This is a genomic window from Hydrogenophaga borbori (assembly GCF_003417535.1).
GTDB classification, from domain to species: domain Bacteria; phylum Pseudomonadota; class Gammaproteobacteria; order Burkholderiales; family Burkholderiaceae_C; genus Hydrogenophaga; species Hydrogenophaga borbori.
The window spans coordinates 55,370-167,497 of record NZ_QVLS01000002.1; the positions used below are offsets into that span (position 1 = coordinate 55,370).

100 protein-coding genes, 1 tRNA gene and 3 riboswitches (2 of these 104 only partly in view) are annotated in these 112,128 nt (G+C 70.8%); of the genes, 30 read left to right on the top strand and 71 right to left on the bottom strand.

The annotated features are described in order from the left end of the window. Positions 1-820, bottom strand: the 5' portion of a protein-coding gene (locus tag DY262_RS03490; RefSeq protein ID WP_116957990.1) for an alpha/beta fold hydrolase. Its footprint begins 8 nt before the window's first position; only the first 820 of its 828 coding nucleotides appear in the window; its start codon is at positions 818-820; its stop codon lies off the left edge, out of view. A gap of 52 nt (positions 821-872) precedes the next feature. Here DY262_RS03490 and DY262_RS03495 point away from each other — a divergent pair, with 52 nt between their 5' ends. The 6 genes from DY262_RS03495 to ntrC all read left to right on the top strand — a co-directional run bounded on the left by DY262_RS03495 (position 873) and on the right by ntrC (position 7,595). Then, complete coding sequence (locus tag DY262_RS03495) at positions 873-1,766, top strand: EI24 domain-containing protein (RefSeq protein WP_245980793.1); 894 nt, start codon at positions 873-875, stop codon at positions 1,764-1,766. Next, positions 1,763-2,578, top strand: coding sequence for a competence/damage-inducible protein A (locus DY262_RS03500; protein ID WP_116957604.1), 816 nt, complete (start codon positions 1,763-1,765; stop codon positions 2,576-2,578). Before DY262_RS03495 ends, DY262_RS03500 begins: the two co-directional genes overlap by 4 nt. 169 nt (positions 2,579-2,747) lie before the next feature. Beyond that, complete coding sequence (gene glnA, locus DY262_RS03505; RefSeq protein ID WP_116957605.1) at positions 2,748-4,163, top strand: type I glutamate--ammonia ligase; 1,416 nt, start codon at positions 2,748-2,750, stop codon at positions 4,161-4,163. A gap of 175 nt (positions 4,164-4,338) precedes the next feature. Further along, complete coding sequence (locus DY262_RS03510; protein ID WP_116957606.1) at positions 4,339-4,830, top strand: hypothetical protein; 492 nt, start codon at positions 4,339-4,341, stop codon at positions 4,828-4,830. 42 nt (positions 4,831-4,872) lie between these two features. Continuing rightward, positions 4,873-6,006, top strand: a complete 1,134-nt coding sequence (gene glnL / locus DY262_RS03515) for a nitrogen regulation protein NR(II) (protein WP_245980798.1) — start codon at positions 4,873-4,875, stop codon at positions 6,004-6,006. A gap of 47 nt (positions 6,007-6,053) precedes the next feature. Further along, the gene (ntrC, locus tag DY262_RS03520) at positions 6,054-7,595 is read left to right on the top strand and encodes a nitrogen regulation protein NR(I) (RefSeq protein WP_116957607.1); all 1,542 of its coding nucleotides are present in this window, start codon (positions 6,054-6,056) and stop codon (positions 7,593-7,595) included. Between the two features lie 18 nt (positions 7,596-7,613). Here the strand turns inward: ntrC and xth are convergent, their stop codons facing one another. The 6 genes from xth to DY262_RS03550 all read right to left on the bottom strand — a co-directional run bounded on the left by xth (position 7,614) and on the right by DY262_RS03550 (position 12,645). Further along, the gene (gene xth / locus DY262_RS03525) at positions 7,614-8,390 is read right to left on the bottom strand and encodes an exodeoxyribonuclease III (protein WP_116957608.1); all 777 of its coding nucleotides are present in this window, start codon (positions 8,388-8,390) and stop codon (positions 7,614-7,616) included. Next, entirely contained in the window at positions 8,387-8,908 is a 522-nt protein-coding gene (locus DY262_RS03530; RefSeq protein ID WP_116957609.1) for a dihydrofolate reductase, read from the bottom strand. Before DY262_RS03530 ends, xth begins: the two co-directional genes overlap by 4 nt. Before the next feature lie 5 nt (positions 8,909-8,913). Beyond that, complete coding sequence (locus DY262_RS03535; protein ID WP_116957610.1) at positions 8,914-9,729, bottom strand: thymidylate synthase; 816 nt, start codon at positions 9,727-9,729, stop codon at positions 8,914-8,916. Between the two features lie 62 nt (positions 9,730-9,791). Beyond that, positions 9,792-10,790, bottom strand: a complete 999-nt coding sequence (locus tag DY262_RS03540) for a transglycosylase SLT domain-containing protein (protein WP_116957611.1) — start codon at positions 10,788-10,790, stop codon at positions 9,792-9,794. Next, positions 10,787-12,205 carry an FAD-binding oxidoreductase gene (locus DY262_RS03545; protein ID WP_116957612.1) on the bottom strand — a complete coding sequence of 473 codons (1,419 nt, stop codon included), beginning with the start codon at positions 12,203-12,205 and terminating at the stop codon, positions 10,787-10,789. Before DY262_RS03545 ends, DY262_RS03540 begins: the two co-directional genes overlap by 4 nt. Then, positions 12,202-12,645 carry a DUF2069 domain-containing protein gene (locus DY262_RS03550; protein ID WP_116957613.1) on the bottom strand — a complete coding sequence of 148 codons (444 nt, stop codon included), beginning with the start codon at positions 12,643-12,645 and terminating at the stop codon, positions 12,202-12,204. Before DY262_RS03550 ends, DY262_RS03545 begins: the two co-directional genes overlap by 4 nt. Before the next feature lie 38 nt (positions 12,646-12,683). Between DY262_RS03550 and DY262_RS03555 the strand changes: the two genes are divergently transcribed. Then, the gene (locus DY262_RS03555; RefSeq protein WP_116957614.1) at positions 12,684-13,925 is read left to right on the top strand and encodes a YihY family inner membrane protein; all 1,242 of its coding nucleotides are present in this window, start codon (positions 12,684-12,686) and stop codon (positions 13,923-13,925) included. 13 nt (positions 13,926-13,938) lie between these two features. Here DY262_RS03555 and DY262_RS03560 read toward each other — a convergent pair whose 3' ends face one another. From DY262_RS03560 to DY262_RS03570, 3 genes are read right to left on the bottom strand one after another with little or no spacing between them, the layout of a single operon-like run. Further along, a complete protein-coding gene (locus tag DY262_RS03560; protein ID WP_116957615.1) occupies positions 13,939-15,216 on the bottom strand; it encodes a cytochrome P450 in 1,278 nt (425 codons plus the stop codon). Next, positions 15,213-16,031, bottom strand: coding sequence for an alpha/beta fold hydrolase (locus tag DY262_RS03565; RefSeq protein WP_116957616.1), 819 nt, complete (start codon positions 16,029-16,031; stop codon positions 15,213-15,215). The genes DY262_RS03560 and DY262_RS03565 overlap by 4 nt, the downstream gene beginning before the upstream one ends. A gap of 1 nt (position 16,032) precedes the next feature. Next, complete coding sequence (locus DY262_RS03570; protein WP_116957617.1) at positions 16,033-17,343, bottom strand: O-acetylhomoserine aminocarboxypropyltransferase; 1,311 nt, start codon at positions 17,341-17,343, stop codon at positions 16,033-16,035. Between the two features lie 93 nt (positions 17,344-17,436). Here DY262_RS03570 and DY262_RS03575 point away from each other — a divergent pair, with 93 nt between their 5' ends. The 4 genes from DY262_RS03575 to DY262_RS03590 all read left to right on the top strand — a co-directional run bounded on the left by DY262_RS03575 (position 17,437) and on the right by DY262_RS03590 (position 21,120). Further along, a complete protein-coding gene (locus DY262_RS03575) occupies positions 17,437-17,916 on the top strand; it encodes a CBS domain-containing protein (RefSeq protein WP_070398165.1) in 480 nt (159 codons plus the stop codon). 238 nt (positions 17,917-18,154) lie between these two features. Beyond that, positions 18,155-18,793 carry a type B chloramphenicol O-acetyltransferase gene (gene catB, locus DY262_RS03580; protein ID WP_116957618.1) on the top strand — a complete coding sequence of 213 codons (639 nt, stop codon included), beginning with the start codon at positions 18,155-18,157 and terminating at the stop codon, positions 18,791-18,793. A 55-nt stretch (positions 18,794-18,848) separates the two neighbouring features. Beyond that, positions 18,849-19,949, top strand: a complete 1,101-nt coding sequence (gene aroC / locus DY262_RS03585) for a chorismate synthase (protein WP_116957619.1) — start codon at positions 18,849-18,851, stop codon at positions 19,947-19,949. Further along, a complete protein-coding gene (locus DY262_RS03590) occupies positions 19,942-21,120 on the top strand; it encodes an MFS transporter (RefSeq protein ID WP_116957620.1) in 1,179 nt (392 codons plus the stop codon). The genes aroC and DY262_RS03590 overlap by 8 nt, the downstream gene beginning before the upstream one ends. On the opposite strand, the gene DY262_RS03595 is transcribed toward DY262_RS03590, so the two are convergent. Genes DY262_RS03595 through aroE form a run of 3 tightly spaced genes read right to left on the bottom strand, consistent with a single transcriptional unit; the run spans position 21,077 to position 23,277 of the window. Further along, the gene (locus DY262_RS03595) at positions 21,077-21,967 is read right to left on the bottom strand and encodes a DMT family transporter (protein WP_116957621.1); all 891 of its coding nucleotides are present in this window, start codon (positions 21,965-21,967) and stop codon (positions 21,077-21,079) included. The two genes, DY262_RS03590 and DY262_RS03595, sit on opposite strands and share 44 nt — an antisense overlap. Then, entirely contained in the window at positions 21,964-22,422 is a 459-nt protein-coding gene (aroQ, locus tag DY262_RS03600) for a type II 3-dehydroquinate dehydratase (protein ID WP_116957622.1), read from the bottom strand. The genes DY262_RS03595 and aroQ overlap by 4 nt, the downstream gene beginning before the upstream one ends. Positions 22,423-22,452: 30 nt before the next feature. Next, positions 22,453-23,277: a shikimate dehydrogenase gene (aroE, locus tag DY262_RS03605; RefSeq protein WP_116957623.1), complete on the bottom strand. Its 825-nt coding sequence runs from the start codon at positions 23,275-23,277 to the stop codon at positions 22,453-22,455. A gap of 91 nt (positions 23,278-23,368) precedes the next feature. On the opposite strand from aroE, the gene DY262_RS03610 reads away from it, so the two are divergent. After that, positions 23,369-24,034 carry a DsbA family oxidoreductase gene (locus tag DY262_RS03610; protein WP_116957624.1) on the top strand — a complete coding sequence of 222 codons (666 nt, stop codon included), beginning with the start codon at positions 23,369-23,371 and terminating at the stop codon, positions 24,032-24,034. 19 nt (positions 24,035-24,053) lie between these two features. On the opposite strand, the gene DY262_RS03615 is transcribed toward DY262_RS03610, so the two are convergent. From DY262_RS03615 to DY262_RS03630, 4 genes are all read right to left on the bottom strand, one after another. Further along, positions 24,054-25,163 carry a mechanosensitive ion channel family protein gene (locus tag DY262_RS03615; protein ID WP_116957625.1) on the bottom strand — a complete coding sequence of 370 codons (1,110 nt, stop codon included), beginning with the start codon at positions 25,161-25,163 and terminating at the stop codon, positions 24,054-24,056. 94 nt (positions 25,164-25,257) lie between these two features. Further along, positions 25,258-25,500, bottom strand: a complete 243-nt coding sequence (locus tag DY262_RS03620; protein ID WP_070398156.1) for a glutaredoxin family protein — start codon at positions 25,498-25,500, stop codon at positions 25,258-25,260. Between the two features lie 25 nt (positions 25,501-25,525). After that, positions 25,526-27,475, bottom strand: coding sequence for a radical SAM protein (locus DY262_RS03625; protein WP_116957626.1), 1,950 nt, complete (start codon positions 27,473-27,475; stop codon positions 25,526-25,528). A gap of 57 nt (positions 27,476-27,532) precedes the next feature. Next, positions 27,533-28,504, bottom strand: a complete 972-nt coding sequence (locus DY262_RS03630) for a helix-turn-helix transcriptional regulator (protein WP_116957627.1) — start codon at positions 28,502-28,504, stop codon at positions 27,533-27,535. Positions 28,505-28,616: 112 nt separating this feature from the next. Here DY262_RS03630 and DY262_RS03635 point away from each other — a divergent pair, with 112 nt between their 5' ends. After that, on the top strand, positions 28,617-31,517 hold the full coding sequence (locus tag DY262_RS03635) for a VIT domain-containing protein (RefSeq protein ID WP_245980799.1): 2,901 nt from the start codon (positions 28,617-28,619) through the stop codon (positions 31,515-31,517). Positions 31,518-31,800: 283 nt separating this feature from the next. Here DY262_RS03635 and gcvP read toward each other — a convergent pair whose 3' ends face one another. From gcvP to DY262_RS03660, 5 genes are all read right to left on the bottom strand, one after another. Beyond that, a complete protein-coding gene (gcvP, locus tag DY262_RS03640; protein ID WP_116957628.1) occupies positions 31,801-34,710 on the bottom strand; it encodes an aminomethyl-transferring glycine dehydrogenase in 2,910 nt (969 codons plus the stop codon). A 26-nt stretch (positions 34,711-34,736) separates the two neighbouring features. Continuing rightward, positions 34,737-35,114 carry a glycine cleavage system protein GcvH gene (gcvH, locus tag DY262_RS03645; protein ID WP_116957629.1) on the bottom strand — a complete coding sequence of 126 codons (378 nt, stop codon included), beginning with the start codon at positions 35,112-35,114 and terminating at the stop codon, positions 34,737-34,739. A 19-nt stretch (positions 35,115-35,133) separates the two neighbouring features. Then, positions 35,134-36,267: a glycine cleavage system aminomethyltransferase GcvT gene (gene gcvT, locus DY262_RS03650; RefSeq protein WP_116957630.1), complete on the bottom strand. Its 1,134-nt coding sequence runs from the start codon at positions 36,265-36,267 to the stop codon at positions 35,134-35,136. A 57-nt stretch (positions 36,268-36,324) separates the two neighbouring features. After that, a riboswitch (glycine riboswitch) is annotated at positions 36,325-36,428 on the bottom strand. Between the two features lie 12 nt (positions 36,429-36,440). Beyond that, positions 36,441-36,537, bottom strand: a riboswitch (glycine riboswitch). Positions 36,538-36,606: 69 nt separating this feature from the next. After that, positions 36,607-37,113, bottom strand: a complete 507-nt coding sequence (locus DY262_RS03655) for a hypothetical protein (RefSeq protein ID WP_116957631.1) — start codon at positions 37,111-37,113, stop codon at positions 36,607-36,609. Positions 37,114-37,247: 134 nt separating this feature from the next. Next, positions 37,248-38,933 (bottom strand): electron transfer flavoprotein-ubiquinone oxidoreductase, encoded by a 1,686-nt coding sequence (locus tag DY262_RS03660; protein ID WP_116957632.1) that lies wholly within the window; start codon positions 38,931-38,933, stop codon positions 37,248-37,250. A 134-nt stretch (positions 38,934-39,067) separates the two neighbouring features. On the opposite strand from DY262_RS03660, the gene DY262_RS03665 reads away from it, so the two are divergent. From DY262_RS03665 to DY262_RS03675, 3 genes are read left to right on the top strand one after another with little or no spacing between them, the layout of a single operon-like run. Next, positions 39,068-39,850 (top strand): SDR family oxidoreductase, encoded by a 783-nt coding sequence (locus tag DY262_RS03665; protein ID WP_116957633.1) that lies wholly within the window; start codon positions 39,068-39,070, stop codon positions 39,848-39,850. Continuing rightward, positions 39,851-40,795: a DMT family transporter gene (locus tag DY262_RS03670; protein WP_245980800.1), complete on the top strand. Its 945-nt coding sequence runs from the start codon at positions 39,851-39,853 to the stop codon at positions 40,793-40,795. It begins immediately after the preceding gene. Then, positions 40,792-41,214 (top strand): acyl-CoA thioesterase, encoded by a 423-nt coding sequence (locus DY262_RS03675; RefSeq protein ID WP_116957634.1) that lies wholly within the window; start codon positions 40,792-40,794, stop codon positions 41,212-41,214. Before DY262_RS03670 ends, DY262_RS03675 begins: the two co-directional genes overlap by 4 nt. 49 nt (positions 41,215-41,263) lie before the next feature. Here the strand turns inward: DY262_RS03675 and DY262_RS03680 are convergent, their stop codons facing one another. Beyond that, on the bottom strand, positions 41,264-41,560 hold the full coding sequence (locus tag DY262_RS03680) for a DUF5666 domain-containing protein (protein WP_116957635.1): 297 nt from the start codon (positions 41,558-41,560) through the stop codon (positions 41,264-41,266). Between the two features lie 114 nt (positions 41,561-41,674). Continuing rightward, positions 41,675-42,256 (bottom strand): peroxidase-related enzyme, encoded by a 582-nt coding sequence (locus tag DY262_RS03685; protein WP_116957636.1) that lies wholly within the window; start codon positions 42,254-42,256, stop codon positions 41,675-41,677. 112 nt (positions 42,257-42,368) lie between these two features. Between DY262_RS03685 and DY262_RS03690 the strand changes: the two genes are divergently transcribed. Together DY262_RS03690 and DY262_RS03695 are read left to right on the top strand one after the other, a co-directional pair. Then, positions 42,369-42,755, top strand: a complete 387-nt coding sequence (locus DY262_RS03690; RefSeq protein WP_116957637.1) for a carboxymuconolactone decarboxylase family protein — start codon at positions 42,369-42,371, stop codon at positions 42,753-42,755. Between the two features lie 35 nt (positions 42,756-42,790). Continuing rightward, entirely contained in the window at positions 42,791-43,759 is a 969-nt protein-coding gene (locus tag DY262_RS03695; RefSeq protein ID WP_116957638.1) for a Bug family tripartite tricarboxylate transporter substrate binding protein, read from the top strand. 6 nt (positions 43,760-43,765) lie between these two features. Here DY262_RS03695 and DY262_RS03700 read toward each other — a convergent pair whose 3' ends face one another. Further along, positions 43,766-44,320, bottom strand: coding sequence for a PAS and helix-turn-helix domain-containing protein (locus DY262_RS03700; RefSeq protein ID WP_116957994.1), 555 nt, complete (start codon positions 44,318-44,320; stop codon positions 43,766-43,768). A gap of 94 nt (positions 44,321-44,414) precedes the next feature. On the opposite strand from DY262_RS03700, the gene DY262_RS03705 reads away from it, so the two are divergent. The 3 genes from DY262_RS03705 to DY262_RS03715 all read left to right on the top strand — a co-directional run bounded on the left by DY262_RS03705 (position 44,415) and on the right by DY262_RS03715 (position 46,550). Continuing rightward, entirely contained in the window at positions 44,415-45,116 is a 702-nt protein-coding gene (locus DY262_RS03705; protein WP_116957639.1) for a CoA transferase subunit A, read from the top strand. A gap of 2 nt (positions 45,117-45,118) precedes the next feature. Then, complete coding sequence (locus tag DY262_RS03710; RefSeq protein WP_116957640.1) at positions 45,119-45,754, top strand: 3-oxoacid CoA-transferase subunit B; 636 nt, start codon at positions 45,119-45,121, stop codon at positions 45,752-45,754. Between the two features lie 26 nt (positions 45,755-45,780). Continuing rightward, positions 45,781-45,954: riboswitch (yybP-ykoY riboswitch) on the top strand. 11 nt (positions 45,955-45,965) lie between these two features. Beyond that, positions 45,966-46,550, top strand: coding sequence for a TMEM165/GDT1 family protein (locus DY262_RS03715; RefSeq protein WP_070398136.1), 585 nt, complete (start codon positions 45,966-45,968; stop codon positions 46,548-46,550). Here the strand turns inward: DY262_RS03715 and DY262_RS03720 are convergent. Further along, entirely contained in the window at positions 46,544-48,385 is a 1,842-nt protein-coding gene (locus tag DY262_RS03720; RefSeq protein ID WP_116957641.1) for an FG-GAP repeat protein, read from the bottom strand. The two genes, DY262_RS03715 and DY262_RS03720, sit on opposite strands and share 7 nt — an antisense overlap. A 505-nt stretch (positions 48,386-48,890) precedes the next feature. Here DY262_RS03720 and DY262_RS03725 point away from each other — a divergent pair. Beyond that, complete coding sequence (locus DY262_RS03725) at positions 48,891-49,319, top strand: hypothetical protein (RefSeq protein WP_116957642.1); 429 nt, start codon at positions 48,891-48,893, stop codon at positions 49,317-49,319. Between the two features lie 16 nt (positions 49,320-49,335). On the opposite strand, the gene DY262_RS03730 is transcribed toward DY262_RS03725, so the two are convergent. From DY262_RS03730 to DY262_RS03765, 8 genes are all read right to left on the bottom strand, one after another. After that, complete coding sequence (locus DY262_RS03730) at positions 49,336-49,632, bottom strand: I78 family peptidase inhibitor (protein ID WP_116957643.1); 297 nt, start codon at positions 49,630-49,632, stop codon at positions 49,336-49,338. A 77-nt stretch (positions 49,633-49,709) separates the two neighbouring features. Then, positions 49,710-49,783, bottom strand: a tRNA-Gly gene (locus tag DY262_RS03735). A 27-nt stretch (positions 49,784-49,810) separates the two neighbouring features. Beyond that, positions 49,811-50,668: a sulfurtransferase gene (locus DY262_RS03740; RefSeq protein ID WP_116957644.1), complete on the bottom strand. Its 858-nt coding sequence runs from the start codon at positions 50,666-50,668 to the stop codon at positions 49,811-49,813. A 22-nt stretch (positions 50,669-50,690) separates the two neighbouring features. Then, complete coding sequence (locus DY262_RS03745) at positions 50,691-52,064, bottom strand: MFS transporter (protein ID WP_116957645.1); 1,374 nt, start codon at positions 52,062-52,064, stop codon at positions 50,691-50,693. 22 nt (positions 52,065-52,086) lie between these two features. After that, positions 52,087-52,410, bottom strand: a complete 324-nt coding sequence (locus tag DY262_RS03750; RefSeq protein WP_116957646.1) for an NIPSNAP family protein — start codon at positions 52,408-52,410, stop codon at positions 52,087-52,089. Between the two features lie 9 nt (positions 52,411-52,419). Then, the gene (locus DY262_RS03755) at positions 52,420-53,403 is read right to left on the bottom strand and encodes a Bug family tripartite tricarboxylate transporter substrate binding protein (RefSeq protein ID WP_116957647.1); all 984 of its coding nucleotides are present in this window, start codon (positions 53,401-53,403) and stop codon (positions 52,420-52,422) included. Between the two features lie 28 nt (positions 53,404-53,431). After that, positions 53,432-53,977 (bottom strand): aromatic-ring-hydroxylating dioxygenase subunit beta, encoded by a 546-nt coding sequence (locus DY262_RS03760; RefSeq protein ID WP_116957648.1) that lies wholly within the window; start codon positions 53,975-53,977, stop codon positions 53,432-53,434. Beyond that, positions 53,974-55,293, bottom strand: coding sequence for an aromatic ring-hydroxylating oxygenase subunit alpha (locus DY262_RS03765; RefSeq protein ID WP_245980801.1), 1,320 nt, complete (start codon positions 55,291-55,293; stop codon positions 53,974-53,976). The genes DY262_RS03760 and DY262_RS03765 overlap by 4 nt, the downstream gene beginning before the upstream one ends. Positions 55,294-55,390: 97 nt before the next feature. On the opposite strand from DY262_RS03765, the gene DY262_RS03770 reads away from it, so the two are divergent. Further along, the gene (locus tag DY262_RS03770) at positions 55,391-56,359 is read left to right on the top strand and encodes a LysR family transcriptional regulator (RefSeq protein ID WP_116957649.1); all 969 of its coding nucleotides are present in this window, start codon (positions 55,391-55,393) and stop codon (positions 56,357-56,359) included. Between the two features lie 4 nt (positions 56,360-56,363). Here the strand turns inward: DY262_RS03770 and DY262_RS03775 are convergent, their stop codons facing one another. The 4 genes from DY262_RS03775 to DY262_RS03790 form a co-directional block, all read right to left on the bottom strand. Then, a complete protein-coding gene (locus tag DY262_RS03775) occupies positions 56,364-57,131 on the bottom strand; it encodes an alpha/beta fold hydrolase (protein ID WP_116957650.1) in 768 nt (255 codons plus the stop codon). Positions 57,132-57,243: 112 nt separating this feature from the next. Beyond that, positions 57,244-58,563, bottom strand: coding sequence for an Hsp70 family protein (locus DY262_RS03780; RefSeq protein WP_116957651.1), 1,320 nt, complete (start codon positions 58,561-58,563; stop codon positions 57,244-57,246). Beyond that, positions 58,560-60,167, bottom strand: coding sequence for a gamma-glutamyltransferase family protein (locus DY262_RS03785; RefSeq protein WP_116957652.1), 1,608 nt, complete (start codon positions 60,165-60,167; stop codon positions 58,560-58,562). Before DY262_RS03785 ends, DY262_RS03780 begins: the two co-directional genes overlap by 4 nt. A gap of 114 nt (positions 60,168-60,281) precedes the next feature. After that, entirely contained in the window at positions 60,282-61,760 is a 1,479-nt protein-coding gene (locus tag DY262_RS03790; protein ID WP_116957653.1) for an NAD-dependent succinate-semialdehyde dehydrogenase, read from the bottom strand. 248 nt (positions 61,761-62,008) lie between these two features. Between DY262_RS03790 and alaS the strand changes: the two genes are divergently transcribed. Beyond that, positions 62,009-64,642, top strand: a complete 2,634-nt coding sequence (alaS, locus tag DY262_RS03795; RefSeq protein WP_116957654.1) for an alanine--tRNA ligase — start codon at positions 62,009-62,011, stop codon at positions 64,640-64,642. On the opposite strand, the gene DY262_RS03800 is transcribed toward alaS, so the two are convergent. The 13 genes from DY262_RS03800 to DY262_RS03860 all read right to left on the bottom strand — a co-directional run bounded on the left by DY262_RS03800 (position 64,643) and on the right by DY262_RS03860 (position 86,235). After that, positions 64,643-65,539, bottom strand: coding sequence for a hypothetical protein (locus tag DY262_RS03800; protein ID WP_116957655.1), 897 nt, complete (start codon positions 65,537-65,539; stop codon positions 64,643-64,645). It lies immediately after the preceding gene. 128 nt (positions 65,540-65,667) lie between these two features. Further along, positions 65,668-66,600 carry a pseudouridine synthase gene (locus DY262_RS03805; RefSeq protein ID WP_116957656.1) on the bottom strand — a complete coding sequence of 311 codons (933 nt, stop codon included), beginning with the start codon at positions 66,598-66,600 and terminating at the stop codon, positions 65,668-65,670. 147 nt (positions 66,601-66,747) lie between these two features. Continuing rightward, positions 66,748-67,815, bottom strand: a complete 1,068-nt coding sequence (locus DY262_RS03810) for a class I SAM-dependent methyltransferase (protein WP_245980802.1) — start codon at positions 67,813-67,815, stop codon at positions 66,748-66,750. 514 nt (positions 67,816-68,329) lie between these two features. Beyond that, on the bottom strand, positions 68,330-69,061 hold the full coding sequence (gene trmB / locus DY262_RS03815; RefSeq protein WP_116957657.1) for a tRNA (guanosine(46)-N7)-methyltransferase TrmB: 732 nt from the start codon (positions 69,059-69,061) through the stop codon (positions 68,330-68,332). Positions 69,062-69,076: 15 nt separating this feature from the next. Next, the gene (locus DY262_RS03820; protein ID WP_116957658.1) at positions 69,077-70,090 is read right to left on the bottom strand and encodes a hypothetical protein; all 1,014 of its coding nucleotides are present in this window, start codon (positions 70,088-70,090) and stop codon (positions 69,077-69,079) included. A 135-nt stretch (positions 70,091-70,225) separates the two neighbouring features. Beyond that, a complete protein-coding gene (locus DY262_RS03825; RefSeq protein WP_116957659.1) occupies positions 70,226-72,271 on the bottom strand; it encodes a hypothetical protein in 2,046 nt (681 codons plus the stop codon). Positions 72,272-72,444: 173 nt separating this feature from the next. Further along, positions 72,445-77,229, bottom strand: a complete 4,785-nt coding sequence (locus DY262_RS03830) for a hypothetical protein (RefSeq protein WP_147326172.1) — start codon at positions 77,227-77,229, stop codon at positions 72,445-72,447. Between the two features lie 305 nt (positions 77,230-77,534). Then, positions 77,535-79,361, bottom strand: coding sequence for a hypothetical protein (locus DY262_RS03835; protein WP_116957661.1), 1,827 nt, complete (start codon positions 79,359-79,361; stop codon positions 77,535-77,537). Positions 79,362-79,910: 549 nt separating this feature from the next. Continuing rightward, positions 79,911-81,209, bottom strand: coding sequence for a hypothetical protein (locus DY262_RS03840; RefSeq protein ID WP_147326173.1), 1,299 nt, complete (start codon positions 81,207-81,209; stop codon positions 79,911-79,913). 561 nt (positions 81,210-81,770) lie between these two features. After that, positions 81,771-82,259: a hypothetical protein gene (locus tag DY262_RS03845; protein WP_116957663.1), complete on the bottom strand. Its 489-nt coding sequence runs from the start codon at positions 82,257-82,259 to the stop codon at positions 81,771-81,773. 1,014 nt (positions 82,260-83,273) lie between these two features. Further along, positions 83,274-84,152 carry a tRNA glutamyl-Q(34) synthetase GluQRS gene (gene gluQRS / locus DY262_RS03850; protein ID WP_116957664.1) on the bottom strand — a complete coding sequence of 293 codons (879 nt, stop codon included), beginning with the start codon at positions 84,150-84,152 and terminating at the stop codon, positions 83,274-83,276. 15 nt (positions 84,153-84,167) lie between these two features. Continuing rightward, positions 84,168-85,259, bottom strand: a complete 1,092-nt coding sequence (locus tag DY262_RS03855; RefSeq protein ID WP_116957665.1) for an NAD(P)/FAD-dependent oxidoreductase — start codon at positions 85,257-85,259, stop codon at positions 84,168-84,170. Between the two features lie 25 nt (positions 85,260-85,284). Further along, positions 85,285-86,235 (bottom strand): LysR substrate-binding domain-containing protein, encoded by a 951-nt coding sequence (locus DY262_RS03860; protein WP_245980803.1) that lies wholly within the window; start codon positions 86,233-86,235, stop codon positions 85,285-85,287. Between the two features lie 125 nt (positions 86,236-86,360). On the opposite strand from DY262_RS03860, the gene DY262_RS03865 reads away from it, so the two are divergent. The 5 genes from DY262_RS03865 to dnaE all read left to right on the top strand — a co-directional run bounded on the left by DY262_RS03865 (position 86,361) and on the right by dnaE (position 92,508). Next, the gene (locus tag DY262_RS03865) at positions 86,361-87,062 is read left to right on the top strand and encodes a pirin family protein (protein ID WP_116957667.1); all 702 of its coding nucleotides are present in this window, start codon (positions 86,361-86,363) and stop codon (positions 87,060-87,062) included. A 36-nt stretch (positions 87,063-87,098) separates the two neighbouring features. Continuing rightward, entirely contained in the window at positions 87,099-87,506 is a 408-nt protein-coding gene (locus tag DY262_RS03870) for a DoxX family protein (RefSeq protein WP_116957668.1), read from the top strand. A 22-nt stretch (positions 87,507-87,528) separates the two neighbouring features. Continuing rightward, positions 87,529-88,083, top strand: coding sequence for a flavodoxin family protein (locus DY262_RS03875; RefSeq protein ID WP_116957669.1), 555 nt, complete (start codon positions 87,529-87,531; stop codon positions 88,081-88,083). 124 nt (positions 88,084-88,207) lie between these two features. Then, positions 88,208-88,903 carry a DUF599 domain-containing protein gene (locus tag DY262_RS03880; RefSeq protein ID WP_116957670.1) on the top strand — a complete coding sequence of 232 codons (696 nt, stop codon included), beginning with the start codon at positions 88,208-88,210 and terminating at the stop codon, positions 88,901-88,903. Between the two features lie 35 nt (positions 88,904-88,938). Beyond that, positions 88,939-92,508 (top strand): DNA polymerase III subunit alpha, encoded by a 3,570-nt coding sequence (gene dnaE / locus DY262_RS03885; protein ID WP_116957671.1) that lies wholly within the window; start codon positions 88,939-88,941, stop codon positions 92,506-92,508. A 75-nt stretch (positions 92,509-92,583) separates the two neighbouring features. Here dnaE and DY262_RS03890 read toward each other — a convergent pair whose 3' ends face one another. The 20 genes from DY262_RS03890 to DY262_RS03985 form a co-directional block, all read right to left on the bottom strand. Then, on the bottom strand, positions 92,584-93,192 hold the full coding sequence (locus tag DY262_RS03890) for a YdeI/OmpD-associated family protein (protein ID WP_116957672.1): 609 nt from the start codon (positions 93,190-93,192) through the stop codon (positions 92,584-92,586). Between the two features lie 21 nt (positions 93,193-93,213). Continuing rightward, positions 93,214-94,206 (bottom strand): cell envelope integrity protein TolA, encoded by a 993-nt coding sequence (tolA, locus tag DY262_RS03895; protein ID WP_416187002.1) that lies wholly within the window; start codon positions 94,204-94,206, stop codon positions 93,214-93,216. A 2-nt stretch (positions 94,207-94,208) separates the two neighbouring features. Then, a complete protein-coding gene (locus tag DY262_RS03900; protein ID WP_116957673.1) occupies positions 94,209-94,649 on the bottom strand; it encodes a biopolymer transporter ExbD in 441 nt (146 codons plus the stop codon). Positions 94,650-94,660: 11 nt separating this feature from the next. Beyond that, on the bottom strand, positions 94,661-95,374 hold the full coding sequence (gene tolQ, locus DY262_RS03905; RefSeq protein ID WP_116957674.1) for a protein TolQ: 714 nt from the start codon (positions 95,372-95,374) through the stop codon (positions 94,661-94,663). 54 nt (positions 95,375-95,428) lie between these two features. Continuing rightward, positions 95,429-95,839 carry a tol-pal system-associated acyl-CoA thioesterase gene (gene ybgC / locus DY262_RS03910; protein ID WP_116957998.1) on the bottom strand — a complete coding sequence of 137 codons (411 nt, stop codon included), beginning with the start codon at positions 95,837-95,839 and terminating at the stop codon, positions 95,429-95,431. A 17-nt stretch (positions 95,840-95,856) separates the two neighbouring features. Next, positions 95,857-97,077, bottom strand: coding sequence for a pyridoxal phosphate-dependent aminotransferase (locus DY262_RS03915; RefSeq protein WP_116957675.1), 1,221 nt, complete (start codon positions 97,075-97,077; stop codon positions 95,857-95,859). Further along, complete coding sequence (gene nusB, locus DY262_RS03920; protein WP_116957676.1) at positions 97,074-97,574, bottom strand: transcription antitermination factor NusB; 501 nt, start codon at positions 97,572-97,574, stop codon at positions 97,074-97,076. The genes DY262_RS03915 and nusB overlap by 4 nt, the downstream gene beginning before the upstream one ends. 4 nt (positions 97,575-97,578) lie before the next feature. After that, entirely contained in the window at positions 97,579-98,043 is a 465-nt protein-coding gene (ribH, locus tag DY262_RS03925; RefSeq protein ID WP_070398090.1) for a 6,7-dimethyl-8-ribityllumazine synthase, read from the bottom strand. 28 nt (positions 98,044-98,071) lie between these two features. Beyond that, positions 98,072-99,202 (bottom strand): bifunctional 3,4-dihydroxy-2-butanone-4-phosphate synthase/GTP cyclohydrolase II, encoded by a 1,131-nt coding sequence (gene ribBA / locus DY262_RS03930; protein ID WP_070398089.1) that lies wholly within the window; start codon positions 99,200-99,202, stop codon positions 98,072-98,074. Continuing rightward, on the bottom strand, positions 99,199-99,843 hold the full coding sequence (locus DY262_RS03935) for a riboflavin synthase (protein ID WP_116957677.1): 645 nt from the start codon (positions 99,841-99,843) through the stop codon (positions 99,199-99,201). The genes ribBA and DY262_RS03935 overlap by 4 nt, the downstream gene beginning before the upstream one ends. A 69-nt stretch (positions 99,844-99,912) precedes the next feature. After that, positions 99,913-100,407, bottom strand: a complete 495-nt coding sequence (locus tag DY262_RS03940) for a type IV pilin protein (RefSeq protein ID WP_116957678.1) — start codon at positions 100,405-100,407, stop codon at positions 99,913-99,915. Then, positions 100,400-100,996 (bottom strand): pilus assembly PilX family protein, encoded by a 597-nt coding sequence (locus DY262_RS03945; protein ID WP_116957679.1) that lies wholly within the window; start codon positions 100,994-100,996, stop codon positions 100,400-100,402. The genes DY262_RS03940 and DY262_RS03945 overlap by 8 nt, the downstream gene beginning before the upstream one ends. After that, a complete protein-coding gene (locus DY262_RS03950; RefSeq protein ID WP_116957680.1) occupies positions 100,993-101,973 on the bottom strand; it encodes a PilW family protein in 981 nt (326 codons plus the stop codon). Before DY262_RS03950 ends, DY262_RS03945 begins: the two co-directional genes overlap by 4 nt. Then, positions 101,970-102,509 (bottom strand): type IV pilus modification protein PilV, encoded by a 540-nt coding sequence (gene pilV, locus DY262_RS03955; protein WP_116957681.1) that lies wholly within the window; start codon positions 102,507-102,509, stop codon positions 101,970-101,972. Before pilV ends, DY262_RS03950 begins: the two co-directional genes overlap by 4 nt. Continuing rightward, the gene (locus DY262_RS03960) at positions 102,506-103,042 is read right to left on the bottom strand and encodes a GspH/FimT family pseudopilin (RefSeq protein WP_181936429.1); all 537 of its coding nucleotides are present in this window, start codon (positions 103,040-103,042) and stop codon (positions 102,506-102,508) included. The genes pilV and DY262_RS03960 overlap by 4 nt, the downstream gene beginning before the upstream one ends. Then, on the bottom strand, positions 103,039-107,055 hold the full coding sequence (locus tag DY262_RS03965) for a pilus assembly protein (protein ID WP_116957683.1): 4,017 nt from the start codon (positions 107,053-107,055) through the stop codon (positions 103,039-103,041). The genes DY262_RS03960 and DY262_RS03965 overlap by 4 nt, the downstream gene beginning before the upstream one ends. 131 nt (positions 107,056-107,186) lie before the next feature. Continuing rightward, positions 107,187-108,326, bottom strand: coding sequence for a bifunctional diaminohydroxyphosphoribosylaminopyrimidine deaminase/5-amino-6-(5-phosphoribosylamino)uracil reductase RibD (gene ribD, locus DY262_RS03970; protein ID WP_116957684.1), 1,140 nt, complete (start codon positions 108,324-108,326; stop codon positions 107,187-107,189). A 43-nt stretch (positions 108,327-108,369) separates the two neighbouring features. Further along, the gene (gene nrdR, locus DY262_RS03975; RefSeq protein WP_116957685.1) at positions 108,370-108,819 is read right to left on the bottom strand and encodes a transcriptional regulator NrdR; all 450 of its coding nucleotides are present in this window, start codon (positions 108,817-108,819) and stop codon (positions 108,370-108,372) included. A gap of 16 nt (positions 108,820-108,835) precedes the next feature. Then, complete coding sequence (gene glyA / locus DY262_RS03980) at positions 108,836-110,077, bottom strand: serine hydroxymethyltransferase (protein WP_116957686.1); 1,242 nt, start codon at positions 110,075-110,077, stop codon at positions 108,836-108,838. A gap of 247 nt (positions 110,078-110,324) precedes the next feature. After that, positions 110,325-111,203: a lytic transglycosylase domain-containing protein gene (locus DY262_RS03985; RefSeq protein WP_116957687.1), complete on the bottom strand. Its 879-nt coding sequence runs from the start codon at positions 111,201-111,203 to the stop codon at positions 110,325-110,327. A gap of 673 nt (positions 111,204-111,876) precedes the next feature. Between DY262_RS03985 and DY262_RS03990 the strand changes: the two genes are divergently transcribed. Beyond that, on the top strand, positions 111,877-112,128 hold the start of the coding sequence (locus DY262_RS03990) for a DUF748 domain-containing protein (protein WP_116957688.1). 3,459 nt of this gene lie beyond the right edge of the window; only the first 252 of its 3,711 coding nucleotides appear in the window; the start codon lies at positions 111,877-111,879; its stop codon lies off the right edge, out of view.

A 112,128-nucleotide genomic window follows, 5' to 3' on the forward strand; every position in this document is an offset into this window, starting at 1 on the left:
TGATGGAAGACCGGAACCAGTGTTCAAGTGCCTCGGTGAGTTCGTGTGGTTTGTCACGGTGCGGGCTGTGTCCGCAATCCTGAAGGGTCAGGACGTCGGCGTGGGGCACTTGTTCCCGCACGCGATGTAACTGTTGCAGCGTGCCGTATTCGTCTTGCTCGCCCTGCACCAGGAGCAGCGGGGCGCGGATGTCCGCGCAGGCGCCCAGGATGTCGAAGTCGCGAAAGGCCGGGCTGAGCCAGATGTCGTTCCACTGCCAGAAGGCGTTGTCCACGTCGCGGTGGTAACGGGCCAGGCGCTGGCGAAGGCCGCGCGGGTCGTCGTGCGTGGCCAGGTACTGGTCGCGCGCCTGGGCTATGGACCGAATGGACACGTCTTCGACGAAGGCGTGCGGTGCGATGGCGACGCAGCCCGCCACCGGGTACCGGCTGGCGTGCAGCAGGGCAATGGTGGCCCCGTCGGAATGGCCCACGAGCACCGGTTCGCGCAGGCCCAGTCGGGACAGCAGCAGGGGCAGCACCTCGAAGGCCTCGCGGTGCATGTAGTCGGGCTCGTGGCGGCCGATGTGCCAGAAGCCGTCCTGGCGCGGCGTGCCGCGCACGTCGGCCACCGGGTCCGATTGGCCGTAGCCGCGGCGTGAGAACAGCCAGCCGGCGCGCCCGCTGGCGCGGCACAGCGCTTCGGGCCAAAACAGGTTCCGCTGGGTCCACATGGCGACGCTGCCCAGGCCTTCGTGCAAGAACACCAGGGGGGCGGGGCCGGATGGACCAGGAATGTGGGCGGCCTCCAGCCGCACGCCGTGAATGTCGATGCGATCCATGGGCGACATCCTAGCGGCCGGTTGGTCGGCGCTTGCGGGTATTCTTCGCGCCATGCGAGCGATGTTCGATGCCTTCTGGCGGGCGGTGGCCTACTGCCTGCACCCGCGCGTGATCGCGCTGTCCTTCCTCCCTCTGGTGCTCATGGTGGCCTTGTCGTTCGCCCTGGGCTATTTCTTCTGGGATGGGGCGGTGGCCTCCGTCATGGCCTGGTTCGAAGCCTTCGACCTGGTGCAGGCCTTCCTGGGCTGGCTGGAGCGCATGGGCATGGGATCGCTGCGAGCGGTGTTCGCGCCGCTCATCGTGCTGGTGCTGGCCACGCCGGTGATCGTGCTGCTGTGCCTGCTGCTGGTGGCCGTGTTCATGACGCCCGCGATGGTCGATCTCGTGGGGCAACGCCGCTTTGCCCATCTCGAGAAGCGGCGCGGTGGCTCGTTCATCGTGAGCGTGTTCTGGTCGCTGGGCTCGACGCTGCTGGCGGTGGTGGTGCTGGTGCTGTCCATGCCACTGTGGCTGGTGCCGCCCCTGGTGCTGATCCTGCCGCCGCTGATCTGGGGCTGGCTCACCTACCGCGTGTTCGCGTTCGATGCCCTGGCCACGCACGCCAGTGGCGACGAGCGCCGGCGCATCATGCGCGAGCACCGCGGCACGCTGCTGTTGATGGGGGTGCTCTGCGGCTACCTGGGCGCCGCGCCCAGCCTGCTGTGGGCCTCGGGTGCCATGTTCATCGCCCTGGCGCCGCTGCTGGTGCCGGTGGCAATCTGGGTCTACACGCTGGTGTTCGCGTTCGCGTCGCTGTGGTTCGCCCACTACGCGCTGACCGCCCTGGAACGTCTGCGCGCCGTCGTGCCGGTCGAGGTGGTACCGGTCGAGCCCACGCTGGAGCCCCCAGCGCCGCCGCCCAGCCCCGACCCGCTGCCCTTGCCGCCCACCGCGCCCGCGCCATGAGCACCGGTTTCGGTCTGATCATCGTCGGCGACGAGATCCTGTCGGGCAAGCGGCAGGACAAGCACCTGCCCAGGGTGGCCGAGTTGCTCGCCGAGCGCGGGCTGGCGCTGTCCTGGGCGCAGGTGGTGGGCGACGAGCGCGCGCGCATCACCGCCGTGCTGCGGGCGGCCTTCGAGGGCCGCGAGCCGGTTTTCTGCTGCGGCGGCATTGGCGCCACGCCCGACGACCACACCCGCCAGTGCGCGGCGGCGGCCCTGGGCGTGGAGCTCGCGCTGCATCCCGAGGCGGCGCGGCTCATCGAAGAGCGCATGCGCGACGTGGCGGCCGAACAGGGCGTGCCCTTCGAGCCCGAGCGGCCGGACAACGTGCACCGCTACAACATGGGCGTGTTTCCCGTGGGCGCCAGCCTCATTCCGAACCCGTACAACAAGATCCCCGGCTTCAGCTGCCGCGGCCCTGGCGGCGCCGAGGTGCACTTCGTGCCCGGCTTCCCGGTGATGGCCTGGCCCATGCTGGCCTGGGTGCTCGACCAACGCTACAGCCACCTGCACCGGCAAGGCGCCTGGCGCGAGCGCTCGGTGATCGTCATGGGGGCCATGGAAGCGGCGCTGACCCCGCTGATGGAACAGATCGAAGCCGCACACGCGGTCAAGGTGTTCAGCCTGCCCAGCGTGGACCACCCCACCTACGGTCGCCACATCGAGCTGGGCGTCAAGGGCGCCGCGCCCGACGTCGAACCCGCCTTTGCCGAGCTGCTGGCCGGCCTGCGCGCGTGCAAGGCCGAAATGGGCCCCGAGTTGGTGCGTCCTTGAAAATCTCCAAAACGGTGCATGAATGCACCACTAAGGTGATAAATGCGGCGGCCAGCCGGTGCCAAGGCGGTGCGTGTGCACCTGGGGGCGCCGTCGCATGGCATGGAAACTGCATGCCATGCCCCCGAAGTACCTTTTCAACCCACCCTTCCAGATACAGGAGCAATTGATGGCCAAGACCGTCGCAGACGTGATGCAGATGGTGAAGGACAACGAAGTCAAATTCGTCGACTTCCGCTTCACCGACACCCGCGGCAAGGAGCAGCACGTCACCGTGCCGATTTCGGCTTTCGACGAGGACAAGTTCACCTCGGGCCACGCCTTCGACGGTTCGTCCATCGCCGGCTGGAAGGGCATCGAGGCCTCGGACATGCAGCTCATGCCCGACCCGAACACCGCCAACATCGACCCGTTCTTCGAAGAGACCACCCTGTTCCTGCAGTGCGACGTGGTCGAGCCCAGCGACGGCAAGGCCTATGACCGCGACCCGCGCTCCATCGCCCGCCGCGCCGAGGCCTACCTGAAGGCGTCCGGGCTGGGCGACACCGCCTTCTTCGGACCGGAACCCGAGTTCTTCATCTTCGACGGCGTGCGCTGGAGCAACGAGCCCGGCCGCGTGATGTTCGAGATCGAAGAGTACGAAGCACCCTGGAACAGCGGCGCCAAGCTGGAAGGCGGCAACCGCGGCCACCGCCCCACCGTCAAGGGCGGCTATTTCCCGGTGCCCCCGGTCGACAGCACGCAGGACATGCGCGCCGAGATGTCCCTGATCCTCGAATCCCTGGGCATCCCCGTCGAGGTGTTCCACCACGAGGTGGCGGGCGCCGGTCAGAACGAGATCGGCACCAAGTTCAGCACGCTGGTCGAGCGCGCCGACTGGACCCAGGTCCTGAAGTACGTGGTCTGGAACGTGGCCAACGCCTACGGCAAGACCGCCACCTTCATGCCCAAGCCCTATGCCGGTGACAACGGCTCGGGCATGCACGTGCACCAGTCCATCTGGAAGGATGGCAAGAACCTGTTCGCTGGCGACGGCTACGCCGGCCTGAGCGACTTCGCGCTGTACTACATCGGTGGCATCATCAAGCACGCCCGCGCGCTCAACGCGATCACCAACCCCGGCACCAACAGCTACAAGCGCCTGGTGCCCGGCTTCGAAGCCCCGGTGAAGCTGGCCTACAGCTCGCGCAACCGCTCGGCCTCCATCCGCATCCCGCACGTGGCGAACCCCAAGGGCCGCCGCATCGAGGCGCGTTTCCCCGATCCCTCGGCCAACCCTTACCTGTGCTTCTCGGCACTGATGATGGCCGGCCTGGATGGCGTGGAGAACAAGATCCACCCGGGCGAGGCCGCCACCAAGGACCTGTACCACCTGCCGCCCGAGGAGGACAAACTGGTCCCCACCGTGTGCCACAGCCTGGACCAGGCCCTGGAGTACCTCGACAAGGACCGCGCCTTCCTGACCAAGGGTGGCGTGTTCACCGACTCCATGCTGGACGCCTACATCGAACTCAAGATGGCCGAGGTGACGCGCTTTCGCATGGCGCCTCACCCGGTCGAGTACGACATGTACTACAGCCTCTGATGGCCGGCCCGCGCGAGCGGGCCCGCATTCGCAGAAGGGACGGCTCCGGCCGTCCCTTTTTCTTGGGCGCACGTCGCTGCGGGTTCGCCCCCGGCACTTTCGCCGGGCAATTGCGTCATACTGCCCCGCGCTCACCCTTGCTGGAGGTTCCGTGTCCGTTGTCCCGTCCCGTCCGATGCCCCGCCTGCCGCTGGTCCTGGCGGCCTTGCTGGCCACGCCGGCCATGGCGCAGGACACCATCTACCGCTGCGGCAACGAGTACACCAACAACGCCGCCGTGGCCAAGCAGCGTGGCTGCACGCCGCTGCAGGGGGGCAATGTCACCGTCATCGAAGGCACGCGCCCCAGCCCGGCCGCCGCGCCGCGCAACCCCAGCGCCGGTGGCGGCAGCGGCAGCGCGCCGCGTGTGGACAACGCCGCGCAGCGTGCCCGCGACGCGGACGCCCGCGCCATTCTCGAGACCGAGCTGCGGCGGGCCGAAGAACGGCTCGCCGAGGCGCAGAAGGCCTACGCCAACGGGGAGCCCGAAAAACAGGGCATCGAGAGCCGCAACTACCAGCGCTACCTTGACCGGGTGGCCGAACTGAAGGCCGCCGTCGCGCGCGCCGAGAGCGACGTGGCCGGCCTGCGACGCGAACTGCAGCGCCTGGGACCCGCCGCCAACTGAGCTCTGCGGGCAGGGCGCTGGCGCCGCGGCTTCTGCCGCACAATGGGCGGCTTGAAAACGCCCGACGCCACCTCCCTCATCCACCTCGTCGCCCGGCGCGGCGCGGCGCCCAAGGAGCCCGCCGCTCACCCGCGCTTCCAGGCGCTCGATCTGCTGGCCACCCTGGTGGCGGTGGTGGACCACCAGGGCCGCGTGCTCTTCGCCAATGCCGTGCTGGAAGACGCGCTGGGCCTGTCCCGGCGCAGCATCACCGGCGCGCAGCTGCAGGACTGCTTCACCGAACCCGTGCTGCTCGACAACGCCCTGAAGGGCGCGCGCGACAACGAGTTCGCGGCCTTGCGCTACGACGCCCACCTGCGTCGCCTCAACCACGACGCGCTGTCCGTGCACGTCGTCGTGGCCCAGACCGAGGGCACAGGCGAGGTGGTGGTGGAAATGCTGCCGCTGGAGCAGCAGACGCGCCAGGAGCGCGAGGCGCGCCTGCTCGACCAGGCCCAGGCCAACAAGGAGCTCATCCGCAACCTGGCGCATGAGATCAAGAACCCGCTGGGTGGCATCCGCGGCGCGGCGCAGCTGCTGCAGATGGAGCTGCAGGCCAAGGAGCTGATCGAGTACACCCAGGTCATCGTCCACGAGGCCGACCGCCTGCAATCGCTGGTCGATCGGCTGCTGGCGCCGCACCGCCGCCCGCATGTGGTGGGCGACGTCAACATCCATGAGGTCTGCGAGCGCGTGCGCGCGCTCATCCTGGCCGAGTTCCCCAGGGGCTTGCGGGTGGTGCGCGACTACGACACCTCCATCCCCGAATTCCGCGGCGACCGTGAGCAGTTGATACAGGCGGTGCTCAACATCGCGCACAACGCGGCCCAGGCGCTGGCCGAGCGCATCGAGGCGGGCGATGCGCGCATCACCTTCCGCACGCGCGTGGGCCGCCAGCTCACCTTTGGCAAGCAGCGCTACCGGCTGGCACTGGAATTGCATGTCATCGACAACGGGCCCGGTGTGCCGGACTCGATCAAGGACCGCATCTTTTTCCCGTTGGTATCGGGACGCGAGGGCGGCTCCGGCCTGGGGCTGACGCTGGCGCAGACCTTCGTGCAGCAGCACCATGGCCTGATCGAGTGCGAGAGCGCGCCGGGGGAGACGGATTTCAAGATCCTGATCCCGCTGCCCTGACCGATTCGACACGCACGCGCTTGCGCGACTGAAGGGACGACCGATACATGAAGCCGATCTGGATAGTGGATGACGACCAGTCCATCCGCTTCGTTCTCGAGAAGGCTTTGCTCCGAGAGAACCTGCCCACCCGCAGTTTCACGAGCGCGCCAGAAGTGCTCAAGGCCCTGAGCGACCCGGGCGACACCGACGGACCGCAGATCCTGGTGAGCGACATCCGCATGCCGGGGGGCTCCGGCCTGGATCTGCTGGAGAAGGTCAAGGCGCGTTTCCCGCTGCTGCCCGTCATCATCATGACGGCCTTCTCCGACCTCGACAGCGCGGTCGCGGCCTTCCAGGGCGGCGCCTTCGAGTACCTGCCCAAACCCTTCGACCTGACCAAGGCGGTCGAATTGATCCGCCGCGCGGTGGACGAAAGCCTGCGCGAGGAGGTGTCCGAGGAGCGGCTGAGCGCGGCACCCGAGATGCTGGGCCAGGCCCCGGCCATGCAGGACGTCTTCCGCGCCATCGGCCGCCTCAGCCAGAGCCAGGTCACGGTGCTGATCACGGGCGAGTCGGGTTCGGGCAAGGAGCTGGTGGCGCGCGCGCTGCACAAGCACTCGCCGCGCGCCAACGGCCCCTTCGTCGCGATCAACACCGCCGCCATTCCCAAGGATCTGCTGGAGAGCGAGCTGTTCGGCCACGAGCGCGGCGCCTTCACCGGCGCGCAGACCATGCGCCGTGGCCGCTTCGAGCAGGCCGACGGTGGCACGCTGTTCCTCGACGAGATCGGCGACATGCCTTTCGACCTGCAGACGCGCCTGCTGCGCGTGCTGTCCGACGGACACTTCTACCGCGTGGGGGGGCACAGCGCGGTGCGCGCCAACGTGCGCGTCATCGCCGCCACGCACCAGAACCTCGAGCAACGGGTGAAGGAAGGCGTGTTCCGCGAGGACCTGTTCCACCGCCTCAACGTCATCCGCTTGCGCCTGCCCGCGCTGCGCGAGCGCCGGGAAGACATCCCGATGCTCACGCGCTTCTTCCTGCAGCAAAGCGCCAAGCAGCTCGGCGTGGAGCCCAAGCGCATCGCCGAGTCAGCGCTCAAGCTGCTGGGTGGCTTCGACTTCCCCGGCAACGTGCGCCAGCTCGAGAACGTCTGCCACTGGCTGACCGTGATGGCGCCGGCCCAGGTGATCGAAGTGAAGGACCTGCCGCCCGAGGTGCTCCATGCCGTCGGTGCGACCGAGGTGTCGGGTGTGGTGGCCAGCGCGCCGGTGCCGGCCACGCGGCCGGTGGAGCCGGTGGCCGTGAGCGGGTACGCGACGGCGGCGCCCGGGGCGCCGGCGCCCCAGGCCACCTCCGTTGCCGTGGACGCGCCGCCGGCGGAAAGCGTGCCGGCCGCCTGGGAGGCCGGCCTTCAGGCCGAGGCCATGGCCTTGCTGGAAAATGGCCGCACCGATGTGTGGGACGTGCTCACGCGGCGCTTCGAGACCCGGCTGATCCAGACCGCGCTCGCGAACACCCGCGGGCGGCGCATCGAGGCCGCGCACAAGCTGGGCATCGGCCGCAACACCATCACGCGAAAGATCCAGGAACTGGGGATGGAGTGATCCACCCCATGAGGCGGTTCAGCCGAGCGTGAGCACCACCGGCGCGTGATCGCTGGGCTGCGGGTTCTTCCGCGGCAGCCGGTCGATCTGGCAGGCGATCACGCGGCCGCGCAAGGCCTCGCTCACGAGGATGTGGTCGATGCGCAGCCCCCGGTTCTTCTGGAAGCCGAGCATGCGATAGTCCCACCACGAGTAGCTCTTCTCGGGCTGGTCAAACAGGCGGAAGGCGTCCGTCAAGCCCAACTGGAGCAAGGCCTGGAAGTGCTGGCGTTCTTCCACCGTGTGGTGGATCGTGTCCTTCAAGCCCACGGGGTCGTAGGAGTCGCGGTCTTCAGGGGCGACGTTGAAGTCGCCGAGCAGCACCAGTCGGCGGTGCACCTTCAGCTCCTCTTGCAGCCAGCGGTGCAGGGCCTCCAGCCAGCGCATCTTGTAGGCGAACTTCTCGGTGCCGGGCGCCTGGCCGTTGACGAAGTAGCAGTTGACCAGGCGCAGGGGCCCGTCCGGTGTGTCCAAGGTCCCCGCGATCACGCGCGATTGGTCGTCGGTGTGCTGCGGGATGTTGCGCACCACATCCGTGATCGGCGTGCGGCTCAGGATCGCCACCCCGTTGTACGTCTTCTGCCCGAAGGCCGCGGCGTGGTAACCGGCCTCTTTCAGGGCATCGAACGGGAACTTCTCGTCCACCAGCTTGAGCTCTTGCAGGCCGAGGGCGTCGACGGGGTTGGCGGCGAGCCAATCCAGCACCTGGGGCAGGCGCACGGCGAGGGAGTTGATGTTCCAGGTGGCGAGCTTCATGGTTCTTGCGGTTGCGGATCGGCTCGCCCTGTCGGACGGTCGTGGCTGACGAAGGCGAAGGGCAGGCCGTTCGCGGCGGTGTGGGCCTCGCGCGCCGTTTCGCGCCACTCGGGGCCCAGCGCGGGCATGAAGGCATCACCCTCGAAGTCGCGCGCGATCTCGGTCACCTCCACACGCTGCGCGCGTGGCAGGGCCTGGCGGTAGACCTCGGCGCCGCCGATCACCCAGACCTCGGACGCATCGGCGCACAGGGCCAGCGCTTCGTCGATCGAGCCCACCCGCAGGGCGCCCTCGGCCCGCCACGACGGATCGCGCGTGAGCACGAGATTGCGGCGCCCCGGCAGCGGCCGAAAGCGCGGCGGCAGCGAGTCCCAGGTCTTGCGGCCCATGAGCACCGGGTGGCCCAGGGTCTGGCGCTTGAAGTGCGCCAGGTCCTCGGGCAGGTGCCAGGGCAGGGCGTTGTCCTTGCCTATCACGCCGTTCGCGGCGCGGGCATAGATCAGGTGGATGCGCGGCATGGCGTTCAGACCGCGACGGGCGCCTTGATGGCCGCGTGGTGCTGGTAGTCCAGGATCTCGAAGTCCTCGAGCGTGTAGTCGAAGATCGAGCCGGGGCGGCGCTTGATGCGCAGCGTGGGGTAGGGGTAGGGCTCGCGCGAGAGCTGTTCCTGCACCTGCTCGCGGTGGTTGCTGTAGATGTGGCAGTCGCCGCCCGTCCAGATGAACTCGCCCACCTCCAGGTCGCACTGCTGCGCGAGCATGTGCGTGAGCAGGGCGTAGCTGGCGATGTTGAACGGCACGCCGAGGAAGATGTCCGCGCTGCGCTGGTAGAGCTGGCAGCTCAGTTTGCCGTCGGCCACATAAAACTGGAAGAAGGCGTGGCAGGGCATCAGCGCCATCTTGTTCAGGTCGGCCACGTTCCAGGCGCTGACGATGATGCGGCGCGAATCGGGGTTGGTCTTGAGCTGCTTGACCACCTCGGCGATCTGGTCGATGTGGCCGCCGTCGGGCGTGGGCCAGCTGCGCCACTGCACGCCGTACACCGGGCCGAGGTCGCCGTCTTCGCGCGCCCATTCGTCCCAGATGGTGCAGCCGCGCTCCTGCAGCCACTTCACATTGCTGTCGCCACGCAGGAACCACAGCAGCTCCACGATGATGGCCTTGGTGAAGACCTTCTTGGTGGTGACCAGGGGGAAGCCTTCCTTCAGGTCGAAGCGCATCTGGTGCCCGAACACGCTGACGGTGCCGGTGCCGGTGCGATCGGTCTTGGGCACGCCCGTGGTGAACACGTGGCGCATGAAGTCTTCGTATTGGGAGCGGGCGGGGCGGGGGGCTGTCATGGGGATGGCGCGGGAGAGGTGGCGCGGGTCGCCGGCATTGTGCACCGGCCCGTGCCCCCCCGTCAGCGCTGCGCGGATACCGGCTGCAGCAGCAGGGGCGAAGGCGCCGTCAACCGCGCGTCGAAGGGGTGCTCGGTGATGGCGAAGAAGCGCTGGATGCGGCGGACGTAGTCGCGCGTTTCGGCGAAGGGTGGCACGCCGCCGTACTTGTCCACCGCACCCTCGCCCGCGTTGTAGGCCGCCACGGCCAGCGGCACCTGGCCACGGAAGTAGGACAGCAGCCAGCGCAGGTAGGCCATGCCGCCGCGGATGTTCTGCTCGGCGTCGAAGGGCTTGCTGACCGCGAAGCGCGCCGCCGTCTCGGGGATCAGCTGCATCAGCCCCTGGGCGTTCTTGTCGGAGACGGCGTTGACGTTGAAGTTGGATTCGGCGCGGATGACCGCGTAGACCAGCCCGGGCTCCAGGCCGTAGCGCGGCGCGAGCTTGTAGACGATCTTCATGATGCGCTGCTGCTCGGCCGTGTCCACGTGCGCGCGGTAGGCGGTGGACAGGGCCTGCTTCTCCTCGGCCTGGCGCTGCTGCTCGGCCTGGTCGGCGGCGAGGCGGGCCTCGCGCGCCTCGGCCTCGCGCACGCAGTCGGGCTTGTCGGCGGGCACGCCCAGGCGCTGGAACATGGCCTCGGCCTTGTCGTCGCCCAGCAGGGCGGCGCGCGCGAACCAGTGGGCGGCCAGGCCGTCGTTGCGCGGGACGCCGCGGCCGTTGGCGTGGATCCAGCCGAGGTTCCAGGCCGAGGGCGCGTCGCCGGCCAGCGCGGCCTGGCAGTACAGGCGCATGGCCGCCGCCATGTCGCGCGCCACGCCTTCGCCGTGTTCCAGCGCGACGGCCTGCTCGCGCCAGGCCTGGCGTTCGCTGGCGTCGGCCGCCGCTTGCGCGGGGCCCCCGAGCAGGCCCAGGGCGAGCGCGCCCAGGGCGAGCCGCGAGGCGCCGCGGGGCCGGTCGGGCCGGCCCGCGGGCACCGCTCCCTCGAGGGGGGCGCGCGACGCGTGGCGAAGGTGTGTCACTGGATCACTCGGCCGGGGTTGAGGCGGTTGTGGGGGTCGATGGCCTGCTTGATGCGGCGCATCAGCGCGAGCGCGACCGGGTCCTTGAAGTGCGCCAGGTGCTCCACCTTGAGGCTGCCCACGCCGTGCTCGGCGCTGATCGAACCATCGTAGCGAGCCACCGCGTCGAACACCAGTTGGTTGACCCGCGTTTCCTGTGTCTGCAGGAACTTTTTGGCATCTTCGCCGGCCGGCGCCTGGACGTTGTAGTGAAGGTTGCCGTCGCCCAGGTGGCCGAAGTTGACCAGGCGCACACCCGGGATCTCGCGCGCCAGCCGGGCGTCGGTCTCGTCGCAGAAGGCGGGGATGCGCGACACCGGCAGGCTGATGTCGTGCTTGATGTTCAGGCCTTCCTGCGCCTGCGCGAGCGGGATGCTCTCGCGGATGTGCCACAGGCCACGCGCCTGGGCGATGGACTCGGCCACCACGGCGTCGCTCACCAGGCCCCGCTCGATGGCGGCCTCCAGCAGGCCTTCGAACTGGGTGCGGGCGTGGTCCTCGCCCTCGCTGTCGCTGTTTTCCAGCAGCACGCAGTACGGCGACTGCCGCCACAGCGGCACGCGCAATGGCGGCATGTGCCGGTCGACCAGCGAGAGCGCGAACTGGCCCATCACCTCGAAGCCGGTGAGCCCGGCGGCCAGGCGCTGCTGCGCCAGGCCCAACAGGTCCACGGCGGACTGCAGCGTGGGCACGGCCGCCCAGGCCGTGAGCCTGGCCGCGGGCGGCGGAAAGAGCTTGAGCGTGGCCGCGGTGATGACGCCCAGCGTGCCCTCGCTGCCCACGAACAGGTCGCGCAGGTCGTAGCCGGTGTTGTCCTTGCGCAGGCCGGTGAGGCCATGCCAGACCTCACCCTCGGGCGTCACCACCTCCAGGCCCAGGCAGAGCTCGCGCGCGTTGCCGTAGCGCAGCACCTGGGTGCCGCCGGCGTTGGTGGCGAGGTTGCCACCGATGGTGCAGCTGCCCTCGGCCGCCAGGCTCAGCGGGAACAGCAGGCCCTCGGCCTCGGCCGCCTGCTGCACGGACTGCAGCACGCAGCCGGCCTCCACGGTCATGGTGAGATTGGCGCGGTCGATGGCGCGCACGGCGTTCATGCGCTGCAGGCTCAGCACCACCTGGGTGCCGCTGCCGTCGGGCACCGAGCCCACCACCAGGCCGGTGTTGCCGCCCTGGGGCACCAGGCTGGCGCCGTGCGCGGCGCAGGCGCGGACCACGGCGGCCACCTCGGCGGTGGAGCCGGGGCGCACCACCCCCAGGGCGTGGCCGTGCGCGCGCTGTCGCCAGTCGCGTTCGTAGGCGCTCAGGTCGTGGGTGTCGCGCGTGAGCACATGCGCGGCGCCCACCACCTCGCGCAGGGTGGCCAGCAAGGCGCCGCTCATGGCTGGCCGGCCGCGCGCTCGGCGGCCTCGTTGGCGGCGGCCACGTCGGCCGCCACGGCTTCGGGACCGGCGGCGCGCAGGCGGATGCGCACGTGCAGCGCGCAGGCCACGAAGAGCAGCAGGCACAGCAGGGTCTGCCCGGCGGCCAGGGCCGTGGACAGGGCGCTTTCGCCGCTGGTGGCGCGCACCACGCCTTCGGTGAAGTACAGCCAGACCAGCAGGCTGAGCCAGCGGTACGTGTACATGCGGTTCTTGAGCAGGCCGGCCAGCGGCAGGGTCAGTGGCAGCACCTTCAGCGCCCACCAGGAGCCGCCTTCGCGCAGCGGCGCGAGCCACAGTTCCCAGGCCAGGCCCAGCGCGATCAGGCCGACGAGGCAGGCCACCGCGAGGCGGCGGGTGAAGGCCACGCGCGAAGCCGTGGTGGAGTCGATGGAAGGCATGCGGGCGGGGCGAAAAACGAGGCTGGCATGATACCGGCATGACCCTGTCCGAGCGCCTCGACACCCTGCGCGAACTGGCGCGCGACGCCTGGCACGGCGCGCTGCGTTTTCCCTGGCGCACCACGGCCATCACCCTGCGCGAGCGCTTCCGAGAGGACCGGCTGGGCATCACCGCCAGCAGCCTGACCTTCACCACCACCATCTCGCTGGTGCCGCTGTTCACGGTGGCGCTGGCCATCTTCAGCGCCTTTCCCATGTTCGATCGCCTGCAGCGCAACCTGCAGCGCAACCTGGTGGAAAGTCTGGTGCCCGAGAGCATCGCGCGCCCGGTGCTGATGTACCTGAACCAGTTCGCGGCCAAGGCCACGCAGATGGGCGGCGCGGGCGCGCTGGCGCTGCTGGTGACGGCGCTGGCGCTCATTCTCACCATCGACCGCAAGCTCAACGACATCTGGCGCGTGCGCCAGCCGCGCCCGGTGACGCAGCGCATCCTGGTGTACTGGGCCGTTCTCACGCTGGGGCCGCTGCTGCTGACGGCCAGCACGGCGGCCACCACTTACGCCATCGGCAGCGCGCGCCACGCGGCGGCGCTGCCCGCCCCGCTGGGCTTCCTGCTCGACTCGCTGCAGCTGCTGCTGGTGACCGGCGGCCTGGCGGCCCTGTACCGCTACGTGCCGAACACGCGCGTGCGCTGGAGCCATGCGCTGGCGGGCGGCTTCTTCGCTGCGGTGGCGCTGGAACTGGCCAAGGAGCTGCTGGCCTGGTACCTGAAGCAGGTGCCGACCTTTTCGGTGCTGTACGGCACCTTCGCCACGGCGCCCATCCTGCTGGTGTGGATCTACCTGGCCTGGGTGATCGTGCTGCTGGGCGCGGTGATCGCGGCCTACCTGCCGAGCCTGCTGCGTGGCGTGGCGCGGCGCGGCGATTCGCCGGGCTGGAACTTCCAGCTCGCGCTGGAGGTGCTGGCGCAGCTCAGCGCCGCGCGCGCCGAGGTGCCGCGCGGCCAAAGCCTGGAGGCGCTGGCCGCCTCCCTGCGCGTGGAGGCGCTGCAGCTGGAGGAGCCCGTGGCGGCGCTGGTCGCGCTCGACTGGCTGGGCCGGCTGGACGAGGAGGGCGAGCGCTACGTGCTGCTCATCGACCCCGACCACACGGCGCTGGGCCCCTTGATGGAGCGTCTGCTGCTGGCGCGCCAGGGTCCCACGGCGCGGCTGTGGGAGCAAAGCCGCTGGGCGGGGATGACGGTGGCCGAGGCCCTGCCGGAGGCGATGGCGCTGCGCTGAGGCGCGGCGTGCGTCAGCCCACCGCGAACGGCGCCGCCAGAAACCCCCGAAAGCGCGCCCGTCCGCCGCGCGTGGGCGCGGCCGTGAGCCGGTAGTTCGGGAAGCGGTGCAGGAAGCGCCCGATGGCGATGCGGCCCTCCAGCCGCGCCAGGCTCAGGCCGGCGCACTGGTGGATGCCGAAGCCGAAGGCCAGGTGCTTGTTGGGCTCGCGCAAGACGTCCAGCGCTTCGGGGTCAGCGAACTGCGCCGGGTCGCGGTTGGCCGCGCCGATGCACAGCGTGACCAGCGTGCCCGCGGGCAGGTCCACGCCGCCGATGCTCACGTCCTTCACCGCGCGGCGGTTGCCGAGCTGGTTCGACGATTCGTAGCGCAGGAACTCGTCCACCGCGCGGTCCAGCACGGCCACCTCGTCCGCGCCGCCCAGGCGCCCCAGCAGCTGCTGGCGCACCGCCGGGTGCTCCTGCAGCGCCACCAGGGCGTTGCCGATCAGGTTGGTGGTGGTTTCGTGGCCGGCGTTGAGCAGGAAGATGCAGTTCTGCAGCAACTCCACCTCGCTGAGCTGTTCGCCGTCGGACTCGCCCTGGATCAGGCGCGTGAGCACGTCGCGCTCCGGGTCGCCGGGGGCCTGGCGGCGAGCGGCCACCAGGGTGCGCAGGTAGTCGCACATCTCGGTCACGGCGCGGTGGCCCCGCTCGGCCTGGGCGGGCGTGATGGTGGGCTCCAGGGCACCGAGGATGGCCAGCGACCAGTCGCGCAAGGGCCCGCGCTCGGCGTGGGGCACGCCCAGCAGGTTGCCGATGATTTCCACCGGAATGGCGGACGCGAAGTCCTCGATCAGGTCGCCGCCCTCGTGCACGGCGATGCCATCGAGCAGGCGGTCCACCAGCTCGACGAGACCGGCCTCCATGTCGGCGATGGCGCGGCGCGTGAGCGCGCCCATGATCAGGCGGCGCACGCGCGTGTGCAGCGGTGGGTCGTTGAACACCAGGCTGGTGGTGTGGTGCTCGAACAGCGGCGTGCCCAGGCCGTACTTGGGCGCGAACTCCACGTGCTTGTCGGAACTGAACGAGGCGGCGTCGCGGTAGACGGCCGCCAGGTCGGCCCAGCGCGTGAGGAAAACCGAGCCGTCGGGCATGCGTCGCACCGGGTCCTGCTCGCGCAGCGCGCGGTACACCGGGTAGGGGTTGGTGAAGAAGTCGGGCGGCAGGGCGCGCAGGTCGAAAGCCTGTGCGATGGCCCGCGCGCGCGTGTCGCCCATCGGCGGGGTGATGTGGTCGGCGGAGATCGTCATGCCTGGAGGAAGTCGCGGATCGCGAACAGCGTGGCGTCGGGGGTCTCGGTCATCTGGTGGTGTCCCACGGGCAGGGTGACCACCTTCACGGTTTTGCCGGCCGCCTGGGCGGCGTCGATCAGCGGCTTCGCGGCTTTGGCCTGGGTCATCTGGTCCTGCGCGCCGAGCAGGAACAGCACGGGGCAGGTGAGGGCCTTCACCGCGGCCTCGCCGTGGGCGTAGGTGTCGCAGGCCACGAAGCCGCGGTGGAACACATTCACCCTCGGGTTGCTGCGCAGCACGCGCCGGCCCAGGGCCATGCTGGCGCCGTACACCCAGGTGCCCGGCCCCAGCGCCGAGGGCGGCGCGGCCAGGGTGCTGCGGCTGAAGACGTTGATCATGGCCAGCGCCTTCTCCGGCTGGTTCAGCGAGGCTTCGATCAGCGCCGGCGAGACCTTCATCGGGTAGGCCGTGCCGACCAGCACGGCGTGCGTGATGCGCTCCTTGAGCCGACCCGCGGCCTCCAGCGCGATCAGCGAGCCCCAGCTGTGGCCCACCAGCGCGGCCTTCTGCACGCCGGCGGCGTCGAGCAGCGCGGCGATGAAATCGGCCGCCGCCTCCACGCTGGCCGGCGCCTCGCCCTCGCTGCGCGCGTGGCCCGGCAGGTCCACGGCGAGCACGTTGAAGCCGTGGTGGGCCAGGTAGCGGCTCTGCAGGATCCAGACGCTGTGGTCGTTCAGCACGCCATGGATGAAGACCACGGTGGGCTTGGCGGCGTCGAAGGGCTTGCCGCCGGTGTAGCAGTAGGTCTTGGCGCCGTTGACAGTGAGCTCCATGTCAGGCCCCCGCTTTCTCGGCGGCCTTGAGCGCGCGCTTGAGGTCGTCGATCAGGTCGTCGGCGTCTTCCAGGCCAATGGACAGGCGGATGGTGCCCGGGCCGATGCCTGCGCCCGCCAGGGCCTCGTCGCTCATGCGGAAGTGCGTGGTGCTGGCCGGGTGGATCACCAGGGAGCGGCAGTCGCCCACGTTGGCCAGGTGGCTGAACAGCTTGAGCGCCTCGATGAAAGCGCGCCCCTGGGCGCGCGAGCCCTTGATGTCGAAGCTGAACACCGAACCCGCGCCGCGCGCGCCGAAGCGCAGCAGCCTGTTGGCCAGCGCGTGGCTGGGGTGCGACTCGATCAGCGGGTGGCCCACGCGGCCCACCAGCGGGTGGCTGGCCAGGAACTGCACCACCTTCTCGGTGTTGCCCAGGTGGCGCTCCATGCGCAGCGACAGGGTTTCGATGCCCTGCAGGATCAGCCAGGCCGTGTGCGGGCTCATGCAGGCGCCGAAGTCGCGCAGGCCCTCGCGGCGCGCGCGCAGCAGGAAGGCGCCCACCGTCGACTCCTCGGTGAACACCATGTTGTGGAAGCCGTCGTAGGGCGCGCTGAACTCGGGGAAGTGGCCGGCGGCGTCCCAGTCGAAACCGCCGCCGTCGATCAGCACCCCGCCGATGACCGTGCCATGGCCGCTGAGGAACTTGGTGGCCGAGTGGTAGACCAGATCCGCGCCCAGCTCCAGCGGCTTGACCAGGTAAGGGGTTGTCAGGGTTGAATCCACCAGCAAGGGCACGCGCGCCTCGTGTGCGATCTGCGCCACGGTGGGCATGTCCAGCACGTCCAGGCCCGGGTTGCCCACGGTTTCGCCGAAGAGCAGGCGGGTGTTGGGCCGGATGGCGGCGCGCCAGCCGTCGATGTCGCCGGGCTTGACGAAGGTGGTGTCGATGCCGAAGCGGCGCATGGTGTAGTGCAGCAGGTTCTGGCTGCCGCCATACAGCGCCGTGCTGGCCACGATGTGCGAGCCCGCGCCCATGAGCGTGGCCACCGCCAGGTGCAGCGCGGCCTGGCCGCTGGCGGTGGCGATGGCGCCGATGCCGCCTTCCAGCGCGGCCATGCGCTGCTCGAACACCGCGTTGGTGGGGTTGCTCAGGCGGCTGTAGACGTGGCCTGCGCGTTCCAGGTTGAACAGGGCGGCGGCGTGGTCGCTCGACTCGAAAACGAACGAGGTGGTGAGGTGGATGGGCACGGCGCGCGCGCCGGTGGCGGGGTCGGGCGCGGCGCCCGCGTGCAGCGCGAGCGTGTCGAAGCCGGGGTCGGCGTGGCCTGCCATGGGGACGGTCTCCTCTGTGATTTCTGGGGGATTGTGGGCTATATTGACCCACCCGCTCAGAGCGGAAGCGACACCCCCCAGAGGAGACCCACCATGAAAGTCAGCGACATCCTGCGCGTCAAGGGCGGCACGCTCTACACCGTCTCGCCCGACGAGCGACTCGACGTGGCCGTGCAGACCATGGCGCAGTTCGACATCGGTTCGCTGGCCGTGATGGAGCATGGCGAACTGGTGGGCATGCTGACCTTCCGCGAGCTGATCGAGACGCTGGCGGCCAACGGCGGCCAGCTGGGCGGCAAGATCGTGCGCAGCGTCATGGACGACCACCCCATGACCTGCACCCCCGAGACCGAGCTGGAAGCCGTGCGCCCCATGATGCTGGAGAAGCACACGCGCTACATGCCGGTGATGGAGGCCCGCATGCTCATGGGCGTCATCAGCTTCTACGACGTGGCCAAGGCCGTGGTGGACAGCCAGAACTTCGAGAACAAGATGCTCAAGGCCTATATCCGCGACTGGCCCGAGGAAGAGACGCCCGCGGACCCGCCGCCGCAGCTGCGCGTCGCGCGCTGATCGCCCACCGCCACCCGTCCCGGGACACCACGGAGCCGGCATCGCCGGGCCGGTGGTGTTGTCGTGCGTCATCGCCTGCGAACTGGCGCTGGACCTGGTGTGCCTGGCGCAGCGCAGCCCTGGCGTCACAGCCCCAGCCCTCGGCCATGGGCCGGTGCGCGAGCGGAAAAGCCCTGGCGCAGTAGGCGCGTCGCGGCCCCAGGGATGGACCGCTTCGCGTCGAATAGGATGGCGGCTCATGCACGACAACTTCTTTGACAGTCCCTTCAAAGGCAAGCTCCTCTCGGAGCAGGTGGCCAACCCGAACATCGAAGTCGGCCGCTACAGCTATTACTCAGGCTACTACCACGGCAGATCGTTCGACGACTGCGCCCGCTATCTCTCGCCCGAGCCCGGTGGCGCTGCCGATCGCCTGCGCATCGGCAGCTTCTGCTCGATCGGCACCGGCGTGTCGTTCGTGATGGCGGGCAACCAGGGACACCGGTACGACTGGGTCTCCTCGTTTCCTTTCTTCTACATGAAGGAAGAACCGGCCTTCGCCCAGGCGCTGGACGCGTGGCAGCCCGCGGGGGACACCGTGGTAGGCAACGATGTTTGGATGGGCGCCGAAGCGATCGTGATGGCGGGCGTGACCATCGGCGACGGTGCGGTGATCGCCAGCCGCGCCGTGGTGACGCGGGACGTCGAGCCTTACGCCATCGTCGGCGGCAACCCCGCGCGCACGATCCGCAAGCGCTTCAGCGACGAACGCATCGCATTGCTGCTGGAGATGCGCTGGTGGGACTGGCCCATCGAGCGCATCCGCGACGCGATGCCGATGCTGTGCTCCGGCGACATCGAGGCGCTGCATGGATGGTGGCTGGCCGGCGCCGACTGACAGGTGCGCGGGCGCTTGTCGGCCCGGCAAAGGCCTCGCCGATAATCGGCGGCCTATGAGCGGCAACACCCTAGGCACCCTGTTCCGGGTCACGAACTTCGGCGAATCCCACGGCCCGGCCATCGGCTGCGTCATCGACGGCTGCCCGCCCGGCATGGACCTGTCCGAGGCCGATATCCAGGGCGACCTGGACCGCCGCCGCCCCGGCACCAGCAAGTTCGTCACCCAGCGCAACGAGCCCGACGCGGTGGAAATCCTCAGCGGCGTGTACGAGGGCAAGACCACCGGCACCCCCATCTGCCTGCTCATCCGCAACACCGACCAGCGCAGCAAGGACTACAGCGAGATCGCGCGCACCTTCCGCCCCGGCCACGCCGACTACACCTACTGGCAGAAATTCGGCATCCGCGACCCACGCGGCGGCGGCCGCTCCTCGGCCCGCCTCACCGCCCCCACCGTGGCCGCCGGCGCCGTGGCCAAGAAGTGGCTGGCGCAGCAATACGGCACCCGCTTCCGCGGCTGCATGGTGCAGGTGGGCGAACTCGCCATCCCCTTCGAGGGCTGGGCGCACGTGCCGAACAACCCCTTCTTCGCCCCCGTGGCCGACGTCTCGGCCATCGAGGACTACATGAACGCCCTGCGCAAGCGCGGCGACTCCTGCGGCGCGCGCCTGCGGGTCACGGCCACCGGCATGCCCGTGGGCCTGGGCGAGCCCCTGTATGACCGGCTCGACGCCGACATCGCGCACGCCCTGATGGGCCTGAACGCGGTCAAGGGCGTGGAGATCGGCGCCGGCTTCGCCAGCGTGGCCGACTTCGGCAGCACGCACGGCGACAGCCTCACCCCCGAGGGCTTCGCGGCCAACAAGGCCGGCGGCGTGTTGGGCGGCATCAGCACCGGACAGGACCTGGAGGTGCAGATCGCCATCAAGCCCACGAGCTCTATCCTGGTGCCGCGCGAGAGCATCGACATCGAGGGCAAGAGCACCGAGCTCATCACCAAGGGCCGCCACGACCCCTGCGTGGGCATCCGCGCCACCCCCATCGCCGAGGCCCTGCTGGCCCTGGTCGTCATGGACCACGCGCTGCTGCACCGCGCGCAGTGCGGCGACGTGCGCACGGACACGCCGGACATCGCCGCGCGCGCCCGTGGCTGAGCGCGGCCGGCTCTTTGCCTTCTGCGCGCTGTCGGGCAGCTACTTCGCCCACATCGGTTTCTTCAATCCTTACCTGCCGCTCTGGCTCAAGGACCTGGGTTTCGGCCTGCTGGCCATCAGCGTGCTCACCTCGGTGCAGGCGGCCACGCGCCTGTTCGCGCCCTATGGCTGGGGCTGGCTGAGCGACCACACCGGCGAGCGCGTGCGCCTGCTGCGGGTGGGCGCCGGCGTGGCGCTGCTGTGCTCGCTGGGCCTGTGGTTCGAACTGAGCGGCCCGCTGCTGTTCGTGGTGCTGCTGCTGATGTTCACCCACACCAGCGGCATGATGCCCATGAGCGAGGCCGTGCTGGCCCAGCAGGTGAGCCGCGATGGCCGGCTGGACGTGCGCCGCTACGGCCGCGTGCGCGTCTGGGGTTCGCTGGGCTTCCTGGTCACGGTGCTGGCGGCCGGTGCCTGGTTCCAGGCCTTCGGCATGGGCAGCTTCGCGGCCTGGACCTCGCTCAGCCTGGCCGCCGTGGCACTCAGCACCTGGCTGCTGCCCGACGCGCGCGAGCCCGCCGCGCACCAGGCCAGGGCCGAGCCGATCGGGCCCGTGCTGCGCCAGCCGCGCATGCGCTGGTTCTTCGCGGCGGTGTTCTTCCACGTGCTCGCGCATGTGTTCATCTACGTGTTCTTCTCGTTGCACCTGGACGCGCTGGGCTACCCCAAGTCGGCCATCGGCGCGTTCTGGGCCGCCTCGGTGCTGGTGGAGATCGGCTGGTTCCTCACCCAGGGGCGCTGGATGCCCGCGCTGTCCTTGCCGGGCTGGCTGGTGCTGGGTGGCGCGCTCACCGCGCTGCGCATGGCGATCACGGCCGGGCTGCCGTCGGTGTGGCCGCTGCTGGCGCTGGCGCAGCTGGCGCACGCCATCACCTTCGCGGCGCACCACACGGTCTGCATCGCCTGGATCAGCGAGCACTTCCCGGGCCGCCTGCGCGGGCGCGGGCAGGCGCTGTACGCGGTGCTGGGCTACGGCCTGTCGGGTGTCACGGGCGGCCTGCTGGGCGGCCTGGTGTCCAGCCGCTTCGGCCTGGCCAGCGTGTTCTGGCTGGGCGCGCTCTGCGGCCTGGTGGCGGCCGCTTGCGCGCTCAAGGTGCGGGCGTTGACGCGAGCCAGCGGCGCAAGGGGTTGAAGCCCGTCACCAGGCCCGTGGCCACCAGCACCAGCGCGCCGCCGATGAACAGGCCGCTGGAGAGCTCCTCGCCCAGGAAAAGGTGGCCCCAGGTGACGCCGAAGATCGGGATCATGAAGGCCGGGCTGATGGCCGCCACCGGCGAGACGTGGCGCAGGATGCGCAGGTGGACCCAGTAGGCGGTCCCCGAGGTGATGATGCCCAGCACGCCCACGGCCATGAGCGCGGCCGGCGTGAACGTGGCCTGCGGCCAGGCCCAGGCCGCGCCGGGCAGCAGGAACACCAGCGCGCCGGCGTGCAGGCCGGCCGCGATGGCCAGCGGCTCCATGCGCGTGGTGGCGCGCTTCATCAGCGGGGTGGAGGCCCCGTAGCCGGCCGAGGCGGCGATGCAGGCCAGCACGGCCAGGATGGTCGGGCCGTCGAGCCGGACCGGGCCCAGTTGCACGATGAGTCCCACGCCCACGAAACCCAGGGCGCAGCCGATGAGCTTGTGGCGCGTCAGCGTGTCTTCCTTCAGCCAGGCGGCGGCCAGGGTGCCGAACAGCACGGCCGTGGTGTTGAGCAGGGCGCTGTAGCCGGCCGGCAGGTACAGCGCGGCCCAGGCATAGAGCAGGAAGGGCAGGACCACGGTGAGCGTGCCCAGCCCCAGCAGCTCGCGCCAGTGCTTCCAGGGCCAGCGCTGGCCCAGCGCGCGCATGACGATGGTGAGCACCACCAGCGCCAGCGCCACGCGGATGCCGGCCAGCGGCAGCGGCGTGAGCGCCGGCGTGGCGATGCGCAGGAACAGGAAGGAAGCCCCCCAGAGCGCCGACAGCCCGACGAGCTGGGCGAAGTGGCGGGTTTTCACCGGGCGGCGGCCTTGCGGACCAGCCCTTCGATCGCGAGTTCGTAGCCCGCGACGCCGAAACCGACCACGATGCCCGCCGCCACCGGCGAGACGTAGGAGTGGTGGCGGAAGGACTCGCGCGCGTGCACGTTGGAGATGTGCACCTCCATCACCGGCAGCGGCGCGACGCCGGCGATGGCGTCGTGCAGCGCGATGGAGGTGTGGGTGTAGGCGCCGGGGTTCATCACCACGCCCAGCAGTTCGCCGGCCTTGAAGCGCCGGCCGGCGGCGTGGATGGCGTCGAGCAGCGCGCCTTCGTGGTTGCTCTGCAGCGCCTCCAGCGTGTGGCCCAGGCGCTCTGCGGTGGCGCGGCAGCGGGCCTCCACGTCGGCCAGCGTGGCCGCGCCGTAGGTGGCGGGCTCGCGCGTGCCGAGCAGGTTCAGGTTGGGGCCGTTGAGCAGCAGGATGGCGGGCATGGACGGGCTTTCCTTGTGATCCGACCGACTTTAAACCAGGGGCACCGACAGCCGCTCGATCACCTCGCGCGTGCCCGGTCGCACGCCGCGCCACCAGGCGAAGGCCTCGGCCGCCTGTTCCACCAGCATGCCCACGCCGTCGGCCAGCGCATGCACCCCGGCCTCGCGCGCCTGGCGCAGGAACGGGGTCAGGCCCTTGCCGTAGACCATGTCGTAGGCGAGGGCGCCGGGCGCGAACAGGCCACCGGGCAGGGGCAGGGCCTCGCCGGACAGGCCGGCCGAGGTGGCGTTGATCACCACATCGAAGCGCTCGCCCGCGAGGTCCGCGTAGCCGCCGCTCTGCAGCGTGGCGTGGGCGGCGAAATCGGCGCGCAGCGCGTGCGCCTTGTCGGCCGTGCGGTTGGCCACGGCCAGTGCGGCGGGGCCTTGTTGCGCCAGGGGCAGCAGCGCGCCGCGCGTGGCGCCGCCGGCGCCCAGCAGCAGCACGCGCCGACCCTTGAGCGCGTGGCCCAGGTTGCGCTGGATGTCGTTGACCAGGCCGACGCCGTCGAAGTTCTCGGCGCGGATGCGGTCGCCCGGCTCGAAGCGCAGGGCATTGGCCGCGCCGGCCAGGCGCGCGGCCTCGCTCGGGTCGGTGGCCAGTTCGCAGGCCTGCAGCTTGAAGGGCAGGGTGACATTGGCGCCGCGCCCGCCCTGTTCGCGAAAGGCCCGCACCGTGGCCGCGAAGCCGTCCAGCGGCGCCTCGATGGCGGTGTAGGCGATGTCCTGCCCGGTGGCCCGGGCAAACGCGGCGTGGATCTGCGGGGACTTGCTGTGCGAGATCGGGTGGCCGATGACGGCGTAGCGGTCGGTCATGGAGGGGATTGGGGGCTATCACGCCCTGCGGGCAGGGTCATTGCGGGGAAGCCGGCATTGTCTCGCAGCGCCGGGCGGGACAATCCCGCCCATGAACATCCCACGCCTCAAGATCGATTTCGTCTCCGACGTCTCCTGCCCCTGGTGCGCCGTCGGCCTGGGCGGGCTGGAGCAGGCCCTGAAACGGCTCGACGGCCAGGTCGCGGCCGACATCACCTTCCAGCCCTTCGAGCTCAACCCCCAGATGGGTGCCGAGGGCCAGGACATCGGCGAGCACCTGACGGAAAAGTACGGCAGCACGCCCGAGCAGCAGGCGCAGATACGCGGGACCATCGCCGCGCGCGGCGCCGAGGTGGGCTTCCCATTCAACCCGGCGGGCCGGGGCCGCATCTGGAACACCTTCGACGCCCACCGCCTGCTGCACTGGGCGGCCGAAGAGGGCGCGCCCGGCCAGCAGCACGCGCTCAAGAAGGCGCTGATGGCCGCCTGCCACACGCGCAGCGAGGCCATGGGCCACCACGAGGTGCTGCTGGCCTGCGTGCGCGAGGCGGGGCTGGACGGGGCGCGCGCCCAGGCCATCCTGGCCAGCGACGAATTCGCGCAGGACGTGCGCGAGCGCGAGCAGTTCTACCTGTCGCACGGCATCCACGCGGTGCCGGCGGTGATCGTCAACGACCGCCACCTGATCTCGGGTGGCCAGCCGGCGGCGGCCTACGAGCAGGCGCTGCGGCAGATCGCGGCCGGGCCGGCGGAGTGATCGCGCGGCGGCGCGGGGCTCAGCGGGCCGCTTCGCGCGCCGCGCCGCCGTGCGCCGGCGCGGCCGAAGGCGCCGACGCCATGTCCAGCTCGGCGCGCAGGCGCGGCAGGTACTGAGGGTAGGCCCGCTGAAGAAAGTCGACCAGCTTCTCGCGCACCTCGCAGCGCAGGTCCCAGGCCGCGCCGGCCGAGCCCGCCGTCACCAGGCAGCGCAATTGCAGGGCGCGCTCGCCGGCTTCCGTCACCTGCAACAGGCTGAATCGCTTGTCCCAGTGGGGCGAGGCCTCGCAGATGCGCTGCAACTCCTCGCGCAGCGGCGCCAGCGGCGTGCGGTAGTCCACCCACAGGAAGACGGTGCCGATGAGATCGGATGTGGTGCGTGTCCAGTTCTGGAAAGGCTTCTCGATCCAGTACTGCAGCGGCACCACCAGGCGGCGCTGGTCCCATATGCGCACCACCACGTAGGTTCCGGTGATCTCCTCGATCACGCCCCACTCGCCTTCGACGATCACCACGTCGTCGAGGCGGATCGGCTGGCTCAGGCCGATCTGCAGGCCGGCGATCAGGTTGCCCAGCACCGGCCGCGCGGCGAAGCCCGCCACCAGACCCGCCAGGCCGGCAGAGGCCAGCAGGCTGGTGCCGATCTGCCGCGCCTGTGGGAAGGTCATCAGCATGAGCGACAGACCGATCAGCAGCACCAGGCCCTGCAGCGTGCGCGCGAGCACGCGCGTCTGCGTCTGGACGCGGCGCGCGTGCAGGTTGTCGGCCGTGCTGGTGGGGTTGGCGGCGATGACGCCCTGGGCCGCGCCGCGCACCGCGTTGGACACCAGCCAGGTCACGGCGCCGATCAGCAGCAGAGCGCAGAGCTGCTGCGCGCCGGCCAGGCCCGGCGCGTCGGCCGGTGTGCCTTGCAGCACGGCGTTGACGGGCAGCAGCGGCAGGCCCCATTTCGCGGGCGAGCGGATGGCCTTGGCCACGCTGGCCGCGACGGGCGCATCGCGCGTGGCGCGGCGCACCACGCGTTCGCCGAGGCGAAAGGCCAGGCTGGCGAGCAGCACGCCGATCAGCATGCTGCCCAGCGAGGGCAGCCAGGTCAGCAGGGCGGGTGGCAGCCAGTTCAACGCGTCCATGCGGCCGCAGGGTAACCAGCGTGCCTATCCGCACGCAAGTCTGTGTGCTTTGAAAACCGCAGCAAGTCAGCCGCGTACCGCGTGAACGGCGCCTTCAACGCCCCAGCTGCGCCAGCGCCGCCTGCAGGCCGGCCAGACCGCCCACGCGCTGGTCATTGATGAAGATCTGCGGCATCTGGCGCACCGAGGGACCGCACTTTTCATAGAACGCGAGGCGTTCGGCCTCGTCGTCGATCTTGATCTCCTCGAAGTCCATGGCGCGGGACTTCAGCAGCATCTTGGCGGACTCGCACTGCGGGCAGGCGGACTTGGAATAGACGGTGATCTTGAGGCTCATGCGCAAAGTGTAGGGGGATGGCCGTTCAGGCCGCCTCGCGCTGCGCCAGCGCCCGCGCGATGCGCTGCTTCTTCACCGTGGGCCGTGGCACCGGATGCGCCAGGTGCTCGAACCAGGCGCGCACGTCCTCGTCCAGTCCGCTGCCGTGCATGTAGTTGTAGAGCGCCTTGCGCAGGCCGATGCCCAGCGCGTCGTGGTCCACGCCGGTGGGGTCGATGAAACCGATGTCGTTCTTCGCGAAGCTCACCGGTGGCAGGGGCACCAGCTCGATGCCATAGGCCTTCGGGTCCAGCCCCACGGGGGAGTGCACGGTGCACGAGAAGCGGTGGAAGAAGCCGCTCTGGATGCAGCCGTTGAGGAAGAGCTGGCGCACGTACTCCAGCGCGTCCACCGTGTCTTGCACGGTCTGCGTGGGAAAGCCGTACATCAGGTAGGCGTGCACCAGGATGCCGGCGTCGCTGAAGCCCTTGGTGACGCGCGCCACCTGGTCCACCGTCACGCCCTTCTTCATGAGCGCGAGCAGGCGGTCGCTGGCCACCTCCAGCCCGCCGCTCATGGCGATGCAGCCGCTGTCGGCCAGCAGCTGCGAGAGCTGGGGCGTGAAGGTTTTTTCGAAGCGGATGTTGCCCCACCAGCTGATGGCCAGGTCGCGGCGCAGCAATTCCTCGGCCAGGGCTTTCAGGGCCTTGGGCGGCGCGGCCTCGTCGACGAAGTGAAAGCCGGTCTGGCCGGTTTCATCGACGATGCGTTCGATGCGGTCGACCAGCGTGCTGGCGGCGGCGGTCTCGTAGCGGCCGATGTAGTCCAGCCCCACGTCGCAGAAGCTGCACTTCTTCCAGTAGCAGCCGTGCGCCACCGTGAGCTTGTTCCAGCGCCCGTCGCTCCAGAGCCGGTGCATGGGATTGAGCATGTCGAGCAGGCTCAGGTAGTCGTGCAGCGGCAGGCCGTCCCAGGTGGGCGTGCCCACGTCCTCGAAGGGCACGTCGGGCTCGGCGAGGTTGAGGTACTTCACCGTGCCGCTGCCGGCGTCGCGCAGGAAGGTGCGCACCAGGCGCTGCGCGCTGCGCCGGCCCTGCAGGTGCTCGATGAGCGCGAGCAGCGGGCGTTCGCCCGCGTCCAGGGTGACGTAGTCGACGAAGTGAAACAGGCGCGCTTCCTTCAGCTCGCGCAGTTCGGTGTTGACGTAGCCACCGCCGAGCGCGATGGGCAGCGCCGGCCAGCGCGACTTGATGGCCTGCGCGATGCGCAGCGCGCCATAGACCGCGCCGGGGAAGGGCACCGAGAGCAGCACCAGCTGCGGGTTCGCGCGCGCCACCGCGTTCAGGGCCAGTTCGCGCAGCAGGTCGTCCACCAGCGTGGGCGGCGCGGCCAGGGCCTGGGCCAGGGGCTCGAAGGTGGGCTGGCTGCTGGCCAGGGATTCCCCGTAGCGCACGAAGGCGAAGCGCTCATCCACCGCGTCGCGGACCACGTCGGCCAGGTCGTCGAGGAAGAGGGTGGCGATGTGGCGCGCGCGGTCGTTCGTGCCCAGGGCGCCGAAGGCCCAGCCCAGCGGGTCGCCGCCGCCGTCTTCGCCGTCGTCGCCCGTGAGGTGGCCGTATTGCTCCAGCGCGGCGAAGCGCGGGCCTTCGGGCAGCAGCTCGCGCGCGGCGATGCGGTGTGCCAGCGTGCTGTCGCGCCCCTGCAGGAAGGCGATGGTGGGCGCGATGGCGCGGCGGTGGCGCGCGAAGTCGTCGAGGAAGGCGTGCACGCTGGCGCTGCGCCGCCGCTCGGGCAGGGCCAGGGCGCGTTCGCGGATGGCGTCCAGCCCGGCGGGCGTGAACAGTCGCAGTACCAGGGCCAGGGCCAGATCGGTCTGTTCGGCCTCGATGCCGCGCGAGCGCAGGAAGCCCGTGAGGTAGGCGGTGGAGGGGTAGGGCGTGTTGAGCTGCGTCATCGGCGGGATGACGCTGAGCACGCGGAAGGCGGAGGCGGTCATGGCAGGGCGGAACCGGGCAGTGTACGGGGCCGCGGTCGGGGCGGCGCGATCCCCCGTTCAGTCGAGCGGGCGCAGCGCCTCGACCAGGCCGGCGATGTTGCCCACGCCCAGCTTGCCGTAGATGCCCTGGATCTGGTTGCGGATGGTGGCGGGCGCGCGCTCCAGCAGGCGCGCGATTTCCTTGTGGGTGTGGCCCTTGGCCACCAGGCGCGCGATCACCAGCTCGCGCGGCGACAGGTCGTCGGCCGCGCAGCGCGGGCGCGCACCCAGGAACAGCAGGCCCTGTTCCACGCGGTGCCAGACCACGGCGCGCGCGCCGAGGTGGCGGGCCTGGCCGCGCCGCAGGTGGTCCAGCAGGGCGGGGGGCAGGGCGGCGCCGCCGTTCCAGCTGGCCCATTCGGCGCGCAGCGCGGACTCGAAGCCGGCGTCGGCGTGGTAGATCACGCCGTGCGCGTCGGCGATGGCCGTGCCGTGCGCCGGCCGGCGGGCGGCCTCCAGCCGGTCGAGGTGGGCGATGCGGTTGAAGGCCAGGGCCTGCATCACGTGCGGCGACAGCGCGGCCAGCAGGCGCTGCTCGTCGCCGGAGCAGCGCGCGCGTTCGTCGGCCCGGAACAGGGTGAGCCAGTGCACGAAGCGCGTGCGCGGGTCGTGCTCGGAGCTGATGAAGAAATTGGCCTGCTCGAAGCGGCGGCCGTGTTCGCGCAGCGGCGCCTGTTCGCGGTGGTGGAACCAGTCGCGGGCGTTGAAGGCCAGCGTGGTGCGCGGCTGCAGACCAGCGGCCACGGCGGCGGTGTCCAGGTGCTTGATCTGCTCGTAGCTGGCCAGCATCTCGGGCGGCTGCTCGTGCAGGTGGATGGTGTGGATGTCGATGCCGTCGGGCCGGCTGGTGGCCGTGCCCCACATCGAAGAGTCGAAGGGCAGCGCCTGGCGCAGATGCTGCAGCGCCGCATCCTGGAAGCGCTCCAGCGGCAGCTCGTGCGAGAGGCGGTACAGCGTCAGGACGAACTGGCTGAAATCTTCGAGTGACATGGGCGGGTGGACGGCGGCTCGGGCTGTGATCTTCTTCGCGGGGTCGGTGCATTTGCACTATGCGGCCGGCATCGCGGGCGTTCCTAGAATGCCCGCGATGCCCGGGGATGATATGCCTGTGATCCGTTGTTCGCCGCCGCGCCTGGGGCGCTGGCTGGTCATGGGCGCCTCGGCGCTGCTCGTCGCGGCCACGGCCATGGCCCAGGTGCGGTCCCCCGGGCCACCCTTGCCGCCGATCCGCATCCTCGCGCCCGAGGCGCGGCTGCCGGTGCGGGTGCAGCGGGCCGTCGTGCGCACCGAGATCGTCGGCCTGGCGGCGGCCACGCGGGTCGAGCTGGAGCTGTTCAACCCGAACGCCGAAGAGCTGCAGGCCGAGCTGCAGTTTCCCTTGCTGGAAGGGCAGGTGGTGACGGGCTTCGCGCTCGACATCGGCGGCCAGCTGCGCGCGGCGGTGCCGGTGGAAAAGCCCAAGGGCCGCCAGGTGTTCGAGGACGTGGTGCGCGCCCGCGTGGACCCGGCGCTGCTGGAAACCACGCAGGGCGGGCACCACAAGCTGCATGTGTATCCCTTGCCGGCCCGGGGCCAGCGCCGCGTGGTGCTGGAGGTCCGCGAGTCCGTGCCCGCCAGCGCCCGTCCCGTCTGGCGCCTGCCGCTGCGCTTCGGCGGCGCGGTGGGCGCCCTGGACGTGGCGGTGCAGGTGGCCGGCGTGGCGCCGCGCGCGCTGTCGGCCACGCTGGGCGCCGAGCGCCTGCTCGCCACGGCGCAGAACGGCGGCAGCCGCATCGCCTTCGGGCGGACCCAGCACCAGGGCCGCGACGGATTGCGCGTCGCGCTGCCGGCCGCGCCGCGCGAGCCCCTGGTGAGCACCGACACCTGGCAGGACCAGCGCTATTTCCTGGCCGAACTGCCGGTGGCCGCGCCGCGCTGGGCCCGCCCGGCGCCGCGCCGCGTGGCCCTGCTGTGGGACGCTTCGGCCTCCGGCGCGCAGCGCGACCACGCGCGCGAATTCGCCGTGCTCGACGCCTGGTTCCGCCAGCTGGGCGAGGTGCAGGTGCAGCTGGTGGTGGTGCGCAACGAGGCCGAGCCGATGGAGCCGCACACCGTGCGCGGTGGCGACTGGAACGCCCTGCGCCAGCGCCTGCAATCGCTGCCCTACGACGGCGCGACGCGCCTGCAGGCCCTGCAGCCGCCGGCCGACGCCGACATCGCCGTGCTGTTTTCCGACGGCATGGGCAACTGGGGCGCCGCCGGCCTGCCCAGCCCCGCCCTGCCGCTGGTGGCCTTCTCGTCCTCGGCGGGCGCGGCGGCGCGCACCCTGCGCCACGCCGCCGAGGCCAGCGGCGGCGCCTACGCCGACCTGCAGGCCCTGGACACGGCGCAGGCCCTATCTCTGCTCACGCACGAGCGCCAGCGCGTGGTGGACGTGCAGGCCGAGGGCGCGCGCGACCTGGAGCTGGGATCGGTCTACCCGCAGGGCGGGCGCATCGGCGTGGCCGGCGTGTTGACGCAGCCGCGGGCGAGCCTGCGGCTCACGCTTTCTGCACCCGACGGCTCGCGCCAGGTCCGCCGCCTCGAGCTGTCCGCCGACGGCGCACCGCCACCGGTGCGCGGTGCCACGCCGGTGGCCGTGGCCGCGCACCGCTGGGCCGGCTGGCGCATCGCCCGGCTGGAGGCCGACCTGGAGCGCCAGCGCCAGGCGATCCGCCGCCTGGGCCAGGCCTTCGGCATCGCCAGCACCGAGACCTCGCTGCTGGTGCTCGACACCGCCGAGGACTACGTGCTGTTCGATGTCGAGCCGCCGCCCGATCTGCGCGCCGAATGGGACACGCTGATGCTGCACCGGCGCGAAGGCGCGGTGCGCCGACAGCGCATCGCGCTGGCGACAACGGTCGAGCGCTTCAATGAGAAGGTGGCCTGGTGGGAGAAGGCCTTCCCGAAGGACGCGCCGCCGCCGCCCCGGGTCGCGCCGGGCAGCGGCTCGGACAGCCGGCGCGCGGCGCCCGCGGCCATGGCCCGTCCGCCGGCCCCTGCACCCGCACCCGCACCCGGTGGCGCGGCCCCGCAGCCGCCGCTGCCGGGCGACACCACCATCGCGCTGCGCCCGTGGCAGCCCGACGAGCCCTATGCCCGCCGCCTGCGCGCCGCCAGGGACGAGGACCTCTACGCCATTTACCTCGACGAGCGCCCCGGCTACGCGCAAAGCTCGGCCTTCTTCCTGGACGTGGCCGACCTGCTGGTGGCGCGCGGGCAGAACGCCCTGGCGCTGCGCGTGCTGTCCAACCTGGCCGAAATGGACCTGGAAAACCGCCACCTGCTGCGCATCCTCGCCTACCGCCTGCAGCAGGCCGGCGCCGTGGCCGACGCACTGCCCGTGCTGGAGCAGGTGCGGCGCCTGGCGCCCGACGAACCCCAGTCCTGGCGCGACCTGGGCCTGGCGCTGGACCAGTCCGGTGAGGCGCAGCGCGCGGTCGACACCCTGGTGGAGGTCGTCTCGCGGGCCTGGAACAACCGCTTCCCGGACATCGAGCTGATCGCGCTGGCCGAGCTCAACGCCATCGCCGCGCGCGCCGAGGCCACCGGCCGGCCAGTGGACCTGTCGCGCCTGCACCCGCGCCTGCGGCGCAACCTGCCGCTGGACCTGCGCGCCGTGCTGTCCTGGGACGCCGACAACACCGACATCGACCTCTGGGTGATCGACCCCAACGGCGAGCGCGCCTACTACGCCAACCGCCTCACCTACCAGGGCGGGCGCATGTCGCGCGACTTTGTCGGTGGCTACGGCCCCGAGGAGTTCTCGCTGCGCCACGCCAAGCCCGGCACCTACACGGTGAAGGCGCAGTTCTATGGCCACCGCCAGCAGATCGTGGCGCCGGCCACCACGCTCATGCTGCGCCTGTCCACCGACTTCGGCCGAGCCACGCAGAATGACCAGGACGTGGTGCTGCGCCTCAGCGGCCGGGGCGACGAGGTCACCGTGGGCACCTTCACCGTGGGCGAAGGCGCCAGGCCATGAGGCGCGCCGCGCTGGCCGCGCGGCTGGCACTCGGCGCCGCGGCGGCCGTGGCAGGCGGGGCCACGCAGAACATCGTGCCGCGCGGCCGGGGCACGCTCACCTGAGCCCCAGGCGGTTGGGCGCGTGAGAGCGAAGCGCCCCCGCGATCGGTCCACACACCACCGGCCAGCGGCGGTGGCCGTTTCGAGCGCCTGCCGGTGCCGCAACGCCCGGTCCATGGGCTGCCGGGCCTCGCCCACGCCCGACGAATGCCGTCAGGGCCACCGCGTGGCCGCCGCCCGCCTCAGTCCGCCAAGTCCCCGATCGGCACGCAGCTGCAGAACAGGTTGCGGTCGCCGTAGACGTTGTCCACGCGGCCCACGGGCGGCCAGTACTTGGCGTGTGCGCGCGTGTCCAGCACGGCGGCGCCGGTCTCGCGCGGGTAGGCGCGCGTCCACTCGCCCTTGAGCAGGCTGGCCGCGGTGTGCGGCGCGTGCTTCAGGGGGTTGTCGTCCTGCGGCCATTCGCCTTTTTCGACACGGCGGATTTCCTCGCGGATGGCGATCATGGCCTCGATGAAGCGGTCGATCTCCTCCAGCGTCTCGCTCTCGGTGGGCTCCACCATCAGCGTGTTGGCCACGGGGAAGGACAACGTGGGCGCGTGGAAACCGTAGTCGATCAGGCGCTTGGCCACGTCCTCGGCCATCACGCCGCTGGTGTCCTTCAGGTCGCGCAGGTCGAGGATGCACTCGTGCGCCACATGCCCGTTGGCGCTCGCGTACAGCGTGGGGAAGTGGTCCTTGAGGCGCGCGCTGATGTAGTTGGCCGAGAGGATGGCCGTCTCGGTGGCATGCCGCAGGCCTTCGGCGCCCATCATGCGGATGTACATCCACGAGATCGGCAGCACGGCCGCGTTGCCCAGCGGCGCGGCCGAGATGGCGCCCACGCCGTTGACCGGCAGGCCGCCGGCCGCGTGGCCAGGCAGGAAGGGCACCAGGTCGTCCACCACGCAGACCGGGCCCACGCCCGGGCCGCCGCCGCCGTGCGGGATGCAGAAGGTCTTGTGCAGGTTGAGGTGGCTCACGTCGCCGCCGAATTCGCCCGGCGCGGCCACGCCCACCAGGGCGTTCATGTTGGCGCCGTCCACGTAGACGCGCCCGCCGTGCTGGTGCACGAGCGCGCACAGTTCTTTCACCTGGGTCTCGAACACGCCGTGCGTGCTGGGGTAGGTGATCATCACCGCCGCCAGGTTCTTCGAGTGCTGCTCGCATTTGGCCTTCAGGTCGGCCAGGTCGACGTTGCCGTTCTCGTCGCACTTGGTGACCACGACCTGCAGGCCCACCATCTGCGCGCTGGCCGGGTTGGTGCCGTGCGCGCTGCTGGGGATCAGGCAGATGTTGCGGTGGCCTTCGCCGCGCGATCGGTGGTAGGCCTGGATCACCAGCAGGCCGGCGTACTCGCCCTGCGAACCGGCGTTGGGCTGCAGGCTGATGCCGGCGTAGCCGGTGGCCTCGCACAGCCAGTCGCGCAACTGCTGGTCGAGCAGGGCATAGCCCTGGCGCTGGTCGGCCGGGGCGAAGGGGTGCACGTTCGCGAACTCGGGCCAGGTGATGGGGATCATCTCGCTGGTGGCGTTCAGCTTCATGGTGCACGAGCCCAGCGGGATCATGCTGCGGTCCAGCGCGAGGTCCTTGTCCGACAGCAGGCGGATGTAGCGCAGCATGCCGGTCTCGCTGTGGTGGGTGTTGAACACCGGGTGCGTGAGGAAGTCGCTGCGGCGGCGCAGGCCGTCGGGGATCAGCGGCTCCACGCCTTTCTCGAAGGCCTCCACGGAGGGCAGGGCCTGGCCGTCGGTCGCGAAGATCGTCCACAGCAGGGCGATGTCTTCACGCGTGGTGGTTTCGTCCAGCGTGACGATCACATACCCGTCCCAGGCCCGGCGCAGGTTGGCGCCGTGGGCCACGGCACGGGCCATGAGCGCGTTCGCCCGGGCCGGGTCCACTCGCAGGGCGAGGGTGTCGAACATGCCCCGGTCGCCGTGGTGCGTGTCGGTGTAGCCCAGCTGGGCCAGGCCCTTGGCCAGGATGGCCGTGTAGGCCGCCACGCGCTGCGCGATGCGCTTCAAGCCCTGCGGGCCGTGGTACACGGCGTACATGCTGGCGATCACGGCGGGCAGCACCTGCGCGGTGCAGATGTTGCTGGTGGCCTTCTCGCGGCGGATGTGCTGCTCGCGCGTCTGCAGGGCCAGGCGGTAGGCCGGCTGGCCGTGGGCGTCCACGCTCACGCCCACCAGACGGCCGGGCAGGCTGCGCTTGAACTCGTCGCGGCAGGCCATATAGGCGGCGTGCGGGCCGCCGTTGCCCATGGGCATGCCGAAGCGCTGCGTGGTGCCGACCACGATGTCGGCGCCCATCTCGCCGGGCGGCTTGATCAGGGTCAGGGCCAGCAGGTCGGCGGCCACGATGAAGGCGGCGTTCTTGCCGTGCACGGTGGCGGCGTCCGCCGTCCAGTCGTGCAGCCAGCCACTGGAGGCCGGGTACTGCGTGAAGGCGGCGAAGTAGTCGTCGGCCGCCAGCATGGCGTCCCATTCTTCGCCCGACATGGCCACGCGCACCTCCAGGCCCAGCGGTGCCGCGCGCGTCTGGATCACCTCGATGGTCTGCGGGTGCGTGTCGCCCGACACCACGAAGGCATGGCCCTTGGCCTTCACGGAGCGCTTGGCCAGCGTCATGGCCTCGGCCGCGGCCGTGGCCTCGTCGAGCATGGAGCCGTTGGCGATGTCCATGCCCGTCAGGTCGGTGACCATGGTCTGGAAGTTGACCAGCGCCTCCATTCGGCCTTGGGAGATCTCGGCCTGGTAGGGTGTGTAGGCCGTGTACCAGGCCGGGTTCTCCAGGATGTTGCGCAGGATGACGCCCGGTGTGTGGGTGCCGTGGTAGCCCTGGCCGATGAAGCTCTTGAGCAGCTTGTTCTGCCGCGCGATGCCCTGGAGCTCGGCCAGCGCGGCGGCCTCGGTCAGCGGCGCGGGCAGCTGCATGCCCTGGCGGCGCGCGATCGGGCGCGGCACGATGCTGTCGATCAGCGCGCGACGCGAGGCCTCGCCGATGACCGAGAGCATGTGGCGCTCGCCCGCTTCGTCGAGGCCGATGTGGCGCGCGACGAATTCGCTGGCGTTCTCGAGTTCACCCAGGGGCTTGACGGAGGGCATGAGCATGGCGGGCCTCGGTGGCGGGGGAAAAATCAGGCGTTGTCCTTGACGAACTTCTGGTAGGCCGGTTCGTCCATGAGCGGATCGAACTGGCCCATGTCCTTGATCAGGACCTTGAAGAACCAGCCCTTGCCCAGGGGGTCGCTGTTGGCCAGCGAGGGGTCGGCGCGCAGGGCTTCGTTGACCTCGGTCACCTCGCCGTCCAGCGGCATGTAGACGTCGGCCGCGGCCTTCACCGACTCGACCACGCCGGCGACCTCGCCCTTGGCGTAGGTGCGGCCCACCTCGGGCAGCTCGACGAAGACCACGTCGCCCAGCGCGTCCTGCGCGTGCAGGGTGATGCCGACGACGGCGGCCTCGTGGTCCTCGAGCTGGATCCACTCGTGATCGGGGGTGTACTTGACGGTCATGGTTGTGCTCCTGCGGCGATCAGCCGCGGTGGTAACGGTTGGGAACGAAAGGCAGGGAGGCCACCTGCATGGGCACGGCCTTGCCGCGCACCAGCGCGTTCAGGCGCGTGCCCACGGCCGCGAAGGCCGGTGGCACATAGCCCATGGCGATGGGCTGGTTGATGCTGGGGCCGAGCAGGCCGCTGGTGACTTCACCGAGGCGCTCGCCGGCCTCGCTCTGCAGTTCGGTGTGCTCGCGCACCGGCACCCGCTCCTGCGCGAGCAGGCCCACGCGCACGCGCGACAGGGGCGCGCTGCCATCGAGCTGCGCGAGCACGCGCTCGGCGCCAGGGAAGCCGCCCGCGCGCGCGCCGCCCGTGCGGCGCACCTTCTGCATGGCCCAGTTGAGCGCGGCTTCCACGGGGGTCGTGGTGGTGTCGATGTCGTTGCCATAGAGACACAGGCCGGCTTCCAGGCGCAGCGAGTTGCGCGCGCCCAGGCCGACGGGTTTCACCTCGGGCTGCGCGAGCAGGGCGCGCGCGAAGGCCTCGGTGTCGGCCGCGGCCAGCGAGATCTCGAAGCCGTCCTCGCCGGTGTAGCCGCTGCGCGTGGCGAACAGGGGCTTGCCCTGCCAGCTGAAGGCGCCACCGGTCATGAAGACCAGCTTCTCCACGCCGGGCAGCAGGCGCTGCAGGGCCGTCACGGCCCGCGGGCCCTGCAGCGCGAGCAGGCCGCGGTCGAATTGCGGCTCCACGGTGCAGCGCGCGCCGATGCGCTCGACGATGTGCTTGAGGTCGCCGTGCTTGCAGGCGCCGTTGACGATGACGAAAAGGTCGTCGCCCCGGTTCACGAACATCAGGTCGTCGATGACCGTGCCCTCGTCGCTGAGCAGCAGGCCGTAGCGCTGCTTGCCGGGCGCCAGGCCGATCACGTCCACCGGCATCAGGCTTTCGAAGGCGGCGGCCGCGTCGGGGCCGATGAGCCGCAGCTGTCCCATGTGCGAGACGTCGAACAGGCCGGCGGCTTCGCGCGTATGCAGGTGCTCGGCCATGAGGCCGGCCGGGTACTGCACCGGCATGCTGTAGCCCGCGAAGGGCACCAGGCGCGCGCCCAGTTCGAGGTGCAGCGCGTGCAGCGGGGTCTTGAGGAGGTCGATGGAAGCGTCGGCGGACACGGCGGGTTCTCTGGCGGGGGCAGGCCCCTCGCGGGGCGGGACACGGGTTCATCCGTGCGCTGCCCCACTGTCCGCTTTACCTGAGAGATTCACGCGGGCGATGCCGCGCTTGCTCCTTCGGTGGACCCCATCGGGTGGGGCCTCTCTCCAGGGGGGATCGCCCGCCGGGTGGCGGGCGTTTGCCAGTCCTTTTGCCTGAGCGTTCGGGGCCTGATCCGGCCCCTGCGCCTTCGGCGGTTCCCCGGGGGAACGCTCTCCTGACAATGCGGCGAATTCTAGCCGGGAACCCGGCGTGCACGGACAACGCCACCCGGCGTCCCCAGGGGCGCGAGGGCGCGCTCAGGCGTCCTGCGGGGCGGTCTCGGGCAGCACCTTCGCCAGGCGCTCGCTGATCGAGGCGGCGCGCTCGGCGCCCGCGACACGCTCGATCTCGGTGAGCATGTCCTGGCCCACGGCCATCATGCTGGCGGCGTCGCGCGCCTCGCGCAGCGCCTGGCGGAAGCGGTCGGCCAGGGCGCGGTCGCGCGCGGCGAACATGCGGTCGGACAGGTCGAACAGGAACATGCGCGCGCTGGCCAGCGAGCGTGGCCCGCTGAAGGTGTCCACCGAGCCGCGCGGGGGCGGCGGCACCGGGCGCGCGGGCGGCTCGGCCGGGGCTTCGTCGATCAGGTAGCCGTCGGCCAGCAGCGCCTCCACCATGGCGCGGCCTTCGCCATGGAAGAGGGCATGGAGCGACGCGGTGGACTTGCGGCCATCGGCCACCAGCAGGATGGCGCGCTCGCGCTGGCCCAGCGAGCGCTGGCCCGGGAGCAGTTCGGTGCGGCCTTTGTCGGTCTTGATGAGCATGTGCGGTGCGCAGGCAGCGGTGGACGCCGCACTCTGGGCGGGGCGCATGACGCTCGCGTGTCACGCGGGCGTGAAAAAGCCGCCCGGGGGCGGCTTCGTGGCGATCGCGTGAGGGACGTCACACGCCCGCGGCCTCACATGCCCGCGTAGTTCGGACCGCCGCCGCCTTCGGGCGTTACCCACACGATGTTCTGGGTCGGGTCCTTGATGTCGCAGGTCTTGCAGTGCACGCAGTTCTGCGCGTTGATCTGCAGGCGGTCCTCGCCCGCATCGGTTTTCACGAACTCGTACACGCCGGCCGGGCAGTAGCGGCTTTCCGGGCCCGCGTACTTTGCCAGGTTCACCTGCACCGGCACCGTGCTGTTCTTCAGCGTCAGGTGCGCGGGCTGGTTTTCCTCGTGGTTGGTGTTGGAGACGAAGACGCTGGAGAGGCGGTCGAAGCTGAGCACGCCGTCCGGCTTGGGGTAGGCGATCTTGGGCATCTGGTCCGCGGGCTTGAGGTACTCGTGGTCGGGCTTGTCGCGGTGCAGGGTCCAGGGCGGCGCGCTCACGCCGATCTTGGGCAGGAACCACTGCTCGATGCCCGTCATCAGCTTGCCGATGGTCGGGCCCTTCTTGAACCAGGCCTTGAAGTTGCGGGTCTGCCAGAGTTCCTCGTGCAGCCAGCTTTTCTCGAAGGCCGCGGGGTAGGCCGAGAGCTCGTCGCTCGAACGGCCGGCCGTCACGGCCTCGAAGGCCGCCTCGGCGCAGAGCATGCCGCTCTTGATGGCCGCGTGGCTGCCCTTGATGCGCGCGGCGTTCAGGTAGCCCGCGTCGCAGCCCACCAGCGCGCCGCCGGGGAACACCGTCTTGGGCATGGCCTGCGGCGTGCCGTTGTTGATGGCGCGCGCGCCGTAGCCCAGGCGCTTGCCGCCTTCGATGTGCGCCTTGATCGCCGGGTGCGTCTTCCAGCGCTGCATCTCCTCGAAGGGCGAGAGCCAGGGGTTGCTGTAGTCCAGCCCGATGACGAAGCCCAGCGTGACCTTGTTGTCCTCGAGGTGGTAGAGGAAGCCGCCGCCGAAGGTGTCGTCCGTCATGGGCCAGCCGGCGGTGTGCACCACCAGGCCGGGCCTGGCCTTGTCGGCCGGGATCTCCCACAGCTCCTTGACGCCGATGGCCCAGCTCGACGGGTCCTTGCCCTTGTCGAGGTCGAACTTGGCGATGAGCTGCTTGCCCAGGTGGCCGCGAGCGCCCTCGGCGAACACGGTGTACTTGGCGTGCAGCTCCATGCCGAGCTGGAAGGCCTCGGTGGGCTCGCCGTCCTTGCCGATGCCCTGGTTGCCCGTGGCCACGCCCTTGACGGAGCCGTCGTCGTTGTAGAGCACCTCGGCGGCGGTGAAGCCGGGGAAGATCTCCACGCCCAGGGCCTCGGCCTGCTCGGCCAGCCACTTCACCACGTTGCCCAGGCTGATGACGTAGCAGCCCTCGTTGTGGAAGTTGCGCGGCATCAGGAAATCGGGCGTGCGGCTCGAGCCCGTCTCGCTGAGCATGAGCAGGTCGTCGCCCGTGACGGGCTGGTTCAGCGGCGCACCGCGCGCTTTCCAGTCGGGGAACAGCTCGTTGATGGCGCGCGGGTCCATCACCGCGCCCGAGAGGATGTGCGCGCCGGGCTCGGAGCCCTTCTCCAGCACGCAGACGTTGACCTCCTTGCCTTGCTCGGCGGCCAGCTGCTTCAGTCGGATGGCGGTGGACAGGCCGGCCGGGCCGGCGCCGACCACGACCACGTCGTACTCCATGGCTTCGCGGGGACCGAACTGGGCCAGGATCTGATCATGCGTCATGGGGGGTCTCGCTCATAATGTTTGGCAACCTCCGGCCACCCTCCTTTGCGAAGGGCTCGTGTCCCGGAGCGGACCGCATTTTATGCGGCGACCGCACAAAATCGAACGACCGTTCACATTTCGGGAGACTGAGCATGGCGTACACCCTCGACCTGTCGGGCCGCGTGGCCCTGGTCACCGGCGCGTCCAGCGGACTGGGCGCGCAGTTCGCCAAGACCCTGGCCCAGGCCGGCGCCGCCGTGGTGCTGGCCAGCCGCCGCACCGATCGCCTCATGAACCTGCGCGCGCACATCGAGGCCGGCGGCGGCGCGGCGCACGTGGTGGCGCTGGACGTGACCGAGCTGGCCTCCATCAAGGCCGCCATCGCGCACGCCGAGACCGAGGTCGGGCCCATCGACATCCTGGTCAACAACTCGGGCGTGAGCACCACGCAGCGCCTGCAGGACGTGGACGAGGCCGACTACGACTTCGTCTTCGACACCAACACCAAGGGCGCCTTCTTCGTCGCGCAGGAAGTGGGCAAGCGCATGATCGCGCGCGCCAAAGGCGCGGCGCCGGGCACCTTCGTCGGTGGGCGCATCGTCAACATCGCGTCCATGGCCGGGCTGAAGGTGCTCCCGCAGATCGGCGTGTACTGCATGAGCAAGGCCGCCGTGGTGCAGATGACCAAGGCCATGGCGATGGAATGGGGCCGCTTCGGCATCAACGTCAACGCCATCTGCCCGGGCTACATCGACACCGAGCTCAACCACGAGCACTGGAAGACCGAGCAGGGCAAGAAGCTCATCGAGATGACGCCTCGCAAGCGCCTGGGGCAGGCGAGCGACCTCGATGCGCTGCTGGTGATGCTGTGCGCCAATGAGAGCCATTTCGTGAACGGCGCGGTGATCGCCGCCGACGACGGCTTTGGCGTCTAGATGACTTCGCTGGCGCTGCACCAACCCGGCGGTCTGCCGCCGGGCATGGCGACCGGCTTGGCCGCCGGCCTGGGCGCCGGCGCCTTCTGGGGCACCACCTTCGTGGCGCCGCTGGTGTTGCCCGAGTTCGGCACGGTCGATCTCACGGTGGGCCGCTTCCTGGCCTGCGGTCTGCTGTCGCTGGCGCTGCTGCTGTGGGCCGCGCTGCGCGGGGACGCGCGCTGGCCCACGGCGCCCCAGGCCTGGGCCGCGCTGGGCCTGAGCCTGCTGGGCTACACGGGCTACTACCTGCTGCTGGTGCTGGCCATCCAGGCGGCGGGCGCGGCGCTGCCGGTGCTCATCATTGGCACCATCCCGCTGTGGGTGATGCTGCTGGGCAAGCCGCAGCGCCTGCGCTGGCGCGCGCTGTTGCCCGGCCTGCTGCTGACGGCCGCGGGCATCGCCCTGATGGTGCGTGCCAGCGCGCACGGCGGCGAGGCCGGCGCCGGCTCCGACCTGTGGCGCGGTGTGTCGTTTGCCCTGCTGGCCACCGCGTCCTGGACGGCCTATGGCCTGCTCAACGCGCGCTGGCTGGCGCGCCACCCCGAGGTGAATTCCACGCTGTGGGCCAACTGGCTGGGCGTGGCCGCCGGCCTGGGGGCGCTGGGCATCGCGGCGGTGGCGGGCAGCGCACCGGCCGGGCTCATCGCCCAGCCGCGCTTCGGCCTGTTCGTGGCGGTGTGCCTGGTCACGGGCATCGGCGCGGCCTGGGTGGCCTCGGTGCTGTGGAACATGGCCAGCCGGCGCCTGAGCCCCAGCCTGGCCGGACAACTCATCGTGAGCGAGACCGTCTTCGGCCTGCTCTACACCTTCGCCTGGAACGGGCAATGGCCCGCCGCCGCGCAATGGCTGGCGTGCGCGCTGTTCGTGCTGGGCATCCTTGCCTCCATCCGAGCCCACCGATGAAATTCGAACTGCCTGAGAAGAAAAAACAGGTCCACCGCATGCGCATCCCCATCCGCTGGGGCGACATGGACGCGATGGGCCACGTGAACAACACGGTGTATTTCCGTTACCTCGAAACCATTCGCATCGAGTGGATGCAGTCCATCGGTTGCCAGCCCGACCCGCGCGGCGAGGGGCCGGTGATCGTCAATGCCTTCTGCACCTTCCACAAGCAGTTGGAGTTTCCTGGCGAGGTGATCGCCACCATGTACGTGAGCGACACCGGCCGCACCAGCTTCGAGAGCTGGTGCACGCTCACGCGCGCCGACGACCCGGAGACGGTTTACGCGTCAGGCGGCGCCACCACGGTGTGGGTGAACTTCCCGCAGCAGAAGTCGGCGCCGATCCCGGACAGCCTGCGCCAGCACCTGCAAGGCTGACCCGGGTGGACCGGACGCGCGGTGGCCGCGCCGCGGCGGCCCGGCGCGCTCACTGCTTGTTCTTCTTGAACTCGATGTCGTCGGCGTACAGCCGGCCGTCGCGGCGCTTGATGTCCACTTCCACGTAGTGGCCCTCGCGCAGGTCTTCGAAGCGCTTGTAGTCGTTTTCGTAGTCCGTTTTGTCGGTGACGTAGACCACTTCGCTGTTGATCGTGAAGCTGCGCGCGCTGTGGTCGATGGACTGGATGCGGCCTTTCAGGTCCTCGGCGTGCGCGGCGCCCACACCCAGGGCGAGGGCCGAGGCGAGCAGGAAGGCGCGGACGCGGAACGGGTGGCTGAGCGGCATGGTGAACCTCCGAAGTGATGACGAGAGGTATTGAAACGCCCGGGCGCCGCGCGTTCGGTTTTTTTTGGTTGCCTGGCGGTATCGGCCCGTAAAGGGGGCCTTGTCCTACAGCGGTCAGGCCGCCGGCTTGGCCTTGGGCACGCGCCCGAGCAGATAGAACTCGGGGTTGGGCGCCATGCCCGTGACGTTGGCCATGCGGTTGGACAGGCCGAAGAAGGCCGTGATGGCGGTGATGTCCCAGATGTCCTCGTCGTCGAAGCCATGCGCGTGCAGGGCCTGGAAGTCGGCGTCCTCCACCTCGTGCGAGCGCTCGCAAACCTTGAGCGCGAAGTCGAGCATGGCGCGCTGGCGCGGCGTGATGTCGGCCTTGCGGTGGTTCACGGCCACCTGGTCGGCCACCAGGGGCTTCTTCTCGTAGATGCGCAGGATGGCGCCGTGCGCCACCACGCAATAGAGGCACTGATTGGCCGCGCTGGTGGCGGTGACGATCATCTCGCGATCGCCCTTGCTGAGGCTGCCCGTCTCCTTGAGCATGAGCGCGTCGTGGTAGGCGAAGAAGGCGCGCCACTCCGCCGGGCGTCGCGCGAACGCGAGAAAGACGTTCGGGATGAAGCCCGACTTTTCCTGCACCTCGCGGATGCGGGCCTGGATGTCGTCGGGCAGGCTGTTGAGGTCGGGCAAGGGGTAGCGGGCCATGGCGTGTCTCCTGTGCGGGGGTGTCGATGGCCACCAGTATCCCCGAGCCGCGGGACGTGCCGCGCACGCGTGGTGCGGTATCGTTGCGCCGCCCTGAATCCACGGAGCCCGCATGAACCTGCCCGACGACCCCGAATTCCAGCGCGGCCTGGCCGCGCGCACCGACGTGATGGGCGAAGCCTTCGTGGCCAGCGCCCTGGAGAGCATGACCCCGTTCACCGAGCCCATGCAGCACCACATCACGCGCCGCGCCTGGGGTGACGTCTGGCAGCGCGGCGTGCTGGACCGCAAGACCCGCAGCCTGATCACCGTGGCCATGCTCGCGGCCCTGGGCAAGCAGCACGAGCTCAAGGGCCACGTGCGCGGTGCGCTCAACAACGGCGCCACGCCCGAGGAATTGCAGGAGGTGTTGCTGCACGCCGCCGTGTACTGCGGCATCCCCACCGCCGTGGACGCCTTTCGCACCGCCGCCAGCGTGGTCGACGGCGAGCCGCGCTGATGTGTTCGTCCTTTCTTTTATACCGGAGGTTTTCCATGTCGCGATCTTTCCCCCTGACCCGCCGCGTGGCGCTGCTGGCCGCCCTGGCCCTGGGCACCGGCCTGGCGCAGGCCCAGTCCAACGTGCGCATCCTGGTGGGCTTCCCGCCCGGCGGCGGCACCGACGCCATCGCGCGCATCCTGGCCGAGAAGCTGCAGCCCGAGCTGGGCCAGGCGGTGGTGGTGGACAACAAGCCCGGCGCGGGCGGCCAGCTCGCGGGCCAGGCCCTGAAAGCCGCGCCGGCCGACGGCAGCACCGTGTTCCTCAGCCACGACCACAGCGTGAGCATCCTGCCGCTGACCATGAAGAACCCGGGCTTCGACCCGGCGAAGGACTTCGTGCCCGTGGCCGGCTTCGCCACCTTCGTGAACGCGGTGGCGCTGTCGGGCGGCACGCCCGCGCGCGACTTCAAGGCCTGGATCGACAGCGTGAAAGCCGCCGGCGGCAAGGCCACCGTGGGCATTCCGGCGCCGGCCTCCACGCCCCAGTTCGCGGTGCAGGTGATCGCCAAGCGGTACGGCCTGGACCTGGTGGCCGCGCCCTACCGGGGCAGCGCGCCCATGATGGGCGACATGCTGGGCAACCAGATCCCGGCGGGCGTGGGCTCGGTGCCCGACTTCATTGAGAACCACAAGGCCGGCAAGCTGCGCGTGGTGGCCGTGATGGGCACCCAGCGCCAGGCCGCGTTGCCCGAAGTGCCCACCTTCAGCGAGCTGGGCATCAAGGGCTTCGAGGACATGCCGTACTACGGCATCTTCGCGCCCGCCGGCACGCCAGCGGCGGCCGTGGACAAACTCGGCGCGGCGGTGCAGAAGGTGATTGCCTTGCCCGACGTGCGCGAAAAGCTCTCGGCCATGGGCCTGACGGTGGGCTACATGAGCGGCGCCGAACTCGGCAAGCGCGAGGCCGCGTACCGCGAGGTCTGGGCCCGCATCATCAAGGACAGCGGCTACCAGCCGCAGTGAGGCCCCTTATCCAGCCATCAGGCGGTGCACCAGGTCCGGCGTGCTGTGCGCCTGGTACTTGCGCATCAGTCGCGCGCGGTGCACCTCCACCGTGCGGTGGCTGATGGCCAGCAGCTTGCCGATCTGCTTGCTGGTCAGCCCGTCCATGATCAGCGCGGCGACCTCGCGCTCGCGCGCGGTCAGTTCGGCGCGCACCGGCCGGTGCGAGCTCAGGTCCTCGAAGCTCCAGATGCCCGCCGCGTGCGGCGCGCCGCGGTCCACCGCGCGGCCCGTCACGTGGCACCAGAAGGTCTCGCCCGCCTGGCGGCCGCCCACGCGCTTCATGATGCGGTTGTCGGCGTAGGTACCGCTGCGGCCCAGCAGCGGCGCCATGCGCGCGCCCAGGCGTTCGTACTCGTCTGCGCTGGGGTAGAGGATCTGGAAGCTCTGGCCCACCAGCTGCTCGCGCGTGGCACCGAACATCTCGCACAGGGCCTGGTTGCAGTCGACCATGAAGCGCTCGCGCGACAGCGCCAGCCCCACGGGGGCCAGGTCGAAGGCCAGCCGGTAGTCGATGTCCATCATGGTTGCCCTTTACGAAATACTACGTAATCCGCTACGTAGTATCGTTGCGCTTTTCCGCATTCCCCAGCACGACTCCCCGGAGGCAATCCCCGTGAACAAGATCTACCCCAGCGCGGCCGCGGCGCTCCAGGGCGTGGTCGCCGATGGCCAGCTCATGGCCGTGGGCGGTTTCGGCCTGTGCGGCATTCCCGAAGCGCTCATCGACGCCCTGCGCGACAGCGGCGTGAAGAACCTCACCGTCATCTCCAACAACGCGGGCGTGGACGGTTTCGGCCTGGGCAAGCTGCTCGACACGCGCCAGATCAAGAAGATGATCAGCAGCTACGTGGGCGAGAACAAGGAGTTCGAGCGGCAGTACCTGGCCGGCGAGCTGGAGCTGGAGTTCACGCCGCAGGGCACGCTGGCCGAGAAGCTGCGCGCCGGTGGCGCGGGCATCCCGGCCTTCTTCACCAAGACCGGCGTGGGCACCATCGTGGCCGAGGGCAAGGAACTGCGCGAGTTCGACGGCGAGACGTATGTGATGGAGCGCTCGCTGGTGCCGGCCGTGTCGCTGGTGAAGGCGCACCGCGCCGACAAGAGCGGCAACCTGCAGTTCCGCTACACCGCGCGCAACTTCAACCCGGCCGCGGCCATGGCGGGCAAGGTCTGCATCGTGGAGGTGGAGGAGATCGTCGAGACCGGCGCCATCCACCCCGATGAGGTGCACCTGCCGGGCATCTACGTGCACCGCATCGTGCACAACCCGAATCCCGAGAAGCGCATCGAGAAGCGCACCATCACCGAAAAGGCCTGACCATGCCCTGGACCCAAGACCAGATGGCCGCGCGCGCGGCACAAGAGCTCGAGGACGGCTTCTACGTCAACCTCGGCATCGGCATCCCCACGCTGGTGGCCAACCACACCGGCACCAAGGAGGTGTGGCTGCAGAGCGAGAACGGCATGCTGGGCATCGGCCCCTTCCCCACGGAAGACCAGGTCGACGCCGACCTCATCAACGCCGGCAAGCAGACCGTGACCACCATCAAGGGCTCATCGATCTTCGGCAGCCACGACAGCTTCGCCATGATCCGCGGCGGCAAGATCAACCTGTCCATCCTGGGCGCCATGCAGGTGAGCGAGAAGGGCGACCTGGCCAACTGGATGATCCCGGGCAAGATGGTCAAGGGCATGGGCGGCGCCATGGACCTCGTGGCCGGCGTGCCCCGCGTCATCGTGCTGATGGAGCACGTGGCGAAGAAGAAGGACGGCAGCGAGGACCTGAAGATCCTGCCGCACTGCACGCTGCCGCTCACCGGCGTGGGCGTGGTCGACCGCATCATCACCGACCTGGGCGTGATGGACGTGACCCCGCAGGGCCTGACACTCGTGGAGCTGGCGCCCGGCGTCACGCGCGAGTTCATCCAGTCCAAGACCGGCGTCACCCTGGTCTGATGACCGTGGCGGGTATACTCCCGCCCGCACCCGTCATTGGGGAGTAGCCGCCCGGCGCGCCATGCGCCGGGGCTCGCGTCAACAGACTTGGCCCGCAGGCCATGGCGCGAGCAGCCTTCCAGCCTGGCAAGACCTTTGACCGCACCGCCTCCGCACGCGCCGGGGAGGCGCTGCGGTCTTTGGTTTGTTCGCCGGCCGTTGGAGTCCCCCCTTGGAAGCCTTTCTCCTGTCCACTGGCATCGTCGCGCTCGCCGAAATGGGCGACAAGACGCAGCTGCTGTCGCTGGTGCTCGCCGCGCGCTTCAAGAAGCCCTGGCCCATCGTCGCGGGCATCCTCGTGGCCACCCTGCTCAACCACGCGCTCGCGGGCGCGGCCGGGGCCTGGGTCATGGCCGCCGTGGGGCCGGTGGCCATGCGCTGGGTGCTGGGCCTGTCCTTCATCGCCATGGCGGCGTGGATGCTGATTCCCGACAAGCTGGATGGCGACGAGGTGAAGGCCTCGCGCGGACTGGGCGTGTTCGCCGCCACCGCCTGGGCCTTCTTCCTGGCCGAGATGGGCGACAAGACGCAGATCGCGACCATCGCCCTGGGGGCGCAGTACGAGCCCCTGTTCGCGGTGGTGATCGGGACCACGCTGGGCATGATGATCGCCAACGCGCCGGTGGTGTTCTTCGGTGAAGCGATCACGCGCCGCGTGCCCATCAAGCTGGTGCACGCGGTCGCGGCGCTGATTTTCGCGGTGCTGGGGGTGCTCGCCTTGCTGGGGGCGGGTCCCGCCCTGACCGGCGCTCAGTAGAGGTACACGGCCCCGCTGCCGACGACGCTGTTGTCGTCCGGGTTGCCGTTGACGCCGGTGGCGTTGCTGGATTCTTTGACCGCGCCCACCGCCAGCGCCAGGGGGCGTCCGCCTGAACCGCCACCCAGCGCCACGCTGCCGCCGAACTGGTCGTTCGCGTCCGGGTTGGACGCCTTCACGTAGGCTTGCTGTGCCCAGGTGCTGCCCTGGCGGGCGAACACATAGGCGGCGCCGCTGTAGGCGCGGCTGTTGTCGGTCTGAATGCCATTGAGCCCCGTGGCATTGCTGCCTTCCTGCCAGGCGCCCACCGCCAGGACGTTGCCGTCGACAGACAGCGCGACCGACACGCCGAACTGGTCGCCGCTGCCGGCGTTGGAGGCCTTCACATAGGCCTGCTGCGCCCAGCCCGCGCCGTTGTGGGCGAAGACGTAGACGGCGCCGAAGTCCGGGCCGTTGTTGACGTGCTGGTTGCCGTTGATGCCGGTGGCGCCGCTCTGTTCGGCGGGCGCGCCAACGGCCAGGGTGGTGCCGTCGCCCGAGAGGGCGAGGGCGCCCCCGAAGGCGTCGCCCGCCTCGCCGTTGGAGGCCTTCACGTAGGCGTCCTGGCTCCAGGCCGTGCCGGCGCGCCGGAACACGTAGACCGCGCCCGCGTCGGGCGCGCTGTTGTCGGCCGGGTCGGGGGTGGCGACGCCGTTGGAGAAGCCATCTTCGCCCGGCGCGCTCGCGGCCAGGATGTTGCCGTCGCTGGACAGCGCGACCGATGAACCGAACTGGTCGCCGCTGCCGGCGTTGGAGGCCTTCACATAGGCCTGCTGCGCCCAGCCCGTGCCGTTGTGGGCGAAGACGTAGACGGCGCCGAAGTCGGGGCCGTTGTTGGTGTGCTGGTCGCCGTTGATGCCCGTGGCGTTGCTCTGTTCGGACGGGGCGCCCACCGCGAGGGTGGTGCCGTCGCCCGAGAGGGCGAGGCCGCTGCCGAAGGCGTCGCCGGCCTCGCCGTTGGAGGCCTTCACGTAGGCCTCCTGGCTCCAGGCCGCGCCGGCGCGCCGGAACACGTAGACGGCGCCCGCGTTGGGCGCGCTGTTGTCGACCGGGTCCGGGTTCGCGACGCCGTTGGAGAAGCCGTCCTCGTCGACGGCGCTCACGGCCAGCACCGAGCCATCGGCGGAAAGGGCCACATGGTCGCCGAACAGGTCGCCGGCGTCGTGGTTGGATGCCTTGATGTAGGCCTGTTGCACCCAGGTGCTGCCGCTGCGCGCGAACACGTAGACCGCGCCACTGTTGGGGGAGCCGTGGTTGAGCGGGTCGGGTGCGCCGGCCGTGCCGGTGGCATCGCTGCCGTCCCCGCTGGCGCCCACGGCCAGGGTGTTGCCGTCGCCGGATATCGCCACGCGGGCGCCGAAGCCCATGTTCTGGCTTTGTGCGGAGGCCTTCACGTAACCACTGGCGCCCGCGAGATGGCCACTGGCGTTGGCGCTGGCGCGGTTGGCGCAGCCATTGGCGTTGCAGGCCTGCAGCATGTAGCGCGCGTTGACGCGTGCCGGCAGAAACACCTCATGGTCGTACGCGCGGGCGCTGGCGGGCAGGGTGGCCACGGCCGTGTAGCCCGACTGGCCGTCGGGGTCCTCGAGCAGGACGTAGCTGGTGGCGCCGGCCACCGCGGCCCAGCTGAAATGAAAGGTCTTGACGCTCTGCGGCGTCAGGCTCAGCGTCTCGGTGCCGCCTCCACCATCCGAGGGCGATTCACCGCCATCGACGACATGCCCGCCGCAGGCGGTCAGGAGGCAAGCGGCCGTCCAGACGGTCGCGCAGGACAGGTACCTTTTGAACGTGTTCATCTCGATGGCCTCAATGGGAAAAGGAGAAGGGCATTGAAAGAAAAACCCCGACGGAAAGCCATTCACCGGACGGCCTAGTGATGGCTGTGCCAAGGCATCGGCCGCCCTTTTGGCTGGCATCGGTTCGACGCGTCCCCCGCACTGGCGCACCACGCACGGGATCGACGCCTTCGTCACGCTGACGCGGGCCATCCTGCTGTTGTTCATCGGCAAGCACCCGATGCGGCGGGACGTGCGCACGGTCTGCACGCCTCCGCGGCCATCGCCAACAGGGGTGCCGTCGTGCGCGTGTGCGGCGCCGCGCCGCGCGCCTTCATCGTGGTGCCGCTGGTGTGCGGCTTCTTCATCGACCTGGTGAACGCGTGGGTGGTCGGGGTGCTGGCGCGCGCGGCCGATGCCCGGCGTGCGGGGGCGCCTAGGCATTCGGATGTAGAGCATCCAAACGATATACGGGTAGGGGTGGTGGGCATAAGGTGAAGACCTCACGGCTTCCAGCGACCGCGCCATGCAAACGCCCAGCAAAACGCCCAGCAAAACGCCCATCAAGATCGGTGTCCATGCCCTGCCCGAGGCGGTTCGGGTGCGATTCGCGGCCCTGTTCCCGGTCGCCAGGGCGCGATGCACCACGACGTGGGCGCTGGTGCGCCCGGCCGATGCCGAGGTGCTGGTGTGCCATGGCCCACCGCCGCGAGGCGCTCAGCGGGTGAACCTGTGCGTCGGGCCGATCCCGGTACTGGCCTGGGGCGCCTGCCCGGTGCCGCTGGAGGCAGGCTTTCGCGTGCTGTCGCTCATCGCCGCCCTGGAACAGGCCGCGGCGCTGGTGCGCCCGGCGCGCGAGGCCCGGCCAGCGCCGGCCCGCCGCAACCTGGCGGCGTTCGAGGAATGGCTGTCGGAGCTGCGGGAAGAGAACCTGCCGTCCGCCACGGCCTACTGAGGCGGTCCGGCCGCGTTCAGCCGCAGAAGGCGCGGACGATCTTGCCGGTCTTGGGGTCCGTCTCGATCGTGACCCGCTCTTGACGGTAGTCCAGGGTCACGGGCTGGCCGGGGGCGATCTGCCGCACCAGGCTGGCGCCGGTGAGCTGGCGGGCCTGGTCGTCGCCGACGCGGTCCTTGCCGGCGAGCGCTTGCGCGGCATCGGGCCGGCAGGCGCCCGGGGTGGCTGGTGCGCTGGGCATGGGGCTTTGGCAGGCCGCGAGGCCCAGGAGGGTGAGTGCGGCGGCGCCGGCGGCGAGCGGTTTCAGCTTCATGGCAAGCCCTCCCGGCTCAGGTGGTGGCGGGCGGTGGCCATGTGGAATGGCGCGATGGCACCCGCGGCTGGCGGTGATGGAGCGGGTGAAGGGAATCGAACCCTCGTATGAAGCTTGGGAAGCTGCCGTTCTGCCATTGAACTACACCCGCGTGGGGGCGGATTCTAGCGCCCTGCGCTCAGTCCGCTCCGGTGGCGATGGGGGCGCCGGGGCGGCTGCACCACTCGCTCCAGGAGCCCGGGTAGAGCATCGAGCCGCCCAGGCCCGCGACCTCCATGGCCAGCAGGTTGTGGCAGGCGCTCACGCCAGAGCCGCACTGATTCACCACGGCCTCGGGCGGGCGGCCGTCCAGCACGGCCTCGAACTCGGCGCGCAGCGTGGCCGCCGGTTTGAAGCGGCCGTCGGCCTGCAGGTTGTCGCGGAACAGGCGGTTGCGCGCGCCGGGGATGTGGCCACCCAGGGGATCCAGCGTTTCGTTCTCGCCGCGGAAGCGGTCGGGCGCGCGCGCGTCCAGCACCAGCCAGCGCGGCGTGTCGATGTTGGCGCGCAGTTGCCCGTGGTCCGCCGTCGTGGCCAGCGAGGGGCGGGCCTTCAGCGCCGCGGGCGTGGGGCGTGGCGGCAGATCGGCGGTCACCGGCTGGCCCGCGGCCTTCCAGGCGCCCAGGCCGCCGTCGAGCACGGCCACCGCGCCATGGCCGATCCAGCGCAGCATCCACCACAGGCGCGAGGCGTACACGCCGCCGCTGTTGTCGTAGGCCACCACTTGCGTGTCGGTGCCGATGCCCAGCGCGCTCATGGCCTGCAGGAATACCAAGGGCTCGGGCAGGGGGTTGCGGCCGTTGTCGCCGGTGCGCTGGCCGGACAGCGTGCGCCCCATGTGCACGTGGTGGGCGCCCGGGACGTGGCCCGCCTCGTAGGCGCGGCGCCCGATCTCGGGGTCGCTGGTGTCGCTGCTGCAGTCGAGCACGGTGGGCGGGTTCGGCGAGCGCAGGGCGGTGGCCAGGTCGTCGGCGCTGATCAGGGTGGTGTGGTTCATGTCGAAAGGCAGAGAGGGAGGGTCAGGCCTTGTGGCCGCTGAGCTGGCTGCCCGCGTCGGGCGGCAGTCGCAGGCAGGCGGGCGTGGCCAGGGCGCCGATGAGGGCAAGCATGAGGAAGGCGATGCCGTAGTCGACCGGCGCAGCCTCGGCCCGGCCGGCGCCGCGCGCGGCCAGCGACACCACCACCGAAGACAGCGCGATGCCGACCATGATGGCGAGCTGCCAGACCATGGTGTTGAGCGTGGTGGCCGCGCCGATGCGCGCCGGCGGCAGTTCGGCGTAGGCGATGGCCGCCACCGCGTTGAACTGCACCGCGCGGAAGAAGCCCGCGATGGACACGGCCAGCGCGATGGCGCCCAGGCCCCAGGATTCGCGGAACAGCGCGCACACCAGCAGGCCGGCCACGCACAGGCTGCCGTTGGCCAGCATCACGCGGCGAAAGCCCCAGCGGCGCAGCATGGGCGTGGTCTGGGTCTTGGTGAGCATGGCGATCAGGCCGGCGGCCAGCAGCACCAGGCCGCTTTGCACTGGCGTGTAGCCCAGGCCCAGCTGCAGCATGAGCGGCAGCAGGAAGGGCAGGGCGCCGTAGCCCACGCGCAGCAGCGAGCCCGACCAGAACGAGGCCGCGAAGGTGGGCACGCGCAGCAGCGAGAAGTCGAGCATGGGCAGCTGCGCGCGGCGGTGGCGCCATCCGTAGGCCAGGCCGAGCGCGGCCATCGGCACCAGCCACAAGGCCCCGCTCCAGCGCCCTTCGCGCAAGCCTTCGAGCACGACGATGGCGATGGCCAGCGCGCCGCCGAGCAGCAACCAGGACAGCGGGTCGAAGCGGCCGTCGGCCGCCTGCCGGATCTGCGGGAAGGCGCGCAGCGAGCCCAGCAGGCACAACAGCGCAATGGGCACGTTGATGAGGAACACCCAGTGCCACGACAGCCAGGTGGTGAGCAGGCCCCCCAGGGGCGGGCCGAGCATGGGGCCGGCCATGGCCAGCGTGATCATCCAGGCCAGCGCGTTCACCAGCTGCGGCTTGGGCGTGACGTGCACGATCGAGGTGCGGCCCACCGGCACCATCAGCGCGGCCGAGGCGCCCTGCAGGGCGCGCGCCGCCACCAGCAGGGGCAGGCTGGTGGCCAGCGCGCACATCAGCGAGCTGAGCGCGAACACCGCCAGCGCGGCCTGGAACACGGTGCGCGTGCCGAAGCGCGCGGCCAGCCAGTCGCCGGTGGGGATGAAGACCACGCTGCAGAGCAGGTAGACGGTCATCGTGAGGTTCAGGCTCAGCGGGTCCACGCCCAGGCTCGCCGCGATGTCGGGTATGGCCGGCGCGATGATGGTCGAGTCCAGCTGCTCCATGAAGAAGGCCAGCCCCACGGTGAGGGGCAGCAGGCGCGCGTTCATGGGCAGCGGGAGGCCGGGCGGCTCAGCGGGCGCCGGGCGAGAAGGCGCTGGGGCGCAGCACCGTGGTGGTCTGGCGCGCCAGCAGCGGGCCGTTGGCTTCGCTGGCGGCCTTGCCTGCCTTCCAGTCGGGGTCGGCGCCGAAGGCCTTCCAGGCGGCCTCGCTGGCGGCCGCGTCGGCGAAGGCCACCAGGTAGAGGAAGGTGTCGGGCTCGCCCTCGGGCTCCCAGCAGTGCAGCAGGGTGATGCCATGGCGGTGGAACAGGGGCATGGTGAGCCGGGCGAAGCGCTCGCGCAGGGCGGGGCCCTGGCCGGGCGCGGCCTCGTAGCGTTTGAGTTCGTGGATCATGGGCAGAGCTTACTGGGTGACCTGGATGCCGCTGGTCTTGACGAACTCCGACCACTTGCGCGCGTCGTTCGCCACCTGCTTGGCGAACTCGGCGGGCGAGTTGCCGCCGGGCTCGGCGCCCACGGTTTCCATGCGCTTGCGCATGGCCGGCGTCTGCAGGGCCGGGCGCAGCACGTTGGCGATGCGCTCGACGATGGCGGGTGGCGTGCCGGCCGGGGCGAACAGGCCGCTCCAGCCGGTGACGTCGAAGCCGGGCACGCCCGATTCGGCGATGGTGGGGATGTCGGGTGTCTGCGGGTAGCGGCGCGCGGTGGTCAGCGCGATGGCGCGCAGCTTGCCCGATTGCATCCAGGTCAAGGCGTCGGAGTAGTTGGCGAAGCTCAGGTGCACGTCGCCGGCCGCGGCCGCCGCCACGGCGGGCGCACCGCCGCGGTAGGGCACGTGGACCATGTTGATGCCCACCTGGTGCTTCAGGATTTCGCCCGCGAACTGCGTGAGCCCACCGGCGCCGCCGAAGTTGAGCTTGCCCGGGTTGGCCTTGGCGTAGGCAATGAACTCCTTGAGGTTGGTCACTGGCAGCGAGGGGTTGACCATCAGCACCAGCGGGTTGGTGTTGATGAGCGTGATGGGGGCGAAGTCCTTCACACCGTCGTAGCCGACCTTGAAGATGTACTGGTTCAGGGTCTGCGGCGCGGCCAGCGCGAGCAGCAGCGTGTAGCCATCGGGCGGGGCCTTGGCCACGAACTCGGTGCCCAGGCTGCCGGCGGCGCCCGGCTTGTTCTCGATGATCACCGGCTGCTTGAGTTCGTCCTGCAGGACGGGCTGGATCATGCGCGCGACGATGTCGCCGATGCCGCCCGGCGCGTAGGGCACGACGATGCGGATGGCCTTGTTCGGCCAGGGATCGCTGGCCAGGGCGAAGGGGCTGCAGAGCGCGAGGCCGGCGCCGAGCAGCGCCAGCGCCGCCAGGCGGCGCGGGATCTTGGGTGTCATGGGCTTTTGTCTCCGAAGGGGTGGGGGGTCAGAGCGGATAGACCATCAAGGTGTCGACCATCCGCGAATCCAGCACGACGCGTCTTTGCGCGATTCGCCATCCCTGAGGTCCCGGCTTGAGCACGTCGTCGTAGCGACCCGTCGCGAAGACCTCGGTCTCGCCGGTGTACATGGTCCGGTAGATCACGAAGGACGTGCGCGCCTCGCAGCATCCGTCGGCCCGGGGTTCGATGAGGGGCCGGCCCATCACATGGCGGTGGGTGTGGCTCTCGAAGATATTGGCGATGCGCAGCGCCTTGACGCGGTCGTCCAGCATGCCGCGACCCTCGCACAGCACGATGCCGATGGGACGGCCGGCCCGCAGGTTCTCGCGCGTGGTCACCTGGTAGACGCCGTCCGGCTCGAAAAAGCCGCTCCATTCCTCGACGCGGTCGTCGTCGAGCGCGTGGCCGTAGCGCTCCAGCAGGTCGGCGATGGCCTCGCGCGCCGCCGGGGAAAGGCTTGGCGCCGCGGCCTGTGCCGGGGTGGGCGTGGGGGTGGGGGTGGGGGTGGGGGAGAGAACGGCGGCGCTCATTCGTGGAATCCCATGATGGTCTGGTAGCCGTGCCAGAAGCCGCGCACGGCCGCTTCGGTGGCGCGCGAAGACTCGTTCGATTCGGCGAGCCTGCCGCCCATCTCGATGAACGAGGCCTTGTCGTCGGAGCCGCGCGTGCCGCGCTGCACGAAGGAGTTGATGCAGCCGTCCTCCAGCGCCACCAGGCCCGCGGCGCCGGTGAGGTTGGCCTGCATGACGCGCATCTTTTCCTGCTCGGGCGTGTCGGTCTCGTAGCCCAGGAAGATCCAGAACAGCTCGGTCTTGTCCACGCCGCGCGGCACCACGAAGCGCACCGCCAGCGAGTTCAGCGTGAGCTGGCTCACCAGTGTGGGAAAGATGGTCTGGATGCTGTGCGTGATCTGGTCGTCGAAGCCGTCCCAGGCCTGCAGCAGCTGCGGGCCGTCGAGCTCGGAGCTGTACTTGGCCGAATGCACCTCGGCGCTCTGGTACTCGGCGGCGGTGTCCAGCGTGGCGCGCTTGCTGTAGCTGATGTGGTGCCACTTCTTCTCGGACAGGATGATGCCGCCGTCCATGTCGAGCCGGTTCACCTTGAAGGTGGTGTAGAAGGTGTGCAGCAGCGTGGCGTGGTAGGAGTCGCGCACGTTCTCGGCGTACAGCTTCCAGTTGTTGTGGATCATCTGGCTGTGCGTGCCGAGGATCTTCAGGGGGTGGTCCATGTTGCGCTTGAGGAAGGCGGTGATGCGATCGCCCAGGAATTCCTCCAGCGGCGGCGTCTCGTCCTGGAAGGTGCCGAAGACGATGCCCGCCATCACCGACACGCGGATCGGCTGCAGGCGGTGCTTGGAGACATCGAAGTCCTCGGGCATGCCGCCCTTGCCCTTGACGCCCTTTTGGAAGGCCACGCCGCGCAGGCGGCCGTCGAGCCGGTAGTTCCAGGCGTGGTACACGCAGGTCAGCGACTTCTTGTTGTCGTGGTCCTTGAGGCAGACCAGGGCGCCCTTGTGCGCGCAGCGGTTGACCATGCCGTGCAGCTCGCCGTTTTCGTCGCGCGTGACGATGATGGGCGTGTCGCCGATCCAGGTGGTGCGGATGTCGCCGGGGTTCTTCACCTCCACCGCGAGGCAGAGGTAATGCCAGATCGGGCCGCGGAAGATCTTCTCCTGCTCCATCTGGTAGATGGCGGGGTCGGAGAAGACGCGGTAGGGCACGCGCGTGGCGCCGCCGGCGGGCCAGCGCAGGCTCACGGGCGGGGCCACGGGGGCCTCGGCCGCGCGCTGGCTCGCGGCGCCAGCGCACGCATCGGCGTCGTGCAGTTCGCAGGAGGTGGTGTCCATGTCTCGTGGGGGCGGGATGAAGAAGGTGTGCGGATGCTAGGGACGCGCCATTCATAAGTCGATAAGATGAAGGCGATCAACAGTATCTGGATTGCAGATGGGACAAGACGCAGCCCCCCGTTTCGACCTCAACCTGCTGCGGGTGTTTCTCGCGGTGTACGACGCCAAGAGCGTGGGCGGCGCCGCCCAGGCGCTGAACATGAGCCAACCGGGCCTGAGCACCGCGCTGGCGCGCCTGCGCAAGCAGCTCGGCGACCCGCTGTTCCTGCGCGGCGCCAGCGGCATGGAACCCACCAGCCGGGCGCGCAGCCTGGCCGATTCGGTGCGCGGCATCATGCGCGCGGTGGACGCCGAGGTGCTCAAGCCGCCGGTGTTCGACCCCACCACTTCCACGCGCGAGTTCCGCATCGCGCTCACCGACATCGCCGAGGGCATCTACCTGCCGATCGCGCTGCGGGCCTTGAAGGAAAACGCCTCGCGCATGAGCCTGCGCTCGGTGTTCATGTCGCCGCGCGACCTGGAGGAGGCAATGGCGGCGGGCGAGGTGGACATGGCGGCCGGCTTCTACCCCGACATCAAGGGCTCGGCCTTCATGCACCGGCGCATCGCGTTGCACTCGTTCGCCTGTCTCGCGGCCGCGCGCCACCCCGAGTTGGGCGAGCGCATGACGCCGGAGCAGTTCGCGCGCCTGCCGCACGTGGTGGTGGAGGCCACCGGCCGCAGCCAGGAGGTGTTCGACCGCTTCCTGCAGCGGCGCCAGCTGCAGCGCGACGTGGTGCTGCGCACGCCGCACTTCATGAGCGTGCCCGTCATCGTGGCGGAGAGCGATGCGGTGGCCGTGGTGCCGCAGGCGCTGGCCGATTTCATCATCGACCACCCGCGCATCAAGCAGGTGCGGCTGCCCTTTCGGCCGCCGACGTTCCAGGCCAACCTGTACTGGCACCGCAGCGCGCACACCGATCCGGCCAACCAGTGGCTGCGCCAGGCGCTGATCCGCGAGTTCCCGCGCCTGCAGGCGCGCGCCTACGACCGCAACGGCCGCGCGGCCAACGCACCGCGCGGCTGAGGGCTCAGGCGGCCTCGGCGGGCAGCGTGCGCATCCAGTCGTCGAGCGCGCGGGCCAGCTCGGCCGGGCATTCCGCGGCGCTGATGTGCGCAGCGTCGACCTCGACGATGCGCGCGCCCGCGATGTCGGCGGCGATGGCCTGCGACTGCGCCAGCGGCGTGGCGAGGTCGTGCCGGCCCGCGACGACCAACGTGGGCGTGTGGATGCGCCGGTTGCCCGGGCGCAGGTCCATGGCCGCGATGGCCTCGCAGGCGCGCACGTAGCCCAGCGAATCGGTGCCAAGCAAGGTCTGGCGCAGGCGCTCGGCCACGGCCTGGCCGGCCGGGCTCTGGCGAAAGCCCGGCGTGAGCCAGCGGTCGAGCGAGGCCTCGGCCACGGCGGGCATGCCGCTGGTGCGCACGGCCTGGATGCGCGTGTCCCACAGCGCGCGGTCGGCGTAGTGCGGCGCGGCGTTGATGACCGCCAGGCCCCGCAGCAGCGAAGGGTGCCGCGCGGCCAGCGCCTGACCGACCATGCCGCCGAGCGACAGGCCGGCGAACACCACGGGTCGCGATGAGACCGAGCGGATCACGGCGGCGGCGTCGTCCGCCAGGTCGTCGATGGTGTAGGGCGCCTCGGGCGAGGGGCCCCGTCCATGGCCACGGTGGTCGTAGCGGACCACGGTGCAGCGCGGGGCGAGCAGGGCGGTGAGCGCGTCCCACATGTGGCGGTCGAGGGCGAGTGCGTGGCTCAGGACCACCAGAGGTCCTTGTCCGTCCTGGGTGATGTTCATGGGGTCTGCCGTGGCGTTGAGGGAACGCCGGGCAGTCTACGGGCGGGGATGGCGCTGGCGCATCGCTCGCAGCGATACGCGGTATCGCGCCGGGCAAGCCCGCCGAGGCCGCCTACGCGAACAGCCGCAGCGCCTGCACGCCCAGCCCCCGGGCCACGCTGGCGTCGCGGTCCCCATGCCAGGCGAGCGCCGCCGGCAGGCGGGCGGCAATGCGCTCGGTCAGGGGCCTGAAGCCGGTGGAGCCGCCGGTGAAGTACACGGCGTCCACCGCGTCGGCGCGCACGCCGCCCGCCCGCAGCGTTTCGTCGGCCGCCGCCACGATGCGCTGCAACTGCGCGTCCAGCGCCTGCACCGCCTGGGCGCCGTCGAGCGTGGCGTGCAGGCCGGGTTCCAGCCGGGCCAGGTCGATGCGGGTGGCGCCGCCCTCGGCGACGGCGATCTTGGCCGCTTCGGCCTGGCCGACGAGGGCGTGGCCCAGGCGCTGTTCCAGCACGGTCATCAGCCGCCGGTACTGCGTGGGGTCGCCGTAGAAGCCGCCCATGCGGCGCAGTTCGGCCATGCGCCGGGGGCTGTAGACCGTGTTGATGAGGTGCCAGGTGGCGAGGTCGAAGTACACGCGGCTGGGCACTTCGCGCGGCGTCTCGCCGGGGCGCCGCGGGCCCAGGCCCTTGTAGCCGCACAGGGGCAGGATGCTGGCCAGCTCGATGTGGCGGTCGAAGTCGGTGCCGGCGACGTGCACGCCGTGGTTGGCCAGGATGTCGCCCTGGCGCTCCAGTCGCCGGCGGCGTTCGGGCCCGACGCGCACGAGCGAGAAGTCCGAGGTGCCGCCGCCGATGTCGGCGACCAGCACCAGCTGCTCGCGCTGCACGGTCTGCTCGTAGTCGAGCGCGGCGGCGATCGGCTCGTACTGGAAGCTCAGCTCGCGCAGGCCGACGGCGCGCGCCGCGTCTTCCAGCGCCTGCTGCGCCTGGGCGTCGCGCACCGGATCGCCGTCGACGAAATAGACCGGCCGGCCCAGCACCGCGCGCTCCAGCGGCGCGCCGGCCTGTTGCTCGGCCAGCGACTTCAGGTGCCGCAGGTAGCCCGAGACCACGTCGAGGTAGCGCACCGAGCGGCCGGCGCCCACCTCGGTGCTCTGCTCGGCCAGGCTGGAGCCGAGGATGCTCTTCATCGAGCGCATGAGCCGCCCCTCATGCCCCTCCATGTAGGCGGCGAGGGCCTCGCGGCCGTACGCGCGCTGCGGCTCCTCGTGGGCCGCCAGCCCCTCCACCTGGTAGAAGACCGCGGTGGGCATGGTGCGCCGGCCGGGCTCGACCTCGACCAGTTCGACGCCGCCGCCGGGCGCTGGCAGCGCGATGGCCGAGTTGGAGGTGCCGAAGTCGATGGCGCAGCTGGGGGCGCGGGCGGGGGCTCGCGCCGCCGGGGCGCTCAAAACCCCACCGCTTGCCCGTCGCGCCGCGAGTCGCTGGCGGCCACGTAGCCGTCCTCCAGGTCGTCGCTCAGGCGGGCGATGAACTGGCCGCTGCCGAAGTCGAGGTAGCTGTCGGCGGTGGGCTCGAAGCGGTGGCCCAGGGCCTTGAGGCCCTCGCGCAGCGCGGGGTCCATGGTGGACTCGAAGTCCACGTCCAGGCCCTTGCCCCACTTCCAGCGTGGCGCGTCGCTGGCGGCCTGCGGCTGCTGGCCGTGCACCAGCATGCGCACCAGCGTTTGCACGTGGCCCTGCGGCTGCATGTTGGCGCCCATCACGCCGAAGCCCATCACCGGCTGGCCGCCGCGCGTGAGAAAGCCTGGAATGATGGTGTGGAAGGGCCGCTTGCCCGGCGCCACCTGGTTGGGGTGGCCGTCCTGCAGCGTGAAGCCGTGGCCGCGGTTCTGCAGACTCACGCCCCAGCCGGGCACCACCACACCGCTGCCGAAGCCCAGGTAGTTGGACTGGATCAGGCTGACCATGCGGCCCTGCGCGTCGGCGGTGGTGAGGTACACCGTGCCGCCGCGCGGCGGCTCGCCCGGCCCGGGGTCGATGGCGCGCTGGGGGTCGATGCGCTGGGCGCGCTCGCGCAAGTAGGCGGGGTCCAGCAGGTCGGCCGCGGTGACCTCGGTCATGTAGCGCTCGTCGGCCACCCAGCGGTAGGTGTCGGCGAAGGCCAGCTTCATGGCCTCGATCTGCAGGTGCTGGCCTTCGATGCTGTCGACCCCGAAGCGGCCGATGTCCAGTTGCTCCAGCATGCCCAGCGCCATCAGCGCGGCGATGCCCTGGCCGTTGGGCGGCAGCTCGTGCACCGTGTGGCCGGCGAAGCCGATCTCGATGGGCTGCACCCATTGCGCCTGTTGGGCGGCGAGGTCGCTGGCGCGCAGCTGGGCGCCGTGCTCGCGGGCGAAGGCCTCGATGGCGGCGGCGATCTCGCCGCGGTAGAAGGCCTCGCCGCGCGTCTGGGCGATGGCGCGCAGCGCGCGGGCGGCATCGGGGAAGGCGAAGCGCTCGCCCACCTGCGGCGCGCGCCCGCGCGGCAGGAAGGCCTGGGCGAAGCCGGGCTTGTCGTGCAGCAGGGGCACGGCCTGCGCCCACTTCTTCGCGATCACCGGCGCCACTGCGTGGCCGCGCTCGGCGAGTTCGATGGCGGGCTCCATCAGATCGGCGAAAGGCAGGGCGCCGAAGCGTTCGGACAGCGCCGCCCAGCCGCTCACGGCGCCCGGCACGGTGACGGCGTCGAAGCCGCGCAGGGGCATCTGGCCACCGTGCTTCTGATCGAAGTAGGTCTTGCTCCAGCCCATGGGCGCCACGCCCGAGGCATTCATGCCGTGCAGGCGCTCGCCGTCCCAGACGATGGCGAAGTTGTCGCTGCCCAGGCCGTTGGAGCAGGGCTCCACCACCGTCAATGCGGCGGCGGTGGCGATGGCCGCGTCGATCGCGTTGCCGCCCTTGAGCAGCATGCGCAGCCCGGCCATCGCGGCCAGCGGCTGGGTGGTGGCCACCGCGTTGCGCGCCATCAGCGGCGCGCGCGAGACGGGGTAGGGGTTGTTCCAGTGAAATTGCATGACGAAGAGGCGGTGGAGAGCACGCCCCTCAGCCGGGGGCCGCGCGGAGCCGGCTTTGCCGGGCCGCAGCGGCCGCCCCCTGGGGGGGGACGGCCGCAGGCCGGCGCGGGGGGATCACTTCAGAACATCCCCCAGGCACAGGTACTTGATCTCGACGTAGTCGTCCATGCCGTGGTGCGAGCCCTCGCGGCCCAGGCCGGACTGCTTGACGCCGCCGAAGGGCACGTGCTCGGTGGCCAGGATGCCCACGTTGATGCCCACCATGCCGTACTCCAGCGCCTCGCTCACGCGGAAGATGCGCCCCACGTCGCGGCTGTAGAAGTAGCTGGCCAGGCCGAACTCGGTGTTGTTCGCGGCGTCGATGGCCTCCTGCTCGGTCTCGAACTTGAAGACCGGCGCGAAGGGGCCGAAGGTCTCCTCGCGCGCGCACAGCATGTCGGCCTTGGCGCCGGCCACCACCGTGGGCTCGAAGAACTGGCCCTGCAGCTTTTTGCCGCCGGCCACCACCGTGCCGCCCTTGGCCACGGCGTCGTCCACGTGGCGCTGCACCTTGTCCACCGCCGCGTCCTCGATCAGCGGGCCCTGCACCACGCCGTCTTCAAAACCGTTGCCCACCTTGAAGGCCTGGACCTTGGCGGCGAACTTCTTCACGAACTCGTCGTACACGCCGGCCTGCACGTAGAAGCGGTTGGCGCAGACGCAGGTCTGCCCGGCGTTGCGGTACTTGCTGGCCAGCGCGCCTTCCACGGCGGAGTCGATGTCGGCGTCGTCGAAGACGATGAAGGGGGCGTTGCCGCCCAGCTCCAGCGCCAGCTTCTTCACCGTGGGCGCGCACTGCGCCATGAGGATGCGGCCGACTTCGGTGGAGCCGGTGAAGCTCAGGTGGCGCACCGTGTCGCTGGCGCACAGGGCCTTGCCCACGGCGATGCTCTGCTGCGAGTCGGCGGTGATGACGTTGAGCACGCCGGCCGGGATGCCGGCGCGCACGGCCAACTCGGCGGCGGCCAGGGCCGTCAGCGGCGTGAGCTCGGCCGGCTTGATCACCACCGGGCAGCCGGCGGCCAGGGCCGGCGCCACCTTGCGCGTGATCATGGCCAGCGGGAAGTTCCAGGGCGTGATGGCCGCGCACACGCCAATGGGCTGCTTGAGCACCAGCAGGCGGCGGTTGGGGTCGAAGGTGGGCAGGGTCTCGCCGTTGACGCGCTTGGCCTCCTCGGCGAACCACTCGACGAAGCTGGCGCCGTAGGCGATCTCGCCCTTGCCCTCGGCGAAGGGCTTGCCCTGCTCGGCGGTAAGGATGCGGCCCAGGTCTTCCTGGTTCGCCATCAGCAGGTCGTACCACTTGCGCAGCAGGTTGGCGCGTTCCTTGGCGCTGCGCGCGCGCCAGGCCGGCCAGGCCTTGTCGGCGGCGGCGATGGCGGCCTCGGCGTCGGCCGCGCCCAGGTTGGCCACGTCGGCCAGCTTTTGGCCGGTGGCGGGGTCGTGCACGTCGAAGCGGGCGCCGCCCTTGACCCACTGGCCGTTGATGAGGCCGTCGGTCTTGAGCAGGCTGGGGTCTTTCAGCAGGGCCAGGGGGGAGGTTTTCATGTCCATGGGTGTCTCCGTCGGTTCGCGAGGCAGCGGGAAGGTGAAAATTTAACTTGTTAAATAATTCAGGGCGCGATTGTGCTCCCGATCCGGGGTGGGAGCATAGCCCCGGGGGTGGGGCGGGGTGCGCGAACGCCGGCGACCGCCCACCCGGGGCGGTGGTTTTCCCCGGGATGGTGGCGCCTGTCCCGCATGTTGGAAAATAGCGGGTTCGCGTGCCCGGCGCGCTCCCACCCCGCAGCCCCAAAGGTCCTATGACAGCCCCCACGACCGCTCCCGTCTCCGTCGCCGACATCCGCAAGAGCTTCCTGGACTTCTTCGCCTCCAAGGGGCACACGGTGGTGCCGTCCAGCCCGCTGGTGCCGGGCAACGACCCCACGCTCATGTTCACCAACTCGGGCATGGTGCAGTTCAAGGACGTGTTCCTGGGCACCGACAAGCGCCCCTACGTGCGGGCCGCGTCCGTGCAGGCCTGCCTGCGCGCCGGCGGCAAGCACAACGACCTGGAGAACGTGGGCTACACCGCGCGCCACCACACCTTCTTCGAGATGCTGGGCAACTGGAGCTTTGGCGACTACTTCAAGCGCGAGAGCCTGAAGTGGGGCTGGGAGCTGCTGACCGAGGTCTACAAGCTGCCCAAGGAGCGCCTGCTCGCCACCGTCTACCACGAAGACGACGAGGCCTTCGACATCTGGACCAAGGAAATCGGCCTGCCGCCCGAGCGCGTGATCCGCATCGGCGACAACAAGGGCGGCAAGTACAAGAGCGACAACTTCTGGATGATGGCCGACACCGGCCCCTGCGGCCCCTGCTCGGAGATCTTCTACGACCACGGCCCGCACATCCCCGGCGGCCCCCCGGGCAGCCCCGACGAGGACGGCGACCGCTTCATCGAGATCTGGAACCACGTGTTCATGCAGTTCGACATGAAGGAAGACGGCAGCGTGGTGCCGCTGCCCGCGCCCTGCGTGGACACCGGCATGGGCCTGGAGCGCCTGGCCGCCATCCTGCAGCACGTGCACAGCAACTACCAGATCGACATCTTCGCGGCGCTGATCGAGGCCGCCGCGCGCGAGACCCACACCAGCGACCTGGCCAACCCTTCGCTCAAGGTCATCGCCGACCACATCCGCGCGACCGCCTTCCTGGTGAGCGACGGCGTCATCCCCAGCAACGAGGGCCGCGGCTATGTGCAGCGCCGCATCGTGCGCCGCGCCATCCGCCACGGCTACAAGCTGGGCCAGAAGACGCCCTTCTTCCACAAGCTGGTGCCGGTGCTGGTGCGGCTGATGGGCGCGGCCTATCCCAACCTGGCCCGTCAGGAGTCGCGCATCGTCGAGGTGCTCAAGGCCGAGGAGGAGCGCTTCTATGAAACGCTGGCCAATGGCATGGAGATCCTGGACGCCGCGCTCGCGGGCGGCCAGACGGTGCTGCCCGGCGACGTGGCCTTCAAGCTGCACGACACCTACGGCTTCCCGCTGGACCTGACCAACGACGTCTGCCGCGAGCGCGGCGTGGCCGTGGACGAGGCCGGCTTCCAGGCCGCCATGGAGCGCCAGAAGGCGCAGGCCCGAGCGGCCGGCAAGTTCAAGATGGACAAGGCGCTGGAGTACGGCGGGGCGGGCAACCAGTTCGTGGGCTACGAGCGGCTCGAGGCCCCGGGCAAGATCGTCGCGCTGTACCTCGACGGCACCCCCGTGGCCGCGCTCAAGAGCGGGCAGAGCGGGGTGGTGGTGCTCGACAGCACGCCCTTCTACGCCGAGAGCGGCGGCCAGGTGGGCGACGAAGGCCTGATCAGCGCCGGCTCGGCGCGCTTCGCGGTGGCCGACACGCAGAAGATCAAGGCCGACGTGTACGGCCACCACGGCACGGTGGAACAGGGCACGCTCAACGTCGGTGATGCGGTGAACGCGCAGGTGAACACCGCGCAGCGCGCCGCCACCGTGCGCAACCACAGCGCCACCCACCTGATGCACAAGGCCCTGCGCGAGGTGCTGGGCGATCACGTGCAGCAGAAGGGCTCGCTGGTGAACGCCGAGCGCACGCGCTTCGACTTCGCGCACAACGCGCCGCTCAGCGATGAACAGGTCCGCCGCATCGAGGCCCTGGTGAACGCCGAGATCCTGGCCAACGCGGCCACGCAGGCGCGCCTGATGGACATCGAGTCGGCCCAGAAGACCGGCGCCATGATGCTGTTCGGCGAGAAGTACGGCGACACCGTGCGCGTGCTCGACATCGGCAGCAGCCGCGAACTGTGCGGCGGCACGCACGTGACGCGCACCGGCGACATCGGCCTGTTCAAGGTGGTGGGCGAGGGCGGCGTGGCCGCCGGCGTGCGCCGCATCGAGGCCGTCACGGGCGAGAACGCGCTGGCCTACCTGCAGTCGCTGGAAAGCACCGTGGCCCAGGCCGCGGGCGCGCTGAAGGCGCCGGCGTCCGAGCTCACCGCACGCGTGGGCCAGACGCTGGAGCAGATCAAGGCGCTGGAGAAGGAAATCGCCGCGCTCAAGGGCAAGCTGGCGTCCAGCCAGGGCGACGAGCTGCTGGGCCGCGCGGTGGACGTGAAGGGCCTCAAGGTGCTGGCCGCCACGCTCGACGGCGCCGACGCCAAGACCTTGCGCGACACGATGGACAAGCTCAAGGACAAGCTCAAGAGCGCGGCCATCGTGCTGGCGGCGGTGGACGGCGGCAAGGTGCAGCTGGCCGCCGGCGTCACGGCCGACAGCGTGGGCAAGGTGAAGGCCGGTGAGCTGGTGAACTTCGTCGCCCAGCAGGTGGGCGGCAAGGGCGGCGGCAAGCCCGACATGGCCATGGCCGGCGGCACCGACCCGAGCGGGCTGGCGAAGGCCCTGGCGTCGGTGCAGGGCTGGGTGGCCGAGCGGGTCTGATCAGCCCGGCTGGCCCGAGGTGTCCACCATGTCCGCCGGGCGCGAGGCCACGAAGCCCAGCCGGCCGATCTGAAACAGCACGTTGCGCAGCAGGCGCGCCAGTTGCGCGCGCGCTTCGCGCGAGGGCGCGAGGGCCATCAGCGAGATCGAGGGCAGGCGGGTTTCCACCGCGTCGTCCTCGGCGGCGGCCCAGGGGCGCAGCAGGTGGTCGCGGCCCATGGCCAGGCGCGCGTCGACCAGGGCGACCGCGCGCTCCAGCTTGCGCATGTCCTCGAAGCCGATGTCCCAGCAGACCTGGCGGCCCTCGTGGCGTTCGATCACGCTGCAGCCCAGCGGCAGCGTCCAGCGCTTGGGCTCGGTCTTGCTGGAGAGCAGGCGGCGGGCGTGTTCCCACAGCGAACCGGTGTCGGCCACGAAGGACTCCAGCGCCTGGCGGATTTCCACCGCCATGTCGCCCTGCGAGCCCGGGCCGGGCACCACGACCACGCCGTCGCCGTCCAGGCGCGAGCCGTCCACCGTGATGCGCTGCGGGTGCCAGCTCTTGGCCACCGAATCGGCGACGCCGCGCACGAGCTCGCGCGCGGCCCAGGGGGCCAGCATGAGGGTGACGCCGCCGGACTGCAGCACGCGCAGGTCGACCGGCGTGGCCGAGCCCTCGCCCAGCAGGCGCTGCAGCACGGTGGCGGCCTCGCGCTGGTCGTGGCGGTCGGCGCCCATCAGCACCACCACCACGTGGGGCACGGTGCGCTTCATGGCCGGCGCGATGCAGACCATGCACTGCACCTTGGCCTGGGTCTGGGAGAACACGTCGCAGGAACTGCGCGGGGGCAGCACGGCGCCGTCGTGGTTGAGCGCCTGCACGACGGCGGCGGGCGTATCGATGGAAGTGCGGGGCATGTAAGGCGAAAGCGCGACAGCGGGTACAGCGAGGGCGGTGTCCCACCCTCTCTCGTCGGCAGCTTCGAGGTTTTCTTGACCTGGCGTTCCCCGCCAGCGGATCGCCTGCGCCTGTGGGCGACCGCCGGTCAGTGCAAGGGCCAGTCCAGCGTGCGCGCGCTCTCGAAGCGCCGGGCCTGGCCCGTCACCGGGTCGGTGAACGCGATGGCGCGCGCCAGCAGCCGCAAGGGGTCGGTGAAATCCTCGGCCTCGTCGGGGCCGCGCCGCACGCGTGGGTAGAACTGGTCCCCCGCGATGGGCAGGCCCAAGGCGTCGAGGTGCACGCGCAGCTGGTGGCGCTTGCCCGTGCGTGGTGCCAGGCCGTAGCGCGCCCAGGCGCCGCGCACCTCCAGCCGCTCGACGCGCGTTTCGCTGTTGGGCTCGCCCTCGGCCTCCACCATGCGGAAGAAGGCCTCCACGTCTTCCTCGATGCGGCTGCGGCGGGTGAGCGGCAGCGCGAGCGCGGGGTCGTGCGGCGCGATGGCCTCGTAGGTCTTGTCGACCGCGCGCTCGCGGAACAGCGCGTGGTAGGCGTTGCGGTCCTGCGGCCGGAGGTTGAACACCACCAGGCCGGCGGTTTCTCGGTCGATGCGGTGGATGGGGTTGAGCGTGTCCAGCCCCGTGCGCTGCTTGAGTCGCACCATCAGGCTGTGCCGCACATAGCGCCCGCTGGGCGTGACGGGCATGAAGTGCGGCTTGTCGGCCACCAGCAGGTGCCCGTCCTGGAACAGGATCTGGGGCTCGAAGGGAATCTCCGCTTCGTCCTCGATGTGGCGCCAGTAGTAGAGCCGGGCGCCGGGCTCGCAGGGGGCCTCGGGCGCCAGGGCCTGGCCATGGTCGTCGAGCACCTCGCCGCGCGCCAGGCGCCGCGCCCATTCGCCGGGGGCGATCACCGGCAGGCGCTCGCTCAGGAACTGCAGCACCGAGGCCCAGGGCGCCGGCTTGGCGAAGGGAATGGCCACGCAACTGGGCGACACGCCCTCGCGCGTGGGGATCAGGGGGTTCTTGGGGCGGTGCGCCATGCGGGTGTCAGACGGGCGAGAGGGCCGCTTTGTACCGCAGGCGCCGGTCGGGCGTGTCGGGCACGGGCGGCGGGCTGGCGTGGCGCACCCGCGGGGTCGCCGCCGGGCCCGAACAGCACGGGGCCGACCGACTGCGCTGCGCGCATCCTATGGGCGCCGCGCTTCAAAGCTGATGATTGCGTCGTCCTTCTGCGGCGCTTTGCCGTGCTGGTAGTTGCCTGACACCACCACATCAGTGAAACCGGCCTCTCGCAACGCGAGCGAGAATTCATGGACACCCCACCAGCGCAATTCGAACAAATCGAGCTCGGTCGCCATTAGGCGTCCACTGTGCCAATGCTCATAGCGGAGACTGGAAAGGGTCGTCTGCGAGATGTGGTTGGTTTCGAGTCGATGGTCCGTCAGTGTCAGCAGGTCGCCGTCTTCCGTCACCCAATGGCGAACGGAACCGGAAGGCCCAAGAAATCCGCCGATGGCATCGAGGTCGATGATCACCCTCCCATTGGGCGACAATTGATCATGGAACCGCTTCAATAAGGCGCCAGCCGAGGCCACGTCCGTGACCAGCTGAAACGACCCGGCTGGAACGATGATGGCAGCAAAGCTCTTCTCGTAAGAGAATTCTTCGAATGTCTGTTGCGTCAAGCCGGCGGAGAGATTTCGGGCCTGGCACTCACGCCGGCAGTAATCAAGCATCTCATTGGACGCATCGAAGCCCTCCATTTGGAAACCAGCTTCAAGCATCGGCACAAAAATGCGGCCGTTGCCGACAGCGGGCTCAAGAATGGGGCCGGCCGGGCCATTCTGCAGGCGCTGTCGATAGTACTCTATGTCCCCAAAGGAACGGCCGACCGGTTTGTCCAGGTTGTAAACCCAAGAGGCCAGTTTTCCATATCGGTTGTGCATTTCGTCTGTCGGGGGCATGGCTGGTAATGGGCCCCGCGCAGATTCCTGCGCATTGCATTGATGCGAGGCCTCACACCAAAGGCCGCCCATTCCGGCGAATTCTCGCCAGTATGCCATGGAAATATCTTCGGAAATTGGGCGGGCCAGCCGCTTGCCATGCACCACAACGCGAAATCCGGCGGGTCTCGGCGCGACAAAGCCGCCATGGCCAATGGGGACGGGTTCAAAGCATTCATCCGCAACAGCGCTGCAAAGCGTTCCACCGCGCAGGGAAATTTCACGCCCCGGATTCCCGATACCGCTTTCCATTGAAAACACGCAGGTTCCGCTGGATAGGCAGGCATCCTGTCTGACTCGGGAGGGTCTGCACCCACCCTGGCCCGCCCGCGTGACGCGAGGCATTGCCGCATGAAGCAAATGGGCCTGTGCGGCGGGTGTGGTGCAGCGCTTCCCTAAAGCTTGGCGGCCCCCTGGAGGCGCTGGCCCTTCTTCAACCGATCGAAGAAGCCTTGCACGGCGGACTCGGCGCGGCTGTCGTCCAGGCGGACGGCGCTTCGCCCCTGCGCAGGGCCGCCGTGCAGAGATCCCAGCGCTCCAGCGGGTCGATCAGTGTCAGGATGGCCTGCAGGCACAGCGCGTGCAGCGAGCCGCTGGCCTCGTTGCGCGCCGGCAGTGGATTGAAGATGGCGTCGAACCGCTGGAGCCGCTCGCGGGGCGTGCATGGCGGGTGGCAGGCCTGCTCCAGCAGGGGGGGGCAGCGTGCGCCCGTTCAATGGCCGATTCAATGGCCGACCGCCGGATGGGCCGGATGGGCCTCTCGCGCTCAGACCCGGCGCCAGACCAGGTCCCACACGCCGTGGCCGAGCTTCAAGCCGCGGTTCTCGAACTTGGTGAGCGGGCGGTAGTCGGGCTTGGGGGCGTAGCCACCGGCGTCGTCGCCCACGCTGTTGCGCAGCAGGGGCTCGGCGCGCAGCACCTCCAGCATCTGCTCGGCGTAGGGCTGCCAGTCGGTGGCCAGGTGCAGGTAGCCGCCGGGCTTGAGCTTGTTGGCCAGGCGGTTCACGAACGGGCCCTGGATGAGGCGGCGCTTGTGGTGTTTGGTCTTGTGCCAGGGGTCGGGGAAGAACACGTGCACGCCGTCCAGGCTGGCGTCGGCCAGCATGTGGTCCATGACCTCGACCGCGTCGTGGCGCAGGATGCGGATGTTCTCCAGCCCGCCGTCGCCCGCGAGCTTGAGCAGCGCGCCCACGCCGGGCTCGTGCACCTCGCAGCAGAGGAAGTTGTCCTGCGGCCGCACGCTGGCGATGTGGGCCGTGGCGCCGCCCATGCCGAAGCCGATCTCCAGCACCAGTGGGGCCTCGCGGCCGAAGGCGGCGCGGGCGTCCAGGTGCTGGTCGGCGGTGTAGGGCAGCAGGAAGCGCGGGCCATAGACCTCGTAGGCCTTGGCCTGCGCGGCCGTGGTGCGGCCCGCGCGCAGCACGTAGCTCTTGACCTGCCGCAGGAAGGGCACGTCGCTGGGGGGAGTGCGCGGTTGCGCGTGGCGGGGGTCGGTCATGGTCGGGCCGGGATTTTAGGGGGCGTGCCGACCGGGCCGCCCATGGCCGGGCCCGCCAGGCCCGCCAGGCCCGTCGGCGCGACGGCCTCCATCGTGCAGACAGACGGACAGCAGGCCTTGAAGGGCCCGGGCCGCGTCCTCGCGGTGCATCGACAGCAGCGCATCGGCCTCGACGCGATCGCGCAGCGCGGCCAGCTGGCGCCGGCGTTGCGCCAGGTCGGGCGCGTGCAGGGCACAGAACAGCTGGGCGAAGGCGGATACCGTGTGGGCCAGCGCCGGCGGCGCGTGCAGCGGCGACGCATCCTCGGAGGGGCACAGGCCCTTGCGCAGCACGTACAGGGCCCCTTGCAAGGCCAGGAGGTGAACGGGCGGCCGGGCCGGCGTGAAAGGGGCGAAGGGAGGCCGCATCGACTGCTGGATCCACGAGGTGCAGGCGCCATAGAGCCGCTGCGCGAAGTGCGGTCGATGCGCCACGTCGATGGCGTGCGTCAGGTCGCTGAGCAACTCGAACAGGTGCTGGATGGCCACCGTGGCATCGCCCCCGTCGGGGTCCGACAGGCGCAGCAGCGCGCGCAGGACGAGGGCGTCGAGCCGGCGCTGGTTCGGCGCCGACTGCCTAGACCGCTGGAACGATTGCACCACCGGCGCCAACTGCGCGGCCAGCACGCGGCAGAGTTCGCGCCACAGGGTCCAGTGCGTCGATGGGCCCGGGCTCGGTGCGCGGTGCAGGGCCGCCCAGGTGCGTTCCGTCGCGCGGTGCTCGGGTTTTTGCAGGTGAGACACCAGGTGGAAGAGGCGGGCGGTGGGGTCGGTGGGCGCATGGAAGGGGTGCCACCGCTCGTAGCCGCGGAACAGGTCCGCGCGCGCCGCGGGATCTTGTTGCGCCAGCAGGACGCGGAGGACCGCGGCGTGCGTCGCCGCCTGCTCGGGGGTGCGCGCCGGCAGGCGGGGCATGAGCAGCAACCAGAGGGCCGAGGCCGGGCCGTGTGGCTGGCGGCCGCGGCTGAAGGGCGGGGGGTTGTCGCGCACCAGCCGCGCGGCACGCCCGGCGGCGAGCGGGTTGTGCGGTGGGTGCGGACCGGGGTTCGGCAGGCCCGGGCCAGGCCATGAGTGGCGCCGTGCGTGGGATGGGGACAGGGCTTTGCTGCAGGACATGGGCCGGGTTCAGTGGAGCGGGCTGGGCAGGAACAGCGTGTGGATGAGTCGGGCGATGTCCGGCGCGTGGCTCTTGGTGATGGACCGGTCGAATCGGAGCGACAGCGCGTTCAGCCAGTGCCGCCGGGACTCTTCCTGCTGGTCGCGGGCCGCCAGCTGGCACAGGAAGCCATGGGCGAACAGCACGGCCGCCTCGTCGACCATGGGCTGGTTCGTCTCCGGTGGGGGCGGCAGATCGCGGAGCGGTGTCGTGTATGCGGTCAGCGCCTGCAGGGCACCCTGCCAGGCCGCCTGCAGGGCGGGCGCTCCCTGCCACTCCAGGCTCGCGCCGAACAGGCCCTGGAGGCAGGGCAGGCGATCGGCCGACGGCAAGGCGTCGGCCAGGTCCCGCACCAGATCGAACAGCTGGGGAATGGCGAGTGCCAGGGCGCCCGAGGTGGGTGTCGCCAGGCGGGTCAGGGCGTCGAAGACCCGGTGCGTGGCCGGGCCGTGTTTCGGGTCCCGTTGCATGACGTGCCACAGGGCGGGCGCGGCGCGCGCCAGCAGCACGCGGCACAAGGCGCGGCAGGCGGGCCATGGGACCTGGGCGGGCAACTGGGGGACCGCCGGCAAGGCCGCCTCGAGCAGGGTCGCGGGGTCGGGCGGCGTCGCTTCGCCCAGCTGGGCGAGGTGACCGAACCAGCGCCGCATGTCCGAACCACCGCCGTACGTGGCCTCGAAGCCCGCGATGCAATTGTCGCGCAGGGCGGGCGGCAGCGAGAGGACGGCCCGAACGCAGGCGTCGACCAATGCCATGTTCCGCGTGGGATGGAGCCAACGCCACAGCCGCTGGATCAGGGCGGCGCGGATGATTTCGTTCAGCCCGCCGTCGCTGGCGATGCCCAGGATGGCCAGCAGGGCCGGCTCATGGGGGCGTTCGTCCTGCCAGGGGGACTGCAGGTGGTCCAGCAAGACCTTGGGGGTGTGCGCGCGCCGCGCGTGGGCCAGGCACAGGTCCAGCAGCCGCGCCCGGTCGATGCGCAGCTGCCAGACGCCTTCCAGGTGGTTGACGATGCCCAGCAGGTCCGACCAGGCATGGGCCTTGTCTTGCAGCGCGACGTCCATCCAACTGAACAGAAGGGCTTCGAAGCGCTCCTGGTCTTCCTTCTGTGCGGGGGCTTTGGCGCGAGACGTGCGAATCACCACCGTTCCATCGCCCGTGGTCTCGAGGGTGAACCAGGCGCCCAGCGCCGCCAGCGCCTGACCCGCCAGCGGCGCGCGCCGGCTCTGGCGCCATTGGCGTTGTTCCCGCAGCGCCTTGAAGTCCTGGCGCAGACCGTCGTGCGGCCCGAGGTGGGGCTGGACGGCGTCGATCAGGCGGACGAGGGCGTTCGCCGTGAGGGCGCACTGGGGGTTTTGGCACAGCGCCAGGAGTTGGCCCAGGCGCTCGCGATCGACCAGGTCGGTGGTCTGCGCCTGCGCGAGCAGGTCGATGAGGGGGGCGGCGTCGCCGCGTTGCGCGCAGAGCAGACACAGCGCCCATTCGTTCTTCGCGCTGAGTGCCCAGTTCAGCTCAGCCTGCACCACCTTGTCGACGGCGAGCTTGTCGCGCCAGGGCATGCCCGACTTGATGTGGTCGTACAGGCGGAGGAACCACTGGTGCCGGGCCTCGTCGGTCCCCCAGTCGCTCTCGATGAGGCGAAGCTGCTGGATCGCGGGCTGCATGTCGCCGTGGCGGCTGGCCTCGAGGGACCAGGACAGCCAGAGCCCGCTGTCGGGCTGCCATTTGTGCCGCTTCATGGCCGCGACGACCACCCGCGCCACCATGCCCCAGGGCGCGGGCGGTGGGCCTTTCAGCAGGCGGCCGATGTCTCTGTAGAACAGGACCTCCTCGCGGCGTGACGCGTCGTCGGTCAGGTGCTTCTCGGGGCAGATCAGCCGCGCCCATGTCCAGGTGCCCGCGACGGGGTCCCATTCGGCCTGCGCCTCCAGCCGGCTCTGGAGGCCGTAGCGTTCACGCAGTTCCTTCGGCGTGGGTGGCGTGGCGCTGAATGGGCCGGGGTTGGTGCCGATCACCGCGGCGGCGGGGTTGGCCGGTGGGGACCCTGGGGTGGGGCCGGGATCGGTGGTGGCGGTGGGGGGCTGTGGGCCAGCCGCCGTCGGCGGCGCCGGGAAGCGGCTGGTTCTTGTGTTGCCCAGTTGGGGGACTTGGGGGCGCATGGGTGGTGGTCCGGGGGGGGCGGTGGCGTTCAGTGTTCGATGTGCCGGGCGAGCGGTTCGGTTGCCGAGGGGGTGGCCGCCTGGCCCCCACGCGGCGTGGCCAGGGTGCGCACGGCGCCTTGCAGGGCCAGCAACGGGATGGGCGGTGCCGATGCGGCGTCACCCGGCTGAAGGGCCGTGGCGATGAGCTGGGTGCAGGTGGCGTCGAGCTGGTGCAGGAAGGTCTCGCGGTGGCCCTCGGGCAGGGCCTGGACGAGGTCGCCGAGCAGCTCGAACTGGCGGTCGATGGCCGTGGACTTGCGGGTTCCGGCCTGGGCCGACAGCCGCCACAGGACCTGCACGACGAGGGCGTTGAACCGCTGCCGGTCCGCCGACGGCAATGACGCGGTCTGGAAGAACCGGATGCGCTCGGCCATCGACCGGGCGAGCTGCCCACACAGGCGGCGCCAGTGGTCCCAGTCGACGCGGGCGTCCGGGTGAGGGGCTTCGCCGAAGCGCGCCCAGGCGCTCTCGCTGGACCGGTAGTCCTCGTTCTCCAGCCGGGCCACGAGCTCCACCAGGGCGACGAGCCCCTTGCCCGCAGGGGAGAGGCTGTCCCGGTAGGCCCGCAGCAAGACCTTGCCGGTGTCGGGCTCGAGCCGGCGGAACACGGTGCGCAGGAAGTCCTCGTGCAGCGCGGTGTGCGCCTCGTAGGGCGGCAGTTGCCGGGCCAGGTGCTTCAGCAGGGCGGTGCGGCCTGCCGGCGCAAAGCGCAGGTCGCTGGCGAGCGCCAGCAGCTGGCGCAGCATGGCTTCGTCGAGTGGACCCGCGCGCTGCATGGCCAGTCGCTGGTCCAGCGAGGACAGGCTGTTCGAGCGCGACACCTCCCGCAGGCACAGGGCCAGCCATTGCCGGTCGTCCAGCGGCCGCTTCCAGGCGCTCTCGACCAGCTCGAGCAGCGAGCGCACGTCCCCCCAGGCGGGCCCTTGCGGGTTTTCCAGTTCGATGCGAACCCATTGGAGCAAGGCCCGCCAGGCGTTCGCCTGCTGTTCGGGCGTGGCGGGGGCCTGGTCGGCGCCGCTCCACCCATACGTGAGCCTGGCCTGGCCGGCCCGCGGGCTGGACAAGGGCGCGGTGTTTCGTTGCAGCACGAACCAGGGTCGCAGCGCTGGCCTGGCCTGGTCGAACCAACGCTGCGACACCTCGGTGAACAGCTGCTTCAACGGGGCCTGCAGCCCGTGGTCCTCGCCGAGGCGCCGGGCGAGTGCCTGGGCGAGCCGCAGGGTGCGCTGCGCGACCAAGGCATCGTCCTTGCCGATGCTCGCCAGGCTGAGCCTGGTGAGCTGCTCCAGCAGGGCGCGGCCCGTGTCGCCCCGCAGCGCTGCGGCCGGCAGGTGTTGGATCTGGTGCTCGATGGCGCTGAGCTCGATGTGGGCGTACTGGCCCCAGTCGATGGCGCGCACCAGGGTGCGGAGCACCGTGCGCGTGGCGGCATCGGTCTCGTGGGTGTGGCCGGCCGTGGCCCAGCCCTGGCGGGCCAGCCCCGCGATGGCGGACAGGATGCCCTGCCACTGGGTCTGCAGCGCCGCATGGGGCAGCAGGGCGGCGAGCCGGTCGGCGTAGAGCGTCAGCAGGCGGCGGTGCAGCGAGAGGTCCTGGGTGCCGCGCAGCACCGCATCCAGCAGCTTCTGCACCTTCTGCATCTGCCGGCCCTGGGCCCAGGTGTCGCAGACGGTGATGAGCGCGTCGACCTCGCCGGGGCTGAGCACCGGCTGGTTCAGTTGGAAGGCGTCGGGCCGCTCGTCCCCGGGGGGCGCGAAGAGGCGTGGGCTGTTCTGGAACAGCGTCTGGTAGGCCTGTGGGTAGCCGCCGCCCCGGCGCGGGCTGCGCAGGGCGCGCAGGGCATCGGCGCAGCGCGCTTGCAGGGGCGCGTCGCGCAGGTGCTCGTCCAGCAGCGCCTGGGCGGCCAGGAGCAGGCGCTGGCGGTCGCCCTGGTTCAGCGGGGCGTTGTGGGCGAGGTCCAGGACATCCTGGAACAGCTCCTTGTCGATGAAGCGGTGCGCGTCTGGCGGCGGGGCCTTCAACCAATCGATCAGGGCCTGCGGCTGGCCGCCGTGCCGGGCGCCGATCAGGCAGAGGTTCAACCATTCCCCGGGTCCCAGCGGCCAGGGCAAAGCCGGCAACAGCGCCTGCATGGCCGCCAGGGGCAGGCCGCCGGTGCGGCCCGCCTGCTCGTGCAGCCAGGCCACGACGCGCGCGCGCGCGTCGTCGTCGCGCGCGTCGTTCGAGGCCGCCGCGAGCCGCAACTGCTGGCAGGCGGTGCGCAGCAGTGCGGCGCGATCGTTCTCGTTCAGCCGCGGGTCTGCGCACACCGACAGCAGGTCATCGAACAGCGGGCTGTCGGGCGAGTGAATGGACTGGCGGTGTTCCAGCTGGTATTGCAAGGCGTGGGCCTTGCCGCTGCGCTGGGCCTCCGCGACGCACCAGTGCCACCACACCAGGGCATCGAACGGGCGCTCCAGGGTGGCGCTGACGGTGACGGCCAGCTGCACCAGCTGGCCCCAGGGAACGCCCTGCGGATGGGCCAGCTGCGCGTCGATGAAGCCCATGAGCGAGGACAGGGCGAGCGGCAGGTCTTTCGGCCGCTTGAACGCACCGCCTTCTTGCCGGACCCGGATCCGCGACAGCCTGTCGGGCTGGCTGCCCGAGCCGCTGTGCCACTCGAGGGTGAGCCAGTCCGAGAGCCGCGCGATGTGCACCTGGGCCAGCGCCTGGTGGCTTGCCCGGACCAGCCGATGGAAGCGCGCCTGCAAGACGGCCGCGCCGCCGGTGGGCCGCGACCCGCAGGCGGCGGCCAGCGCCTTGGCGCCCTCCCGCGCCTGCTTGAGCACGGCGGGATCGTTCTGTTCGCTGCCCAGGCGCAGCAGCAGCCCCAGCAGGTCGGCAAGGTGCTTGCCCTCCGCCGGCGCAGGCACTGGCGCCGGGCCATGGGAGAGGTGGTGGCCCAGCTCGCTGGCGGCGAGGCTGATGGCGGCCACGGGGTCGAAGCGGCCGAGCAGTTGCAGCAGCGCCAGGCGCGCGGCGGGTTTCAGGTGGCGGGGGGTGTCCACCAGGAACCAGCCGCTGGCGCCCAGGGCGCGGATGGCGTCGAGCACGCCGCCGCCCTGTCCGCCGGCCCAGGCGCTGGTGGGGCTCTCGTTCAGCGCCGCCGCGTGCGCCGCCAGCAGCGTGTGGTGCGCGCCCAGGTCGTCGACGGCCGACAGGACCAGGCCCAGCAAGGCGATGGCCCGGGGTGCCTGGCCGTCGCGGAACCAGGCCGCGCACAGCGTGCCGACAGCGGGCAGGTGCGGCAGCAGCGCCTCGCTTCGGTGGACGGTGAGCTCGAATGTGTCGTGCTGGAAGTTGTGTTGCAGGGGCGGGGATGCGCCGCCGAACAGCCTGTCGAGCGCCTCGCTGACGTCCGCTTCGCTGGTGGCGAACGCCGGCCCGAACCAGGCGCAGGCCTCGTCCGGCGGTGGTGGGGGTTCGTCGTCGGCGGCAGGCCCCGACGGACCGTGGGGCGCCTCGTGCCGTGCGCGGTCCTCGAGCCGCTGGCGGACGTGGCCCGAAGGTGTGTTGGGCGGCGCCCGCCGGGGCCGGACCGCCGCCTCGTGCTGTTCGAGCGCGGCGCGTGCCGCGTCGTTGTCGGGCAGGGCGTCGATCAGCTGGCGGTACGCCAGGTGCAGGCGCGGGTCGTCGAAGGGGTGCGGCAGCAGCGGCAGCATCCCGCGCAGCAACGCGATGCGCCGCTCGTCCGGCACGTCGGGGCGCCGGTAGCGCTCCAGCAGATCGCGCAGCAGCCCGGCGTCGGCCGGCGCGCCGTCGAGCCAGGTGCTCAGCAGGTTCAGCAGGGGCCGGGGGTTGAGGCGGAGCAGGGCCTCGTCCCGGCAGAGGGTGAGCCGCTCCTCGAGGTCGAGGGGGCGGTGCAGGCACGGCATCAGCTCATCGACGAGGGTTTGCAGTTCGGCCCAGGGCAGGGCGTCCGTGCCCTGGGTCTGCTGTTCGTGCACCCATTGCAGCAGTTCCCGGCGGGCGGTCTCCGGGGCCTTGTCGACGAGGGCCTGCTTGACCTGGACGTCCAGCAGCCGTCGCCCGTCGGGTCCGGGCGGCCAGGCGACGTTCAGCAACAGCCAGTCGTTGATCCGCAGCGTGGTCACGCCGCTGAGGGCGCTTGGCAAGGCCTGGACCATCACGTTGACCAGTGCCTGGACGGCGGGTGGGTTGGCCTGTCCGGTGGGCGCGGCGCCATTGGCCACGCGTTGGGCCAGGTCCACGGCGGTGCGGACCAGCGCATGGCTGCCCAGGTCCAGGGCCTGCTGGCTGAGGCGGTACAGGCGCTGCACCAGTTTCTGGGCGTCGTTCTCGGACAAGGGGGCCTTGGCCTGCTCCAGCGCCAGCACGGTGGCCGTCAATTCCCGCAGCGCCGTGGCGACGCCCGCCTCGGGGTGAAAGGCCAGCACGAGCCGGCGCAGTGCGGCTGGGGTGTGCCGCGTGAGCTGGTGGCCGAGCGCGTGGAGGCAGGTGGCGATGGCGGGGAGGCGGGCGTCGTCCCAGGGCGGGGGCGCGAGCGTGAGCAGGTCGTCGCCGTGCTGGTCCAGCAGTTGATGGCCCAGGGTGGGCGTGTCTGCCTGGTCGATGACCGCGTCGAGGAAGGCAAGGCCTTCCTGTGGGTCTTGCGGTGCCGGCGAGGCGAACCATTCGGCGCAGGCGGCGGCGATGAGGGCGTGGTGCGCCGCCGGATCGATCGAGCGGGTGAAGCGAAACCGTGGCGGCTGCCCAGGGGATGCTTCGCGCACCACCAGCGGCGGGTCGCCGCCAAGCAGCGCGTCGCGGGCGCTGCCGCCGTGGGTCGTGCCGGGGGCGGGGCTGCGGGGTGTCAGCGGGACGGGCGCGCCCGGACCGTGTCCCGGGGGTGAGCCGATGACCGTGTGACGGGACGAGGCCCTGGCGCCGGCGCGGGTCGATATGGGTCGCCACTGCGGCGCACGGTGGGACGGTGTGTGGGTGGGGTCCGCCGGGTCGGCGCCAGGGGCAGGCGGGCGTTGTGGCGCGGGGGCGCGGGGGCGCGCGGGGGGCTTGGGGTCGAGCGAAAAGCGTCGGCTCATGGCGAAAGCTCGTGCAGCTTGAACAGCCCGTTCATGAGGGCGGTGAGGTCGCGGGTCAGCGGGTCCATTCGCACCTGGAACAGTTGCGCCTGGTGGAGAAGCTTGATGCCCGACAGGTCCGCCGTGCCGGGCTGGCGCAGGGCCGCGAACCAGTCGGCGAAGAAGCGCACGGCCTTGCCGGTGGTGGAGTTGTCCTGGCGGGGCGCGGGGCCGGTTGGCCCGTCGCGCAGCGCGGCGCTCAGCACCCGGATGGCGCCGCGCATGGCGAGCGCGGTGATGGGCGCCTCCCGCTCCGGGTGTTCCAGACAGGCCACCAGCGCCTCGTCGATGTGCTGGGCATAGGCCCCGTCCAGTTGCTCGAGAAACGCCTGGCGCCGCTCGCGGGGCAAGGCCCCCACCAGCGCGCCGAGCAGCTCGAACTGGCGCTCGATGGCCTGCGCCTTGTCGCCCCTCTCGGGGTGGGCCAGGCGAAACAGCAGCTGGCGGATGAGCTCATGGCTGGCCTTGGTCAGGCGGGCATCGGCCGATGGCTGGCCTTCAACGAGGCGGGGCGCCGCGCCCTGCAGCAGCGCGCCGCACAGCACGCGCCAGACCGCCCATACCGCGGTGCCTTCGCGCCGCTGAAGGCTGCGCAGCAGCTCCAGCCACTCGTCAAGCGGTGCGGGCGGCGTGGCCTCTTGCCGCAGCACGGCCTTGATCAGGCGCCCGGTTTCGCTGGACGTGTCGACGTGCTGGCTGGTCAGGTAGTACCGCAGAAGGGTGTGGCGGTCTCCGGGGTCGGGCAGTGTGAGGACGGCGTCGAGGTACTGGGCGTGCAGCGGGCCCGCCGTGTCGTCGAGCGTGGGCAGCCGCGGCCCGATGGCCTGCAGCAGCGCGCTGCGGATGGGAGAGGCCCAGTGCCCGTTCCGGGCCTGTTCGATCAGGCCGGCCAGGGGGCATTCGGCCGCCTCGCAGCCTTCCAGCAAGTGCAGGAACTGCAGCAGAGGGCCTGGGTCTTTGTGCTCCTCGGCCGTCCAGACGCACAGGGCCAACAGGCGCTGGCGATCGAAGCGGTACTGCCAGGCGCCTTCGATGTCTTTGATGGTGTCCATCAGCGTGGGCCAGCGCAGGCCGCGCGGGTCCGCCAGTTCGCGCAGCGCCCAGGTGAGCACGGCCTCCTGGGCCTGCTCCCTGTCGTCGGGCGTCCGGGGGGCCTGGGGGCCGCGCGGTACCCAATAACGCACCGGGCCCGTGCTGTCGCCCCCAGGGCCGGCGCGTTCGATCCGGAACCAGGGGGGCAGGGGATCGGGCCTGGCCGTGTCCTGGTCGGGCCGCGGGCAGGGCTGCGTGCCCAAGCGCTGTGCGCCGGTGGGCGGGTTCAGCAGGGGCAGCAGGTGGGCGTTGGTGGGCAGGCGGGCGAAGCCGGGGCGCTGACGCAGCGCCTGGAGCAGCTGGTCCCACTCGGACCGGTCCGCCTTGGCCTCGTGGCACAGGCGGATCAGGTCGCGCAGCGCGGGGTTGTCGAACCAGGGCATGTGCGCGGGCACGGCCTGGAACAGCCAGAGGCGCAAGGCCTTGGGGTCGGGCGTGCGCATCCGGGCCCGCAGCTGCAGCTGCAGCCACAGCGTGCCGTCCAGCGCCTGCTGGACAGCGGGCAGCACATGCGCGATCAACTGTTCCATGTCCTCCCAGCTGGGGCCTTCGGGGTCTTGCAGGCGCCGGTCGGCCCATTGCAGGAAATCGGCCCAGGCCTGCTCGCGGCCCTGCGGCGTGGCCAGCGCCGGGCTGTGGGCATGGATGTGCAGGGCCCGCAGGCGCCGCGGGTTGGTGCCGTCGGCCGGCATCAGGTGCAGCCAGCCGGGGCAGGACGCCGGGTGGGCCCCGGCGGATGGGGGCGGGCCCTCGCCGCCGGGAAGCGCTGGCGGGGCGAGGGGCGGTGCGGGCTCCTGGAGGGGCTGTGCGGGCTCTTGGAGGGGCTGTGCCAGGGGCTTCTTGGGAGAGCGCGCCTGCAGGTGCCCGCGAACCCGGTCGGACGGCGAATTGCCTGGGGCCATGGGCCGAGCGGGGTACACCGACGCCCTGGGGGATGTGGCGCCCCCCCCGGACCGGGGAACGGGGGCCGGGGCGAAGCGGGGCGGCGGGTCGTCGCTCAGCACGTGTGCGGCCGACCGGCCCGTCGGGGGCGATGTGGGGGTGGTGGGGGAAGGGTGCCCGGGGCCGGAGGGGGTCGCGTCGGGCGCGGGTTGCCCGGTGTTCACGAGCGGCCCGGACGGTGGACGCAGTCGCCGGCTGGCGCCGAGCCGGATGGGGGGCGTGTCTTTTTGCATGCGGTGGTGGCGGGGCGGCACGCGTGCGTGCAGGGGGACGGCGCGGGGCGCGCCGCCGCAGGCGGGTCAGTGGGTGTCGAAGGTGAGCAGTCCGGTGACGCGCGCGGCGATGTCATCGGCGTCGGAGGACAGGTCGAACAGCTGCGCCATGGCCGTCTCCGCGCCGCCGGCAAAGGCGGCCAGGTACTGCTGGACGCAGCGCTCGCGCGCTTCGCCCGTCGGCAAGCCCAGGATGGCCGTGACACAGGCGGTGTGCAGCGCGGCGTCGGCCGGGTCGCTGGCGGGCAGCCAGGGGATGAGACGGCGGATCAACGCGGCCCGCTGCGCGTCGCTGTGGGGGGCCTGGCCGGCGATGTCCAGCAAGCTGGCCAGAGACGGTTTGGGGGGAGGCCCGCCCTGCCACCGCCGCAGGTGGTCCAGCAGCGCGTCCAGGGTCTTCGTGCGCGTGGCGTGTTCGATGCACAGCCTCAGCGCGGACGCCCGGTCGATCGGCAGTTCCCCGGCCGTTTCCTGGCCATCGACGGTGTCCGGCGGGCGCTTCTCGCTGGACGGATCGCTCCCGCGCAGGCCGCCGCTGGAGAGGCGCACGGGGGAGGGCGGCTCCTTGCGCGGGCCGCGGGCCGACACGATCGGCGGGTGCCAGCTGGCCAGTCCCGGGGGCTTTTCCTGCGCTGGCGGGTGGTCCGTTCGGATGGCGTGGCCCCCGTCGCGCAGGGCCTCGCCACAGCGCTGGCTCAGGCGCTCATGGCGCTTGAGCCGCTTCGCTTGCGAAGCCAGGGCCGAGGCGCCATGGCAGGCCAGGTACTGCGTCCAGCCGAGGACGCGCAGCATCAAGGGCTTGTCCTGGTGTGCGTCGGCGCCATGGAACAAGGTCTCCAGCGCGTCCAGAAGGGGGTCGATCCCGTCCGGTCCGCCGGCCTGCACCGGCTGCCCGAGCCGTTCGCTCACCTCCTGGTCAAGGGCGACCACCACCGAGGCCCAGTCGCCCAGCGCCAGCAGCGTGGCCCGCACGGCGGGGTCCAGGTAGCAAGGCTGTTGGGGCCTCCACCACCCGGATTTGGCCAGCAGGCGGATGGCCCGGCCGATGCCCGGGCAGTGCTTCAGCGCGGGCGCTTGGTGGGCCAGCGGGATGAGTTCCGGCGAGAGCGCCTTCAGCAGGTTGAAGGCCAAGTAGTGGGTGTTGGCGGCCGCCATCGCCTCATCGAGCAGCAGGAGCGCGTCTGGTGCCCGGCCTTGCTGGAACCACTGCCGGCACACCAGGATGAGGTGGGGCTCCCAGCGCTTGATCTGGCCCAGCAGATGTCGCCGCAGCGCGGGCTCGGTGGTGCTCGACGCCACCGCGGTGAGCAAGCGGACCGCTTCCATGGTCTGTGCACCCTCCAGCCATTGCAGGGCCAGCTGGACGATCGGGTGTTTCCACTGGGGCAGCTCGTCGCACCGCAACACCTGGAACGACACCCCCGATCCCTCGCCGGTCTGTCGGATCGGCGGTGAGTCGCCGCCGAACAGCAGCTGCTGCGCCGAAAGGGGCGACGTGCGTGGGGTGGGCCCGGCGGTGTCGGTGCATGGCTTGCCCGTCCCTTCCGCGCGGGGTTCGCGGCTGGCGCTCAGGGACCAGGACCCGGTCCTGTGGTGGGGCGAGGTCGGCTGGGGGAGCGTGAAACGTTCGGGGCCGGAGGCCATCGCTTCCCTGGCGAGTTGCGGGGTGGTGGGGGTGGAGGCCGAGGCGCGTGGGGACGCCGACGCGCGTGCCGTCTCTTCAGAACTGGACAGCGCGGTGGTCGGCGTCTGCGAGCGCGACAGGGAGCGGGTTTTTTCCTCTTGGGGGGCCGCTCGGCGGGTCTTCTTGCCAACGAAGGTCGGGGTCGGTTTCATCCGCAGCGATGGGTGGGTGGGGACGCGGGGGCGGGGGAGACAGCGGCGGCATCAGGCGAACCCGCAGCCCGGCGGCTCGGCGCCCCCGAGCGCGATGGCGCCGCGCGGGCGGGCGTCGGCCCAGGCCTGGCGCGCCATTCGGCGGCACAGGTCCAGTCCTTCGTGGTGCAGGCGCAGCGTGCGCGCCACCGCGTCGTGCCTGAGTTCATTCAGCGGGATCTGCGAGGCCAGCATGGCCTGCTGCGTGGCCGCGTGCCACCAGAGCGTGAGGCTGGCTTCGGGCGCCAGGTCCCGCGTCGAGATGGACCAGCCCGGGTCGCGCCAGTGGGGCAGGGTGTCGAGCTCGGCCGGCGAGGGCGACACCAGGGTCAGGGTCTCGACGGCCTCGAGATCGCTCAGGCAGCGCCAGGCCATGGGGTGCTCGTGCCCGAGCGCGCCGCTGACCACCTGACCGTCGATTTCGAGCTGGCCGAACAGCTCGGGCTCGGCCTGCAGCAGGCGGGCGAGGTCGGTCGCGAAAGTGCCGGGGTCGTGGTGCATGGTGTGAGGCCGGTGGAGCGGAACAAGAGTGGGTCCGGCTGGCCAGCGCCGCGGCCTTGGTCGCATCGCCGGCGTGATAGGCCAGCGCCGCCGAGGCGCAGCGGCGGAACAGCTCGATCAGGCGCGGCTTGTCGTCACGTGACGGGGTGGTGAGCACCCCATCCAGGGGCGGGGGGGCCGGGTCGCTGTGCGCGTCGATCAGCGCGCGCGCGGCGCCGCACAAGGCCGCCTGCGCCACCGGGAAGGCGGTCTCCGCGGGCCATTGCGCATGGAGCCTTCGCGTGGCCTGCGCGTCCAGCGCCCGCAGCCAGTTCAGGCGCCGCTCGGGTGGCAGGTGCTCCAGGGTGTCGCTCAGCAGCTCGGCCAATCGCGGAACCCATTCGTGCGGCCGGGAGGGGTCGGGTTGGGCGAGTGTCTGAATGAGGGTGAGGACCGTGTCCCCATCGTCGGGACCTTGCAGGCTCACGATCTCACCCAGCCAGGCGCTGGCCACGGCACGCCAGACCGTCCAGTCGGCGCCGACGCACCACCGGAACAGGGCCGCCCGGAGCGTGGACGCGTCGCCGGCCCTGGCGGCGGCCTGGCGGCACCGGCGGGGTGTGCGTGGGGCGAAGGGCGGTGGGCCGATCAGGGTGCTGAACACCAGCGCGTGCAGGCGGGGGTAGTCGGCCGTCTTGGCGATGGCCGTGGCCGCTTGCGCGTCGTGCCCCCACGCCATGAGTTGGCGGTGGGCCTGTTGGTATTGGCCGTCTTGGTTGAGGGCGGCGTTGAGGCCGATGCCCATCCGCTGGAAGTGCGTGGATAGGCTGGATCCCCACCCGGTCGATGGGGGTGTGGCGGGTGGGCGCTCGGGTGGCGCGGTCTCGGCGCTGGTCCGCAAAGGCTGCGCGGTCTTTGGCGCCGTGGGCGATGTGTGGCGTTCCATGGTCGGGCGGTGAGGCTGCGGCCGTGGGCCGCGGTCGCTGAACGCCGGTTGAGTGGTCGGGCCGGACAGGCCCGTTCCTGATGGAGCGCTTAAGGCGCAGAGCCGGCCCAGGCCCGGGACCAGTCCTTCAGTGCCGAGGCGACGGTCCCCGTGCGCGGGCTCAAGCCCAGCGCGCGCGCCGCCGCGTTCAGGGCCGCGAGCGGGTCGCTCAGGTCCAGCGCCTGGGCGCCGTTCTGCTTGCTCAGCTTCTCGCCGTTGTCGCCCCGCACCAGCGGCGTGTGCAGGTACTGCGGCGTGGGCAAGCCCAGCGCGCGCTGCAGCAGGATCTGGCGCGGCGTGTTGTCGGCCAGGTCCTCGCCGCGCACCACGTGGGTGATGCCTTGCGCGGCGTCGTCCACCACCACGGCGAGCTGGTAGGCCCACAGGCCGTCGGCGCGGCGCAGGATGAAGTCGCCCACCGTGGCCGCCACGTCCTGCGACTGCGGGCCGAGGCGGCGGTCGTGCCAGCGCACCGGGGCGCCGTCCGGCACCCGAAAGCGCCAGGCGCGCGGCGCGCGGCCCCGCAGGCCGCCGTTCTCCGGCCGGCAGGTGCCCGGGTACACGGCGGCCTGGTGGCGTTCGCGCGGCGTGCCGTTGGCCAGCAGCGCGCGCTCGATGTCCTGGCGCGAGCAGGCGCAGGGGAACACGTCGCCCTGCGCGATGAGCCGGTCCAGCGCGGCCTGGTAGCCGGCGCCGCGCGCCGATTGCCACACCACGGGCTCGTCGCTCTCCAGGCCGCAGGCGGCGAGCTGTTGCAGGATGAGCTGGTCGGCCCCGGGGATGCAGCGCGGCGTGTCCACGTCCTCGATGCGCACGAGCCAGGCGCCGCCGTGGGCGCGCGCGTCCAGCCAGCTGGCCAGCGCGGCCACCAGCGAGCCCGCGTGCAGCGGGCCGGTGGGTGAGGGCGCGAAGCGTCCGCGGTAGCTCACCGGTTCATGGGGCTTTCAGGCCACGGCCAGCGCAAGCTCCAGGCCGGACACGAAGGCGTCCTCCACCCGGTGGCCCAGGCACCAGTCGCCGCACAGGCCAATGCCCAGCGCGGTGTCGAGCAGGTGGCTGCGGCCCAGCGGGGTCTGCGTCTGCGCGTAGCGCCAGCGCTGCACCTCGGCGAAGGGCGGCGTGGCGCGGATGCCGGTGATCTCGGCGAAACCCTTGAGCAGCTTGGCCTTCACGCGCTCGCCGTCGTCTTCCAGGTGCTTGGTCGACCACGCGGGGCTGGCCTGCACCGTCCAGCGCTCGATGGGGTCGCGCGCCGGCTTGCTCGACTCGCGCGCCAGCCAGCTGATGCGGTGGTGCGTGCTGCGCGCCGCGCTCCACTGCGGGCCCAGGTGGTACAGGCCCGGTTGCATGGCCTGGGGGAAGGCGACCATCAGCGTCCAGCACGGCGCCACATGCACCGGCGCCAGCGCGGCGCGCAGCTCGGGCGCCAGGCCCGAGGCCAGCAGCAGCGCGTGCGCCTGCGGGTGGGGAATGGCCAGCAGCACGCGATCGAAGCCGCCCAGCACGCGCTGGCCGCCCTCGCCGTCGTCGGTGCGCAGTTGCCATTGCCGGGGGTGCAGGGCGTCGGCTTCGATTTGCGCCACCCGCGTGTCCAGCAGCGCCAGGGCCGACGCCTGGCCGTGGGCCTCGGGTTGCAGCAGCGGCTGCGCCCAGAGCGCGACCAGGGCGTTCATGCCCGGCGCGGCCACGAAGTGCGGCTCGGTGGGCGGCGGGGCGCTGGCCAGCACATGGCCGACGGCGTCGAGCACGCGCACGGTGCTGGCGCTCCACGCGCGCACGGCGCGGGTGGCGGTGGCGCGCAGCGCGAGCTCGAAGCGCGCATCGCGCACGGTGAAGTACTGCACGCCGGGGTCGAATCCGCCGAACTCGGTGCGCCGGGTGGCCATGCGCCCACCGACGGCGGACGCGGCCTCGATCAGCGTGACGCGGTGGCCGGCCTGCAGCAGGGTGCGCGCGGCGGTGACGCCCGCCATGCCCGCGCCCACCACGGCGACGTGCAAGGGAGCGCGCGGAATCGGGGCGGGGCGTGAAGTCATGGCGCGAATGTAGCAGTGGCGGTGCTCAACTCTGGTGGTGGTTGTTCAGCAAGGCCTCGCGCGTGCCGGCGTGCTTGAGGTGGTCCAGCCACCAGCGCAGCGCGCGGGCACCGTCGGCGGCGTGGCGCGTCTGACGCCAGGCATAGGCCACGCGGAAGCTGCGTTCGCCCTGCTGCACCGGCTTGACCACCAGCCGCCCGGCGTTGATGAAGGGCTGGGCCAGCGCCGTGGGCAGGAAACCCGCGCCCAGGCCGCGCAACTGCGCCTCCAGCTTGTGCTGCATGGTGGGCACGGTGAGCACGTCCTGGCCGGGCAGCAGGTTGTGGCTGACGCCGCGGCCGCGCTGGGTGCTGTCGGCCACGGCCACGGCGCGGTGCTGACGCATGTGCTCCTCGGTCAGCGTGGCCGCCACGCGCGCCAGCGGGTGGTGCGGCGCCACGGCATAGACGAAGCCCGCCGTGCCCAGCGGCGCGGCCTGCAGGCCCGGGCCCACGGAATCGGCCGCCACGCCCAGGGCGATGTCGGCCAGCCCGTTCTGCAGGGCCTCCAGCGTGCCCGAGAGCGTTTCGGCGCGCAGCCGCAGCCGCGTGGGCGCGCCGGTGGCGTAGAAGGATTCGCACAGCTCGAACAGCGTGGCGCGCGAGATCAGCGCGTCGGCCGCGATGGTGAACTGCGGCTCCCAGCCCGTGGCCACGCGCTTGACGCGGCGCGCCACGGCGTCGAACTCGTTGAGCAGGAATTCGCCCGCGCGCAGCAGTTCCTCGCCGGCCGGGGTGAGCATGGCGCGGCGCGCGCTGCGGTCGAACAGCAGCACGTCCAGCGCGTCTTCGATCTGGCGGATGCGGTAGGTGAGGGCGCTGGGCACCATGCCCAGGTCGCGTGCGGCGGCGGCCATGCTGCCGAGCCGGGAGACGGCCTCCACCAGGGCCAGGTTCTCGGCGGACAGGGCGCTGCGGGCGCTGATGGGAGCGGGCATCTGGGGGTGTTTGTGTTCAAAGATTTTGAATGATGCCATCAAAAGCCTGCGGCCCGGGTCGGGGGCTCGACGCCCAGAATTCAGCCCATGCCAGCCCGCTGGCCCCCGAAAGAAAGGACCCCACCATGATGCAGATCCGCCGCTCCGACGCCCGTGGCTACGCCGATCACGGCTGGCTCAAGAGCTACCACTCCTTCTCCTTCGCCGACTACTTCGACCCCGCCTGGATGGGCTGGGGCAACCTGCGCGTCATCAACGAGGACCGCATCGCCCCGGGCACCGGCTTCGGCACGCATGGCCACCGCGACATGGAGATCATCAGCTACGTGCTGCAGGGCAACCTGGCGCACAAGGACAGCATGGGCAACGTCAAGGGCATCCCGCCCGGCGACGTGCAGCGCATGAGCGCCGGCAGCGGCGTGCGCCACAGCGAGTTCAACCACGCGCCGAACGACACCACGCACTTCCTGCAGATCTGGATCGAGCCGAACCAGCGCGGCATCGAGCCGAGCTACGAGCAGAAGGGCTTCGCCGAGGCCGACAAGCGCGGCCGGCTGCGCCTGGTGGCCTCGCCCGACGGCCGGGACGGCTCGGTGACCATTCACGCCGACGCCGCCATGTACGCGGGCCTGTTCGACGGCGCCGAAGCCGCGCAGATCGCGCTGGACCCGAAGCGCAAGGCCTACGTGCACCTGGTGCGCGGCCAGCTCGAGGTCAATGGCCAGCGCCTGGCCGGCGGCGACGCGGCCGTGCTGGACGGCGAGACTTCGCTTACCCTGGACAAGGGCCAAGACGCCGAGGTGCTGGTGTTCGACCTCGCCCACTGATTCCCCCAACCGCTTTTCAACCCTGGAGAAACTCCCATGAACGCCCTGCAAAATCCCCTGGCCCTGATCGGCCGCATCCTCCTGGCCGTGCTCTTCGTGCCGGCCGGCTTCGGCAAGATCGCCGGCTTCTCCGGCACCGTGGGCTATGCCACGGCCATGGGCCTGCCGCTGCCGACCGTGGGGGTGGCGATCGCGCTGGTGATCGAGCTCTTCGGCGGCCTGGCGCTGCTGATCGGCTACCGGGCGCGCCTCGCGGCCATCGCGCTGGCGGTGTTCACGCTGGTGGCGAGCGTCTTCTTCCACGCCTACTGGGCGGTGCCGGCCGAGCAGCAGATGGTGCAGCAGCTGCTGTTCTTCAAGAACATCGCGGTCGTCGGTGGCCTGCTCGCCTTCGCCGCCTTCGGCGCCGGCGGCTGGAGCCTGGACGCCAAGCGCGGCGCCTGATCGCACACCGGAGCGCACACGCATGACCAAAGTGCTTGTCGTCTACCACTCCGGCTACGGCCACACGCAGCGCATGGCGCAGTCGGTGGCCGATGGCGCGGGGGCCGAGCTCATCGCCATCGACGCCGATGGCAACCTGCCCCCAGGCGGCTGGGAGGCGCTGGACGCGGCGGACGCCATCGTCTTCGGCTCGCCCACCTACATGGGCAGCGTGAGCTGGCAGTTCAAAAAGTTCGCCGACGCCTCCAGCAAACCCTGGTTCGCGCAGAAGTGGAAGGACAAGATCGCCGCCGGCTTCACCAACAGCGCGGGCATGAACGGCGACAAGCTGGCCACGCTGAACACCCTGTTCACCCTGGCCATGCAGCACGGCATGATCTGGGTGAGCCAGGGACTGATGCCCGCCAACACCCAGGCGGCCCAGCGCGACGACGTGAACTACCTCGTGTCCTACAGCGGTGCCATCGCGCAGTCGCCGTCCGACGCGGGCGCCAAGGACATGCGGGCGGGCGATCTGGAAACGGCGCGCCTGTTCGGCGAGCGGGTGGCGGCGATCGCGGCAAGGTTCAAGAACTGATGCGTGCGGCAACGGTGGCTGGCGAAGACCGATCCGCCGCCGGGCCGCCCCAAGGCGGATCAGCCCCCCCTGGGGGCAGCGACCCGCGCAGCGGCGGAGCGCGGGGGTCTAATATTCCGCCTCCATGAAGATCTTCAGCATCCTCCCCTGGGCAGACTGGCTCGCGCTGGTCTGCTTTTTTTCGCTCTGGATCGGCTACGCGATGGTTGCCAAGCCCTGGGCCCGGCGCAGGCCCTCGCTGCTGGCCACCACCAACCGCTACCGGCGCTACTGGATGGAGCAGGCCATCGCCCGCGACCCGCGCATGCTCGATGGCCTGATCACGCAGAACCTGTCGAGCACGCCGTCCTTCTTCTCGTCCACGTCCATCCTGATCATCGGCGGCCTGTTCGCGCTGCTGGGCACCACGGACAAGGCGACCGAGCTGATGAGCGAGATCCCCTTCGCGCAGGCGACCACGCTGATCGTCTTCGAGTTCAAGATCCTGGTGCTGATCGCGATCTTCGTGTATTCGTTCTTCCGCTTCTCCTGGTCCATGCGGCAGTACACCTTCGTGGCCCTGGTGATCGGCTCCATGCCACCGCCCGAGGATTTCGCCTCGGGCAAGTTCGACCGGCGGGCCTACGCCGACCGCGCGGGTGCCCTGGTGGCCTCGGCCGCCGAAACCATGAACGACGGCCTGCGCGCGTACTACTTTTCGTTCGCGCTGCTGGGCTGGTTCGTCTCGCCCCTGGCCATGGTGATGGCCACGGCCGTGGTGACGGCCATCCTGTACAGCCGGGAATTCCGCTCCGAGGTGCTGCGCATCCTGCGCGACTGAATCGGGGACAGAGGGGCGCCTTCTAAAATCGGGCGATGTTCGTTCACCTGCGCCTGCACACCGAGTTTTCCGTCGTCGACGGCACCAACCGCATCGATGAGGTGATGGCCGCCGCCGCGGCCGACGGCCAGCCCGCGCTGGCCATCACCGACCTCAGCAACCTCTTCGGCGCCGTCAAGTTCTACCGCGCGGGGCGCGATGCCGGCGTCAAGCCCATCATCGGCGCCGAGGTGCTGCTGCAAGGCTTCACCGAAGAAACCCCGAACGCCATGCCCGGCGCCCACCAGCCACCGCTGCCGCGCGTGTTGCTGCTGGTGCAGGACAAGCAGGGCTACCTGAACCTGAGCGAGCTGCTGGCGCGCGCCTGGACGCGCAACGTGGTGCGCGACCAGGCCGTGATCAAGCGCGAATGGCTCGAAGAGCTCAACGCGGGCCTGATCCTGCTGTCGGGCGCGCAGGCCGGCCCGGTGGGGCAGGCGCTGATGGCCGGCGATCCGCAGCGCGCGAGCGACGCCGCCCTGAACCTGGCCACCCTGTTCCCGCACCGCTTCTACATCGAGGTGCAGCGCGCCGGCCGCGCCGACGACGAACGCCACGTGGTTGCGGCCGCGCAGCTGGCCGCGCGGCTGCGCCTGCCGGTGGTGGCCACGCACCCGGTGCAGTTCCTGCAGCCCGACGACTACGAGTCGCACGAGGCGCGCGTGTGCATCGCCGAGGGCGAGATCCTGGCCAACAACCGGCGCGTGCGCCGTTTTACGCGCGAGCAGTGGTTCAAGCCCGCCGCCGACATGAGCGCGCTGTTCGCCGACCTGCCATCGGCCGTGGCCAACACGGCCGAGATCGCCAAGCGCTGCAACCTCACGCTGGTGCTGGGCAAGCCGCAGCTGCCCAACTTCCCCACGCCGCTCATCGATGGCGTGCCCATGCCCATGGAGGACTTCTTCCGCCAGTCTTCCTTCGACGGCCTGGAGGAGCGCCTGGCGCACCTGTACCCCGACGAGGCCGAGCGCGAGAAGCAGCGCCCGCGCTACGTCGAGCGCCTGGAGTTCGAGATCGGCACCATCCTCAAGATGGGCTTCCCGGGCTACTTCCTGATCGTGGGCGACTTCATCAACTGGGCCAAGAACAACGGCTGCCCGGTGGGGCCGGGCCGCGGCTCGGGCGCGGGCTCGCTGGTGGCCTATGCGCTCAAGATCACCGACCTCGACCCGCTGCAATACAACCTGCTGTTCGAGCGCTTCCTCAACCCGGAGCGGGTGTCCATGCCCGACTTCGACATCGACTTCTGCCAGGGCAACCGCGACCGCGTCATCGAGTACGTGAAGCAGAAGTACGGCAAGGACGCGGTGAGCCAGATCGCCACCTTCGGCACCATGGCCGCGCGCGCGGCCATCCGCGACGTGGGCCGCGTGCTCGACCTGTCCTACGGCTTCTGCGACGGCATCTCCAAGCTCGTGCCCAACAAGCCCGGCATGAGCGTGACCCTGCAGTACCCGCCCGTGCCCAAGAAGGAGGGCGACAAGAACAACTACGCGCTCGAGATGGAGCCTGTGCTGGCCGAGCGCGTGCGCCAGGAAGAGGACGTCAAGACCCTGATCGAGCTGGCGCAGAAGCTCGAGGGCATGACCCGCAACGTGGGCATGCACGCGGGCGGCGTGCTGATCGCGCCCGGCAAGCTCACCGACTTCTGCCCGCTGTACGCACAGCCCGGCAGCGAATCGGCCGTGAGCCAGTACGACAAGGACGACGTCGAGGCGATCGGTCTGGTGAAGTTCGACTTCCTGGGCCTGGCCACGCTCACCATCCTGGAAATTGCGCGCGAGTTCATCATGAAGCGCCACAAGGGCCAGGAGAACTTCCGCTACGAAGATGTGCGGCTCGACGACCCCAAGGTCTATGCCCTGTTCTCGCGCGGCCAGACCGAAGCCGTGTTCCAGTTTGAAAGCCGCGGCATGCAGGGCATGCTGCGCGACGCCAAGCCCACGCGCCTGGAGGACCTGATCGCGCTCAACGCGCTGTACCGGCCGGGCCCGATGGACCTGATCCCCAGCTTCGTGGCGCGCAAGCACGGGCGCGAGACGGTGGAGTACCCGCACCCGGCCGTGGCCGACATGCTCAGCGAGACCTACGGGATCATGGTCTACCAGGAGCAGGTGATGCAGACGGCGCAGATCCTGGGCGGCTACTCGCTCGGTGGCGCCGACCTGCTGCGGCGCGCCATGGGCAAGAAGAAGGCCGAGGAGATGGCCGAGCACCGCGAGAAATTCCGCGCCGGTGCGCTCAAGACCCACGGCATCCCGCAGGACAAGGCCGACGAGGTCTTCGACCTGATGGAGAAGTTCGCGGGCTACGGCTTCAACAAGTCGCACGCGGCCGCGTACTCGCTGCTGGCCTACCACACGGGCTGGCTCAAGGTGCACTACACGGCGGAGTTCTACTGCGCCAACATGACCGTGGAAATGGACGACACCGACAAGCTCAAGGTGTTGTTCGAGGACGCGCAGAAGATGGGCATGGCCTTCGAGCCACCCGACGTGAACCGCGGCGTCTACCGCTTCGAGCCGGTGACGGACAAGCTCATCCGCTACGGCCTGGGCGCCATCAAGGGCACGGGCCAGCAGGCCATCGAGGCCATCGTGGCCGCGCGCGAGGGCCGTGGCGAAGGCCCCAACGGCGGCGAGAGCGGCCCGTTCAAGAGCCTGTTCGACTTCTGCCTGCGCATGGACCGCACGCGCCTGAACAAGCGCACGGTGGAAGCCCTCATCAAGGCCGGCGCCTTCGACGCCCTGCACCTGAACCGCGCCGAGCTGCTGGCCACGCTGGACATCGCCTTCGAATACGCGGCCACCACGCAGGCCAACGCGCACCAGGGTGGGCTGTTCGACATGCTGGGCGGCGACGACCATGGCTCCAGCACGCAGGAGCCCGATCTGGTCGCCGCCATGCCCTGGGGCGTGAAGGAAAAGCTCACGCACGAGAAGAGCGCCATCGGCTTCTACTTCTCGGGCCACCTGTTCGACGAGGTGGAGCGCGAGGTGCGCCGCTTCGCGCGCACGCGCCTGGTGGACGTGGTGGACAGCCGCGACCCGGTGATCCTCGCGGGCATCGTGACGGACTTCCGCGTCATCAATGGCCAGCGCGGCAAGCTCGCGCTGTTCAAGATCGACGACAAGACCGGCGTGATGGAAACCAGCGCCGACGAAAACCTCATCAACACGCACCGCGCCCTGTTGAAGGACGACGAACTGATCGTGGTGCAGGCGGTGGCGCAGCCGGACCGCTTCTCGGGTGGCCTGCGCCTGAAGATCCAGCAGGTCTGGGACCTCGCCAGCGCGCGCTGCCGCTTCGGCAAGTACCTGCGCGTGGCGGTGAACGGGCACGCGCCGTCCGTGGCTCAGCTGGTGCGCGACTTCCCGCCCAAGCGCGAGATGAGCGACCAGGGCGAGTTCGTGCGTGGCCTGCCGGTGCGCCTGGCCTTGCAGCGGGAGGGCGCGCGCTGCGAGCTGCAGCTGGACGACCGCGCGCTGTTTTTCCCGACGGACGCGGCGCTGGCGAGCTGGATGGCCCAGGCGCACGAGCAGCGGGCGGAGATCGTGTTCGATTGACCGAGCGCCGCGGGCACCGCGCGCTCGGCCGAGGCGCCGGGCCATGCGCGATGGGTCGGGCCTCAGATGCCGGCCTCAGGCGCCAGCCTTGGGCTTGGGCTTGAAGATGTGCACGGTTTCGCCGCGGGCGAGCATGTCCACCAGCTGCGCGATGCGCTTCGCGCGCGTCTCCGGCCGGACGGCCGTCTGGATGCGCCAGAGCACGGCGTAGCGGTTGCTCGCGTTGAGGGTGGCGAAGAAGGCCTTGGCCGGCGGCCTGGCGTCCAGCGCGGCGACGAGGTCGTCGGGCGCGGTAGACGTCCTCGCACCGTCGTAGGCCTGGGCCCAGCGGCCGTCGGCCTGGGCGGCCTCGATCTGCGCCTGGCCCGGCGGCTGCATGCGACCGGCCTCGATCAGCCTGGCCACCTTGTCGACGTTGGTCTTCGACCAGAGGCTGCGCGGGCGCCGCGGCGTGAAGCGCTGCAGGAAGTGCCGGTCGTCCAGGCCCTTCTTCTGGCCGTCGATCCAGCCCCAGCACAGCGCGATCTCCACCGCCTCGGGATAGGTGACGCTGGGCTCGGTGGTACCGCGCTTGGCGATCTTGAGCCACAGCCCGTCGGACGTGGCGTGGTGCTTCCGGAGCCAGGCCTCGAAGGCCTCAGCGTTCTTGAACAGTGTGGGGGTGGCGGGTGCAGCGGCGGGCATGTGCGCAGTGTGCCGCGGACCCTAGTCCTGCGGTCGCAGGCCGATCAGCATGGGTGAGTACACGCGACCGTCGGTGTCGCGCGGCAGGGTGCCGGTGCGGTCGATGGCGCGCAGTGCCGCCTCGTCCCAGGCGGGGTGTCCGCTGCTCTTGACCAGCCGGCGGCCGGTGATGGTGCCGTCGGGCGCCACGCGCACCTCGACCTCGGCCCGCGGGTTGCCCGGCGCGATTTCGGTGAACACGATGTTGGGCCGGATGGCCGCGATCACCTTGCCCAGATAGCTGCCCGAAGGCCCGCTGGACTGCTGGGCCGTGCCCGTGCTCTGCGGCGAGCCGCTGGCGCCGGCCTGTCCCATCATGCGGGCCATCTGCTCCTTGCGCAGCTGCTCCTGCAGCTGCGCCTGGCGCTTCTCCTGTTCGGCCTTGCGCTGGGCCTCGCGTTTTTCCTCGGCGAGCTTTTGCTGGCGCTCGGCCTCGGCGCGCTTCTTCTCGGCCGCCAATTTTTCCGCGGCGGCTTTCTCGGCCGCGGCCTTCTTCTCGGCGGCGGCCTTCTCCGCCGCCTTCTTTTCCTCGGCTTTCTTCTCCGCCGCGAGGCGCTCGGCGCGTTCGCGTTCCGCCTTCTCCTTCTCCTTGGCCTTCTGCGTGGCGATGTCGGCCTGCTGCTGCGCCGGGGCGGGCGGCGGTGGCGGCGCCGGGCGCGGCGCAGGGGCCGGCGCGGGGGCCGGCACAGGAGGCGGGGGCGGTGGCACCGGCGCGGGCGGCGTGGGGGCCGGTGCGGGTGGCGGTGGCGGGGCGGTGGCGCGCGGCGCGGCCTGCTGGGGCAGGCGCGACCACAGCTCGGCCTCCACGGCCGGCGTGTCGGCGTCGCGGCGCCAGTTCACGCCCCAGGTAAGCGCGAGGATCAGCAGGGCGTGAACGCCGATGGCCTTGCCCAGTGCGCCGCCCCAACGGCCCTGTGGTGGCGGGGCGAGGTCGAGGTGGTCGGCGGTGGAGCGCATGGCGATCGGGTCGGACAAGCTCAGCGGGTGGTCTGCACCGACAGGCCCACGCGCTGCACGCCGGCGCGCTGCAGGGTGTCCATGGTGCGCACCACGGTCTCGTAGCGGATGGTCTTGTCGGCGCTGATGATCACGGGCACGCCGGCCTGATCGGCCTGGCCCGTGCCCTGCAGCTCGAGCACGCGCGCGGCCAGCAGGTTGAGGGGCACGAGCGCGCCCTCGCCACTGCTGCTGCCTTCGCGCACGCGCAATTGTTCTTCCTTGTCGATGGTCACCTGCACGAAGCGGTCGGGCTGGCGCTGGGCCTGGCCCACGGTGGGCAGGGCGATCTGGCTGGGTGTGATGAGCGGGGCCGTGACCATGAAGATGATCAGCAGCACCAGCATGACGTCGATGAACGGGACCATGTTGATCTCGTTCATCGTGCGGCGGCCGCGGCCGCGGGCGGCGAGCTTGGCCATGGTTCAGTGCCTCAGAAGGTGGATGCCGACGCCGTGGCGTGCTGGGGCGGGTGCGAGCCCAGGTTGCGCTGCAGGATGTTGGAGAACTCCTCCATGAAGGTCTCCAGGCCGTTGGCGACGCGGTCGATGTCGTGCGCGAAACGGTTGTAGGCCACCACCGCCGGAATGGCGGCGAACAGGCCGATGGCCGTGGCCACCAGGGCTTCGGCGATGCCGGGCGCCACCGTGGCCAGCGTGACCTGGGCCAGCGAGGCCAGGCCGGTGAAGGCGTGCATGATGCCCCAGACCGTGCCGAACAGACCCACGTAGGGGGCCACGGAGGCCACCGTGCCCAGGAAGGAGAGGTTGGACTCCATCACGTCGAGTTCGCGCTGGAAGCTGGCGCGCATGGCGCGGCGCGCGCCATCGAGCAGGGCGCCGCTGTCGGTGATGCGGCGCTCGCGCAGCTTGCTGAATTCGCGCATGCCGCTGGCGAAGATGCGCTCCATGGGGCCGGCCTGGCGGGCGTTCTGCGCGGCGGCGGCGTACAGCTCGTTCAGGTTGGTGCCCGACCAGAACTCGCGCTCGAAGGCGTCGTTGCGGGCGCGCACGCGCTTGAGCGTGCCGAGCTTGCGGAAGATGGCCGCCCAACTGATGAGCGACATCAGCACGAGCAGCGCCACCACGGCCTGGACCACCCAGGTCGCGTGGAGCATGAGCTGGACGATGGAGAGTTCTGGGGTCATGGGTGCAGAGATCGGAACAGGTGGAAAAGGTTTCGGTCTGTCACCGGGGGCGGTTCAGGCCAGGCCCAGGGCCTGGAGCAGGGAGGCCGGCATGCGCCGGGGCACCAGGGTGTGGGCGTCGACCCAGCCGATGCGGATGCTGCCTTCGCACAGGCATTCCCCCGCCGGGGTGTCCCGGCGCGCCGACTGGGCGATTGTCAGCGAGGCGCGGCCCGCTTCCGTGACCTCGGCGGTAACGAGAAGCAAATCATCCAGGCGCGCGGGGCGCAGGTAGCGCAGGTCGGTGGCGCTCACCACGAACATGGCGCCCTCGGCCTCGCGCAAGCGTTGCTGTTCCACGCCGCGCGCGCGCAGCCATTCGGTGCGGGCGCGTTCGAAGAACTTGAGGTAGTTGGCGTAGAACACGATGCCGCCCGCGTCGGTGTCTTCCCAGTAGACGCGCACGCGCCACTCGAAAGGCGCCATGAGCGGTGGCTGCGCGTTCACCAGGCCGCCTCCAGCCGCGCCACGGCCTCCTGCAGCTGCTCCATCGAGTTGGCGGTGGAGAAGCGCAGGTAGCGCCCGGCCTCGGCCTGCGCGAAGTCGCGCCCCGGCGTGGCCGCGAGCTGGCAGCGGCGCATGAGCTCGAAGGCCAGGGGCCAGCTGCCACCGGTCTCGGGGCTGTCGCCGGGCGGTGCAATGCCCCAGCGCTCGCACAGGGCGCCGACCTCGGCCCAGGCGTAGAAGGCGCCGTCGGGCATCACGGGCACGGTGAGGCCCAGGCGGTTGAGCTCGGGGATGAAGTAGTCGCGCCGGGCCTTGAAGGTGGCGCGGCGGCGCTCGTACTCGGCCAGGCTGTCGGGTTCGAAGCAGGCCAGCGCGGCGTGCTGCGAAATGGCGCTGGGGCAGATGAACAGGTGCTGCGCCAGGCGCTCGACCGCGGGCACCAGGGCGGGCGGCAGCACCAGCCAGCCCAGGCGCCAACCCGTCATGTTGAAGTACTTGCTGAAGCTGTTGACGCTGATGACGGTCTCGCCCAGGCCGTCGGGCAGGGTGAGCGCGGTCTGGCCGAAGGCGGCGTCGTGGCTCAGGCCGAGGTAGATCTCGTCGAGCAGCGTGATGCCCTGGCGTTCGCGCACGGCGGCGGCGATGCGCTGCAGTTCGTCGCGCGCGATCGAGGTGCCCGTGGGGTTGGACGGCGAGGCCAGCAGCACGCCGCGCGTGCGCTCGCCCCAGTGCGCGTGCACCTGCTCGGCGCTGAGCTGGAAACGCTGCTCGGGCCCGCAGGGGACCATGCGCGCCACGCCCTCGGCCGCCTGCACGAACTGGCGGTTGCAGGGGTAGCTGGGATCGGGCATGAGGATCTCGTCGCCGGCGTCGATCAGCGCCAGGCAGGCCAGCTGCAGCGCGGCCGAGGCACCGGCCGTGACGACGATGCGCGAGGCGTCGACCGCGGCGCCGAAGTGCGTGGCGTACCAGCCGGCGATGGCCTCGCGCAGCGCGGGCAGGCCCAGGGCCTGGGTGTACTGGCTGCGGCCGTCGCGGATGGCGCGCTCGGCGGCCTGCTGCACCAGCGGCGGGGCGGTGAAGTCGGGCTCGCCGATGTTGAGGTAGATCATCGGGCGCTGGCCGGCGCCGCCCTCGGCCGCGAGGCGGGTGGCGGCCTTGGCCAGCTCCATCACGTAGAAAGGCTCGACGCGCTCGGCCCGGCGCGAGACCCTCATCGACGGGCCCCGGCGCGGGGCGACGCCGCCACCTCGGCGGGGCGCAGCTGCTCGGCCAGGGGGTGCAGCACGCCGTTGACGAACTTGTGGCCGTCGGTGCCGCCGAAGGACTTGGCGAGCTCGATGCACTCGTTGAGCACCACGCGCCAGGGCACGTCCAGGCAGTGGCGCAGCTCGTAGGCGCCGATCCAGAGCACGCCGTGCTCGATGGGCGAGGTCTCGACGAGCGGGCGGTCCAGTCGCGGCGCGATCAGCGCGTCGAGTTCGGCGGCCTGTTCGATGCAGCCGCGCACCAGGGCGTCGAAGTGCAGGCTGTCGCACTTGTGGAAGCCGGTGAGGTCGCGCGTGAAGGCGTCGATGTCATCGACCGGGTTGTGGCCCACCAGGTGCTGGTAGAGCGCCTGCAGCGCGAATTCGCGGGCGCGGGTGCGGGCCGACTTGTCGGTGGCTTTGCGCGGCTTGGCGTGGCTGGGGTCGGAAGCGGGGGCGGTGCTCATGGAATCAGCCGATGCGGTCGAGCACCAGCGCCATTTCGACGGCCACTCGCGCGGCGTCGCGGCCTTTGTCGATCTGGCGCGCCAGGGCCTGGGCTTCGTTCTCGGTGGTGAGGATGGCGTTGGCGATGGGAATCTGGTGGTCGAGCGCGACGCGGGTGACGCCCGCGCCGGATTCGTTGGCCACCAGCTCGAAGTGGTAGGTCTCGCCGCGGATGATGCAGCCCAGGGCGATCAGGGCGTCGTACTCGTCGAGTTCGGCCATGGCCTGCAGGGCCAGGGGCACTTCCAGCGCGCCGGGCACCTTGACGTGGGCGATGTTCTTCTCGTGCACGCCCAGGGCGAGCAACTCGGCCTGGCAGGCGCTGAACAGCGCGTCGGTGATGGCTTCATTGAAGCGTGCCTGCACGATGCCGATGTGCAGGCGTTTGCCGTCGAGCAGGTCGGCCGTGCCTTTGTCTGCGCCAAACATGGAGGGGCTTTCGTTGTCGTGGGAGGGTTCAGTGGGGGTGGCCGATGAAGCCGGTGATCTCGAGGCCATAGCCCTGCATGCTGGGCATGCGGCGCGGCGTGCCCAGGAGCTCCATGCGGCTCACGCCGCACTCGCGCAGGATCTGCGCGCCCACGCCATAGGTGCGCAGGTCCATGCGGCCGCGCTCGGGCGCCTGGGCGGAACGGGCGGTGCCCTCGAACTGGGCGAGCAGTTGCTCGGCCGCCTCGCCGCAGTTGAGCAGCACCGCGACGCCGCGCCCGGCCTGGGCCAGGTGGCGCAGGCTGGCGTCCAGGCCCCAGCTGTGCATGGAGCGGTCGATCTCGAGCGCGTCGAGCACGGACAGCGGTTCGTGCACGCGCACGGGCACGCTTTCGTGGGCTTGCCACTCGCCCATCACCAGGGCCAGGTGCAGCGCGCCGCTGGGCTGGTCGCGGAAGGCGTGGGCGGTGAAGGTGCCGAAAGCCGTCTTGAGCGGGCGGCTGCCCACCTTGCGCACCAGGCACTCGGTGCGGCTGCGGTATTCGATGAGGTCGGCGATGGTGCCGATCTTGATGCCGTGCTCGGCCGCGAACAGCTGCAGGTCGGGCAGGCGGGCCATGGTGCCGTCGTCCTTCATCACCTCGCAGATGACGGCGGCGGGCGAGCAGCCCGCCATGGCGGCGAGGTCGCAGCCGGCTTCGGTGTGGCCGGCGCGCATGAGCACGCCGCCCTCGACCGCCTGCAGAGGGAAGATGTGGCCGGGCTGGACCAGGTCGCTGGCCTTGGCGTTGGGGGCCACGGCGGCCTGCACGGTGCGTGCGCGGTCGGCGGCGGAGATGCCGGTGGTCACGCCCTCGGCGGCCTCGATGGAGGCGGTGAAGGCCGTGCCCATCTTGGTGCCGTTGCGCGGCACCATGGGCGGCAGGTTCAGGCGCTCGCAGCGCTCGCGCGTGAGCGTGAGGCAGATCAGGCCGCGGCCGAAGCGGGCCATGAAGTTGATGGCCTCGGGCGTGACGTGGTCGGCCGCCAGCACGAGGTCGCCCTCGTTCTCGCGGTCTTCCTCGTCCACCAGGATGACCATGCGGCCGGCGCGGATGTCGGCCACGATGGCTTCGACGGGGGAGATGGCCACGGGGGCCAGGGTTTCGGGGGCGTTCATGCGGGCTCCTTGGCCGGGCTGAGGCCCGCGCCGAGCATGCGCTCGACGTAGCGGGCCACGGTGTCGATCTCGAGGTTGACGGCGCTGCCGGCGACCAGGTCGCCCAGGGTGGTGTGCTGCACCGTGTGGGGGATGAGGTTGATGCTGAACTCGCAGCCGTCGGGCCGGTCGGCGACGCGGTTGACGGTGAGGCTCACGCCATTGACGGTGATCGAGCCCTTGTAGGCCAGGTACTTGCCCAGTTCCGGCGGTGCGAGCACGGCCAGTTCGTGGCTTTCACCGATGGGGGCGAATCGCACCACGGTGCCGGTGCCGTCCACATGGCCGGAGACGATGTGGCCGCCGAGCCGGTCGTGGGCGCGCAGGGCCTTCTCGAGGTTCAGGCGGGCGCCGACGGCGTCCAGCCCGGCGGTGCGGGCCAGCGATTCGGCGGAAATGTCGATGGTGAAGCGGTCGCGGCTGGGGTCGAGGGTGGTGACGGTCATGCAGGCGCCATTGAGGGCGATGCTGTCGCCCAGGCCGACGTCGGCCAGGTAGCCGGCCGGGGCCTCGATGGTGAGGCGCCGCCCGTGCTGCAAAGAACCGCCCAGCGCATGGGAGTCGGCGATGCGCCCCACGCCAGTGATGATGCCGGTGAACATCCCGGCATTTTCGCAGGGTTTGCAGGACCGTCCGTCGCGGGTGCGTCGCCGGCCCCGTGACGGGCGCGGTCAGCCGCCGCGGAAGCAGTCCGCCAGCACCGCGTTCGCGGCGGCGTTGCGCAGGGCACGGGCGCCGGTGTGGGCGAGTTCAAGGTCTCCGCAACGGTCGGCGGCCATGGCGCCGGCCCGCACGGCGCGCAGGGTGTAGCTGTGGGCCTGCGTGGCCACGCCAACGGCCTGGCCGTTCTCGACCAGCGTGAGGGTGTAGGCCGCCGCGCCTTCACGTGGGCTTTGGGCCATGGCGGGTGGCAGCGTCGCGCCCACGTGGGTGTCCATGCTGCTGTAGCGCCGGCGCAGGAACTGGCTGGCCTCTTCGAGGGCGCGCTGGGCGTCCGCCCGCCGGCCCTGGCGCACGTATTCGGCGTAGCTGGGGTAGGCGATGCTGGCCAGCACGGCGACGATGGCGCAGGTGACCATCAGTTCGATGAGGGTGAAGCCTCGGGGGCCGGGCCGGCGGTACCGGGTGATCCGGGCGGGGCGCGCCGGGACACGAAGCTCATTCATAGCCTTTTCCATTGAAGTGCACGGGCTCGGGCGAGATGACCGATTGCAGCCAGACCTCCGCCCCACCCAGCAACTGGCCGCTGCCATTGAAGCTGGCGCCCGCCGACAGGCCGCGCGCCGTGACGAGGTAGCGGCCATCGGCGAGGGGCTCGGCCAGGCAGCGCGGCGCGGGCGCGCCCTGCAGGGCGGCGCTGGCGTTCTGCCCGGCCACCGGCGCGGTGATCAGCACGGCGCTGGTGTCGGCCCAGTTGGCGATCCTGGACCAGGCGGCGTTCCGGTCGCTGGCGTCGGCGATGGTGGTGGTGCCCACGCGCTGCTTGATCACGCCCTCGAATCGGCCGCCGCCCTCGACCGAGTCGATGACCACGGCCTCGCAGTAGCGCAGGCCGCTCTCGGCGGACAGCCAGGCGACCTGGTGGACCCGCGCGTTGTTGCTGATCTCTTCGACGGTGGCGCTGCGGCGCGCCGCCAGCAGGCCGGCGAAGGCCATCACCAGCAGCAGCACCAGCACCACGGGCAGCGCCAGGCCCCGGCCGCGCGCGGGGCGCCGCGCCAGCGCGGTGGGGGCGGGCAAGGGGCGGCTGCTCATGGGCTGGTGTTCAGGTCGCGGTAGGGGTTGGCCACGGCGCCGGCGCTGGCGTCGTAGGGCTGCGGCAGGGCCGGGCGCACATTGGGCAGCGGGACCAGGGTGCGGTAGGCCCGGCGCAGGCGGCCGTCGGTGGCGGTGTGCGCGCTGCCATCGCAGCCAATGTGGCGGGTGGTGTCGTTCATGCTCAGGCCGTCCCGGGGCACGGCCCGCGCCGAGCGCACCACCAGGCACAGTTCCACCGCGGCCACGCGCGCCCATTCGTCGCCAGGCGGCAGGTCGCTTGCCGAGACGAGCGCGGTGACCTGGTGAGGGGGCACCTCTCCTGCGGTGGGGCGGCGGGTGATCGCGTAGCGCAGTTGGAGGCTTTCGACGTTGGGCACCAGCGCCGCCGCGGCGCTGAAGCTGCCGGGGCCATCGCTGCCACGGCAGTAGAGCGTGGGGGTGTTGTCGTTCCTGGGATCGGTGGCGATGTAGAAGCGGTTGTCGGCGAACCATGGCTCGACCTGGGGGGCGAGGACCGTTGCGGCGATGCCGACGTTCGTGCAGTTGGCGGGCAGCGCCGTGCCGCTGCCGACCATCTGGGTGTTGAAGGCGGTGGCCTGGAAGCGCAGGGCGATGGCGTCGTTGCCGCCGCCGCCCTGGCAGGCCAGCGAATCGAAGGTCCCGGTCTCGGTGGCGCTGGTGAAGCCGCCGTCGCAGCCGCGCAGGGGCGATTCCTTGAGCAGGCGCCGGCCGTCGGCGCCCGTGTCGGAATAACCCGCCAGGCGCAGCTGCGAGCGCAGCGTGTCCAGCGCCAGCGCAGCCTCTTCGTTCATCTGCGATTCGAGGGCACCGAAGCGCGTGCCGCCGGCCGCCTGCAGGTAGGTGAAGCCCACCACGCCCACGAGGAACAAGCCCAGGGCCAGGGCCACCATCAGCTCCACCAGGGTGAAGCCGCACTGGTGCGCTGCGCGCCATGGGCGGGCGGGGCGCTTCATAGACCCACCCGGAAGTGCATGCAGCTGGCGCCCCGGCGGTCGCTGTCGCTCAGGCCCTGGGGGCACTGCCGTGTGGCAGCGGGGACCAGACCCTGGGCGTCGCTGACCGGGGTGTCGCGCCAGAGCAGCCAGACATCGAGGTCGCGCGCCGTGGCGCTGGGCTGCGAGTGGGCCTGGGCGCGCCCTTCGGGCAGGGCACTGGCCACCGCCTGGAGGAATTCGCGCTGGTCCGCCTGCGCCACGGCCTGGGCCGCGGCCAGGTCGGCGGCGTCGGGGTCCAGCGGGGCCGCGGCGGGCGCCGTGGCACCCAGGGGCAGGTCGTAGGCGCCCAGGTCGAAGCCGTAGACGTTCAACCGGGCGCGCTCGGCGTATTGCTGGACCAGGGTCTGCCCCAGCAGCCGCAGCTGCGCCGATTTCTGGTGGCCGATGGCGGCAGCGCTCAGGCGCGCCATGGCCAGCAGGCCGACACAGGCCACGAGCAGGGCGATGAGGACTTCGATCAGTGTCGAGCCCCGGGCCGCGCGTCGAGGGCTCATGGCTTGGCCTCTGGCTGTCCCACGCGGGCGCGACCAAGTAAGTTGATGGTGATGGCCTGCGTCGGTCCGTCCGCGCCCTGGGGCTGGACGCTCACCGTGTCGGTTGTGCCGCTGAGCGTGCCGTTGCTGCGAAAACTCAGCTTGGCGGGCGAGGCCTTGTCGCGCATGGCGGCGATGCCGGTCTGCGCGCCGCGCTGGGCGATCACCGGTTCGCCCGCGTCCCGCTCGCCGTCGCCGTTGAGATCGGAGAACACCAGCCAGCCACTGGCCCAATCGGCCCCCGTGGAGCATCTGCCGGCGCTCCCGATCGCGCAGACCACGACGGGTCGGGAGGTGCGCGTGGCGGTGCTGCGCGCCAGGCGCAGGTCGCCGACGAAGGCGTCGACGGCGCTGTCCTGCCGCCACTGGCGCACCAGCGCCGCGAACGAGGGCATGCCAACGGCCAGCAGCACGGCCAGCACGGCGATGGCCACCATCAGCTCGATCAGGGTGATGCCGCGCGCCGCGCGCTGGTGGGAAGGGCGTTCGCTCATTGCGGCAGCCGGGTGAGTTGGTACTGCTGGCGGCTCCAGGTCCTGGCGCATTCGGTGGCCGCCTGCAGGCCACCGTTGCTCGTGCCTGTGACGTTGGTGTTCCCGCCACGGCACCCGGTGTCGTCGTACGAGCTTTCGCCGTCCTGGGTGGCCACGTGCCGTTCGTACTGCTGCGCGGGGCTCATCCTGGCGTCGGGCGTGGTGTTGACCAGCGCATAGCCACGGGCGTAGCCACCGGCGGCGACGAAGACCATGGACACGCCGTTCGGCCGTCCGTCCTTGTCGGTATCGAAGGCCGGTTTGCCCGCGCCGTCGAGCGCGTTGAGCACGTAGATGGCGTTGCCCGGCGCATCGCGGCCCGTGCAGCTCTCGTCCTCGCTGTTGCCCCGGTTGATCACCACCGAGCTGACCAGCACGCTGGAGCCGGCGTTGGCCACCTGCTCGATCACCCGTTCGCCCGCTCGCGTCATTTGGTCCTTGTCGCCCCAGCCGCCGAGCTGCAGCTTCCAACCCTTGTGACGCTGCCAGTCGATTCGGTTGCGGCTGATCGAGTAGTAGCTGTTGCTGTCCACGCTGGCCTTGAGCGCCTCGACCTTCTGCTCCAGGAGCTGACCGGGCGTCGCCGGCTGGAAGTTCGCCAGCTCCTTGCCATCGGTGCGCGAGGTCGGGTCCCAGATGCCGTAGATGGCCTCGCGCTGCGTGGTGTCGGTGGTGTCGCTGTCCTGGAGCAGGATGCCGGTGGCCAGCACCACGATCATTCCGCCCCTGGGGTGGGCCTGCCAGGCTGGTCCGGCGTAGATGGGGCGGTTGTTTTCGGTGGTGAACAGCGGTTGGCCGTAAGAGACCTTCCAATCGGCGGGTTGGCCGCGCAGATCGAAGCGCCACAAGTGCCCCATGGCATCGCCCGCGTAGGCGGCGACGATGCGCTTGCGCGCATCGCGCACCAGGGTGGCGCCACCCAGTCCACGGCCGGCGGAATAGGCCGCCGGCAGGGTGATCGTGCGCAGCACCTGGCCTGTCAGGGCGTTGAGCACGACCAGGCCGTGGCGGCTGCCGTCGGCTTGTCCGTTGTAGTGGCCGCTGTTGAGCACCACCACCCAATCGCCCGAATCGGTCTGGCCACTGCGCGCGGGGTTGGTCATGTAGCCGGTGGCGAATGGCGTGTTGTCGCCGTCGTTGGCGGTGTCGATGGCGTCGGGGCCGGTTTCCCAGAGGAAGCCGCCCTGGTCCATCTGGGCCTGGCCTTGCGCGTCGAGCCGGGGCCGCAGGGCATAGACCACGCGCTCGCCCCGGCCGCCGCTGCCCACCACCAGCGCGTTCCATGAACGGCCGTCGTACACATCGTGTGTGCTGAGTGGGCCGTCCAGTACGTAGCGGAAGCCGCTGTCGGGCTGGGCCTGGTCGAGCAGGCGGCGCAGGCTGCGCCGGGGCATGTAGGCCGCGATCTCCCGGCCGTTGGCGGCGTCGAGGGCGTGCACCACGCCGGCGTTGGTGGCCACGAACAGGGTGTCGGGGGGCAGGGCGATGCGGTCGCGGTAGGCCGCGTAGCGCTCCTTGCCGCTCACGGTGCTCTGGGCGTCTTCGTAGCCATGGTGCTGCGACGCGCCGAGCAGCACCGGCGCGCTGTTGACGATGGCGCCGAGGGGCGAGGCGCGCAGGCGGTACGGCTGGTTCTTGAGGTCGACGACCGGATCCTTGCCGCGCAGGTAGTCGACGAAGCGCTCGTCGTCGGGGAGGTTGGCGGCCTGGTCGCCCGTGCGCAGGGCGCTGCGGATGCCGTTCGGCAGTCGGTCGAGGCGACCCTTCAGCTCGATGCCCAGCCCGTCGTCGCCGAGGCTGTAGAGCCGGCGGTCGGCGGGAGCGGGCGTCAGTTGCTGGGCCGACCAGTAGGTCTCGCTGGGGGGATTGAGTGCCTGGCCGTTGGCGTCCTGGTCGAGCGGCTGGGGCTTGCCGTTCTGATCGATCCGCTGGGCCGTGACGTTGCCCATGTTGTCGGTGGTGCGGTAGTCCACCTTGAACTTCAGGCGGCCGCCGAGCGGATTGGCCGCGGCCGGGGCGCTTCCCAGCGCGATGCCCGCGTCGTTGCCGCTGGCGTCGAGGATGTCCGAGAGGATGGCGTCGATGGTGGCGCGCACGCCAGCGGCGTCCTGCACGCTGAAACTGCGGCCGCCACCGGTGTAGCCCGATTGGATGAAGTCGTCGATGCGGTCGGATTCCGGGCGGGCGAATGCCCAGAATTTGTCGTTGTTGTTCCACGCGGTGGTGCGCAGATCGGCGCCCTTGGCGGGCCAATGGGGAGGCGTGGCGCCCTGGTACCCCTTCACCAGGTACTGGTTGCGGTAGGTGTTGATCTGCTGAAAGCTCAGGCCCGATGCGACGCCGCTGTCTCCCGAGGGGCGGATCAGGTAGCCGATGGCGTAGGTGGTGAGGTTCTGCCAGAACGCGGGCTGGAAGTCGCGGGTGGGCACGTTGTTCTGCAGTTGAGGCCGCAGGTCGGTATGCCAGTGGTACTGGGCGGCGAGATCGGCCAGCCCGCCCGTGGCGGAGCCGGGGTAGGGGATGTACCGTTGCCGGCCGCTGTTGATGCCCTCGGGCTGGTAGGCAAAGGTCTCGGCGGGGGCGTCGCCGGCGGTGCTGCGCGCGAAGCTCGGGCCTTGGGTGGCGTCCTGGTTGGGGGTGTCGGGCGGCGTGCCTCGCAGGTCGTCGTCGCTCCAGCCGCCGTCGGACAGCACCACCTGGTAGGCACGCCGGCAACCCAGCTCGGGGTTGGTGTCGTCGCTCACGCGGCTCGGGTCTCGCGCCCAAGGGTTTTCCTTGGCCCCGGCGCCCACACCGAGGTAGTTGGCCACGTCCTTGTAGGCCCGTTGCAAGGGGGTGCCGCCGTTGGCGTAGCTGCCATAGAGCCACTGGTAGAACTGATCGTTGGCCGAGCCCTTCGCCCAGGGGCGCACGCCCCGCAGCACCTGGGGCGTGTTGGTGTCCTTGCCCAGGTGCGGCAATGCGCCGGACACGGGAGCCATGTTGATGGGGCGGTAGCCGACGCGCGCGAGGCCGTCGGTGAGCTTGTCGCTCTGCAGGGCCTGGCCCAGGGCGGTTTTGATCGCCTCGATCCGCGTGCGGTAGTAGCGGTACCAGTTGATGATGTTGGTGACTTCCTCTTGGTGGCTGCAGCGCAGGTTGGAGGCCTGTTTGCATTCGGTGCGCCGGTGGTCGGCCGGCAAGACGATCGCGTCCGTGTCGTCGTAGCGGATGTCGACGGTGCGCAGTACCTTGTTGCAGGTCGTGCCGGATGCCGTCGTCCTCAGCAGGCCATTGGGCGCGGAGGGGTCGCAGAGGACGTAGGTGAACGGCGGCGTATTGCCCTTGGGATCGGCGGCGCCATGGGCCTGATTCACCGGGGCCCATTGACTCAGGCTCAGGGAGTAGAGCGGCGCCTGGTCCTTGGGCTCCTGCACCGCCGGGTAGTGGGGGAACTGGGCGCTGAAGATCAGAACCGGGCCGCCCCCGGCCGGGGCCGCCGGATCGGCGAAGACTTTGTACGAGAACTGCGCGGAGCGGGCGTTGGAGATGAACTGGATGCCGTCGTTGGCCTGCAGCGGGTCACCCTTGGCATCCACCCGTGGCCGATAGGTGATCCGAGGGTTGTAGTACATGGGGTTGACGTCGGGTGAGCGCTGCGCCTCGAACATCGGCTGACCGTCGTCTCCGGCGGGCAGGCCGCGCCACCCTGGCCTGCTGACGTCGTACCCATCGGGATAGGGGATCGCCATCGACCCCGAGTTGTCCAGCGAGACCACGATGTTGGGTTTGGCGCCTGTGCTGCTGACCAGCAGCGGGCGCTGGCTGGGCTGGGCCTGGGCACCCACCGTGCCCAGCCCGGCGGCGGTGCCGATGGCGCACAGCAGCCAGCCCGGCAGATGCGCTGCCGCGCGTGGGGCGCGTGGCGGACGGGCGATGGGCGCCGGGCCAGGCGCGGGATGGGGCAGGGGTCGGGAGCAGGGCGAGCGCGACATGGCCCGCGATGGTTCAGCCTGTGCGCCAGGCCCGCCGGGCATCAGCCGATGGGCTGCGCGGCCAAACGGATGTGGAACTAAGTGCTACTCACTTTGCGGTAGTTCGGCCGCCAGCGGTCGCGCTTGGATGATCAGCGGTCCATGAGGAATGCGTCCCGGCCTTCGAGCCGGGCGCGCAGTCGCAGGTCGATGCCCACCGGCAGGGTGTCCAGCCAGCGCAGGGCCACGCCGTCGGCCAAACGTTCCAGCGGACCGAAGGGCGCCATGCCCGCTCCCTGGCCGAGCAGGCGGGGCGCCAGATAGACCAGCAGCTCGTCCACCCAGCCCTCGCGCAGCAGGGACGCGTTGAGCTTGGCCCCGGCCTCGACGTGCAGCTCGTTCACCTCGCGCCGGCCCAGCTCTTGAAGCGCGCCGCCCAGGTCGACCTTGCCGTTCGCGCCGGGCATCGGGAGGGTGTCGGCGCCGCGTTCCCGCAGCGCCGCGGCCCGGGCCGCCGCAGGGTCGGCGTGGAAGAACCACCGCTGGCGCGGCAGGCCGCCGTGCGGCGGCTCGAACAGCCGCGCCGTGGGCGGGGTGTCCAGGCGGCTGTCGATCACGGCCAGGTGCGGTTGGCGCAGCAGGCCCGGCAAGCGCGCGTCCAGGCGGGGGTTGTCTTCGAGCACCGTGCCCGCACCCGTCAGCACGGCACAGGCCCGGGCGCGCCAGCGGTGGCCGTCTTCGCGGGCGGCTTCGCCGGTGATCCACTGGCTCTGTCCGTTGGGCAGGGCCGTGATGCCATCGAGCGAGGCGGCCATCTTCATGCGCACCCATGGCCGCCCGCGCACCATGCGGCTGAAGAAGCCGATGTTGAGTTCGCGGCTGCCCCTGGCGATGGGGTGGTCGCCGGGCAGAAGCTCGACCGCGAGGCCGGCGGCGCGCAGCCGCTGCAGGCCTTGGCCGGCCACGCGGGGGTTGGGGTCGGTGGTGGCCACCACCACGCGCGCCACCTGGGCCGCGATCAGCGCGTCGCAGCAGGGCGGGGTGCGCCCGTGGTGGGAGCAGGGCTCCAGCGTGACGTAGGCGGTGGCGCCGGCCGTGCTCTCGCCGCGCGCCTGGGCGTCGCGCAGGGCCATGACCTCGGCGTGCGGTCCGCCGGCCTGTTGGGTGTGGCCCGAGCCGATCTCGCGACCGTCCGGCGCGACCAGCACGCAGCCGACGCGGGGGTTGGGGTTCGACAGGCAGAGGGCGCGTTCGGCCCGTTCGAGCGCCGCCGCCAGGGGTCCGGTGCTCACCTCGCGGCTCCCACGCGGGCGCGGGCCGCGGACCGGGGGGCCATCAGCGCTTCACCTCATCCACCAGCGCCCGGAACTCGTCGATGTCCTCGAAGCTGCGGTAAACGCTGGCGAAGCGGATGTAGGCGACCTTGTCGAGCTTCTTGAGCTCGCGCATCACCATCTCGCCGATGCGGTTGGCCGCAATCTCGCGCACGCCCAGGTTGAGCAGCTTTTCCTCGATGCGCTCGATCGCGGCATCGACCTGCTCGGTGCTCACCGGGCGCTTGCGCAGGGCCAGCGCGAAGGAGGCGCGCAGCTTGTCGGGTACGTACTCGACGCGGCGGCCGTCCTTCTTGACCACCATCGGAAAGCTGACGTCGGGCCGCTCGTAGGTGGTGAAGCGCTTCTCGCAGTGGCCGCAGCGGCGGCGGCGGCGGATGAAGTCGGCGTCTTCCGAGACCCGCGTCTCGACCACCTGGGTCTCGAGATGGCCGCAGAAGGGGCACCGCATCGCCGCCGCTCCGGGTTCAGCGGTAGACCGGGAAACGCGCGGTCAGCGCGTTGACCTTCTCGCGCACCGCGGCGATGTTGGCCGGGTCGCGGTTGTCGAGCACGTCGGCCACCAGGTTGGCGGTCAGGCGCGCTTCCTCGTCCTTGAAGCCGCGCGTGGTCATGGCCGGGGTGCCGATGCGCACGCCGCTGGTCACCATCGGCTTCTCGGGGTCGTTCGGGATGGCGTTCTTGTTGATCGTCATGTGCGCCTGGCCCAGCACCGCCTCGGCTTCCTTGCCGGTGATGCCCTTGGCGCGCAGGTCGACCAGCATGACGTGGCTTTCGGTGCGGCCGCTCACGATGCGCAGGCCGCGCTGGGTGAGCGTCTCGGCCACGATCTGGGCGTTCTTCAGCACCTGTTGCTGGTAGGCCTTGAACTCGGGCGAGAGCGCCTCCTTGAAGGCCACCGCCTTGGCGGCGATCACGTGCATCAGCGGACCACCCTGCAGGCCGGGGAAGATGGCGCTGTTGATGGCTTTCTCGTGCTCGGCCTTCATGAGGATGAAGCCGCCGCGCGGGCCGCGCAGGCTCTTGTGGGTGGTGGAGGTCACCACGTCGGCGTGCGGCACCGGGTTGGGGTAGACGCCGGCGGCGATCAGGCCGGCGTAGTGCGCCATGTCGACCATGAAGAGCGCGCCCACGTCCTTGGCCACCTTGGCGAAGCGCGCGAAGTCGATGCGCAGGCTGTAGGCCGAGGCGCCGGCGATGATGAGCTTGGGCTTGGTCTCGTGGGCCTTGCGCTCCATGGCGTCGTAGTCGATCTCTTCCTTCTCGTTGAGACCGTAGGAGACCACGTTGAACCACTTGCCGCTCATGTTGAGCGCCATGCCGTGGGTGAGGTGGCCGCCTTCGGCCAGGCTCATGCCCATGATGGTGTCGCCGGGCTTGAGGAAGGCCAGGAACACGCCTTCGTTGGCCGAGGCGCCGCAGTGCGGCTGCACGTTGGCGGCTTCGGCGTCGAAGAGCTGCTTGATGCGGTCGATGGCCAGCTGCTCGGCCACGTCGACGTACTCGCAGCCGCCGTAGTAGCGGCGGCCGGGGTAGCCCTCGGCGTACTTGTTGGTGAGCTGGGTGCCCTGCGCGGCCATCACGGCCGGGCTGGCGTAGTTCTCGCTCGCGATGAGCTCGATGTGGTGTTCCTGGCGGGCGTTTTCGGCCTGGATGGCGGCAAACAGCTCGGGGTCGGTCTGTTCGATGAGGATGCGGCGGTCGTACATGGCAGTCCTGAATGACGAGGAACCTTGCGCGTGACAAGGGCTGCCCAGGCGAACGGCTGAACGCCCGGCCTGGCGGCGCGGGCGGTGCGCTTCCCAGTGGTTGTCCCGGTGGTCGCCCTGAACAGGGGGCCGGGTGTCCACGTCAGCGGCCGATCCCCTCAAGGGGTGGCCGCCTATCGCCAGTCGCGCACCGCGCTAGTTTAGCCCAGCGGGATGCGGATCCCGCCGGCCGCGCGGGCGGGTGGCTTCAGGATGGAATGGCCGTGGACGGGGGCGCCACCGTGGGCCGGACCTCGGCCTCGACCTCGTTGCTCGGCGCCGGCGCATTGACGGGGATGGCGCGCGCCGGCGGCGGCGCGTCGAAGTGCTTGAGCGGCTTGCCCTGGGCCACGCGCTGGATGCGCAGGTGCTCGGCCATCACGCGGTTGATGTACCAACTGCCGTCGGTGGTGACCGCGCCCACGTACAGGCGCAGGCCTCCCTCCAGGGAGCCGGCGCGCTTGACCGCGTCGCTCAGCACGCGCGCGCCCACGCGCAGGTTGGACAGCGGGTCGAAGGCCGCCAGCTCGCCGCCGAAGTCCTCGTACTTGTCGGTGTGCACGCGCGTGAGCACCTGCATCAGGCCCTGGGCGCCCACGGGGCTCTGGGCGAAGGGGTTGAAGCGCGACTCGATGGCCATCACGGCCAGCAGCAGCGTCGGGTCCAGGCGGCTGCGCTCGCCGATCAGGTAGGCCTCGGCCACCAGGGCGCCCACGGGCTCGGGCGCCACGCGGTACTTGCGGCTGAGCCACTGCGTCACTTTGGCCTGCTGCTCGGTCAGGTCGCGCAGGTTGGCCACGGTCACGCGGTCGATGGCGGTGGGTTCCACCTCGACGTCGCGCTCGACCATCTGCTGCGCTTCCTGGCGCTGCAGCAGCCAGCTCAGCAGCCGCTCCTCGGCGCTGGCGCGCAGGTCGGCGCGCATGCCGAAGACGAGCAGGGCCACCGCGGCCACCGTGCCGAGCAGCGCCAGGCTGTTCTGCGTGGTGTGGATGAACCCCTGGTACACGTCGGAGGCGGCGTGGTTCAGGGACGATGCCAGGGCACGTGTCGTGCTCTTCTGCGGCGTCGGCGAGTGGGTCCTCATGGGTCGCTCCTTGCAGGTCGCCCGCGGCGTTCGTGGGAACGGCGCGGGCGGTCGTTGGGGGGGCTCTCGGTGGAGGGCCGCAGGGGGCCGCTTCCAACGAGTGGGCCTGCCGTGCAGGCCCGGGTTTACCCTCGCGTGGGCAAAAGTCGGCGGATGGTAGGGAGGCGTTAATAGCCAGTCAATGGTTTTGAACGCTGTTTGAAGAATAATTAGTAATATAAAATCGTCGGCCGACGTGCCAAAGTGGACAAACGCAGCGCCGCCGCCAATGGCCACGCGGGTTTGCGCGCGATGACAGGCGTATGACCGCTGGTCGGCCGATACCCACCTTTCATGGGGCAAAACGGGGTTTTGGGGGGCCGGAATGGGTTGCCGGGCCACGATTGAAAAGTTCCATGGTCGGGCGACGCGTGAGCCTTGATTCGACCGGTGGCGCGGCGTACGCTTCATCGGTCGGTCGCAGACCGGCACAGCCGACCCGGTGGAGTTCCACCGAACGGCCCCCTTGGGAGCAATCTCTTGCTCCCCGGCTGGCGGGACATCACCCTCCCACCACCCAACCGACGGCAAGTGCTTCATTGCCCGCCGTCAACCCCGGCGGGTTTTTCCCGCCGGGGTTTCTTGTTTTTGGGGCCGTCATGCGGCGGGGCCTTGGCTTGCGCGACACTCGCGCATGGCCGACACCGCAACGGATACCCCCGCCCCCCTTCCGCCCGCCGCCACGCCGCGCTCGCGCCTTGCGCGGCGCGTGGCCTGGGCGGCGGGCGGCCTGCTGTTGCTGTGGGGTCTGACCTGGCTGGGCCTGCCGCCGCTGCTGAAGTGGCAGCTGCAAAAGCAGGGCAGCGAGCGGCTGGGCCGTGCGGTCACGGTGGAGCAGGTGCGCTTTCACCCCTGGTCGCTGGAGTTGTGGGTGGATGGCCTGCGG

What these genes read in the sequence shown, in the direction of transcription:
- DY262_RS03665 (WP_116957633.1), top strand. Translation starts at nt 39,068, where the DNA reads ATGGCGTACACCCTCGACCTGTCGGGCCGCGTGGCCCTGGTCACCGGC.
- dnaE (WP_116957671.1), top strand. Translation starts at nt 88,939, where the DNA reads ATGTTCGTTCACCTGCGCCTGCACACCGAGTTTTCCGTCGTCGACGGC.
- catB (WP_116957618.1), top strand. Translation starts at nt 18,155, where the DNA reads ATGCACGACAACTTCTTTGACAGTCCCTTCAAAGGCAAGCTCCTCTCG.
- DY262_RS03740 (WP_116957644.1), bottom strand. Translation starts at nt 50,668, where the DNA reads ATGAACCACACCACCCTGATCAGCGCCGACGACCTGGCCACCGCCCTG.
- glnL (WP_245980798.1), top strand. Translation starts at nt 4,873, where the DNA reads ATGGGCGGCTTGAAAACGCCCGACGCCACCTCCCTCATCCACCTCGTC.
- DY262_RS03635 (WP_245980799.1), top strand. Translation starts at nt 28,617, where the DNA reads ATGCCTGTGATCCGTTGTTCGCCGCCGCGCCTGGGGCGCTGGCTGGTC.
- DY262_RS03805 (WP_116957656.1), bottom strand. Translation starts at nt 66,600, where the DNA reads ATGGCGCACCGCCCCAAGAACCCCCTGATCCCCACGCGCGAGGGCGTG.
- DY262_RS03510 (WP_116957606.1), top strand. Translation starts at nt 4,339, where the DNA reads ATGCCCCGCCTGCCGCTGGTCCTGGCGGCCTTGCTGGCCACGCCGGCC.
- DY262_RS03530 (WP_116957609.1), bottom strand. Translation starts at nt 8,908, where the DNA reads ATGCCGCGCATCCACCTGATCTATGCCCGCGCCGCGAACGGCGTGATA.
- DY262_RS03575 (WP_070398165.1), top strand. Translation starts at nt 17,437, where the DNA reads ATGAAAGTCAGCGACATCCTGCGCGTCAAGGGCGGCACGCTCTACACC.
- DY262_RS03655 (WP_116957631.1), bottom strand. Translation starts at nt 37,113, where the DNA reads ATGCTCATCAAGACCGACAAAGGCCGCACCGAACTGCTCCCGGGCCAG.
- DY262_RS03880 (WP_116957670.1), top strand. Translation starts at nt 88,208, where the DNA reads ATGAAGATCTTCAGCATCCTCCCCTGGGCAGACTGGCTCGCGCTGGTC.
- ribH (WP_070398090.1), bottom strand. Translation starts at nt 98,043, where the DNA reads ATGTTTGGCGCAGACAAAGGCACGGCCGACCTGCTCGACGGCAAACGC.
- DY262_RS03940 (WP_116957678.1), bottom strand. Translation starts at nt 100,407, where the DNA reads ATGAATGAGCTTCGTGTCCCGGCGCGCCCCGCCCGGATCACCCGGTAC.
- DY262_RS03765 (WP_245980801.1), bottom strand. Translation starts at nt 55,293, where the DNA reads ATGGACACCACCTCCTGCGAACTGCACGACGCCGATGCGTGCGCTGGC.
- DY262_RS03835 (WP_116957661.1), bottom strand. Translation starts at nt 79,361, where the DNA reads ATGCCGGCCGACGGCACCAACCCGCGGCGCCTGCGGGCCCTGCACATC.
- DY262_RS03610 (WP_116957624.1), top strand. Translation starts at nt 23,369, where the DNA reads ATGAACATCCCACGCCTCAAGATCGATTTCGTCTCCGACGTCTCCTGC.
- DY262_RS03810 (WP_245980802.1), bottom strand. Translation starts at nt 67,815, where the DNA reads ATGGAAAGCGGTATCGGGAATCCGGGGCGTGAAATTTCCCTGCGCGGT.
- DY262_RS03755 (WP_116957647.1), bottom strand. Translation starts at nt 53,403, where the DNA reads ATGACACCCAAGATCCCGCGCCGCCTGGCGGCGCTGGCGCTGCTCGGC.
- DY262_RS03750 (WP_116957646.1), bottom strand. Translation starts at nt 52,410, where the DNA reads ATGATCCACGAACTCAAACGCTACGAGGCCGCGCCCGGCCAGGGCCCC.
- DY262_RS03620 (WP_070398156.1), bottom strand. Translation starts at nt 25,500, where the DNA reads ATGAGCCTCAAGATCACCGTCTATTCCAAGTCCGCCTGCCCGCAGTGC.
- DY262_RS03615 (WP_116957625.1), bottom strand. Translation starts at nt 25,163, where the DNA reads ATGGACGCGTTGAACTGGCTGCCACCCGCCCTGCTGACCTGGCTGCCC.
- DY262_RS03625 (WP_116957626.1), bottom strand. Translation starts at nt 27,475, where the DNA reads ATGACCGCCTCCGCCTTCCGCGTGCTCAGCGTCATCCCGCCGATGACG.
- DY262_RS03535 (WP_116957610.1), bottom strand. Translation starts at nt 9,729, where the DNA reads ATGACAGCCCCCCGCCCCGCCCGCTCCCAATACGAAGACTTCATGCGC.
- aroE (WP_116957623.1), bottom strand. Translation starts at nt 23,277, where the DNA reads ATGACCGACCGCTACGCCGTCATCGGCCACCCGATCTCGCACAGCAAG.
- DY262_RS03695 (WP_116957638.1), top strand. Translation starts at nt 42,791, where the DNA reads ATGTCGCGATCTTTCCCCCTGACCCGCCGCGTGGCGCTGCTGGCCGCC.
- DY262_RS03725 (WP_116957642.1), top strand. Translation starts at nt 48,891, where the DNA reads ATGCAAACGCCCAGCAAAACGCCCAGCAAAACGCCCATCAAGATCGGT.
- DY262_RS03730 (WP_116957643.1), bottom strand. Translation starts at nt 49,632, where the DNA reads ATGAAGCTGAAACCGCTCGCCGCCGGCGCCGCCGCACTCACCCTCCTG.
- DY262_RS03680 (WP_116957635.1), bottom strand. Translation starts at nt 41,560, where the DNA reads ATGCCGCTCAGCCACCCGTTCCGCGTCCGCGCCTTCCTGCTCGCCTCG.
- DY262_RS03960 (WP_181936429.1), bottom strand. Translation starts at nt 103,042, where the DNA reads ATGAGCGAACGCCCTTCCCACCAGCGCGCGGCGCGCGGCATCACCCTG.
- trmB (WP_116957657.1), bottom strand. Translation starts at nt 69,061, where the DNA reads ATGACCGACCCCCGCCACGCGCAACCGCGCACTCCCCCCAGCGACGTG.
- nusB (WP_116957676.1), bottom strand. Translation starts at nt 97,574, where the DNA reads ATGAGCACCGCCCCCGCTTCCGACCCCAGCCACGCCAAGCCGCGCAAA.
- DY262_RS03860 (WP_245980803.1), bottom strand. Translation starts at nt 86,235, where the DNA reads ATGCCCGCTCCCATCAGCGCCCGCAGCGCCCTGTCCGCCGAGAACCTG.
- DY262_RS03760 (WP_116957648.1), bottom strand. Translation starts at nt 53,977, where the DNA reads ATGAGCGCCGCCGTTCTCTCCCCCACCCCCACCCCCACCCCCACGCCC.
- DY262_RS03985 (WP_116957687.1), bottom strand. Translation starts at nt 111,203, where the DNA reads ATGAGGACCCACTCGCCGACGCCGCAGAAGAGCACGACACGTGCCCTG.
- DY262_RS03935 (WP_116957677.1), bottom strand. Translation starts at nt 99,843, where the DNA reads ATGTTCACCGGCATCATCACTGGCGTGGGGCGCATCGCCGACTCCCAT.
- ntrC (WP_116957607.1), top strand. Translation starts at nt 6,054, where the DNA reads ATGAAGCCGATCTGGATAGTGGATGACGACCAGTCCATCCGCTTCGTT.
- DY262_RS03890 (WP_116957672.1), bottom strand. Translation starts at nt 93,192, where the DNA reads ATGCCCGCCGCTGCACCCGCCACCCCCACACTGTTCAAGAACGCTGAG.
- DY262_RS03545 (WP_116957612.1), bottom strand. Translation starts at nt 12,205, where the DNA reads ATGAGCGGCGCCTTGCTGGCCACCCTGCGCGAGGTGGTGGGCGCCGCG.
- DY262_RS03845 (WP_116957663.1), bottom strand. Translation starts at nt 82,259, where the DNA reads ATGCACCACGACCCCGGCACTTTCGCGACCGACCTCGCCCGCCTGCTG.
- DY262_RS03870 (WP_116957668.1), top strand. Translation starts at nt 87,099, where the DNA reads ATGAACGCCCTGCAAAATCCCCTGGCCCTGATCGGCCGCATCCTCCTG.
- DY262_RS03865 (WP_116957667.1), top strand. Translation starts at nt 86,361, where the DNA reads ATGATGCAGATCCGCCGCTCCGACGCCCGTGGCTACGCCGATCACGGC.
- alaS (WP_116957654.1), top strand. Translation starts at nt 62,009, where the DNA reads ATGACAGCCCCCACGACCGCTCCCGTCTCCGTCGCCGACATCCGCAAG.
- DY262_RS03965 (WP_116957683.1), bottom strand. Translation starts at nt 107,055, where the DNA reads ATGTCGCGCTCGCCCTGCTCCCGACCCCTGCCCCATCCCGCGCCTGGC.
- DY262_RS03800 (WP_116957655.1), bottom strand. Translation starts at nt 65,539, where the DNA reads ATGCCCCGCACTTCCATCGATACGCCCGCCGCCGTCGTGCAGGCGCTC.
- xth (WP_116957608.1), bottom strand. Translation starts at nt 8,390, where the DNA reads ATGAAGCTCGCCACCTGGAACATCAACTCCCTCGCCGTGCGCCTGCCC.
- DY262_RS03875 (WP_116957669.1), top strand. Translation starts at nt 87,529, where the DNA reads ATGACCAAAGTGCTTGTCGTCTACCACTCCGGCTACGGCCACACGCAG.
- DY262_RS03660 (WP_116957632.1), bottom strand. Translation starts at nt 38,933, where the DNA reads ATGACGCATGATCAGATCCTGGCCCAGTTCGGTCCCCGCGAAGCCATG.
- DY262_RS03840 (WP_147326173.1), bottom strand. Translation starts at nt 81,209, where the DNA reads ATGGAAGCGGTCCGCTTGCTCACCGCGGTGGCGTCGAGCACCACCGAG.
- DY262_RS03550 (WP_116957613.1), bottom strand. Translation starts at nt 12,645, where the DNA reads ATGCCTTCCATCGACTCCACCACGGCTTCGCGCGTGGCCTTCACCCGC.
- DY262_RS03670 (WP_245980800.1), top strand. Translation starts at nt 39,851, where the DNA reads ATGACTTCGCTGGCGCTGCACCAACCCGGCGGTCTGCCGCCGGGCATG.
- tolQ (WP_116957674.1), bottom strand. Translation starts at nt 95,374, where the DNA reads ATGACCCCAGAACTCTCCATCGTCCAGCTCATGCTCCACGCGACCTGG.
- gcvH (WP_116957629.1), bottom strand. Translation starts at nt 35,114, where the DNA reads ATGACCGTCAAGTACACCCCCGATCACGAGTGGATCCAGCTCGAGGAC.
- glnA (WP_116957605.1), top strand. Translation starts at nt 2,748, where the DNA reads ATGGCCAAGACCGTCGCAGACGTGATGCAGATGGTGAAGGACAACGAA.
- DY262_RS03945 (WP_116957679.1), bottom strand. Translation starts at nt 100,996, where the DNA reads ATGAGCAGCCGCCCCTTGCCCGCCCCCACCGCGCTGGCGCGGCGCCCC.
- glyA (WP_116957686.1), bottom strand. Translation starts at nt 110,077, where the DNA reads ATGTACGACCGCCGCATCCTCATCGAACAGACCGACCCCGAGCTGTTT.
- DY262_RS03745 (WP_116957645.1), bottom strand. Translation starts at nt 52,064, where the DNA reads ATGAACGCGCGCCTGCTGCCCCTCACCGTGGGGCTGGCCTTCTTCATG.
- DY262_RS03770 (WP_116957649.1), top strand. Translation starts at nt 55,391, where the DNA reads ATGGGACAAGACGCAGCCCCCCGTTTCGACCTCAACCTGCTGCGGGTG.
- DY262_RS03560 (WP_116957615.1), bottom strand. Translation starts at nt 15,216, where the DNA reads ATGACGATCTCCGCCGACCACATCACCCCGCCGATGGGCGACACGCGC.
- DY262_RS03720 (WP_116957641.1), bottom strand. Translation starts at nt 48,385, where the DNA reads ATGAACACGTTCAAAAGGTACCTGTCCTGCGCGACCGTCTGGACGGCC.
- DY262_RS03900 (WP_116957673.1), bottom strand. Translation starts at nt 94,649, where the DNA reads ATGGCCAAGCTCGCCGCCCGCGGCCGCGGCCGCCGCACGATGAACGAG.
- DY262_RS03675 (WP_116957634.1), top strand. Translation starts at nt 40,792, where the DNA reads ATGAAATTCGAACTGCCTGAGAAGAAAAAACAGGTCCACCGCATGCGC.
- aroC (WP_116957619.1), top strand. Translation starts at nt 18,849, where the DNA reads ATGAGCGGCAACACCCTAGGCACCCTGTTCCGGGTCACGAACTTCGGC.
- DY262_RS03700 (WP_116957994.1), bottom strand. Translation starts at nt 44,320, where the DNA reads ATGGACATCGACTACCGGCTGGCCTTCGACCTGGCCCCCGTGGGGCTG.
- DY262_RS03495 (WP_245980793.1), top strand. Translation starts at nt 873, where the DNA reads ATGCGAGCGATGTTCGATGCCTTCTGGCGGGCGGTGGCCTACTGCCTG.
- DY262_RS03710 (WP_116957640.1), top strand. Translation starts at nt 45,119, where the DNA reads ATGCCCTGGACCCAAGACCAGATGGCCGCGCGCGCGGCACAAGAGCTC.
- DY262_RS03855 (WP_116957665.1), bottom strand. Translation starts at nt 85,259, where the DNA reads ATGACTTCACGCCCCGCCCCGATTCCGCGCGCTCCCTTGCACGTCGCC.
- DY262_RS03685 (WP_116957636.1), bottom strand. Translation starts at nt 42,256, where the DNA reads ATGGCCCGCTACCCCTTGCCCGACCTCAACAGCCTGCCCGACGACATC.
- ribBA (WP_070398089.1), bottom strand. Translation starts at nt 99,202, where the DNA reads ATGAACGCCCCCGAAACCCTGGCCCCCGTGGCCATCTCCCCCGTCGAA.
- ybgC (WP_116957998.1), bottom strand. Translation starts at nt 95,839, where the DNA reads ATGGCGCCTTTCGAGTGGCGCGTGCGCGTCTACTGGGAAGACACCGAC.
- DY262_RS03570 (WP_116957617.1), bottom strand. Translation starts at nt 17,343, where the DNA reads ATGGCAGGCCACGCCGACCCCGGCTTCGACACGCTCGCGCTGCACGCG.
- DY262_RS03775 (WP_116957650.1), bottom strand. Translation starts at nt 57,131, where the DNA reads ATGAACATCACCCAGGACGGACAAGGACCTCTGGTGGTCCTGAGCCAC.
- gcvP (WP_116957628.1), bottom strand. Translation starts at nt 34,710, where the DNA reads ATGCTCATGCCCTCCGTCAAGCCCCTGGGTGAACTCGAGAACGCCAGC.
- aroQ (WP_116957622.1), bottom strand. Translation starts at nt 22,422, where the DNA reads ATGCCCGCCATCCTGCTGCTCAACGGCCCCAACCTGAACCTGCTCGGC.
- DY262_RS03690 (WP_116957637.1), top strand. Translation starts at nt 42,369, where the DNA reads ATGAACCTGCCCGACGACCCCGAATTCCAGCGCGGCCTGGCCGCGCGC.
- nrdR (WP_116957685.1), bottom strand. Translation starts at nt 108,819, where the DNA reads ATGCGGTGCCCCTTCTGCGGCCATCTCGAGACCCAGGTGGTCGAGACG.
- DY262_RS03785 (WP_116957652.1), bottom strand. Translation starts at nt 60,167, where the DNA reads ATGCAATTTCACTGGAACAACCCCTACCCCGTCTCGCGCGCGCCGCTG.
- DY262_RS03915 (WP_116957675.1), bottom strand. Translation starts at nt 97,077, where the DNA reads ATGAGGGTCTCGCGCCGGGCCGAGCGCGTCGAGCCTTTCTACGTGATG.
- DY262_RS03790 (WP_116957653.1), bottom strand. Translation starts at nt 61,760, where the DNA reads ATGGACATGAAAACCTCCCCCCTGGCCCTGCTGAAAGACCCCAGCCTG.
- DY262_RS03565 (WP_116957616.1), bottom strand. Translation starts at nt 16,031, where the DNA reads ATGGAGCTCACTGTCAACGGCGCCAAGACCTACTGCTACACCGGCGGC.
- DY262_RS03630 (WP_116957627.1), bottom strand. Translation starts at nt 28,504, where the DNA reads ATGTCACTCGAAGATTTCAGCCAGTTCGTCCTGACGCTGTACCGCCTC.
- DY262_RS03500 (WP_116957604.1), top strand. Translation starts at nt 1,763, where the DNA reads ATGAGCACCGGTTTCGGTCTGATCATCGTCGGCGACGAGATCCTGTCG.
- DY262_RS03950 (WP_116957680.1), bottom strand. Translation starts at nt 101,973, where the DNA reads ATGAAGCGCCCCGCCCGCCCATGGCGCGCAGCGCACCAGTGCGGCTTC.
- pilV (WP_116957681.1), bottom strand. Translation starts at nt 102,509, where the DNA reads ATGAGCCCTCGACGCGCGGCCCGGGGCTCGACACTGATCGAAGTCCTC.
- DY262_RS03555 (WP_116957614.1), top strand. Translation starts at nt 12,684, where the DNA reads ATGACCCTGTCCGAGCGCCTCGACACCCTGCGCGAACTGGCGCGCGAC.